This is a genomic window from Mycoplasma bradburyae, from assembly GCF_024339025.1.
Classification (GTDB): Bacteria; Bacillota_I; Bacilli_A; order Mycoplasmatales; family Mycoplasmoidaceae; genus Mycoplasmoides; species Mycoplasmoides bradburyae.
In genome coordinates this window covers 807,399-922,741 of sequence record NZ_CP101415.1, presented here as the reverse complement: position 1 = coordinate 922,741, position 115,343 = coordinate 807,399, and the positions used below count along the sequence as shown (strand labels likewise).

The 115,343-nt window shown below is 28.6% G+C and carries 108 protein-coding genes, 1 rRNA gene and 1 pseudogene (2 of these 110 cut by a window edge); 99 read left to right on the top strand and 11 right to left on the bottom strand.

Annotated elements, in window-relative coordinates:
- From NMG77_RS03705 to pgmB, 48 genes and pseudogenes are all read left to right on the top strand, one after another.
- Positions 1 to 206, top strand: partial view of a hypothetical protein gene (locus NMG77_RS03705; RefSeq protein WP_255045813.1) — the end only. It extends 2,203 nt beyond the left edge of the window; 206 of the gene's 2,409 nt are visible here — the last part of the coding sequence; its start codon lies beyond the left edge, outside the window; the stop codon is at positions 204 to 206.
- Between the two features lie 171 nt (positions 207 to 377).
- Positions 378 to 2,573 (top strand): hypothetical protein, encoded by a 2,196-nt coding sequence (locus NMG77_RS03700; RefSeq protein WP_255045812.1) that lies wholly within the window; start codon positions 378 to 380, stop codon positions 2,571 to 2,573.
- A 19-nt stretch (positions 2,574 to 2,592) separates the two neighbouring features.
- Positions 2,593 to 6,186, top strand: a complete 3,594-nt coding sequence (locus tag NMG77_RS03695) for a hypothetical protein (protein WP_255045811.1) — start codon at positions 2,593 to 2,595, stop codon at positions 6,184 to 6,186.
- Positions 6,187 to 6,255: 69 nt separating this feature from the next.
- Positions 6,256 to 9,543, top strand: coding sequence for a hypothetical protein (locus tag NMG77_RS03690; RefSeq protein ID WP_255045810.1), 3,288 nt, complete (start codon positions 6,256 to 6,258; stop codon positions 9,541 to 9,543).
- Positions 9,544 to 9,687: 144 nt separating this feature from the next.
- Positions 9,688 to 10,533 (top strand): hypothetical protein, encoded by an 846-nt coding sequence (locus NMG77_RS03685; RefSeq protein ID WP_255045809.1) that lies wholly within the window; start codon positions 9,688 to 9,690, stop codon positions 10,531 to 10,533.
- Between the two features lie 372 nt (positions 10,534 to 10,905).
- Positions 10,906 to 12,612, top strand: a complete 1,707-nt coding sequence (locus NMG77_RS03680; protein WP_255034625.1) for an MSC_0624 family F1-like ATPase-associated membrane protein — start codon at positions 10,906 to 10,908, stop codon at positions 12,610 to 12,612.
- Positions 12,612 to 13,112 carry a DUF2714 domain-containing protein gene (locus NMG77_RS03675; RefSeq protein WP_255034624.1) on the top strand — a complete coding sequence of 167 codons (501 nt, stop codon included), beginning with the start codon at positions 12,612 to 12,614 and terminating at the stop codon, positions 13,110 to 13,112. The genes NMG77_RS03680 and NMG77_RS03675 overlap by 1 nt, the downstream gene beginning before the upstream one ends.
- A gap of 6 nt (positions 13,113 to 13,118) precedes the next feature.
- Positions 13,119 to 14,066, top strand: a complete 948-nt coding sequence (locus tag NMG77_RS03670) for an MSC_0622 family F1-like ATPase gamma subunit (protein ID WP_255034623.1) — start codon at positions 13,119 to 13,121, stop codon at positions 14,064 to 14,066.
- A 2-nt stretch (positions 14,067 to 14,068) separates the two neighbouring features.
- Positions 14,069 to 14,560: an MSC_0621 family F1-like ATPase epsilon subunit gene (locus tag NMG77_RS03665; RefSeq protein ID WP_255034622.1), complete on the top strand. Its 492-nt coding sequence runs from the start codon at positions 14,069 to 14,071 to the stop codon at positions 14,558 to 14,560.
- Entirely contained in the window at positions 14,550 to 16,766 is a 2,217-nt protein-coding gene (locus tag NMG77_RS03660; RefSeq protein WP_255045808.1) for an MSC_0620 family F1-like ATPase-associated subunit, read from the top strand. The genes NMG77_RS03665 and NMG77_RS03660 overlap by 11 nt, the downstream gene beginning before the upstream one ends.
- A gap of 14 nt (positions 16,767 to 16,780) precedes the next feature.
- Complete coding sequence (locus tag NMG77_RS03655; protein ID WP_255034620.1) at positions 16,781 to 18,313, top strand: MSC_0619 family F1-like ATPase alpha subunit; 1,533 nt, start codon at positions 16,781 to 16,783, stop codon at positions 18,311 to 18,313.
- Entirely contained in the window at positions 18,313 to 19,713 is a 1,401-nt protein-coding gene (locus NMG77_RS03650; RefSeq protein ID WP_255034619.1) for an MSC_0618 family F1-like ATPase beta subunit, read from the top strand. The genes NMG77_RS03655 and NMG77_RS03650 overlap by 1 nt, the downstream gene beginning before the upstream one ends.
- Before the next feature lie 33 nt (positions 19,714 to 19,746).
- The gene (gene mip / locus NMG77_RS03645) at positions 19,747 to 21,645 is read left to right on the top strand and encodes an Ig-specific serine endopeptidase MIP (protein WP_255045807.1); all 1,899 of its coding nucleotides are present in this window, start codon (positions 19,747 to 19,749) and stop codon (positions 21,643 to 21,645) included.
- 97 nt (positions 21,646 to 21,742) lie between these two features.
- Positions 21,743 to 23,836: an Ig-specific serine endopeptidase MIP gene (gene mip, locus NMG77_RS03640; protein ID WP_255045806.1), complete on the top strand. Its 2,094-nt coding sequence runs from the start codon at positions 21,743 to 21,745 to the stop codon at positions 23,834 to 23,836.
- 112 nt (positions 23,837 to 23,948) lie between these two features.
- Positions 23,949 to 24,353: a DNA-directed RNA polymerase subunit delta gene (gene rpoE, locus NMG77_RS03635; RefSeq protein WP_255034616.1), complete on the top strand. Its 405-nt coding sequence runs from the start codon at positions 23,949 to 23,951 to the stop codon at positions 24,351 to 24,353.
- 2 nt (positions 24,354 to 24,355) lie between these two features.
- Positions 24,356 to 25,228, top strand: coding sequence for a class II fructose-1,6-bisphosphate aldolase (fba, locus tag NMG77_RS03630; RefSeq protein WP_255045805.1), 873 nt, complete (start codon positions 24,356 to 24,358; stop codon positions 25,226 to 25,228).
- 2 nt (positions 25,229 to 25,230) lie between these two features.
- On the top strand, positions 25,231 to 26,328 hold the full coding sequence (gene ychF / locus NMG77_RS03625) for a redox-regulated ATPase YchF (RefSeq protein WP_255045804.1): 1,098 nt from the start codon (positions 25,231 to 25,233) through the stop codon (positions 26,326 to 26,328).
- A gap of 58 nt (positions 26,329 to 26,386) precedes the next feature.
- The gene (locus NMG77_RS03620; RefSeq protein ID WP_255034613.1) at positions 26,387 to 27,061 is read left to right on the top strand and encodes a thymidine kinase; all 675 of its coding nucleotides are present in this window, start codon (positions 26,387 to 26,389) and stop codon (positions 27,059 to 27,061) included.
- A 100-nt stretch (positions 27,062 to 27,161) separates the two neighbouring features.
- On the top strand, positions 27,162 to 27,617 hold the full coding sequence (gene rplK / locus NMG77_RS03615; protein ID WP_255034612.1) for a 50S ribosomal protein L11: 456 nt from the start codon (positions 27,162 to 27,164) through the stop codon (positions 27,615 to 27,617).
- Positions 27,617 to 28,297 (top strand): 50S ribosomal protein L1, encoded by a 681-nt coding sequence (gene rplA, locus NMG77_RS03610; RefSeq protein ID WP_255034611.1) that lies wholly within the window; start codon positions 27,617 to 27,619, stop codon positions 28,295 to 28,297. The genes rplK and rplA overlap by 1 nt, the downstream gene beginning before the upstream one ends.
- Before the next feature lie 28 nt (positions 28,298 to 28,325).
- Complete coding sequence (pth, locus tag NMG77_RS03605; RefSeq protein WP_255034609.1) at positions 28,326 to 28,877, top strand: aminoacyl-tRNA hydrolase; 552 nt, start codon at positions 28,326 to 28,328, stop codon at positions 28,875 to 28,877.
- Positions 28,861 to 29,667 (top strand): tRNA lysidine(34) synthetase TilS, encoded by an 807-nt coding sequence (gene tilS, locus NMG77_RS03600; RefSeq protein ID WP_255045802.1) that lies wholly within the window; start codon positions 28,861 to 28,863, stop codon positions 29,665 to 29,667. The genes pth and tilS overlap by 17 nt, the downstream gene beginning before the upstream one ends.
- Positions 29,668 to 30,800: 1,133 nt before the next feature.
- Positions 30,801 to 31,250, top strand: coding sequence for a hypothetical protein (locus NMG77_RS03595; RefSeq protein ID WP_255045801.1), 450 nt, complete (start codon positions 30,801 to 30,803; stop codon positions 31,248 to 31,250).
- A gap of 28 nt (positions 31,251 to 31,278) precedes the next feature.
- A complete protein-coding gene (locus tag NMG77_RS03590) occupies positions 31,279 to 32,163 on the top strand; it encodes a hypothetical protein (RefSeq protein WP_255045800.1) in 885 nt (294 codons plus the stop codon).
- Between the two features lie 9 nt (positions 32,164 to 32,172).
- A complete protein-coding gene (locus tag NMG77_RS03585; RefSeq protein WP_255045799.1) occupies positions 32,173 to 33,942 on the top strand; it encodes a hypothetical protein in 1,770 nt (589 codons plus the stop codon).
- A 156-nt stretch (positions 33,943 to 34,098) separates the two neighbouring features.
- Complete coding sequence (locus tag NMG77_RS03580; RefSeq protein ID WP_255034605.1) at positions 34,099 to 34,515, top strand: hypothetical protein; 417 nt, start codon at positions 34,099 to 34,101, stop codon at positions 34,513 to 34,515.
- Between the two features lie 3 nt (positions 34,516 to 34,518).
- The gene (locus NMG77_RS03575; RefSeq protein WP_255045798.1) at positions 34,519 to 37,560 is read left to right on the top strand and encodes an ABC transporter permease subunit; all 3,042 of its coding nucleotides are present in this window, start codon (positions 34,519 to 34,521) and stop codon (positions 37,558 to 37,560) included.
- Between the two features lie 2 nt (positions 37,561 to 37,562).
- Positions 37,563 to 38,609 (top strand): sugar ABC transporter permease, encoded by a 1,047-nt coding sequence (locus tag NMG77_RS03570; protein ID WP_255034603.1) that lies wholly within the window; start codon positions 37,563 to 37,565, stop codon positions 38,607 to 38,609.
- Between the two features lie 11 nt (positions 38,610 to 38,620).
- Positions 38,621 to 39,826, top strand: a complete 1,206-nt coding sequence (locus NMG77_RS03565) for an ABC transporter ATP-binding protein (RefSeq protein WP_255045797.1) — start codon at positions 38,621 to 38,623, stop codon at positions 39,824 to 39,826.
- Positions 39,827 to 39,828: 2 nt separating this feature from the next.
- Positions 39,829 to 40,923, top strand: a complete 1,095-nt coding sequence (locus NMG77_RS03560) for a hypothetical protein (RefSeq protein WP_255045796.1) — start codon at positions 39,829 to 39,831, stop codon at positions 40,921 to 40,923.
- Between the two features lie 145 nt (positions 40,924 to 41,068).
- Complete coding sequence (locus NMG77_RS03555; RefSeq protein ID WP_255045795.1) at positions 41,069 to 41,617, top strand: restriction endonuclease subunit S; 549 nt, start codon at positions 41,069 to 41,071, stop codon at positions 41,615 to 41,617.
- A 152-nt stretch (positions 41,618 to 41,769) separates the two neighbouring features.
- A complete protein-coding gene (locus NMG77_RS03550; RefSeq protein ID WP_255034599.1) occupies positions 41,770 to 41,895 on the top strand; it encodes a hypothetical protein in 126 nt (41 codons plus the stop codon).
- A 616-nt stretch (positions 41,896 to 42,511) separates the two neighbouring features.
- Positions 42,512 to 42,586 (top strand): annotated as a pseudogene (locus NMG77_RS03915) (hypothetical protein); the annotation flags it as partial.
- 57 nt (positions 42,587 to 42,643) lie between these two features.
- Complete coding sequence (locus NMG77_RS03545; RefSeq protein ID WP_255045794.1) at positions 42,644 to 42,937, top strand: hypothetical protein; 294 nt, start codon at positions 42,644 to 42,646, stop codon at positions 42,935 to 42,937.
- Positions 42,938 to 43,041: 104 nt separating this feature from the next.
- Entirely contained in the window at positions 43,042 to 43,188 is a 147-nt protein-coding gene (locus tag NMG77_RS03910; protein ID WP_392391127.1) for an IS3 family transposase, read from the top strand.
- Positions 43,189 to 43,279: 91 nt separating this feature from the next.
- A complete protein-coding gene (locus NMG77_RS03540; protein WP_255045793.1) occupies positions 43,280 to 44,074 on the top strand; it encodes a hypothetical protein in 795 nt (264 codons plus the stop codon).
- Positions 44,075 to 44,439: 365 nt separating this feature from the next.
- Positions 44,440 to 44,838 (top strand): type III restriction endonuclease subunit M, encoded by a 399-nt coding sequence (locus tag NMG77_RS03535; protein ID WP_255045792.1) that lies wholly within the window; start codon positions 44,440 to 44,442, stop codon positions 44,836 to 44,838.
- Positions 44,748 to 46,142, top strand: a complete 1,395-nt coding sequence (locus NMG77_RS03530; protein ID WP_322098514.1) for a site-specific DNA-methyltransferase — start codon at positions 44,748 to 44,750, stop codon at positions 46,140 to 46,142. Before NMG77_RS03535 ends, NMG77_RS03530 begins: the two co-directional genes overlap by 91 nt.
- 167 nt (positions 46,143 to 46,309) lie before the next feature.
- A complete protein-coding gene (locus NMG77_RS03525) occupies positions 46,310 to 46,681 on the top strand; it encodes a type III restriction endonuclease subunit M (protein ID WP_255045791.1) in 372 nt (123 codons plus the stop codon).
- Positions 46,623 to 47,978, top strand: coding sequence for a site-specific DNA-methyltransferase (locus NMG77_RS03520; RefSeq protein WP_255045790.1), 1,356 nt, complete (start codon positions 46,623 to 46,625; stop codon positions 47,976 to 47,978). Before NMG77_RS03525 ends, NMG77_RS03520 begins: the two co-directional genes overlap by 59 nt.
- Entirely contained in the window at positions 47,971 to 50,157 is a 2,187-nt protein-coding gene (locus tag NMG77_RS03515; RefSeq protein WP_255045788.1) for a DEAD/DEAH box helicase family protein, read from the top strand. The genes NMG77_RS03520 and NMG77_RS03515 overlap by 8 nt, the downstream gene beginning before the upstream one ends.
- Before the next feature lie 2 nt (positions 50,158 to 50,159).
- Entirely contained in the window at positions 50,160 to 50,309 is a 150-nt protein-coding gene (locus tag NMG77_RS03510; protein ID WP_255045786.1) for a hypothetical protein, read from the top strand.
- Between the two features lie 609 nt (positions 50,310 to 50,918).
- Positions 50,919 to 52,757 carry an alpha-amylase family glycosyl hydrolase gene (locus tag NMG77_RS03505; RefSeq protein WP_255045784.1) on the top strand — a complete coding sequence of 613 codons (1,839 nt, stop codon included), beginning with the start codon at positions 50,919 to 50,921 and terminating at the stop codon, positions 52,755 to 52,757.
- A gap of 69 nt (positions 52,758 to 52,826) precedes the next feature.
- Positions 52,827 to 53,510 carry a winged helix-turn-helix domain-containing protein gene (locus tag NMG77_RS03500; protein ID WP_255045783.1) on the top strand — a complete coding sequence of 228 codons (684 nt, stop codon included), beginning with the start codon at positions 52,827 to 52,829 and terminating at the stop codon, positions 53,508 to 53,510.
- Positions 53,511 to 53,665: 155 nt separating this feature from the next.
- Complete coding sequence (locus NMG77_RS03495; RefSeq protein WP_255045782.1) at positions 53,666 to 55,693, top strand: alpha-amylase family glycosyl hydrolase; 2,028 nt, start codon at positions 53,666 to 53,668, stop codon at positions 55,691 to 55,693.
- Positions 55,680 to 57,317 (top strand): alpha-amylase family glycosyl hydrolase, encoded by a 1,638-nt coding sequence (locus NMG77_RS03490; RefSeq protein WP_255045781.1) that lies wholly within the window; start codon positions 55,680 to 55,682, stop codon positions 57,315 to 57,317. The genes NMG77_RS03495 and NMG77_RS03490 overlap by 14 nt, the downstream gene beginning before the upstream one ends.
- A gap of 9 nt (positions 57,318 to 57,326) precedes the next feature.
- The gene (locus tag NMG77_RS03485; RefSeq protein ID WP_255045780.1) at positions 57,327 to 59,696 is read left to right on the top strand and encodes a glycosyl hydrolase family 65 protein; all 2,370 of its coding nucleotides are present in this window, start codon (positions 57,327 to 57,329) and stop codon (positions 59,694 to 59,696) included.
- Positions 59,689 to 60,354 carry a beta-phosphoglucomutase gene (gene pgmB, locus NMG77_RS03480; protein WP_255045779.1) on the top strand — a complete coding sequence of 222 codons (666 nt, stop codon included), beginning with the start codon at positions 59,689 to 59,691 and terminating at the stop codon, positions 60,352 to 60,354. Before NMG77_RS03485 ends, pgmB begins: the two co-directional genes overlap by 8 nt.
- A 566-nt stretch (positions 60,355 to 60,920) precedes the next feature.
- Here pgmB and dcm read toward each other — a convergent pair.
- Positions 60,921 to 62,102 (bottom strand): DNA (cytosine-5-)-methyltransferase, encoded by a 1,182-nt coding sequence (gene dcm / locus NMG77_RS03475; protein ID WP_255034578.1) that lies wholly within the window; start codon positions 62,100 to 62,102, stop codon positions 60,921 to 60,923.
- 79 nt (positions 62,103 to 62,181) lie between these two features.
- Here dcm and NMG77_RS03470 point away from each other — a divergent pair, with 79 nt between their 5' ends.
- From NMG77_RS03470 to NMG77_RS03450, 5 genes are all read left to right on the top strand, one after another.
- The gene (locus NMG77_RS03470) at positions 62,182 to 62,316 is read left to right on the top strand and encodes a hypothetical protein (protein ID WP_255034577.1); all 135 of its coding nucleotides are present in this window, start codon (positions 62,182 to 62,184) and stop codon (positions 62,314 to 62,316) included.
- 121 nt (positions 62,317 to 62,437) lie between these two features.
- Positions 62,438 to 62,641 carry a PDDEXK family nuclease gene (locus NMG77_RS03465; protein WP_255045778.1) on the top strand — a complete coding sequence of 68 codons (204 nt, stop codon included), beginning with the start codon at positions 62,438 to 62,440 and terminating at the stop codon, positions 62,639 to 62,641.
- Positions 62,642 to 62,682: 41 nt separating this feature from the next.
- Complete coding sequence (locus NMG77_RS03460) at positions 62,683 to 63,216, top strand: type II restriction endonuclease (protein ID WP_255045777.1); 534 nt, start codon at positions 62,683 to 62,685, stop codon at positions 63,214 to 63,216.
- 413 nt (positions 63,217 to 63,629) lie between these two features.
- Positions 63,630 to 65,480 carry a hypothetical protein gene (locus NMG77_RS03455; RefSeq protein ID WP_255034574.1) on the top strand — a complete coding sequence of 617 codons (1,851 nt, stop codon included), beginning with the start codon at positions 63,630 to 63,632 and terminating at the stop codon, positions 65,478 to 65,480.
- Positions 65,481 to 65,692: 212 nt separating this feature from the next.
- Entirely contained in the window at positions 65,693 to 67,693 is a 2,001-nt protein-coding gene (locus NMG77_RS03450) for a hypothetical protein (RefSeq protein WP_255045776.1), read from the top strand.
- Positions 67,694 to 67,863: 170 nt separating this feature from the next.
- Here NMG77_RS03450 and NMG77_RS03445 read toward each other — a convergent pair whose 3' ends face one another.
- Entirely contained in the window at positions 67,864 to 68,415 is a 552-nt protein-coding gene (locus NMG77_RS03445) for a DJ-1/PfpI family protein (RefSeq protein WP_255034571.1), read from the bottom strand.
- Positions 68,416 to 68,505: 90 nt separating this feature from the next.
- Between NMG77_RS03445 and NMG77_RS03440 the strand changes: the two genes are divergently transcribed.
- The 7 genes from NMG77_RS03440 to NMG77_RS03410 all read left to right on the top strand — a co-directional run bounded on the left by NMG77_RS03440 (position 68,506) and on the right by NMG77_RS03410 (position 74,679).
- Entirely contained in the window at positions 68,506 to 69,150 is a 645-nt protein-coding gene (locus tag NMG77_RS03440) for a hypothetical protein (protein WP_255045775.1), read from the top strand.
- Positions 69,150 to 69,827: a (d)CMP kinase gene (gene cmk, locus NMG77_RS03435; protein ID WP_255045774.1), complete on the top strand. Its 678-nt coding sequence runs from the start codon at positions 69,150 to 69,152 to the stop codon at positions 69,825 to 69,827. The genes NMG77_RS03440 and cmk overlap by 1 nt, the downstream gene beginning before the upstream one ends.
- Positions 69,820 to 71,190, top strand: coding sequence for a ribosome biogenesis GTPase Der (der, locus tag NMG77_RS03430; RefSeq protein WP_255045773.1), 1,371 nt, complete (start codon positions 69,820 to 69,822; stop codon positions 71,188 to 71,190). The genes cmk and der overlap by 8 nt, the downstream gene beginning before the upstream one ends.
- Before the next feature lie 48 nt (positions 71,191 to 71,238).
- Complete coding sequence (metG, locus tag NMG77_RS03425; RefSeq protein WP_255045772.1) at positions 71,239 to 72,981, top strand: methionine--tRNA ligase; 1,743 nt, start codon at positions 71,239 to 71,241, stop codon at positions 72,979 to 72,981.
- A 209-nt stretch (positions 72,982 to 73,190) separates the two neighbouring features.
- Complete coding sequence (locus NMG77_RS03420; protein ID WP_255045771.1) at positions 73,191 to 73,655, top strand: RpiB/LacA/LacB family sugar-phosphate isomerase; 465 nt, start codon at positions 73,191 to 73,193, stop codon at positions 73,653 to 73,655.
- Positions 73,642 to 74,130, top strand: a complete 489-nt coding sequence (locus NMG77_RS03415) for a hypothetical protein (RefSeq protein ID WP_255045769.1) — start codon at positions 73,642 to 73,644, stop codon at positions 74,128 to 74,130. Before NMG77_RS03420 ends, NMG77_RS03415 begins: the two co-directional genes overlap by 14 nt.
- Before the next feature lie 45 nt (positions 74,131 to 74,175).
- Positions 74,176 to 74,679 carry a Holliday junction resolvase RecU gene (locus NMG77_RS03410; RefSeq protein ID WP_255034564.1) on the top strand — a complete coding sequence of 168 codons (504 nt, stop codon included), beginning with the start codon at positions 74,176 to 74,178 and terminating at the stop codon, positions 74,677 to 74,679.
- Here the strand turns inward: NMG77_RS03410 and NMG77_RS03405 are convergent.
- The gene (locus NMG77_RS03405) at positions 74,676 to 75,047 is read right to left on the bottom strand and encodes an HU family DNA-binding protein (protein ID WP_255034563.1); all 372 of its coding nucleotides are present in this window, start codon (positions 75,045 to 75,047) and stop codon (positions 74,676 to 74,678) included. The genes NMG77_RS03410 and NMG77_RS03405 overlap by 4 nt on opposite strands.
- Before the next feature lie 134 nt (positions 75,048 to 75,181).
- Between NMG77_RS03405 and NMG77_RS03400 the strand changes: the two genes are divergently transcribed.
- The 6 genes from NMG77_RS03400 to NMG77_RS03375 all read left to right on the top strand — a co-directional run bounded on the left by NMG77_RS03400 (position 75,182) and on the right by NMG77_RS03375 (position 77,342).
- The gene (locus NMG77_RS03400; protein WP_255045767.1) at positions 75,182 to 75,631 is read left to right on the top strand and encodes a DUF1951 domain-containing protein; all 450 of its coding nucleotides are present in this window, start codon (positions 75,182 to 75,184) and stop codon (positions 75,629 to 75,631) included.
- Positions 75,632 to 75,634: 3 nt separating this feature from the next.
- Positions 75,635 to 75,862, top strand: coding sequence for a YqaE/Pmp3 family membrane protein (locus NMG77_RS03395; protein ID WP_255034561.1), 228 nt, complete (start codon positions 75,635 to 75,637; stop codon positions 75,860 to 75,862).
- Between the two features lie 179 nt (positions 75,863 to 76,041).
- A complete protein-coding gene (gene rplJ, locus NMG77_RS03390) occupies positions 76,042 to 76,530 on the top strand; it encodes a 50S ribosomal protein L10 (protein WP_255034560.1) in 489 nt (162 codons plus the stop codon).
- Positions 76,531 to 76,561: 31 nt separating this feature from the next.
- Positions 76,562 to 76,927, top strand: a complete 366-nt coding sequence (gene rplL, locus NMG77_RS03385; protein ID WP_255034559.1) for a 50S ribosomal protein L7/L12 — start codon at positions 76,562 to 76,564, stop codon at positions 76,925 to 76,927.
- A 50-nt stretch (positions 76,928 to 76,977) separates the two neighbouring features.
- On the top strand, positions 76,978 to 77,151 hold the full coding sequence (gene rpmF / locus NMG77_RS03380) for a 50S ribosomal protein L32 (protein WP_255034558.1): 174 nt from the start codon (positions 76,978 to 76,980) through the stop codon (positions 77,149 to 77,151).
- Positions 77,151 to 77,342, top strand: a complete 192-nt coding sequence (locus NMG77_RS03375; RefSeq protein WP_255034557.1) for a hypothetical protein — start codon at positions 77,151 to 77,153, stop codon at positions 77,340 to 77,342. The genes rpmF and NMG77_RS03375 overlap by 1 nt, the downstream gene beginning before the upstream one ends.
- A 312-nt stretch (positions 77,343 to 77,654) precedes the next feature.
- Here NMG77_RS03375 and NMG77_RS03370 read toward each other — a convergent pair whose 3' ends face one another.
- Positions 77,655 to 79,778: an MATE family efflux transporter gene (locus tag NMG77_RS03370; RefSeq protein WP_255045766.1), complete on the bottom strand. Its 2,124-nt coding sequence runs from the start codon at positions 79,776 to 79,778 to the stop codon at positions 77,655 to 77,657.
- A gap of 9 nt (positions 79,779 to 79,787) precedes the next feature.
- Entirely contained in the window at positions 79,788 to 80,960 is a 1,173-nt protein-coding gene (locus tag NMG77_RS03365) for a hypothetical protein (RefSeq protein WP_255045765.1), read from the bottom strand.
- 403 nt (positions 80,961 to 81,363) lie between these two features.
- Here NMG77_RS03365 and NMG77_RS03355 point away from each other — a divergent pair, with 403 nt between their 5' ends.
- From NMG77_RS03355 to NMG77_RS03325, 7 genes are all read left to right on the top strand, one after another.
- Positions 81,364 to 82,536: a DnaJ domain-containing protein gene (locus NMG77_RS03355; protein ID WP_272404098.1), complete on the top strand. Its 1,173-nt coding sequence runs from the start codon at positions 81,364 to 81,366 to the stop codon at positions 82,534 to 82,536.
- A gap of 194 nt (positions 82,537 to 82,730) precedes the next feature.
- Entirely contained in the window at positions 82,731 to 83,468 is a 738-nt protein-coding gene (locus tag NMG77_RS03350) for a hypothetical protein (protein WP_255045764.1), read from the top strand.
- Positions 83,468 to 84,226 (top strand): hypothetical protein, encoded by a 759-nt coding sequence (locus tag NMG77_RS03345; protein ID WP_255045763.1) that lies wholly within the window; start codon positions 83,468 to 83,470, stop codon positions 84,224 to 84,226. The genes NMG77_RS03350 and NMG77_RS03345 overlap by 1 nt, the downstream gene beginning before the upstream one ends.
- Before the next feature lie 681 nt (positions 84,227 to 84,907).
- Positions 84,908 to 85,657, top strand: coding sequence for a hypothetical protein (locus NMG77_RS03340; protein WP_255045762.1), 750 nt, complete (start codon positions 84,908 to 84,910; stop codon positions 85,655 to 85,657).
- 3 nt (positions 85,658 to 85,660) lie between these two features.
- On the top strand, positions 85,661 to 86,449 hold the full coding sequence (locus tag NMG77_RS03335; protein ID WP_255045761.1) for a hypothetical protein: 789 nt from the start codon (positions 85,661 to 85,663) through the stop codon (positions 86,447 to 86,449).
- Between the two features lie 326 nt (positions 86,450 to 86,775).
- On the top strand, positions 86,776 to 87,525 hold the full coding sequence (locus NMG77_RS03330) for a hypothetical protein (protein WP_255045760.1): 750 nt from the start codon (positions 86,776 to 86,778) through the stop codon (positions 87,523 to 87,525).
- Positions 87,526 to 87,527: 2 nt separating this feature from the next.
- Positions 87,528 to 88,259: a hypothetical protein gene (locus NMG77_RS03325; protein WP_255045759.1), complete on the top strand. Its 732-nt coding sequence runs from the start codon at positions 87,528 to 87,530 to the stop codon at positions 88,257 to 88,259.
- Positions 88,260 to 88,418: 159 nt separating this feature from the next.
- Here NMG77_RS03325 and NMG77_RS03320 read toward each other — a convergent pair whose 3' ends face one another.
- Together NMG77_RS03320 and NMG77_RS03315 are read right to left on the bottom strand one after the other, a co-directional pair.
- A complete protein-coding gene (locus tag NMG77_RS03320) occupies positions 88,419 to 89,465 on the bottom strand; it encodes a hypothetical protein (RefSeq protein WP_255045758.1) in 1,047 nt (348 codons plus the stop codon).
- A 29-nt stretch (positions 89,466 to 89,494) separates the two neighbouring features.
- A complete protein-coding gene (locus tag NMG77_RS03315; RefSeq protein ID WP_255045757.1) occupies positions 89,495 to 90,652 on the bottom strand; it encodes a hypothetical protein in 1,158 nt (385 codons plus the stop codon).
- 232 nt (positions 90,653 to 90,884) lie between these two features.
- Between NMG77_RS03315 and NMG77_RS03310 the strand changes: the two genes are divergently transcribed.
- The 6 genes from NMG77_RS03310 to NMG77_RS03285 all read left to right on the top strand — a co-directional run bounded on the left by NMG77_RS03310 (position 90,885) and on the right by NMG77_RS03285 (position 94,092).
- Entirely contained in the window at positions 90,885 to 91,121 is a 237-nt protein-coding gene (locus tag NMG77_RS03310; RefSeq protein ID WP_255045756.1) for a hypothetical protein, read from the top strand.
- Between the two features lie 2 nt (positions 91,122 to 91,123).
- Positions 91,124 to 91,960 (top strand): hypothetical protein, encoded by an 837-nt coding sequence (locus NMG77_RS03305; protein WP_255045755.1) that lies wholly within the window; start codon positions 91,124 to 91,126, stop codon positions 91,958 to 91,960.
- A gap of 121 nt (positions 91,961 to 92,081) precedes the next feature.
- Positions 92,082 to 92,228 (top strand): 50S ribosomal protein L33, encoded by a 147-nt coding sequence (gene rpmG, locus NMG77_RS03300; protein ID WP_222926288.1) that lies wholly within the window; start codon positions 92,082 to 92,084, stop codon positions 92,226 to 92,228.
- Between the two features lie 12 nt (positions 92,229 to 92,240).
- On the top strand, positions 92,241 to 92,615 hold the full coding sequence (gene secE / locus NMG77_RS03295; protein WP_255034544.1) for a preprotein translocase subunit SecE: 375 nt from the start codon (positions 92,241 to 92,243) through the stop codon (positions 92,613 to 92,615).
- 53 nt (positions 92,616 to 92,668) lie between these two features.
- Positions 92,669 to 93,472, top strand: coding sequence for a transcription termination/antitermination protein NusG (nusG, locus tag NMG77_RS03290; protein WP_255034543.1), 804 nt, complete (start codon positions 92,669 to 92,671; stop codon positions 93,470 to 93,472).
- A 14-nt stretch (positions 93,473 to 93,486) separates the two neighbouring features.
- Positions 93,487 to 94,092 carry a hypothetical protein gene (locus NMG77_RS03285; RefSeq protein ID WP_255034542.1) on the top strand — a complete coding sequence of 202 codons (606 nt, stop codon included), beginning with the start codon at positions 93,487 to 93,489 and terminating at the stop codon, positions 94,090 to 94,092.
- Positions 94,093 to 94,133: 41 nt separating this feature from the next.
- Here NMG77_RS03285 and NMG77_RS03280 read toward each other — a convergent pair whose 3' ends face one another.
- Genes NMG77_RS03280 through mnmG form a run of 3 tightly spaced genes read right to left on the bottom strand, consistent with a single transcriptional unit; the run spans position 94,134 to position 97,405 of the window.
- A complete protein-coding gene (locus tag NMG77_RS03280; protein WP_255045754.1) occupies positions 94,134 to 94,862 on the bottom strand; it encodes a ParA family protein in 729 nt (242 codons plus the stop codon).
- Complete coding sequence (rsmG, locus tag NMG77_RS03275; protein WP_255045753.1) at positions 94,849 to 95,577, bottom strand: 16S rRNA (guanine(527)-N(7))-methyltransferase RsmG; 729 nt, start codon at positions 95,575 to 95,577, stop codon at positions 94,849 to 94,851. The genes NMG77_RS03280 and rsmG overlap by 14 nt, the downstream gene beginning before the upstream one ends.
- On the bottom strand, positions 95,570 to 97,405 hold the full coding sequence (gene mnmG, locus NMG77_RS03270) for a tRNA uridine-5-carboxymethylaminomethyl(34) synthesis enzyme MnmG (RefSeq protein ID WP_255045752.1): 1,836 nt from the start codon (positions 97,403 to 97,405) through the stop codon (positions 95,570 to 95,572). Before mnmG ends, rsmG begins: the two co-directional genes overlap by 8 nt.
- Positions 97,406 to 97,698: 293 nt before the next feature.
- Between mnmG and NMG77_RS03265 the strand changes: the two genes are divergently transcribed.
- Entirely contained in the window at positions 97,699 to 99,291 is a 1,593-nt protein-coding gene (locus NMG77_RS03265; RefSeq protein WP_255034538.1) for an MFS transporter, read from the top strand.
- Positions 99,292 to 99,356: 65 nt separating this feature from the next.
- Here the strand turns inward: NMG77_RS03265 and def are convergent, their stop codons facing one another.
- Entirely contained in the window at positions 99,357 to 99,947 is a 591-nt protein-coding gene (gene def, locus NMG77_RS03260; protein ID WP_255034537.1) for a peptide deformylase, read from the bottom strand.
- 105 nt (positions 99,948 to 100,052) lie between these two features.
- Here def and gmk point away from each other — a divergent pair, with 105 nt between their 5' ends.
- The 19 genes from gmk to NMG77_RS03165 all read left to right on the top strand — a co-directional run.
- The gene (gene gmk, locus NMG77_RS03255) at positions 100,053 to 100,622 is read left to right on the top strand and encodes a guanylate kinase (protein ID WP_255045751.1); all 570 of its coding nucleotides are present in this window, start codon (positions 100,053 to 100,055) and stop codon (positions 100,620 to 100,622) included.
- Positions 100,622 to 101,416 (top strand): PP2C family serine/threonine-protein phosphatase, encoded by a 795-nt coding sequence (locus NMG77_RS03250; protein ID WP_255034535.1) that lies wholly within the window; start codon positions 100,622 to 100,624, stop codon positions 101,414 to 101,416. Before gmk ends, NMG77_RS03250 begins: the two co-directional genes overlap by 1 nt.
- Positions 101,409 to 102,656 (top strand): serine/threonine protein kinase, encoded by a 1,248-nt coding sequence (locus NMG77_RS03245; protein ID WP_255034534.1) that lies wholly within the window; start codon positions 101,409 to 101,411, stop codon positions 102,654 to 102,656. Before NMG77_RS03250 ends, NMG77_RS03245 begins: the two co-directional genes overlap by 8 nt.
- The gene (gene rsgA, locus NMG77_RS03240; RefSeq protein WP_255034533.1) at positions 102,656 to 103,480 is read left to right on the top strand and encodes a ribosome small subunit-dependent GTPase A; all 825 of its coding nucleotides are present in this window, start codon (positions 102,656 to 102,658) and stop codon (positions 103,478 to 103,480) included. Before NMG77_RS03245 ends, rsgA begins: the two co-directional genes overlap by 1 nt.
- Before the next feature lie 33 nt (positions 103,481 to 103,513).
- Complete coding sequence (locus tag NMG77_RS03235) at positions 103,514 to 104,800, top strand: glucose-6-phosphate isomerase (RefSeq protein WP_255045750.1); 1,287 nt, start codon at positions 103,514 to 103,516, stop codon at positions 104,798 to 104,800.
- Complete coding sequence (locus NMG77_RS03230) at positions 104,800 to 105,465, top strand: ribulose-phosphate 3-epimerase (protein ID WP_255045749.1); 666 nt, start codon at positions 104,800 to 104,802, stop codon at positions 105,463 to 105,465. The genes NMG77_RS03235 and NMG77_RS03230 overlap by 1 nt, the downstream gene beginning before the upstream one ends.
- Positions 105,466 to 105,583: 118 nt before the next feature.
- Positions 105,584 to 107,737: a type I DNA topoisomerase gene (gene topA / locus NMG77_RS03225; RefSeq protein ID WP_255034530.1), complete on the top strand. Its 2,154-nt coding sequence runs from the start codon at positions 105,584 to 105,586 to the stop codon at positions 107,735 to 107,737.
- 55 nt (positions 107,738 to 107,792) lie between these two features.
- Positions 107,793 to 108,095 carry a thioredoxin gene (gene trxA, locus NMG77_RS03220; protein WP_255034529.1) on the top strand — a complete coding sequence of 101 codons (303 nt, stop codon included), beginning with the start codon at positions 107,793 to 107,795 and terminating at the stop codon, positions 108,093 to 108,095.
- Positions 108,096 to 108,251: 156 nt separating this feature from the next.
- Positions 108,252 to 109,768 (top strand): 16S ribosomal RNA (locus NMG77_RS03215).
- A gap of 408 nt (positions 109,769 to 110,176) precedes the next feature.
- Entirely contained in the window at positions 110,177 to 110,389 is a 213-nt protein-coding gene (gene infA / locus NMG77_RS03210) for a translation initiation factor IF-1 (RefSeq protein ID WP_255034528.1), read from the top strand.
- A gap of 13 nt (positions 110,390 to 110,402) precedes the next feature.
- Positions 110,403 to 110,516, top strand: a complete 114-nt coding sequence (gene rpmJ / locus NMG77_RS03205) for a 50S ribosomal protein L36 (protein WP_011113890.1) — start codon at positions 110,403 to 110,405, stop codon at positions 110,514 to 110,516.
- Between the two features lie 3 nt (positions 110,517 to 110,519).
- Positions 110,520 to 110,894 carry a 30S ribosomal protein S13 gene (rpsM, locus tag NMG77_RS03200; protein ID WP_255034527.1) on the top strand — a complete coding sequence of 125 codons (375 nt, stop codon included), beginning with the start codon at positions 110,520 to 110,522 and terminating at the stop codon, positions 110,892 to 110,894.
- A 9-nt stretch (positions 110,895 to 110,903) separates the two neighbouring features.
- Positions 110,904 to 111,269: a 30S ribosomal protein S11 gene (gene rpsK, locus NMG77_RS03195; RefSeq protein ID WP_255034526.1), complete on the top strand. Its 366-nt coding sequence runs from the start codon at positions 110,904 to 110,906 to the stop codon at positions 111,267 to 111,269.
- A 17-nt stretch (positions 111,270 to 111,286) separates the two neighbouring features.
- A complete protein-coding gene (locus tag NMG77_RS03190; RefSeq protein ID WP_255045748.1) occupies positions 111,287 to 112,264 on the top strand; it encodes a DNA-directed RNA polymerase subunit alpha in 978 nt (325 codons plus the stop codon).
- Positions 112,265 to 112,272: 8 nt separating this feature from the next.
- Positions 112,273 to 112,746 (top strand): 50S ribosomal protein L17, encoded by a 474-nt coding sequence (gene rplQ, locus NMG77_RS03185; protein WP_322098508.1) that lies wholly within the window; start codon positions 112,273 to 112,275, stop codon positions 112,744 to 112,746.
- 55 nt (positions 112,747 to 112,801) lie between these two features.
- A complete protein-coding gene (rpsP, locus tag NMG77_RS03180; RefSeq protein ID WP_255034523.1) occupies positions 112,802 to 113,062 on the top strand; it encodes a 30S ribosomal protein S16 in 261 nt (86 codons plus the stop codon).
- A 3-nt stretch (positions 113,063 to 113,065) separates the two neighbouring features.
- On the top strand, positions 113,066 to 113,770 hold the full coding sequence (gene trmD / locus NMG77_RS03175; RefSeq protein ID WP_255034522.1) for a tRNA (guanosine(37)-N1)-methyltransferase TrmD: 705 nt from the start codon (positions 113,066 to 113,068) through the stop codon (positions 113,768 to 113,770).
- A gap of 5 nt (positions 113,771 to 113,775) precedes the next feature.
- A complete protein-coding gene (gene rplS / locus NMG77_RS03170) occupies positions 113,776 to 114,144 on the top strand; it encodes a 50S ribosomal protein L19 (RefSeq protein ID WP_255034521.1) in 369 nt (122 codons plus the stop codon).
- 35 nt (positions 114,145 to 114,179) lie between these two features.
- Positions 114,180 to 115,343: the 5' portion of a YitT family protein gene (locus NMG77_RS03165; protein ID WP_255034520.1), read on the top strand. It continues 123 nt past the right edge of the window; the window shows 1,164 of its 1,287 coding nt (coding positions 1-1,164); it begins with the start codon at positions 114,180 to 114,182; its stop codon lies off the right edge, out of view.

Genomic DNA, 115,343 nt, shown 5'->3' with positions numbered 1-115,343 from the left:
TCGTTGAAGATTTTTCTAAATTAAATAGCAAAACTATTAAAACTGAAAAACCGCTAAAAATCAAAGGTTTATTTTCTTCTAAGGGTTCAGCTAATAAAAACACAATCAAAGTAGGAATTCTAAAATCAATTAGAAAACGAGTTTCAAGCTTCTTCAGTTCAACTGCGAACTTCTTCAGAACTAAATTCGCATTCTTACGTAGATAATAACTAGTTAATAATGAAATGAAGAACCTAATGTTCTCGATTCTTCTTTTTCTATTTATTTAAATAAATCAATTAATTAATTTTATTTTATATAATCATTTATCAAGAAAAAATAATAATTAGTTTTAAAATAAGATTAAGATTAATTTTTGTTAAAGAAACATATCGATCATGTCAAAAAAAGTACCTCTTAAAAAAACAATTCTTTTATCATCATTAGGTGTTGTTACAGCTACTACTGCTGTAGCAATTCCGGTTTCATTAACGGCAGCTAATTTAAATCGCGTTATTCAACCTATTCAGAATCAGTCAGCTGATTCTCCTAAACCAAGCAACCCTAATAATAGACCGTCTCGCGGAAACACACAATATGGACCAATTAACGGCGGAAGATATACTGATTCTTCTAAATATGCGACTGGTTCAGAAGGTTACGATGACACAGGTGCATACGAAGGTGATGACGGAATAAGTAATCAAAACTTCCATCCAGAAGAAGGTATGGATCCAAATGAAGCTATCAACTCTCCAGGAGTTTCTGTTCCAGGACTAGTTCCTCATGAAGGGATGACTGCTGATAATAATGGAAACTTATCAGAAAACTTAAATGTGGGTGCTGCTGCAGGAGGAGTGATTGGTGGAATTGCTGCAGTTGGTGCTATTGGAGCTGGTATCGGTTTATTGTTAAACACTTATAAATCTTCTAGAGATGTTACTCCTAAACCAACTTCTGCAGTTAAAAAGAGTACAGTGTTAAGAGACTTTAATTTAACTAAATCTAATATTGATGATTTAGCTGATGCGTCTCTTGAAAAGTTTGACTTAATCGAAATTAAAGATAAAGACGGGAAGAGAGGAGCTTTTTGAGCGCCTAAATCTTGATTTGATAACGACAGAAAAAACGCTGGTATTGTAGGCGGTGATTATGTTGCTAATCCAGAATTCCGTTCGTTCTTAAAATACATTAACCAAAACCCTAATGAAATGGGTAACCCAAGTGCTATTATTAACTATTTAGCTAAACAAAACTCTGGTGAAATTAGTTTTGATGATGCTTCTGGAAGTTCGAATAGTAACGTTACATCACCAAGTGCGTTCAAGAGATCTAACTCAACAAATTCTAGTTCAAGTTTAACTGATTCATGAGAAAGTTATGATTTAGATAAATTATTTAACGAATCTGACTCAACAGTTGCTAAACCAAGTCAGAGTGACAAAGATTCTGCTAAGAGATTCTTATCTAGATCTAATTCAACAGTTAGCACAAGCTCTACATCAAGTTCTTCAAGTGAATACTCAATTTTCTCTAAAGGTGGAATTACTAGATCTTATTCAATTAGTGATATTGAAGAAGAATTAACTAAAACTAGCAACATAAAACCTTCAAGAGGTCAAACTAGCAACTTGAGCTTCTTGACAGTATTATCTGATGGTTTCCGTGGTAAACGTTTAGAAAAACGCATTGTTCCTAGAGATAATTTAGGAAGACCATTAATTTCTCAACCAGTTGATGTAGTTGCTAAAAAATTAACAAGAGAAGGTAAGAATGTATTTGAACAAGGATTTTACTTAGCTCAAGTTACTTATAATGGTGTAAATAATGAAAGGAAAGTATCGCCAGTATTCTTGCCAGTTGAATCATTAAGTGAATCTAACAAATATGAAACTGCTGCTTCATTAAAATCACTATTCTCATCTAGAAGTAACTCAACTGACCCATCAGTTTATGCAGCTGCTTTATTAACTGAAAATCTTTATCAATCAGGTTCATCTGTATACGCAATTCCTAAAGTTGATCTTTATGGTAGTGTTAGCGATTACCAATCAGTTTTTGACAGTTCTAAAAACTCAATTATTTTAGTAACTGATGATAATAAAGAAAAACAAGAAACTGATTACTCAATTTACGCAAGAATTGATAGAACAAGAAAACCAGCTGTTGCTTCAGATGCTACTATTAATGAAGTTAATGAAATGAAGAAGAGACAACAAGCTCTAAAAGAATTAGCAGAAGTTCCTCCTCCATTACCTGAAAGAAATTACGGCACAATTAAATCAACTTCATCAACTGAAAAAGGTTACAATGTTAATCTTAATGATACTCAAGCTTCAAGATTTGGTTCATCTATTTTAAGTAGATTAAATAGATGAGGATCGCAAATTAAGAGTGTATTCACTAAAAAACCTAAAGATGATAGTATTCAATTCCCTTGATACAGATCACACTTTGGAATGTTAGATGAAACTGAATTGAATAAAGTACCTGCGAATAATAATGTACTTCGTCCTACTAAAATTAAAAATCGTTTAACTTCTTGAAGTTCATCAATTAGAAGTAAATTCTCAGGTTTCTTTACAAAAATTTAAAAACTAAATTTTAATTGATATGAAAAAATCTAAATTGTTCAAAAAGCAATTAGCAATAGGGTTATTTATATTGCCTTCGTTGATCTTATCGTCTTGTAATAATATAATAAGACCTATTGTAAACCAGTCATCTGAATTAGAAAAAACTGCTCCAAGTTTCGCTAGTTCTTCTGAAGAATATAAGGGTGAAAAAGTGAACAAGGAAAGCTATTATTCTCTTTTATCTTCAAATGATTTAGTTGAAAATTATCAATCATATACAGATCCAAAAACTAAGAGTTTATACGATAGTGTATTTACGAAAAACTTTTATGAACCATCAGCTCTTAAAGAAGGGTTTGTAGGATTTGATCAAAATGTATATGCTAAAAAAGAACAAGCACAAGATTCTTTATATCGAGAAGATAATGTTTTGTTTTATGACGGATCTTTGTTTAATTCTCAAGTTGATTTAACTGCTTATATTGAAACTAAAAAAGATTTGTTATCTGAAGAAGCAGGTAAAATTGTCGTTTTACGAAATAGTGACAATACTAATTCAGAACCTATTAATGTTGATGAATTAAGAAAAAATAGTCAAACAGAACGTTTAAAGCTATTTAATTACATTACGAAAAATTCTAAACTACAGGTTGAAATTAACAAAGGCGATATAACAACTACTATTAATGTAGATCCTTCATTAAATTTAAGTGATACAGTTCAACAAATCAAAAGTAATGTTCCTGCTAAAGATATTCCGGTTCATTATCAAAGAGTAAGCGCTAATAACAACGCTTCACAATATTTTGTAGATACTTCTGAAGATGATAACTATAATTTTTATGGTCCGTTATTATTCCAAGGTAATGCAGATATTAACACGATAACAAATCCAGCTAATTGAACAAAGACTACTACTTTACCAATTGGTTTATATCGTTCTATTTCATCTGATATAGTTACGTCAGGATTTGACTTCTTATTGGGTGAAATTAGCATTGGTGATGAAAAAGAAATTAAAGTATTAAATAGAAACCTTGAAACCAAAGATTTTATTTTTTATTTCCCTTATAGCGAACAAGAATTAAGAACAGCACAGTATTCTAATAATTTAAAACTTAATTTAGCTTGAGCAGATTTCATTTATCAACTAAAAATTCAACAACCTGAACTTTATAAAGGTTTATTAGATACTGTAGCTAAATTTAATAAAGCTAAACGTTTTAGTTCGTTCTATAAAATCCCTATCTTATATTCTTACTTATTAGATAGTTTAATTGCTAATAAGGCAAAAGAACAACTAATTTTCTTATTAAAAGATTTCTTTATTAAGTTATCAGATAAAATTGATAGTACATTACAACTAATTAATAGTTATGCTAAACCAAGTGGTTTCGATATTCTTGCTAATAAAGATTTAAACGGAAACCCATTCTCATTTAAAGTTTATTTTGGTATTGGTAACAACGACTTTGATGTATCAGCTAGTCTTGAAAACTTATTACCAAACTTATATGATCAATTTTCAAATTTAACTATATTTATGACAATGCTAATGTTATCTAATATAGTTGCTGCAACACCAGGTGCGATTTTAAATGAACAAGGTTTAATAGATACAATCAAAGGGATAAATCTATTTGGCGATAAACAAATTCATGAAATTGAAACTAAAATCAAAAATAGTTGACCAGCTCTTTCAGCTATTTGATGATTATTATCATCTCAAAACCTAACTCAAGCATTATTCGTAGCTGGATTTAGTCCAAGTTCATTAATGCAAAATAATCTTGATGAAAATACATTAAGAATTATTAATGCTTTCCAAGATGCTTTTAGCTTAAAATGAATTCGTAACCAATTTTTACAAACTAGTGCTATTGAAACTATTAAAAACGAAATTCCATTAGTTTTAAGAGATGTTCCAACCCAAAGACCAAAAGTAAGAGAACTATTTGCTGATATCCCTAAGAATGTTTTAGAATACTTACAAGGTATTAATGTTGATTTTGGAACAGTTATTTACATTCGTAATTTATACAGAAAAATAAAAGAAGTTCAAAAAACTGATCTTAAAAAAGCTGAAGAATATTTATCTCAAGTAAGTACTTTTGTAAAATCTTTATCAAGTGATCACTATGTTGATTTGTATCTAACTTACATGCAACAGTTTCCTTCTGTAATTAATAACAAACCAGAAGCTAGATCTGCAAGTTTATCACTAAGATCATCAACTAGATTAGTAGAAGATGACTCAGAACAACCCTCAACTAGTAATAGTAATGAAAACGCTAATAAAGTTGTTATTAATAATTCAGAAACATTTTCAACTTCTAAGAAAGCAGGATCTCCTGCAATTCTTCAAAATCCAAAAGAAGTTAATGTTAATGAATTAAGTGCTCTTGAAAAATTACAAAAAGATCAGAAAAAATTACAAACAGTTTTTGTAATTAGTTCAGTACTTGAAGGTTTTGCAACAATTTTAAGTTCTGCTGTAACAGTTAATACTTTAATAAATAGTCCAAGTGTATTAAACCGTACTAAGGATTTAGTTATTGCTGGATTACAAACAGCTGCTTCAACTATTTCTGTTTCTTTATCTTTAGCTGGTGAATTTACTTCATTTATTAAAAAAGGTACTGCAATAGTTGGTGCTTTATCTCCTGTTTTCTATGGATTAACAGTGGCTATGCACATTGCTGTTTTATTGGTAAATGTTTTCTTTCCAACAGAAGAAGAATACTACTACGTGTTCCAAATTGGTCAAGTTCAATATGTATGGACTGGTGGTTATAAGAAAACTTGATTATTAGGTTTAAAAACTTTAAAAGAAAGAACTATTAAAGATATTAAATTAATTAAGCCGATTCAAATCACAAGACCGCAAAACGCATCGTTCTTATACTACAATCAAAAACAATATTCACCAACTGATATTGATAAGATAAAAGATCTGCAAATTACTGAATGGTTAGAAAATAAAAATCTATATGCTATGGATAAAGCTTATATAAATAATGTTAATAAGATTTATTCATTACACAAACCTACAAGAGGTTCAAGTGTTGCTGGTGTTTATGCTTCAAGTAATTTAATTGATCTTTACCAAAACTTATTAGCGACATTACTATCTAATTCATTAATTACTATTCCTCACACTGTATCAACTTCTTTAAATGGTAGCTATATTTCAAATAAAAACAATTTATCAGCAGTTGTTGTAAGAGATGAATTAAACAAAGCCCAAAATTGAACACTAGTTCAAGTTCCGAGTAATGAAGCTGGTGGTTATTTATATCAACCTAGTAAGAACATTAAAATCACTGAAATCGTTAGCTATGATCCTGAAACTAAAATTGGTGTAGCTAAAGGAATGGGTAAATTTGGTTTAAATTCAACAGAATTTATTTTCTATAACAACAATGATGCTTCAGCAAGTCACGATACATTAAAAGCTAAATTCAACGAATTGCTAAAAGCTAGAAAAACTGTTTATTTAGATTCTGTAGGTTCTAGAACAAAATTAATTTATCGTTCAGAATTGTTCAGTGTATTTGATCAAAAACTTAAAAAAACTATCTTCTTCTTATCATTAAGAGATGCTCATAACTACATCGACCAATGAATGTAAGATAAAAATTATATGCTATATACTTTAAATATTTCGTTAAATATTTTATAATCTTAGATTATCAAGACTATGGCGGATCAACCTATGAATAACAAAGCTAAATTAGCTAAGCTAGCTAAATTAAAAAAGAGTCTATCAATCAGAATGAAAAAGCAATTACTATATGGTGCTGTTGCTTTTGCTTCTGCTGGTTTAATTTCAGGTATTATCGGAGCTTCAATAAGCGCAACAATTGATTCTGATAACAAACTAACTTCGATAATTCAATCTAATTCGAACCTAGTTACTTCTACGAATGAAGGTTTTAATGACAAGATCGATCCAAGAAAACCTAATCCTGATTTAAATAAATTTATTGGGGATTTGTCTGCTAGTTATGCTGATCGTGAAAAAGGGATTGTTGATCTGACAAGTAACCAAATTAAGCCGTTTGATCAAAATAAATTAAGTGATGCTTATATTGGCGCTAACGGTGAATTATTAACTAACGAGCAAGCTGCTGCTAGTTTATTACCAGAATATAAACTAATCAAAAAATACGCTTATGGTAGCGGTGATAAATTATATGATTCTTTAGATGAATTAAAGAATAATTTCTGGAACAATATTAGCGAAAATTCAATAGCTTATTATGTTTTTAAGGATAAAAACGGTCAAAATCATTACTTCAATCCATTAAATAAAAACGATATTAATAAGTTTAAAGAGTTCGTAATTAACCAAGCAATTAATGGTGATGATAAGTTCTCATTAGATTACTACATTCCATATAGCAATGATAAAAATAACTCAACTTACGTTTCGTTAAGTAAATCATCTGCTGTTTTCAGTGATCAAGGTAATTTTACATTAAGTTCTGATGCTAATTTAGGTAGAGCTTTCGACCAAAAAATTAATCAATTGTTTAATCAAAAAACAAATGATATCTTTAGTCAGTCTTCATTTTTACCAACAATTAGCTTACCAAAAACAGCAATCGACGTTCAACAACGTTCAGGTATTTATTTAGATTACCCAACTGCTCCTAATTATGGGTTTGATAAATACTTCGGAATTGGGTTTAAAGATCAAAATCAGGATTGAAACAATGTAAGTATTTCTGATAAATTAGTAGTTAATCAAGGTTTTAGTGTTAATGATCTGATCGCTAACTTACAAAAAATATCTTCACCTGATTTTGTTAGTAAAAACTTTGATTCAGTTCAATTAAATTCTAGATATCAAAGAAATAATCAAGGTTCAATCATCCCTTCAACTACCTCATTAGATAGTTCAGTAAGTAATTATGGTTTAGGACTTAACCAAGAGCAAGATAATTTAAAACCTTTAATTGCTAATTATGAATCAATAGGGCGTAATAAATCTGATACTGAAGTTGCTAAACTATTAGATAAAGAATTTTTAAAAACTCACGCATATATTAAAAACCGTTCATTTGTTACTAAAGATGGTGTTGAACTATTTGGTAAAAATATCGGATTAATCTATAAGGGTAACTTATACGGTTATACCGTTCATGGTGATCCATATATTGCCAAGGATAACTATAACGGAAGTCATACAAATAAAGTATTTATTTACCACGACACATTTAGTAATAATTCTTGATGATTAAATGCTGGTAATTTTAATAAAGACGGCTTTATTCAAAACTCGCCTTACTACTTTGGATTTGGTAATTTAGAAAATGCTAACAAAGTTTATGGAACATATCCAGAAAGTGTTGGTATTAGTAACGATACCCTTCATGTAGGTGCTGATATTTTTGATCTAACTACTAATAGAAGAAATGCTGCTGGTCTTGTTGCTGATATTAAAAATCCGGGTAGAAGATGAGATTCTTGAGCTTCTAAATTAACATTCTTACCAGGTTATTGAGAATCTTATAGAATTTCAGCTGAAAACAGAAAACTTTACTTAAATGTTGATGTTGATTGAAAATTAGATAATCAAGCTATTACTAACAAAGAAGAATTCATTAGAAAAATATCTGAAAAATTTGGTTTAAACTATTCTGGTAATAATAATTTTGCTATTAACCCTAATTCAGAATTCTATAAATCTTATTTAAGTCAATCTTATATTAATGGAGCTTCTACTTATGCTATCCTATCAGGCTTGAGTAATTTCAGTTCATTAAACAAAATATTAGATGAAAACTTCTTAAATGTTGCTAAATCTCAAGTTAATAAGTTTGCTCAATTCTATGACAAAACTGTAGCTACATTCAGTTTAGGTAACGGTCGTGATAACCGCTTTGTTGATTATGTAAATACGTTTAATGATTTATTGCAAGCTAATTCGAATTTAAGTTACAATTCAATCAACTTATCAAGCGCTTACAACACTAACTTCTTAACTCAACATGTATTTTATGCTAAAGACATCAAACCAGTTCTTACATATGGAACTAACAAGCAACCTTTATTTGAAATTGATTTAAGTTCTGATAAAAAGAATTTATTAATTCAAAGTCTAGGATCTAACCAAAACAACTTTAAACAAGCGTTATTATCTACATTAACTCGCTTACCTTTAGATCAGTTACACAATTCTTTAACTAATTTATCGAATCACTACAAAGTTGATGGTATTGATTTATCTGCTTATAGTTATGATCTAAAATATCAAAAATACTTGGAACTTAATTCGAATAACAACCAAGTTGAATTAAAAGCGGAATATCAAACTAATAACAAAATTAATCTACCTATCTTACCTAAAGGTATTGATCAAGATCAATTCGCAACTTTGGTAACTGATAACAATACTTGATTCCCAATCACTTATATGTGGAAATTTTACCAAGAAGCGCTTAGTAGATTATCTAGCGATTCGATAACTAAGAGTGGTGATCAAATTGTTACTGATCCAAACAACCTTCTAGTTTTACAAGGTGGCATTAATACATTTACTGAATTAAGATATGGTAAGTATTACGATATAACTGGAACTGATATCAATCTATCGATTGATGGTTCTTCTGACAAACACAGTTTATTCTTTGATTCAATTCAAAGCCGAGAATTAACAAAATACTTTATTGGTCAGTTTTCAAATAAAGCAAATGTTGATAATAACTACGAAATCGTTTTGTATTACAACAATGCTACTAACCAAAAACTAGGTTTAGTTAGAGGAAATTACAAGAACCTTTCAAGACTTGAAAAAGAAGCTAAAAATAGAGCATTAATCGAACTTAAACCTAAAGTTGATGAAAACTACAAATTCTACATCGACCAAAATACAACAACTAAAATTAAAAATACTGTATTTACTTTATACCCACTTAAATTACAAGACGGAAGAACATTATACTTTGACTCACTAGACCATTTAAAGGCTTATAGAGGTTAATAAAAAAATAAAAAGAACGTTATCATTTTTAGTTTGATAACGTTTTTTTTGTGCTTTATTTTAAATAAATTTATAATAAATCACGTTAGTTTAGGTTTAGTTGACTATTATAATAAAATTGTGTAATTAGGTATTTTATAAAAAGTGAAATCAAAAAAAGTTAATAAAGAAAATGAAGAAATAGCTATTGAAGAACAAGAAGTTCAAAGTAGCGAAGTAGAACAAGAAGAAGTAAGTTCTGATTTTGAAAAAGATAAAATAAGAAGAAGAATTGGCATTCTACCGATCATCTTATCAATTACAGGGATAATAGCTGTATGGATTGGTGCATGATTAATTTCTTACGTGATTGGTTCGATTACTCAAAGAGTTCTTGACCTAACAGAAGTTAATGGTGCTGAGATGTCTAATTTCGGTGAGATTTTCAAAAATGAGCTTACCAAAATTTCGTATGTAATGCTGGCTTTTGGCAGCATCCTGATAATTGCTGGAATCGCCTTATTAGTTGTATCTATTATCCTAGTTATTAAAGACTTCAAAAATAGAAACAAAAAACTTGAGTTATTCTTTATCAAATATCAAGAAATGTTAGAAGAATCAGAACAATTCAATTTAAAACTAGATAACTTAAATAGAACTAATCAGGAAAATCTCAATAAAATTAATTTATTAAATCAAGAAATAGCAAACTTAAGAAAAAATAACAATAACTCACTAGCTATTATTCAACAACAAAAAACAATAGAAAAAGTTGCTCCTAAACCTCAACAAGTACCTCAACCTCAACAACCTAAACCATTAATCAATAACAACCCTCAAATTAATAAAACGCAACAAAATCAGCAAGTTCTTAAAAAAACAGTTGTAACAACTACCCAAACTTTAATAAAAAATATTGAACCTAAACGCGTTCAAATTACAGCAGGACCTACTCATCCAGCCACTAAACGCAGTTTAATAAATCAACCATCATCACCAACAAAGAGATAAAACAAAAAAGTTAAATAAAATCTGATTCTTAAATAAATCAGATTTTATTTTTATTTATAAGCAATAACTCTACTTTAAACATTTTGTTATCTTTATTAGACTAACAATTATGAATATTTCTATATTTACAAATAAATGCTTAATTTTGTTTGTTAGTATATTAAAATTTATATATGGATAGTTGCTTTAAGATAATAATTATTAAAACCAAAATCTTTTAGAATAGCCCTTTTAGTTGTAATAATTATTATATTCGGTTAGAATTTATAAGATATAAATAACTAACAAGCCTATATTGAAATGTTGGGTGAGATCCAACATTTCACTAAAATGTGAAGATTGATCACGATGAGCTTATTAGTAGATATCTAAATGTCTGTTAAAAAACTATCAATTAATTTAGATAAGATTAAAAGATTATTTAAGATACCAGACAACAATACATTTTATGAATTAAAATCTGATGTTGTCTCGATAAAACAAAATGTAAAAATGGTTTTGTTTTATCGATCGCTAATCTTTTTAGTATTATTTGCGTTCAGTGTTGGATTTATAATGGCTCCTGACCGATTGTTCTTGGTAAATTACATGCCAATTAGATCAACTATGGATGCAACTAAGCCGATAATGACCACGCTTGATCCTAATCGTTATCCGATTACGGCTTTATTTCAATTCCAAAATCCGACATATCAAAGTATTAACTTCTTTATCCTATTAAGGCTTATAGGGTTATATTTAGTTTTTATTACATCACTTTGATGAAACTACCAAAACGTAAGTTCAATTAATCACAGAATCAAACTTTATTCAATTTGATTCTCAATATATTTATCATTCAGTATTATTAGTGGTGCATTACTTTTAGGATGAATTAACAACAAAGCAAGCTTATCATCTGTATTAGGAGTATGTTCATTAAATATATTATTGGTAATTCTGAACTATGTATATTGAATAGTTGGATACATTTTAAATAAAAAGATTCAACCAATCAGCACTAAAAATCTTTACTTCATTCTTATTTCTTATAGTGCTAAATTACTAAGTTGAATTATTTTATTTATTTTCTTGGATCAACTTATTAAAGGTAGTAAAGATGCTAATATCATCTTTAATGACAACAAAGTTATTAATTTCATTAACTCATTAACATCAGGATTGTTCCCTGAAAGAGTTTTATTGTTATTCGTTTTAATAACTTTATCAATCGCATTATTTATTACTTCTAACTTATATACATTACTTAACCTAAGATTAATTTTTGTTAAATTAATTAATGACGATTTAAAAAATAAGGCTTATGGAACAATGGGCTTTTGTTTCGTAATCCTTACAACATTAGTGTTTGGTATTATCAAAATATTAGCATTAGGTAAATATCCAAATACCGATGTTATTGATACGCCAAAAATTGATTTATCAACTGATTGATTCTGAGTAGTTGGTGTATTGTTATTCTTAGTTTATTGAGGTGTTTACTTCTTTGTTATTAGAAGAAACAAAACTCCTGTTGTTAATAATATTTACCATTCAGGTTCTTTATTATTATTTTGAGCAGTTTTTTTATCATCTGATTTCGATAGAACCAACTTCAATACAGCTAATGCATACACAGGATTATTAATAATTACTTTAATTACCTTATTAGTTATCTTGACTTACTTAATAAGTTCTAATAAGCAATCAGCTGGTATCATAATCGGTTTAAGTTTAGTATCAATCTTTATTGTGGCTAGTGTATTTTTAATTACATTCAATAACACATTAACTAACAATCAAAACTTTACTTTAAACTCATTAAATTCAGATCTAACAATTAACCAAATCTTATATGCGTTACTTATAGTTGTTTTAAGTATTAACTTTATATATGTAATAGCAAGTATTTACTTCATATACTTCTTTGTTAATAAGAGTAATATCTTTAATAACAAACCAAAAATAAAATCAGAAAATACTAAAGAATCAAAAATCGACCAACAAACAACAGATCAAGATAGTTCAACAAAAACAGTGCCACAGCAACAAGAAGAACTAAATCAAGAAATAAATAATTACTCAGGAGTTAATTCATAATGAAAAACAAAAATAAAAAAACAGATCAAATTCAAGAAGATCTTGTACAAACAAATTATCCTTCATTAGTTCAACACAAGGATTTTGTAGAATTCTCGCAATTATTTAACACATCATTATTGCAAACTAATACATCTGAAAATTCAGTTCAAGCTAAAACCTTTATTGAAAAAATTAAAGATGCAATTACCAATCGTTGAGAAATTGTTTTTGATGATCTAATTATTTCTTGAACACGCAATGCTCGTTTTTCTTGAAGTAAATTAGTTCCAATTGTTACTACAGCTGAATCTTCTCAATCAGATGCAGTGAATCTAAGATCAACTTTAGAAAATGATGAAGAATTAAGAATTCTTGTGGAAAGATTTAATTTATTGTTAAATAATCAGTTATTCGATGAAAACAAGATTGTAGAAGTTGTTGATGGAATTATTATTTACCGTTCTCCAGAAACCAACCAATTAAAGGTTGTTTTCTCTCAAGGAATCATTAACGCTTAGTTCATTATGGACATTAAAAAACTCGAACGGAAACAAGCTAGTTTAAAAAATATTCATACCTTAGTTGAATCTAAACGTGACGTTACTCTAATTAAGATTTTTAAATTATCTAAGCGATTTGAACATTTTTATAAAAGAGCTATCGATTCCAAAACATTACTAGACATCTTGCATAAAAAATACAACCTAAAAAACCCTTTTTATGAAGATAGTTCTTTATTAGCTAAGAACAAATTCATTAACTTAACTTTAGATAAAGTTGAAGACATGTTCTTTGTAAGTAAAAAGCGTTTGTGAATTTATGTAACTGAAACACAAAACGCAGCTGCTGATAACTACTCAAGATATGATAGAGCAATCCTAAAACAAGAAGATGTTCATAATGATCAATTTATTACGATTGGTGAACATGCTAAAAGTTTTTGTGAAAAAAATAAATTAGAAGTAGTTCAACACTATAAAGAAAATGATTTTAAAGAATTAAGTAAAACGATACCAGAAATCATTCGTCTAAAAATTGAATCAGGTGATATTATCGATATTAATTTCGTAATTAATTCAAATAAGATTAAAAATAAATTCTTGAAGATCTTACCGATTAAGGAGTTCGAACTTGATACTTCTTATTATGAAAAAGCTGAAACATTATTAGTAGAAGATATCGATAAGTACAAATTGTATAACAATTTACAAGAATTCATCGTTAATGAAATTAATTCTTATCTAAGAAATGTTGTTACTTCTTTATTAGTAGAATCATCATTAATTATTGCTAAAAACAATCTTGTAAAATACAACAAAACAATTAGTGATCTTGATGAAACATTGATTAATCTAAGGCGTGAAATCTTGAAGCAAAAACGTGAGATTGAAATTCAAGAATTACAAATGCTTACAAGAAGTAACGAATCAATGGTTAAAATGGATTCGTCAAACGATGGGGATATGGAATAGATATGGCAAAACAAAATTTTAAAACAGCTCCATCTGAAATTGAATTCATTCGATTTAACAATAAATTCTTAACTTATAAACAAGGATATTTCTTGCTTAATGTTAATCAGATAGATGAATGAGAACTGATTCAAGATAATTCTCTAATCAGTATGGAAAATGTCTTTTTCAAAATTTATGACCCAATTGAAGAAGATGAAGATTATTACATTATTAGAAGTTCATTTATTAAGATTGAAAATAATAAGGTAACTATCTATAGTGATGAAAAATTCACCCCTTTCAAACTTGATTACAAATTTAAAGTTAAAAAATATGATGATAAAATAAATGAATTTAATAAAAAATTATCATATTATGAATCTAAAATTAATTTAGGTTTAAGCTTCCAAGAATTGATTGATTATAATGCGGTAAGGAAAGAAAAAAACTACTATTCCTTAATTCGTAACTTTAACCTAGTAGAGAAAAAGGTTGAAAAAAATGAAAAATAAAACCAATTTAAAAAGATTGATTTATTTAAAATTCGGATTATTAGTTCCTACTCTATTCGTTTCAACGCTTGGGGGTGTAGTTAGCAACAACACTAAACACACCGATTTTAATTTAATCAAACACGATATTACATTAGATCCTAATGTTCCTACTATTCCCAATCCTGATGATGTTGTAGAAAAACAACCTGGTTCAGAAAATGCTGACAACCCACAAGAACAACCGAGAATGCCAGCTAATCTTGAAGAACTTAAGAAAAGTATTGATCAAAAAATATCTGGAAAAATCGGTGAGTTTATTGACGGATTAGCTAAAGCGATTGAAGATAGAATCAACGCTGTTAAGAATAATACATCGTTTAGTTTCCAAGAAAAGTTTAATAGAAATCTTTATTACTCATTAGTTCAAGCTTTTTTCCAAAGTAATAAAGAAATGATTAAAAGTGATCCTTCTAAGTATGGTCTAGATATCGTTTTTCCGTATGTTTTATCAAATGATGCAACATTTCATAAAGGAACAATCGTATTCAACAATAAAACATATGATAACAAAATCTGAGGATCAGTAGCTAATAAAACAGACTATAAAAAACAAATTACGGGTGAAGGCAACTCAATAACCCCTGATTCAGACGCTTCTAAAGCAACAACGCAAAACACAACTTCTCAAGAAGAAGGGGATATGACTTTAAAAACATATTTTGATGCTTTATCTAAAGAAACCTCTAAGATCTTCTTTAACGATGATGACTTACCAGAAGTTGATAAAGACTATGAAGTAACTGGTAAAGTAGTTGATTCTAAAGGTGGTGTTTTCTCAGATGCTCCAAAGAACTTTAAAAGTTGAGATGAATACATTATCAGTAAAATCAGACCTAGATTTATTGATTTTGACTTAGAACAAAATAAGGATCCAGCTCAGCAAGAAGAAATGAATCAACAACAACCTCCTGCTGTTGAAAACATTCTACCTCCTTCAGTTCCAGTAGATGGTGAACCTGTTCCAACTAATCCTAAAGAATTGATTGAAAACATCCCTAGATACACACCTAAAGTAAGAGGATTATATTCAACTTTATCTGCTAGCGCTTTTTTAAATAGATTTAATTCGTTTAATCGTAATAATAAATCAAGCAACTTCTTCTATTTTGAAAACCCAATTAATACTAGATTTAAATACGAAGTAACCGGATTATCAATGGATAATAGATCGTTATCTGCAACTGTTAAAATCCAAGATGCAGTAAAACCTGAAGTAACTGCTACATATACTAAAAAACTAGACACAATAAATTTATCTGGTGATTTGCAGAAGATTAATGAAAACAAAGAATTAGCATATCCAGTAATTCAGGAAACATTCCTTAGATTTTATAAATCAGTAGGTCTAGATGCAAAATTAAATTACGGTGATGCAACTAAACTATATGTTGAACCTCAAACAATTTTTCAAATGGTTTATCTAGCAATGAAATCAATTGAGAAAAGAGAGTTTAAAAACGACTTTAACATCATCTTAAGTAGAAGCATAGGTTTTAGTGCAGAACAAGCAACAAGCTATTTCCTTAACTTTTTAAGAAATCAAGTTGTTAATAGACAATTCTTATACTGACAACAGATAAGTGAGATGTATAAACGAATCTTTGTTGCTTTTATTAGAGACTTTAACAAAGAAGAATTAAAACCTAAATTATTAGAATTACTAAAAGAAAACAAAGTAACGCCTGATAAATTTAACCAATCATTCGCAGAAGCTAGAAGAAGATTATTAAAATTAGATTCTTTAGCTAAACAAACATTAGGTTCGCCGATTAATCATTTCAACAATTTAGTTACTGAAATTATTCAATTAAACAATATCTTAAAACCTTTTAACTTAGTTTATGATAAGATTTCAGATCAAAATAAAAATAATGCTGATGGCGAAAAAGATTTAACAGCTGCTCTTAAATCATTCTCTAGAGATATTGATAACATTCTAATAGATTCAAAAGCGCGAACTAATCCATTCTTAATTATTCTTGTTATCTTCTTAGCATTAATATCTATTTCTTTATACGGGTTTTATTTCATGCAACTAGCATTTAATAAAACAAGACAAATCAATAAATTAAATAAACCTTTAATCATTACTGTTTTAACAATTGCATCAATTGCTTTAGTTTCAACCTTACTGATTGCATTAAAAATAATTGGAGTATTTTAATTAATATAAATGTTATGAATCCTAAAATAATTGCTGCTTTAGATTATGTTATTCAAGTTGAAGGTCAATTTGAATACCAACAAAACCAAGTATTTACTATTAAAAACAAACCAGATTTTAGAGCAATGGTAATTAGTGCTACTAAAAACACTGCTTTCTTAATCGTTGATGTAAGTAATGCTAACTTTGAAATTGGTGATGAAATCATCCCAACAACCCACGATACCAATGTAAGAACTACAAAACAATACTTTGGTAATATTATTGATATTGACGGAAACATTTTATACCCTAAAAAGTATAAGCCTGAGTTTGCTGCTAACTCTTTATCATCTAATGCGTTTTCTACTTCTAGAAACCTTTTAGAAGTTAATCGTTTAAATGAACAACTATACACAGGGATTATGGCGATTGACCTATTAATTCCTATTGGTAAAGGTCAAAGAGAATTAATTATTGGTGACAGGGGTACTGGTAAAACTCACATGGCACTTAATGCCATTATCAACCAAACAATTCGTAAGACTAATGTTAAATGTATTTATGTTTCAATTGGTCAAAAACGCCAAAACGTTGCTGATGTTTATGAGACACTTAAAAAACATGGCGCTTTAGAAAATACGATTATTATCGATGCTCCTGCTACGAATTCTTATCACCAATATTTAGCTCCTTATGTAGCTATGGCGCACGCTGAAAACATTTCACACTTCCAAGATGTCTTAGTAATATTTGACGATTTATCTAAACATGCCAACATTTATCGTGAAATGTCATTATTAGTTAACCGTCCAGTAGGTAAAGAAGCTTTCCCTGGAGATATCTTCTTTAGCCATGCTTCAGTTCTTGAAAGAGCAGGTAAATTTGCTGACCGTAAATCAATTACTTGTTTACCAATTGTTAAAACAGTTAACAACGATATTACTTCATTAATTGCTTCTAACTTAATTTCAATTACTGACGGACAGATCGTAACTAATACTGATTTATTTGCTAACGGGATCTTACCAGCGATCAACATTGATTTATCAGTATCTCGTACGGGTAGTGCAGTACAATCTAGAGTTATTGCTAAAGTCGCTTCACAAATCAACAAGAAATACCGTGCTTATAAACGTCAAAGTAAATTATGAACTCTTAAGTATGATTTAAACGAAGAAACAGCTGATTTAATTAGTAAAGGTAAAGCGATTGAACAACTGTTTATTCAAAAAGGGTTCTCTCCATATACTGAACGTTTCATGTTATTAATTACCAAGTTAATCATCTGAGGAACACTTAGAAAAGTTGGTAACAAAGAACAAGAAGCATTATCATTTATTAATGCTTTAATTGATACTGATCCAATTGCTAAATGAATTTATGAACATCTAGAATCAGGACAAGACTTCAACGAAGAATTAATGCGTAATTTCTTTGAGTATTCATTATCACAATACTTCAAGTACAGAGAATACGATTTCGAAATGCAAGTAGATAAGAAGTTTATTGATTTCAAACCAGAAGAATTACAAGCGATTGTAGATAACATGAAAGGTGTTTTATAATGATTGGACATATTACTAAAATTTGAAACAACGTTGTTGAAGCAACATTCAAAAAAGAAGAATTACCTAAAGTAGATTACGTATTAACTTTACACAACAATACTTGCGTGTTATTGGTAAAAAGAATTATTGATGATACTAGTGTAAGAGCTATTGTTATTTATCAAAAACAAAATATTAAAGTAGGTGATGAAGTAGTTAATACTAATGACACCTTAAAAGTTCCTGTAGGTCAAAACGCTAAGAATAATATCTATGATATTTCAGGTGTTCCTTTATTAAGTGAGAGAGCTAAGAATATTAAATATATTCAAATGAACTCAACCATTAAGAAGGAAAAGAAGATTTATTCTAAACATGAGATTTTAGAAACAGGAATTAAAGCAATTGATTTCTTCATGCCGATCTTAAAAGGACACAACTTAGGAATTCTAGGTGGTGCTGGGGTTGGTAAAACTGTATTGATGAAAGAGATCATCTTTAACTCATCTAAATCAAATAAAACTAAAAAGAACTCATCTATCTTTATTGGTTCAGGTGAACGTAGCCGTGAAGGGGTTGAATTATACCAAGAATTAGAACAATCTAACTTGATGAAAGATTCTATGATGTTTATCTCTAAAATGGATGAATCACCAGGTGCTAGAATGTCGATCGTTCCTTATGGAATTACGGCTGCTGAATATTTAAGAGATGTTGAAAAAGAAGATGTTTTATTATTCATCGATAATATCTTCAGATTTATTCAAGCTGGTAACGAAGTGGCTCCAGCTTTAAATAAAAAACCAATTACTGGAGGTTACCAAGCAACATTAGATACAGAAGTATCAAATGTTGAAGACCGTTTATACGCAACAGAAGACGGATCAATTACTTCATTCCAAACATTATTCTTACCAATGGACGATTTAGCTGACCCTTCTGCTGTATCAATCTTTAGTAACCTTGACGGTTCATTAGTATTATCACGTGAACAAACATCAAAAAATATCTTCCCAGCTTTTGACCCGTTAGCTTCTTCATCTTCATCAGTATCTCCAGACATCATTGGTCAAAGACACTATGATGCGATCATTGAAGTTAAAAGTATCTTGCAAAAATACCACGATCTAGAAGACGTTATTCTTATCTTAGGTATTGATGAACTTGATAAGGATAATAAGATCATCGTTAAGAAAGCATTACAATTACAAAACTTTTTTACCCAAAACTTCTTCGTAGCTGAAGCATTTACTAAAGCTAAAGGTGTTTATGTTCCATTACAAGATACTCTAGAATCAGTTATCAGAATTATTGAAGGTAAATACTTAAATCAATCACCTGAAATTTTCTCATTCATCGGTTCTAATTTAGATATTCCAACTGATGAAGAATTAAATCTAAATAAAGTTGATCTTTAAAATAATTAAAGATCAAACAAAGGATTAATAACAATGAAAAAATGAACTAAATATCTTGCTTTGTTTTTAGGATCTTCGATTATTGTTAGTTCGTGTAAAACTGAAAAAAGTGATGATTCTACATCAAATAAATCTGGCGAATCTAGTGATGGTTCTAATAAACCAAATAAACCAGGCACATCATCTGGATCATCATCTGGTTCAACTGATAGTCAACCAACAAATCCAAACGATCCTAACCTTTATTCGCTAGCTGCTAATATCGATAATATTGATACTTTTATTCAACCAAAAAATCAATGAACTAACAAAGTTGAAAACAATCAAAGAGAAGTAGCTGATCAGTATGAAAACTACAGCGCAGCTAACAATTTTGTTAACTATTATCTATATAATAATAGATTAACTCAAAAGCCAAGCTTTTGATTAAAAGACCGAGCAGATAGAGCGCATGTTAGTCCTTTTAGTTTAACTAAAGATCAACTTAAAGCAATTAATACAAAAGCTAAATCAATCGACCAACCACTTTATCAAGATGCTTATGCTTATGGTTTTAATTTACCAGGAATAAACAAACAAACCAAAGCATTAGATAATAGCATTGATGTAGTGAATGATATTAACTCAACGGTTAGTATTCCTTATTACAACAAAAAGGGAAGTAATTTTGCTATCAAAAATACTGGTAAAGGTTGATTGATAGCTAATGATAAATACCAACAATTATCTAAGATTACTTATTCAATTAGAATAAGTAATATCATAAGTGAAACTGAAATAAAACAAGATAATTCTAGCCATGTTTCACCTAACCCAGCAACCAATACTGGTAATTGAAGTGGTACTGCGTGGTTGTTAGATTATGATTTACCAACTCAAACAGGTAAATACCCAACCACATGATATTTAGCTAGCAACTTCCACGTATTACAACACTTACAATTGGCTAATGATAACCAAGCTTTAATTCGTAATAACAAAGCTAAAACTTCTAAGATCGAACTGTTCCAGTTGGATCAAACTAGAATACAAAAAGGACAAGAAATAAAACCTGAAAAATCTCAAGGAATATATTTCAAGGATCCTTATTTAAAGGTAACGGAAGTAGATCCTAACAATGTTAAAACAGTAGTTTTAGGTAATGATGCTATTAAACAAAAAACTAGCACATTTACTGATGATGCAAATTATAAAGCTGCGCAAACATTATTAGATTTCGGTGTAATTCGTGTTACTTTTAAAAGCGAAGAAGAAGCAAGATCAGTAACTAATGGATATGCTGAATGAAGTGATGCCGATAAATTTAAACCTGCTAAATATTCTTATTTAGAAGATGAAAAATATAAATCATTACCAGCTAATGACTTATACGCATTCGGATTACCGCCATCAAAAGGTGATGGAATCTTAGATAGAAGAGTTTATGGAAACATTGAAAATTTAAGAACTCCTTGAATTAACAAATCTTCTAGAACAGACGGTGTTAAAGAAGGTGGTGGCGATTTATCTTGAACAGTAACACAAAGATCATTCGTAAATAAACCAGGGGTTACAGATATATTCTTAACTCTTCCAAGAATCGGTGGAAACAATAATTTCTATAGAGTAAACGAACAAAACTTTACTCATAACGGTTTAGGATATTTAGTTGATCATTATGCAGTACCTCCTGGTGGAAGTGGTTCGCCATTAGTTAATTCTAAAAATGAAATTGTTGGATTAATTTTTGCAGCAGATGACGTAATTAATACGGGGACTGCTCTAGCGATCCATTCAGGTGGATATGATTATCAAGGATATTATGGTAGTTACAATTTACCTAAATATGATTTGATTTATGGAACAGGTGATGATAGTCAAACTAAATCATATCACCAAGGGTTAAAACTAATAAACCCAGGTCAAACTGTTAACACTTGATTATTTCATTAATGATATTTAATTCAATTAATAAAGCTATTGATATATAATTTTATATAAGATAGCTTGGCTTTATTAATTCTCTAAATACAAAACTATATTATTAAAAATGCCAAAAGCTAAATTAAAAAAGATTAAATACTTATTTACTTTATTATCTGCAAGCTCGATTATCGTAGCTAGTTGTAAAAATGAAAATTCAGATAATTCAAGTAAAAAAACAGAAGATAAAAAATCAGAAAATAAAAACAACATGAACCCTAACGAAGGTAATATCGATGGGGGCGGAGATTTTGTTGGTAACAACGATCCAGTATCTGTACCAAATACTGAAATAGTAGGTAATTTGTTTGACGGTGATGGGCCTGATGCTAAAAGAAAGATTGTAGATAGATATCAAAACTACGATGCTTACGTTAATGTAAATAACGTAAACTCTGCTCGTGGTATAAAAAAATCTGAAGAAAGATCAACTCCAGATGCAGGTGTAACAAATCCGTTCGATATTCCAGAAGCAAAACTAAAAGCATATGACGAAAAAGCTAAAAAGTTAGGTTTGCCTACATACCGTGATGCTTTTGGTTATAATTTCTTTTTACCTGATATTGATGAAAATGGTGAAATAGTTCAAGGTAAATTAGTTAAAAGAAAAGATCAATGAGGACCTAATTTAATCCCTTCATATAATACTGGTCTTTTGGATGGAGTTAATTTTAAAAACTTAGATGATAAAGAAGGATTTTTAGGATTACCTAGAACTATTCTTAATGATAAGTATCGAAAGTTTTCTAGAACAGTTTATTCTTTCCAATTTTCAAATGACTATCCAGACAGAAAAAAGAGTGATGAAGTTAATACGTACTCTGATGAAAAGAAAATAGAACTTAAACTTCAGTCTCATTTAGGAACCGCTTGAATTTTTGACTATCAAATACCAGAAGATGGACACTATCCAACAACTTGATACTTTGCTAGTAACTTACACGTTCTAGAAAATTTATTATTGCCAGATATTGCTGGAACTACTAATGATTTCAGAGGGTTTGAAAAGAGACAATATGAAGCAAGAACTAACTTTGCTAACCTAACTTTTGTTAACTCTTGAAATCCAGATGCTACTCCGACAGGTTCAAGATTTGCTACTGCTCAATTTAATGCCATAACTACAATTACAGACGGACAAGGTCAAGGTTTTGAACCTAATAAAGAGATTACGGATGATGAAAAATTCAATAAGATAAGCACTCCATATGTTAGAGTTGCTCTTGATCCTAAAAATATCAAACCAATATTCTTAGGTAATGATTTCTTAAAAGATACTTCTGCTCCTAAATTTGATGGTGCATATAAAGATGCGCAAACAATGATTGATTTCGGGGTAGTTGAAATTAAATTTAATAGTGAACAAATTGCTAAATGAGTAACTGGTGATTACGCTAATTGAAAACCTGAAGATAAATATAAATTTGCTACTACATCATTACTAAATGATGAAACATATAAAAACCTAAAGAAAAACGACATTTACGCAATAGGTTATCCAAACTCATACGACGATTACAAAATCAGATATGCAGGAGCTGATGGTATGAATATTTTAGCTGCTAAGGAAAATGTTTCATACTGAATTAACAAGTCAGGAAATTACTACAACAATGCTAGACCTATTGGTGAATTAGCTAAATACAAAGATGTTGGTGGTGACTTAAGTTGATCTAACACCAGAACATTTGCTAACAAACCTGGTGTAACAGATCTATTATTAAGCTATTCTTCATTCGGCGGGCAACCTAATGTTTATTCTAGAATGCCATATGTAAACACTGGTTTAGGTTATATGTTAGATAACTTTATTCCTGCTGGTGGTTCTTCAGGTACTAGAGTAATTGATGGTGAAGGTAACATTAGAGGTATCTTATATGGTGTTGCTAAATCATCTACTTCTGGATATGTAACAGCTCTAAGAAGTGAAGGTATGGATTACCAAGGCTTATATGGTGGTTACAATTTACCTCAATATGATGTAATTTTTGGTGGTGGTAAGGATCAAAAAGATTCTTACTTAGATCAAATGAAGAAGAGAAACCCTAATGTTAAAACATACTTATTCCCTAATGGAATAACAAATGCTCAAATCCCTGCTGAATATCAATTCACTAATACTCCAGCAGCAACCGCAGCTAGCACTACTGCTGGTAACTAAGAATAATAACTTAAAAATAAGTTATAATTAAGCATAAACAAAAAATATGAGTCACAGGTTGCTCATATTTTTTTATTCGCATTTATAATTAAAAAGATAATCCTATAACAAAATGGCTTCATTAATTGATAAGGCTTACGAAGTAGCCCAAAAAAACTTTGCTAAAAAAGGTTTTAGCTTTAACGACTTATGAAAATTAGTAGTTAAACAAGAAAACTTAAATAAAAAAGATGCTCAAGACTTGATGGGAGCATTCTATACTGATTTAATTCAAGACACCAGATTCGTATATATGGGTGATCAAAAATGATTAATTAAATCAATGATGCTTCATGATGAATGAGTTAAATTATCAGAAACCCTTCATAACCAACAAGAGTACTTAGAAGAAGGTTATGAACATATCAAGGTTGAAGTAGAAGTAGATGAATCATCACCTGAAATTAGTAACGAAGGTGAAGAATCATCATTAATCGATGACAACATTATTGTAGATTCAACAGAGGAAGATAACTAATTATGTCTAAATTAACTAATGCTAAAGCAATGATCCAAAAAGCCGCTAAAGAAGGTTATGCCATTGCTCATATTAATACAAACAACTTAGAATGAACTAGAGCAATTTTAATTGCTGCTCAAGAAGCTAATTCACCTGTAATTATTGCTACAAGTGAAGGCGCTGTTAAATACATTGGTGGATACAAAAATGTATATAACATGGTAAATGATGCAGTTGATTCTTTAAATATTACTGTACCAGTTGCGCTTCATTTAGACCACGGTTCATACGATGGTGTGTTTAAAGCTTTAGAAGCTGGATTTACTTCAGTTATGTTTGATGGTTCTCACTTACCATTTGAAGAAAACTATGAAAAATCAATTAAAGTTATAGAAGCTGCTAAAAAATATAATGCATCTGTAGAACTTGAAGTTGGAACTATTGGTGGTGAAGAAGATGGTGTTGTAGGTAATGGTGAGTTAGCTAACCCAGAAGAATGTAAGAAGATGCAAGATTTAGGTTGTGATATGCTAGCTGCTGGTATTGGTAACATCCACGGTATTTACCCAGCTTCTTGAAAGAGCTTAAACTTTGAAGTATTACAATCTCTTAAACAAGCAAGTGGTGCTTCATTAGTTCTTCATGGTGGTAGTGGTATTCCTGATGAACAAGTTAAAAAAGCAATTAGTTTAGGTGTTGCTAAAGTTAATGTTAATACTGAATGTCAACTAGCTTTTGCTGCTGCTACTAGAAAATACATCTTAGAAGAAAAAGATTTAGATGAAGCTAAAAAAGGTTATGACCCAAGAAAATTATTAAAACCTGGGTTTGAAGCGATCAAAGCTAAGTGTATTGAAAAAATTAACCTATTTGGTTCTAACAATAAAGCATAAATATGCTAAAAGCAGGTATAATTGGCTTACCTAATGTTGGGAAATCAACATTATTTAATGCTATCACCAATTCGCAAATTGAAGCGGCTAACTACCCATTCGCAACAATTGAACCTAATGTCGGCATAGTTGAGTTAATCGATGAACGATTAACTAAACTAGCAGAACAAATAGAACCTAACAAACTTGTTTATGCAACAATCATGTTTGTTGATATCGCAGGTTTAGTTAAAGGTGCTTCTAAAGGGGAAGGTTTAGGTAACAAATTTTTAAGCAATATCCGTGAAGTAGATTGCTTAATCCATGTAGTTAGATGTTTTGATGACAACAGCATTACGCATGTACATAATGCTGTTGACCCTATTAATGACATTGATACGATTAATCTAGAATTAATGATAGCTGATCTCGAGGTTGTTACTAACCGTATCAATAAAATTAAAAAGAAAGCTGAAAGCGGCGATAAATCAGTTATCACTGAATATGAATTACTTAACTCAATTAAACAAAGACTTGAGAACAACCAGATGTTAGATCTATCTAATTATTCTCAAGAAGAATTAAGTATCATTAAGAACTTTAATTTATTAACAGCTAAACCTAGAATCTATGTTGGAAATATCTCAGAAAACGATATTACCGACGAACAAAACAATAAACACGTTAAAGCACTAGCTGAGTTTTGTAAGCAAAACTCAGAAGAGTACTTAACCGTATCTGCTAAGCTTGAAGAAGAATTATCTTTACTTGAAGAAGCTGATAAAAAAGAAATGATGGCTTCATTTGAAATGAAGCAATCAGGACTTAATAAGATTGCTTTCAAAGCTTATGAGATTTTAGGTTTATGTACCTACTTTACTTATGGTAAAGTTGAAGTGCGCGCTTGAACTTTTAAGAAGAACAGTCTAGCACCACAATGTGCTGGAATTATCCATTCTGATTTCGAACGTGGGTTTATTAAGGCTGAGGTAATTCATTGAACTGATCTAATTGAATACGGATCAGAATTAAAAGCTAAAGAAGCTGGTAAACTCCGTCTTGAAGGGAAACAATATGTTGTTCAAGATGGTGATGTAATTAATTTTAAGTTTAACGTTTAAATTAAATTTAGTTCTTTATAATTGAAGTCCATAAATAATATAAAGGGAATTATTTAAGATGGCTAAGAAAAATGCGATGACCACATTAAATGGCTGGATTGAGGCTATTTGTGGTCCGATGTTTGCTGGAAAAACTGATGAATTAATCCGTAAAATTAAGCGTTACAAATACGCTGATGTTAAATCCTTAGTTTTTTCTCCAACTATTGATACTAGATCATATGACCATATTATTAACTCAAGAGATGGTCGGGAAATTGAATGTATAAAGATTAATAAGCCGTTTGAAATCTATGATTATGTATTAATGCATAAACCCCAACTAATCGGGATTGATGAAGCACAATTTTTTGATGATTCATTAGTTGAGGTAATTCAAACATTAGCCGATAATCAAATTAATGTTATTGTAGCTGGACTTGACCGAGATTTTAGAGGTGAACCGTTCGAACCAATTCCTACGATTTTAGGAATTGCTGAATCAATTATTCGTTTAACAGCAATCTGTTCTGAATGTGGCGCTGAAGCTAGTAGAACACAAAGACTAATAAATAACGATCCAGCAGATTATCATTGCGAAACAATCTTAATTGGCGATAAGGAATCATACGCACCAAGATGTAGACATCATCATAAAGTACCTAATCGTCCGATTAATGACAGAACTAAAGATTTTAAACGCCAAATAAAAAATAATTTTGGTAAAATATTAGAGCAATCTTCAAAAGATTAAGATTGTGAAATTCTAATTTAGTGCAGAAGAACTTTATCTATTAAAGTTCGTTAGACTGCATAAAGAACATTTAAATAATTATTATAGAAAGGTGTTGCTTGTGGCTAAAAAAGAAATCACAAGAATTGCCAAACTAGAACTTATTGGTGGTCAGGCTAAGCCTGGTCCAGCTTTAGCTTCAGTTGGTATTAATATGGGTGAATTCACCAAACAATTCAACGATAAAACTAAAGACAGAATGGGCGATGTAGTTCCTGTTATTATTACTGCTTTTAATGACAAGAGCTTTACTTTCGAACTTAAGACTACTCCTGTAACAATCTTACTTAAAAAAGCGGCTAAGATTGAAAAAGGTGCTAAAAACGCTAAAACTGAAAAGATAGCTAAAATTTCTAAAGAAGATGCATTAAAGATTGCTGAATACAAGATGCCAGATCTTAATGCTTACGATCAAGAATCTGCTTTAAGAATGATCGCTGGAACAGCTAAACAAATGGGAATGGAAATTGAAGGTGTTGATCCTACCCCTAATAAAGCTAAGAAAGGAGCTAAATAATGTCTAAAAAATTGACTAAAAAAACTAAAGCTGCATTAGCTTCTTTTGATTCTAAACAAATCTATGATTTAGATAAAGCAATTGATATTGCTAAAAAAACTTCAATTACTAAATTTGAAAGTTCAATTGATATTGCTATTAAATTAAACTTAGATACTACTAAGGCTGATCAACAATTAAGAGGTGCTATCTCTTTACCTCACAATGTTTCTAAACCATTAAGAATTTTAGCAATTACTGATCAACAAGCTGAAGCTAAACAAGCTGGCGCTGATTTCGTTGGTGAAATCGATAAAATTAACGAAATTAAAGCTGGTTGAATGGATTTTGATGTAATTATTACTAACCCTAAATTCATGATTGAATTAGGTAAATTAGGTAAAATCTTAGGTCCAAGAGGTTTAATGCCTAACCCTAAAACTGGTACAGTTACTCAAGATATAGCTACAGCTATTACTGAATATCGTAAAGGTAAAAAAGAATATCGTACAGACTCATTTGGTAACATCCACATGACAATCGGTAAACAATCAACTGAAACTCAAAAGATTGTAGAAAACGCTAATACCTTAATCGAATTAATCAAATCAAGAAGACCAAGTGCTGTTAAAGGTGTCTACATCCAAAACATCTCGATATCTTCAACAATGGGTCCAGGAGTTAAAGTTAAAATTAATTAGGTTAAACCTAATTAATTTTTTTATACATATGAAACTTGTTGTAGGTTTAGGAAACCCTGGTTCTGAATACGCTCATACGCGTCATAATATCGGGTTTAAAGTGATCGATAAACTTCTGGATGTTTTACATCTAGATTTAGAAAAAACGCAATTTAATGGTACTTATGTAAAGCATGATGATTTCATTATCGCTAAACCATTAACTTATATGAATCTGTCAGGTAATTTTGTAAAAGAAATTATGAATTTTTACAAAATTAACGTAGAAGATATTTTAGTTATTCATGACGAAATTGCGTTTGATTTAGGGGTTGTTAAATTAAAACAAAATGGTTCATCTAACGGACAAAATGGAGTGAATAGTATTATTACTCAATTAGGAACTCAAGATTTCAAAAGAGTTCGTGTTGGGATTAAGAATCAATACTTAAAATCAATCTCAAGTTTTGTTTTATCTAAATTTTCACACAAAGAATCAGATACGCTTAAAGCAGCTATTGCGTCTGCTAGTGTTATTGCTTACGACTTTATTAAGTCGGACAAAAGCTTTAGCCAATTAATGAATGAATACAACAGATAAAAAGCAATATTTAATTGGCGTTTCTGGTGGACCTGATTCAATGTATTTATTGGATCAATACAACGAGCAAATTAAGGTTGTTTGTCACGTAAATTATAATAAACGTCAATCAGCATTAAGAGATCAAGAGATTGTTCAAAATTATTGTAAGAACAATAATCTAATCTTAGAGCTTTTAACTGTAGATAAGAACTATAATTACCAAAAGAATTTTCAAACTCAAGCAAGAATCTTGCGTTATGATTTTTTTCTAGAAGTAGCAAAAAAATATAATCTACAAAAATGTCTTATCGCTCATCAAAAAGATGATTTTTTAGAATCTGCTTTAATGCAATATGATAAGAATAAAAAATTATTATTTTATGGACTTCATAAGGAATCTAATTACAAAGATCTAAGAATTATAAGACCAATTCTAGATTTTTGAAAAGATGATATTCAGAATTATCTTGATGAAAACAAAATCCCTTATGGAATAGATGAAACTAACTTATTACCAATTTATCAGAGAAATAAAGTTCGAATTAATTTATCTAAATTGACTAATAATAAAAAACAAGAACAATTAGATTTTTTTAATAAACTTAATAAACAAAATAAATACAGATTTGATGAAGTCAATAATTTTATTGCTAATTGAGATCATAATTATAAACAACTTATTGAATCAACAAATTATTACGAGATAATTTATTATTGATTATCAAAAAATGATATAAAATACACCAAAGCTAAAGCTGATGGTATTCTTGAATTTTTACAAAAAAGAATAATAAAAAATATCGATTAAAAATAAATACTTATCTCATTAAGAAAAATGGAATTGTTGAAATCATTAAAGCATAGCAATTATCAATAAATAAAAAAACGAAAAGACATAAGTTAGATACAAACACAACAAATATGTTGTGTTTTTTATTTTTAATAGTAACAAAAATGTAATTTAATTTTGAATCATTTTTAATAAAAAATTAAAAATATACGGTAAAAATTAATATTTTTAATATTTAAAGATCATTTAAAATTAGGTGCAAGATTATTTGAAAATTTATTGTTTAGTTATTTAAAAATGATTAGATTTTTTTGAAATTTAGAAAGAAAATATTTCTATAGATAAATAATTTAACAGACAAAATCATTTTTATAGGGCTATTAAATTAAATTATAGATAATAGCTTCTTATTTAAATATTTTTAATAATAATTTTTAGCGATTTTCATTTTAAATTTAAATCTAATTAATAGTTGGATACTTATACTATTTAAATAAAGATTAACGATATTTAACCAATTTAATTAGTTAAATGGTAACTATTTTAATAAATTATTAGTACTTTTTATAAAGTTATTTTTAGTTAAAATTACCGCATATTTTTCAAATTTTAGCTTGAAATAAATAGAATAGATAACTAATTTATAAGATATATTCTTTTTTATATCAATATAAGTTTTAGGATTTTGAGAAATTCTTTAATTCCAATTTTATGGGACCGACAATTAATGATATAGATATTTAGATAAACCTTAATTAGAATCTAATAAGAAAACCACAAAATGGATAATCATATATTTTCTATTACCTTTAATAATTCAATAAACAACGGTTTCAGTCAAACTCTATGTATTTTTATTGTTAGTTGATGTGCTAGAATACATAGAGTGATAAATACCTTTTACGCGCAGATAAAACCTATATACTTTTGGTTAGTCATTTTTTTAGGAAAAATCAATACTTTATCAAGGTTTTTATAAAGCAATGTTTTCTTATAAATTCCTTTATTTTAAAGGAATATAACGGTTTTATAGGTTATAACCTTAATTTTATAATCTTGTCTGGTCAAGTTGATGTATCTTTATACATAACAAGAGACTAGGATTATGACAGTTATTTTCTAATCGTTATGACAAAATAAAAGTAGGAGTTATGAAAAAAATAAAGTTTCAAGTAGTTCCATTTAGTACAAAGTTAAGATGATTATTCATTGGGAAACGACCACTAGAACGAAAATCTAGACCAAAAATACTTGAGTACATCTTTTTTGCATTAAATAACATAGTAGCTCTCGTATGCATCGTTGCAATGATGTATTGATTAATAAATCTTTCAAAAAACAATAATAACCAATTATTATTAGGTGTTTTTATAAAAGGTTTGCAAGAAAGTTTTTTAGCTAAAGTGTTAATAACTATAATAGCAGTTATTGGACTTATCAATTTCGTATTATCGATTCATACTTACTATATACTATCTAAAACCGAATTTTATAAATGAATTCCTGTTTTAGGAACTATAATGGCAATTTTATTTTTATCACCCTTTGCGATCATATTATTCTTAATAGCTTATAAGAAAAATGATCTAGCGTTCGAATAGTTGTAAATTAATTAATAAGGTAATATTTATGAAGAAAAAAGTTCTTAAATCTTTAATTGGTGTTTTCTGGGGAGGGTTATTAATCTCAGCAACAGCATTATCTTCTTGTTTTAACGGTAAAAATGATAATTCTGGCAGCAAAAAACCTGAAGATGGATCAAATCCTATTGATAAAACAAATCCTGTAAATGATAATGTTCTATCTTTTAAAGATCAACAAATAACTATTAACCCTGTAACTGATCAAGAAGTAGCCGATGTTTTAGCGACAAGCAGCACTCCTAATGAAAAAGTTATTAAGCTATTCAGAGATCAAGCTCAAGTTGAAATGTGGAAAGCTGCTTTAAAAGAGTTCAAAAAATCTAAATCATATGAGCAGGGGTATCGAGTTAGATTTATTGATAAAGGTGTATTCGAAGCTTTAGAATCAATGAAATCTATTACAGTTGATGATCCGCAAATAGCCGACATTTACTATGCTCCTGCAGATCAAATTACCAGTTTAGCAGATGCTGCTCAAGCAATTAACCTGAATGAGTTCAAAGTATACAACATGAACATATTTGATCACCTTAAAAAATCATTTGATCTACCTAGTGAAAAGGTTAAGGAAATGATTAACTTTGGTATTTATTTAGGTAGAAATGGTAATAATCCAGCAGCTGAAGCATTAGCATTACAACACAACAGTGAAGGTATTTTTATTGTTTCGCCTAAAACTGAAAACGAAGCATTAACTATTCTTAAGAATGATGAAACTAATTCATTAACTGAATTAGTTAATGCTGGTAAAGCGTTGTGACACACTCAAAACTTTTGATTTGGTTTAGGTGTTGTTGGTGGTGTTACACAAGCTGAAACTGAGAAAAGAATTAATGAAGCAACAGATGAAGCTGTTAAAAAACAACTTTAAAACCAAGCGTTGATTGAAAAACTAGTTTATTGAGGTAACAACGCCGCTTCATCTGGTTGATTAACTACAGATCCAAACCACGCTTTATTTTCTAAAGCAACAGATTACAACTCTGGATTACTTTATAAGTTATATGAAGCAGTTTATAAACTAACTGATGAACAATATAAACAAACTCCATGAGGTAAAGCTGGTATTCAAAAGAACACCTTAGAAACAGCATTTAATAGTGATGGTGGAACTTATCTAAATACTATTTATCAACTATTCAAAGAAAAGAAATTAGATTTTGGTATGGTTGGTACTTGAGAATTACGTAATGCTATTACTAATGGTGGCGTTAAATCTATATTCACAGTACCTAATGTTGTAGATGGTGTTAAATATTTACAATCTCCTGGTTCTTGATCTTGAGGTATCGTTAGAAATAAAATGAATACTTCAGCTAGTGAAGATAGAAAATTAGCAATCATCAACATGTTGTTATCTATCTATTCACCTAATGCTTCTTATCAATATTTCTTATCTGATTCTAAGGTTCCTATCTTTGAATCTGTTCAAAAGAAGATTAAAGTAGCGATTGATCAAAACAGCAAAATAAACAACAAAGAACTAACTGAGTTAGCTACTAATTTAATGTATGCAAATTCTGATGAATTGTTAGCTAAATACAATGAATTAGGTAAAAAGATTTTAGAACTAAAAGCTTGAGTAGGTAAAGATTGAGAAGCGACAGTAACTGATGCTACTATGGCGAAAATGCCTTTAGATGAATCTTACTTAAATAAGAAATCTCTTTGAGAAGATAAGATTAAAGATAGCAAATTACCTGAATCATTAGTTAATAGATATAAAGAACTAATAATGGATGCTGCTCCACTTAAGAACGCTTTAGCTGCTATCTTTAGTGCAGATAATGTTAAAGCTATTGAAAACGAACAAGCAGCTTGAAAACTTAAAAATACATTCTTAAAAGACAACGCTGTATCTGAAAATAAACCAAGTGAAACATTTGTTAATTCATTACCTGAAGATTTACGAACTGTATTCAAAGGATTATTTGATGGTAACGCGATTCACTTCAGAAAACTTGAAAATGCAATTCTAGGTTATGATGGTGATGGTAAAGATGCTTCTATATTAACTAATAACCAATTAGCTACTGATCTTTTAACTGCTCCTACTGGAGAAAAACTAGATGCTGCTAAAGCAGAAGTTACTAAGCAAATAAATGCAGCAGTTGATAAAGCTACTAAATTGTTGAATGCGATTGCTAAAACAATGCCAAACGCTGAAACAATTAAAAAAGCTGTTACTTTAATGTACTATGAATTCTTAAATAATGCATTGCTTTACAAGCTAGTTGATCTAAGTTTATTGCAATCTAAGATGCCTAAAAAAGATGGTATGGCTTCTGATTACACTTTAAGTGATGTGGCTAAAAAAGTTGAAGCTTCTTCTAATGTTTCAATCGTATCTAAAATATTAGATGTAATTACTAGTGATAAATCATATGCTGAAAATGGAACTGGTATCTTTGAAACATTACCTAAACGTCCTGGTGTTTCTAACCCACAATTCGGTACAGTTTGAGGTTCATGAAATGAAAAAACATTTGGTAACCTTGAATTCTTTAAATCTAAAAAAGATAGCGTAACTAATGAAGAAGCATTTAAAAAAGTTGTTCGCGATCAATTAAGCGCTTCTATGACTACTGCTTTAGCAACTATTAAAGATGCGCAATCATTCACAATCAACTTCGGTCCAAGCAAACAATAATACCTTACTCATTAGCTATAATTAATAAAATAAACAAAACTAATGAAGTATCAAAAATATAGGGCGAATATAAGTAAAAAAGCATTTTATAGTTATGTAACTATATTAAGTTTATTAACCTTTTTTCTTATCATATGGATTAGTATTCCATTTAGTTTGGGATTCAAAGAATCTTATATTGATACATTGGTAAATGAATCTAATCAAGAAAACAGACAAGAAGCTAAAGAGATGATTATCAGCTCTGGCAAGATCGCTGTTTTCTTGTCGTATATAGGTAACGAAATAACTCTGTTATTCTTTTTGCTTTACATTACACTAGCCAGACACAAGGTTAAAGTAAGTTATTTATTCTATTTTACTTGGATAGTTATCTATACTGTTTTAATAGCTATGCCGTTTTATACAGGCATACAACGGCATAATGATATTGCGATTGGCATTGGAGCAGTAATCTCAGTATTATCAGCTAGTATGGTTGTTGCTTTGGTTATTAACTTATTTTATTATCACGCACTACGCAGAACATTCAAATATGAACAATACAAATTACATGTTGGGAGAGCGGTCTAGGTTATGGAAAAACTAAAACTGTATAACTGGTATGGTGAAAGTTTTGAAGCTAAACTACCAGAGACAACAAATAACCTAAAGGATTATAAGAAACAAGTTGAGAATGTTTTCTTAAGAATGAAGGATGAGATCAAAACTAGATACAATATTGATAAAGATCTTTTTCTTCGAGCTAAGACAAAGATAACTGACAACTTACAAAGAGAACTTAATAGTCACAAAATAGCTTATAAAAATAAGCTAAAAGTTTTTAAAGATTCAATAAGAAAACTTTCTTATGTTGATTCTTTAAATGATCTTCTTAATTACGAACTTAAGAAGTTAAAACTTAAGAAAAAACAAAACAAAAAGTATGTTGATGATTTTATTAATTCTCTTAAGAATTCTATAGATAGCTTAGAAGATAAATTAAGAAATATTGAAATTCTTAAGAAAAAAACCAATCACAGTGAAACTGAGATTGCTAAAGTTTATTGTTTGTTTTCGACTATCCTTACATACACAAATAATGTTAATGATAAAGAATTCGATCTTAAAAAGATCGATTCTTACTTATCAAGTTATGAAAAAGATCTGCTTAACAAATTACCAGATCCTAGTAAGTATTTAAAAGATCTTTATATCAAGATAGAAACAAGAAGATTACGTTTATACAACACCCGTGAAGAATTAAAAAGAAAATACGATCAAACATATTTATTAAATAAACAACTATACGAACAAGAAAAACAAAATATTATCTTAAGTGCAAACCAAAGATTAATTAAGATAGAAAACGAATACAACAAGAAGTATGAGCAAGCAACTAACGAAGCAAACGAGTTTAAAAAACAAGCTTTGTTAAAAGTTGAAGATCATAAGAAACAAATACTAGAAGTTGAGAACTCTAATAAGTTAAAAATTCAAAAGATTTTTGATAAATCTAGTTTAGCTAGAAAACAAATTAAAGAAAAGAAAAAAGAACTTTATGAACAACAAAAACTAAGTTTGCAAATCAAGAACTATAAAGACTTTTATAAGTTCTTGCAAGCAAATGAAACTTTTGTTAAAGATCAAGTGAATATCAATTGATCTGAATTAGAAAACTTAAACAAACAAAAAGCCTTAAACGACCTAGAAGAAATTACTAATAAATATATTAGTAATGCTACAAATAGTTTTATTAAGATAGCTTATGATAACTTCTTTTCAGCAAAAAATAAGTTATCCATTAACAAAGAAGCTAAAGCGTTATATAAATCTAAATATAATGAATTAATTGCTAATACATATAAAGAATATAGTTATGAAAGTGATTACAAAAACGCAGTATCATCAGCTCACAAAAACTATGCAGTAGATCATTCAATAACAAGAAACAAATTCCTTGAAGAAAAGATAATAGCTAAACATGAACTAGATCAGATTTATGTTAAATCTGATCAAGATAAAGAAAAACAATTGATATCTGAAAAGTTAGCTTTAATCAAAAAACAATATAAAGATTCTTTAAATGAATTAAAAGATAAGTTAGCATCTAAAGAGATTTCTAAACAAGCTTATAAGAACCGTTTAGTAGAAATCAAGATAGTTAAAAAAGAAGCAATTTACGAACTTAAACTAAGTTCAAAAATCTTAAGAAACAAAGAAACCTTAAAAACATTATTTATAAGAGAGTTTGCTGAACAAAAGATTAATAAAAAGATTTTTGAAAGCAAAGTTAATGAAGCTCAAAAAGCAATCCCGATAGAAACTTCAATTAATGTTAAACGATTTAGTTGATTACTAGGTTTTCTAATTCCTGGTGCTTGTGAATTAATATTCTTTAAGCAATACATCAAAGGAATCTTAATGCTTTTATTTACAATCGTAAATTATGCATTATTCTTACCTTTTATTTTAGGTCAGTATACTGAGAAAATGAAAGGTATCTTTGGAGTTATAGATCTAGGTGCTAGTGATCATGGAGATGCTAGATACTACTTGTTTGGTGGTGTTTTATCAATTATCTTAATGAGTGCTATGCTGATATATTTCTTGATATCAGCCATTAGTGCTAATAGAGTGGCTAAAGCGTTGTATTATGGATGTCGACCAAGTCAATGAAGCCATTCTAAGAGATGGTTATCAACCTCAGGATTCCCTTGAATGATCTCAATCTTTGGTTGAGTATTAATGTTGTTTGTTGTCGTATCACCTGTTGTTACTTCTGTGTTGTTATCATTTACTAACATTGGATTTAATCATATTCCACCTAATAGATCAGTAGATTGGGTAGGATTAGAACAATGAGGTCGATGATGAACATTACGAGAATCTAATTTATTAGGTTCTGTTGGTAATGTTTTATTCTGGACTGTGATCTGAACTTTTGCTTCTACTTTAATTCCAATAGCTCTTGGGATATTAGTAGCAATACTTACTAATAACCCAAGAATCAAGGGAAGAAAGATCTTTAGAATAATCTTTATCTTACCTTGAGCAATTCCAGCTTTTGTTACTGTAGGTTTTATTAAAACAATGTTTGCAGCAGGTGAAACCGGTTATATCAACACAATCTTGTTTTACTTGTTCCACATTCAACCAAAATCTTGGTTGAATGATATATCTTGAACAAGAGCATTGTTAATTATAGTACAAACCTGAATTGGATATGCTTGGATCTTTATGTTGGTTACTAGTAATTTACAATCAATACCTAAAGATATTTATGAAGCTGGATCTGTTGATGGAGCAAAATCAAGACATTTATTTTGATATTTAACCTTACCACAGTTATTATTATCAATCTCGCCATTACTAATCGCTTTATTCGTAGGATCATTTAATAACTTTACAACAATCTTCTTATTTAACAATGGTGGTCCTGCTTATGCTAAACCTACTCCGTTTGGTGAAGGTGCTACGGATATTATTGTTTCTTGAGTATTTAAGTTATCTAACCCGCAAGGAGTACAATTCCCTGGTAACCAAGCATTCGGTGCTGCTTTAGCTACATTAGCTTCAATGTTTAGTATTGGTATTGCTTTAAGAGGATTTATTAAATCAATGAGTCGAAAAGATTAATTATGAACAAAACTAAGATTTATCAAAAGACATTCGACTGTATAAAAATCGATCCGAACCAGTTAACTAAAAAGCGTTTAACATTTAATGAACTAGATGCTAAACCGCCTACTAAATCAGAATTAGTATGATTATGTTTTAACTACTTATTATTAGTATTCTGATCATTAATCATCCTATTCCCAGTAATTAGTTTGTTAATCGCTTCATTTAATGTTAACAACCCACGGGTTGCTACAGTTACCCCATTTAAATTTGGGTTTGACAATTTATTCTATTTATTTAAATATCGTAATGTAGATCAATTAACAGCAGAAGCTGTTAGTGCTCTAAGAGAAAAGAATTCATCTACTTTTAATTTATTTGGAACAGAATACATTCTAGACCCACAAACCAGATCATACTTTGGGGATTGATATAAAAACACTTTATATATAGCTGGGTTTACTGCTTTAATATCAACTGTAGCTGTTGCGCTTAATGCTTATGCTTATTCAAGATTTAAATTCGCAGGATCAAAACATTCATTAACAATCATAATGTTGATTCAGATGATCCCAGCAACATCATCTTTAATTGTTCTATACATTATTGTTCAATTAGGGACTGATATCAAAGTATCACCAATCATAATGTTGGTACTAATCTATTCAGGTGGAGCGATTGCTGGTAACACCTTTATGGTTAAGAGTTATCTAGATACGATTTCATCTGAATTAGATGATTCAGCTAAAATCGATGGTTGTAACAACTGAGGATTATTCTTCAAGATCTTATTACCAGTAATCAGACCTGCCTTAATTATGGTTGCTTTGTGATCTTTCTTAATTCCATTTACTGATATCTTGTTACCTAGTTTGGTACTACCAAACCAACAAGATAAAACATTAGCAAGTGGATTACAACTATTCTTAAGTAACCAACAAGATTTACAAGCTGGTGCTTATACTATGGGTACATTATTAGCTTCTCTACCAGCATTTGTTCTATTTATGTATCTGCAAAGATACATAATAGGTGGTTTAAGTGATGGAGCTGTTAAAGGATAATAATTAGAATTATGCAAGATAAAAATATCAATAATGAACTATTAGAAGATGATCTAGATCAAGGCTTTGATAGCATTGATCTAGATAAACTAATTAATGAATTAGGTTCTGAAACCAAAGCAGTTAATGGTGCTCATATTAAATTAGTTAATGTTTCAAAGAAATATGAAGGGAATGAGAAATATACTTTAAAAGATATTAATCTAGAAATTAAACCAGGAACGTTTTGTATCTTTCTAGGACCTAGTGGTTGTGGTAAAACAACTCTATTAAGAATGATTGCAGGGCTTAATTCAATTACCAAGGGCGATTTGTTATTTAACAATAAAAGGTATAATAACTTGTTACCAAATGAAAGAAACATAGCTATGGTGTTTCAATCATATGCGTTGTACCCGCATATGAATGTTTATAACAACATTTCATTTGGTTTAAAGATTGCTAAAGAACGCAAGGATGTTATTGACCGAAGAGTTAAAGACGTAGCTAAAATTTTAAGGATATCAGATTATTTATATCGTAAGCCTAAAGATCTTTCAGGTGGTCAAAGACAAAGGGTAGCAATCGGTAGAGCGATTGCTCGTAAACCATTAGTATTCTTAATGGACGAACCATTATCTAACTTAGATGCTAAACTCCGTGAAAGCATGCGTCGTGAAATTGTAAACATTCATAGAATGTTACAAACCACAAGTATTTATGTAACCCACGACCAATTAGAAGCCATGACTATGGGTAACCAGATTGTTGTATTTAATGATGGTTCAATTCAACAATCTGGTACAGGTCGTGAGTTGTATTTCAAACCAGCCAATATTTTCGTAGCCAAATTCATAGGATCTCCAACTATGAATACTTTTGAAGCAACTTATAAAGATAATAAGATTATCTCAACCAACAACAAAGTTGAATTAGAAGTAGAAGAATCAATTAAAGAAAAACTTTCACAAAACCAAGAACTTGTTATTGGTTTTAGAAGTGAAGACATCAAGATCTCTAAAGAAGAACTACCTAATAGTGTCAAAGGAACAATTATGAATATCGAACTAATTGGTAAAGACCAATTAGTAGCCGTAGTTATTGGTGATACAACCTTTGAATTAATTATTAATGCTCCTAATGATGTTGAGTATGAACTATACAGTGAAGTTTATGTATCGTTCGTACTGAACAGAATCCATATCTTTGATAAACAATCAGAACAAAGGATAAATTAGTTATGAAACATAATTATATTCATAACCAGACCTGTATCTCAAGACCTAAACATTTTGGTCAGTATCAAACAAGAAAAATATTATCAATATTAACAATAATATTGATTGTTATCTGTGCAGCACTGTTTATCTATTACATAGTAATCTTCCCTGGGTTTGTCGATAAAGATAAACAGTTTGTATTAGAACATTTATCGATTAATAAAGACAGTGCTATAGGTAGTTTAAAAGATGGGAGATTCTTATATCAAGGAACCCAGGTATATGAATCTAATAGTCAATGTCCGGCTGGTAGAACAAGAATCATTAATTTTCTTCTAGAAAAATCACCCCAACATAATTCGATTGCTTTCGGGTCTTTCTTAAAGTTTGATAATACAGAGAAGTATTATATTTCCCAACTTAGAGAGATAGCTAGTAAAGTATATAGTGACAATCCTGACAGTATTAATATGTATTTAGTTGATTATTCTAATCAATTCGACCGTTATGAAATTAATATCTCAAAACTACTTAATGCATATATCAATGCAGTTCTAGTTTCAGTACCTAACTCAGCACCTTTAGAAAATATCTTTAACATTCTTAGTTCGTGTATCTTAGTGTTGTATTTAATAGCCACTATTCTTCAAGCTATCGTATTAAGATGATTATTTAAAGGAACTAGAAATGGAGATAAAATCTATAAATATATTGTTGGATTATGTGTAACTGCTTTGATCGCAACATTCTTTTTAATATCATTAAAACCAATTCAAACCCAAGTGGTAGATGGTAATATAACCAAAACAGTAGTTACAGAAGTATCTGGTGTTGAGATTACCAACGAAGTTACAATTCCCAACACCCTTAAGAACCCAGAGGTAATTAATTACTGAGGTATGTGATTAAGTTTAGCATTAGCTTTAGTTATAGTTATCTTATGTATCCAAGCTAAGAAAAGATATGGTTATTTAACTAATTCTACAGTTCTTAATCAAGAGATGAAAGATACAACTGAACTATCTAATAAGATTGAAACAATCTTAAATAGTTCAGTTGATCATACTAATAATTCACCTATTAAGAAAGAGATAGAAGGGTTAATTAAAACTTAGATTGTTGTGAATAGATAGTTAGTTTATATAAATAAATAAGAAATTACAAACCTCCAAACACATAAGTTTTGGAGGTTCTTTTGTTATTAGAATAAGTAGTTGTTAATTTGTTATAAACGATAATTTAAAACAGCAAATGACTGAAATGTTCGAATATATAATTAGTTCAAATCAACTTAAGAAAATCAAATTAAATGAAATTGCTATTATGTATCAACCAGAAACTATAAGTTTTAAAAAAATAATAAAAAACGGAAAATATAAAGTTTATGGTTCTAACAGCGTATTAGGTTATTATAATGATTACAATCATAAGGATCAAGAATTAGTTTTATCATGTAGAGGAACTTGTGGAATTCCGAAAATTACAGATGCTTTTTCATGAATAAATGGTAATCTAATGGTTATAAAATTGAAAACAAATTTTCAATATAAAGAATATTTATTTCAGCATTTCAAAAAAATTAATGCTTCATCCTTACAAACGGGAACAGTTCAAAAACAACTTGTTCAAAAAAGCTTAAATACTTATAATGTTTATGTTCCAGATTTAAAAAAATTAAATATTTTCGAAGAATTTGCTACAAAACATAGAAAACTGATAACTCGAAATAATAATGAAAACGAAAAATTAATCAAACTTCGAGATTTTCTATTACCACTATTAATTAATGGTCAAGCAACGATTGATTAAGAAATTAATAAATTATCGTTTATCTACTTTTTTATAAACAAATAAAAGTTATTTTTAGATCTTGCTTATACAAACATTTCTCAGATTATTTTTTATTTATTAATTTATGCTGACCCCAAAAAAAACATAAAACTTTTTGGAGGCAAGTTTTTATGTCTAAATACAATTATGTATCAAAAAAGAAAGCAGTTAAATCATATCTAAATTGTGAAGATGGATATAATACAATCGCTAAGAAATACGGCATAAAACACCAATTTCTATCGCAAATCAAGTAAAGGATTTTAAAGAATATGAATTGGAATCATTAAGAAAAAAAGCAAAAACGCAGGAAATATAAGAAATATTCATTTGATGAAAACTCCGTATAATAAAACTATATTTAAAGAAGGATTCCACCTATAGAGAAATAGCAGAAAACTTAATGTTTCGAATTCATCCTATGTTAAATATTTAGTAATTCACTATCAAAAATTATGTCCATTAGGTTTGTTGCCTTCTAAACATGGTATAAAAGTAGTTTTAAAAAATACGAAGAACAATAACAAAAAATAAAGCTTTTATACGGAAAAATAGCCAAATAATAAGATAAGTCTTCTTTTTAAAAAAAGCAATAAAGGAGTTCTAAAGAGAAATATACTTATTAAATTTAGAAGTTGATTTTTAAAAGAATTAAGAAAACTGAGAAAAATGGACAAAGCGAAAATGAAAGAAGGTCGCGTGCAGTCATCAGTTCCCAAAAAGAACACAAATTAAACGACCTTCTATTAATTGCTAATATTTTCAAAACCACATTTTATTATTGAAAATCTCGCTTAGATAGACTTAATCCTAATAAGGAAATTGAAGATAAAATTATTCAAATAAGCGTAAAATAAGGGTTATGGCTATCGTAGAATACATACTGAATTAAAGCATGGTGGTTTATTAATAAACAAAAAGAAAGTTCAAAGATTAGTTAAAAATTAAGTTTACAAGCAACAACTTACAGCAAGAAAAATCGTAAATATAACTCTTATAAAGGTAATGTTGGAAAAAATTGCACTTAATTGAATTAAGATATGTTTTTCAATGAATATTCTTAACCAAAAAATCGTTACAGACACTACAGAATTCAAATATTACTTGATAAATGAAAAGGGCGTTAAGGTGACAGAAAAACTTTATTCAGGTCCATTTATAGATTTATGTAATGGTGAAATTATCAGTTATTCAATTAGTAAACAACCTTCTTCACAGAACATAATGAATGTATTGAACAAGGTGATTAAGGTTACTTCAGAGGTTGTTCTTATCGTAGAACCTTTCATTCAGATCTAAGTTGGGCGTATTAGATGAAGAGATATTCCGAGAAACTAAAAAAGCTAAAATTTTTCAAAGCATATCTAGAAAAGATAATTGTTTAGATAATGCTTTTATAGAGAATTTTTTTTGCTATTCTCAAGCAAGAAATTTATTACGATAGAACCTACAATAGTTATTCAGAACTAAAACGAACTATAGATAAATATATTAAATATTACAATGAAGATAGAATAAAACACAGACTCGGATTTAAGAATCCTGTTTAGTATATAAATAATTTAATTACTAAACAAAAAATAGCAGCGCTTGATGTGCTGCATTAGGTCTGTGTTTTTGGGGTACCTTCAGAGAAATTAAATGTATAAAATTTTTTATGAATTCTTCTTTATTAAAGATAATAGTTGTCATTCGATATCAGAAGTTCAACACGAATATAAAATAAAAAATGGAGACATATCTTATTTTAGAGGAAGAATGTTTTGTCCTGAATGTAAGATAGCAGGACTATCATTCACACATAAAACATCAAGAAAAAGAGAATATTTATCAAAACTACCCTCATCAAATCATGAAGAAGGATGCTCGTATTCATACATATATGAAAAAACGGATCAAATTAAAGATTTTTTAAAAGGGTATAGTGAAAAGAAAATAAGTGACAAACTAGAAGCAAGATTGAATACATTGTTGAATATACGTATAGATAATGAAAAATTAAATGAAACTTATGTAACTGGTTTGAATCATGAACATTCTTTTATAGATATATTTAATAAGGAAAAAAGAAAATATATAAGAATACCTACAAAAAGCATTAATAGACCTCTAAAACCTGAAGATAACGAAAAAGAATTTATATTTTATGGAACTGTTAAATTAGATGTTGAAAAAATAATTCCAAAAAATAATAAAACATCAAAAGATGTAAAATCAAATAATAATGTATTTTATAACCTAATACTAAAAACAAAAAAAGCAAATAATGAATGAAAATATAAAACAAAGGTTTGAAGATTTATAAATAAAGACGATATAGACATAAATGCTAAATATGATATTGCAATACTTGGAAAATATACAACGAATTATAACGGTACAATAAAACCAATATACCAAAACTTTGTAAAATATCGAAAATTAGAAACAGATTAAAGTAATCTAGATAATAAATAAAAACAACAATTTAAGTGTTGTTTTTATTTTGTGTTTGGTTAAATTAATTTCGTAATTAAATAAAAAATAAATAAACCGTCGTGTTTAATTTTTCTGTTTATGTCTTGTATGTTTATAACTTGTTCGGACCAATCTTAGTTTCTTCTTCTTCTTCTTGTTGTTTATGTAAAGATTAATAAATCATAATATTTGATTTTTAATAATACTGTTTACCTTCCAAAAGATTTAATTTTTGTTCATTGTAATTTGATATTTTTAAATAAAAAATAATTGATAAATTTCTTCTTTTTGCCAAATATTTACATATAAAATAATATAAAGCAATATATATAGGTAAGGATCAAATGATTAATAAAGAACAAATATTGAATGAGTATTATTCAAAATTAGATGAGATATCAACAAGTTCATTGAATAACGATCAAAAACAATTAATTAAAGATATTTTAAAAGCTTTAATTAATCAAGAAAATTGTGACGAAGAAAAGTTTGTTAACGCTTATCAATTATTAATAAAGAGAGTAAAAACAGGTTTCGTTTTTGATATAGCACCAAATGCTAATAACACTACTTATACTTACTTATCTAAAAACGAAGATAAGTCAGTTAAAGGTAAAATGTCTTATAAAAATACTTTAATAATTGGCGAAAATTATGATGCGCTGAAATCTCTGATTTTCATCGAAAATCAGAGAGAGAGAGAGAGAGAGAGAGAGAGAGCAATAATTACTTATATGATGTAATCTATATTGATCCTCCCTATAATACAGAGCATGCTGCTAAAGATGGTAACGGTGTAGCTGATGATAAAGAAAATAAAGAAAACAAAAAGTTCATTTATAGAGATAAGTTTAGTCGCAATGGTTGATTAAATATGATGCAAGAGCGATTAGTTCTAGCACGTAAACTTCTTAAAGAAGATGGTGTTATTTTTGTATCAATTGACGATAATGAACAAGCATACTTAAAAGTGTTGATGGATGATGTTTTTGGTGAAGAGAATTTTGTTGCGAACATAACTTGAATCAAAAAAGTAGGTCCTGGAAGTAACACATCAACTATCCATAAAATAGTTAGTAACTGTGAATACATCCTTGTTTATTCGAAAAATTTAACTATATCTAATTTCAATTATAAGAAGCATGATCAAGAAAAATTGAAAAAATTAGGATATACGAATAAGGACAAATATTTTGAAGAAAGAGGTGCATATAAATTAACTGACTTATTCAGACCATCATCTTCAGGAAGTTTTAAATACCAAGAAAGCCTAGATTACCCAATAAAAGCTCCTGATGGTTCGGATTTCTATTTACATGTAAACCTTATTAAACCTAAAAGCGGTTGTTATACATGAAGTAAGGATACCTTTGATAAAGGTAATGAATTAGGTTTTATCGAAATAAAGAAAAATAATTCTGGATACTGACAAGCATATAGAAAACAATATCAATATGTAAAATTTTCTCCTAAAGATGAAAAAATAATCTATGAAGTAGCTGGTCAAGATTATGAAAACTATATTGATGAAAAAATATTTTCACAAAAAGGTGGGAGCGAAATGATTGAAATCTTTTCTGACAAAAACATATTTGCGTTTCCTAAACCAGTAGATTTAATCAAATATTTATTAAATATATGCGCAAATAAAAATGCAAGAGTTTTAGATTTCTTTGCTGGCAGTGGAACAACTGCTCATGCAGTTATGCAATTAAATTGCGAAGATGGTGGAAACAGAACCTTCACATTAGTAACTAATAATGAAAATAATATTGGTTATGGAATTACCTATGAAAGACTTTACAGAATAACTCAAGGTAAGGGTACTAACAATGAAACATTTAAATGGTTAGATGAAAATAAACCATATGATATCGGTTTTGATCTTTATGATGTTCAACAAATAGATTTAAGTATTTCAAGTAAGAATAATATTAAGGAATTCGAATCTAATGTTGTTAAAATGCTTAAGAATTTCGGGTTAGAAAAACCAGAAGAAATCGAATTAATAAAACTTAGAGCGCTTAAATCTTTATCTAATAACTAGAATAAATTTAAACATTCAACGTATTAAAAAGTTGCTTTATAAACTTTAAAGTATATATTAAGGCTTTTGTTATCGATAACATTAAAGATTAGGCATCAAAATTTCTTCTTTTTGTGAAAAATTTACATATAAAATAATATAAAGCAATATACATAGGTAAGGATCAAATGATTAATAAAGAACAAATATTGAATGAGTATTATTCAAAATTAGATGAAATATCTAAACTTTCATTAAATGATGATCAAAAACAATTAATTAAAGATATTTTAAAAGCTTTAATTAATCAAGAAAATTGTGACGAAGAAAAGTTTGTTAATGCTTATCAATTATTAATAAAGAGAGTAAAAACGGGTTTTGTTTTTGATATAGCGCCAAATGCTAATAACACTACTTATACTTACTTATCTAAAAACGAAGATAAGTCAGTTAAAGGTAAAATGTCTGATAAAAATACTTTAATAATTGGCGAAAATTATGATGCGCTGAAATCTCTGATTTTCATCGAAAATCAGAGAGAGAGAGAGAGAGAGCAATAATTACTTATATGATGTAATCTATATTGATCCTCCCTATAATACAGAGCATGCTGCTAAAGATGGTAATGGTATAGCTGATGATAAAGAAAATAAAGAAAACAAAAAGTTCATTTATAGAGATAAGTTTAGTCGCAACGGTTGATTAAATATGATGCAAGAGCGATTAGTTCTAGCACGTAAACTTCTTAAAGAAGATGGTGTTATTTTTGTATCAATTGACGATAGCGAACATGCGTACTTAAAAGTTTTGATGGATGAGATTTTTGGTGAAGAGAATTTTATAGCTAATTTAAATTATCAAAAGAAAAATTCTGGGTCTGCAGCTGATGCGAAATATATAAAACAACTTACGGAGTATGTTTTATTTTATTCTAAAAATATAAATCAATTAAAACTTAATTCCATAAAGCAAGACATTGACGGAGATTCTTCATATAAGGAAAGTGATCAATATGAAGCGTATCGTGGAAAATTTAAATTAAATCAACTTGATAGAGCATCATTAACGTGATCTGAAGGGCTTGATTACCCAATTACCATAGATAATATTGTGTATTATGCAGGTGGTTCAGAAGACAACTGAAAATTAAGAAAATCAGGTAATCACGCTCAAAAGGATTGACGATGAAGATGAAGCGAAAAAAAAGTTAAATGAGGATTAGAAAATGATTTTATCGTTGTAAAAAATGGAAAAATTTATTCAAAACAATATCAATATGTTGATGAAAACAACAATCCATTAGAAAGAACTAGTAAATTCTCTAATATCATTGAAGCTTCACAAAATACCGTTGGAACAGAAGAACAAAAAAATATTTTTAATAGAAAAGTTTTTGATCATCCAAAACCAGTAGATTTAATAAAGTATTTATTAAATATGACTAGCAATAAAAATGCTAGAGTACTAGACTTCTTCGCTGGAAGCGGAACAACAGCTCATGCAGTTATGGATTTAAACAGAGAAGATGACGGAAATAGAACTTTTACATTGGTAACTAATAATGAAAATGATACAGGTTATGGAATTGCTTATGAAAGAATATATAGAATATCTCAAGGTAAAGGTACTGATGGAGAATCATTCAAATGATTGAAGAAAAATGAACCATACAACATAGGGTTTAATATTTATGATATACAACAAATGGATTTAAGTATTTCAAACAACAAGGATGTGAAAGAGTTTGAGATGAATGTTGTAAATATGCTTAAGAATTTCGGGTTAGAAAAACCAGAAGAAATCGAACTAATAAAACTTAGAGCTCTTAAAACTATAGATAAGGAACAACATGAATAAACAATTTATATTAAGTAAAGTTCAAGAAAAAGCCGTTAATCAATTAGTTGATTATTGAGTTAATAAAGAAGATAAAATAAAGAAAGTTTATTTTAAAGCTCCAACCGGAAGCGGAAAAACTTTCATGATTGCTAATGTGATTGATAGAATAATCAATAAAAATGAAATTAAGAATAAAAGAGAATTATTCTTTATTATTGCTACTCCATCTAGTGCTGATTTACCTAAGCAATTAGAAACTAAATTAAATGATTACAAAATCTATTTAAGTAATACTGATTTAGAAATAGATTTTCAAGATTCACCAAGTTCATCTAAAACTAAAACTGAAAAAGATTTCATATTACTCCCTAAACATAAAAGAGTGATGATTTTTGGTAAATCAAGTTTTGGGGGTGGAAAATTATTTACTGAAAGAGGAATAATTGATTCATTATTCGATGACATTAAGAATAATGATAACTTAGACTTAATTTACATAAGAGATGAAGCGCATATTGGTGTTGAGAAAAAGAATTCTAAAGATGTAGAAGACTTTGAATCTAAAATAGCTAAAATTGCATCATTTAGTATTTTTATGACTGCAACTCCAAAAAAAGAAAGTGAAGTTGTAGAAATAACTGAAGAAGAATTGTTTGCCGATGAAACAAAACTTTTAAAATGAGATCAACATTTTAATGAAGGAATTCCTGAAGATGATGAAATTGATGATGAAAGAATTCTAAGAATTGCTTGTGAAAAATTTAAAGAAATTAAATCTCAATACGGATCTAATGACAATCCAGGATTACTAGGAACTAATCCTGCCATGTTGATTCAAATCAAAAATAAGAGCTCTAAAGAAGAAGAATCAACTATACAAAAATTGCTGCAAAAATATATCAGTGTTGTTGAAGAATTCGGTTTTAGTTGAGTTAAATATTTTTCAGAAGATAAATCAACAAACGATTCAAATATAAGAGAAGGTGTAACTTTAAAAAACCTTTCTAAGAATAATTCTGGTGTAGATGTTATCTTTATTAAAATCGGACCAGCTACAGGTTGAGACATTCCTAGAGCCACTATGCTAGTTCAACTTAGAGAGATATTTTCAGATTCTTTAAATATCCAAACTATAGGTAGAATAAAAAGAAATCCAAATCCTAGATATAAATTTGAAAAAGATAATATAGCTTTTAAATATTGAATTTATTCAAATTTTAAGAATCATGGAATTGTTAACCAACAAAGATGAACTCTTAAAAAACCTTACAAACAAAAACTATTTCCTGTTGGTAAAATTGATACTTCAAATCTAGAAAAAACATTTAATAAAGCGGAATATATAGACAAAATTACTAAAATCTTATCTAATAAAGATAACTTTTTATCAAGACAAAATGAGTTGATAAATTACTATAAAAACCATAATTACTTAATAAGAGAAGAAAAACAATACGCGATAGATAATAAGGATAAGACCAGCACTAGAATAATAAGTAAAATCTATGATAAACTAGATTTAAAATTATTTATAAACGAAGCTGTAGAACAAAATAAAGCATACTTTATTTTGGATCAGAAGAACTATATAGATCTATCATATGATGAAATTCAAAAAACAACTGATGAAATAGATGAAGGTTTATACAAATACATTGTCATAAAAGATTATTTATCAGATATAAAATCACATTATGCTTCTTGCAACAAAATACAAGAATTCGATAAAAAAGTGATTTTATCTTATGAAAGCATTCCTAATGAAATGTTTGTAAATACCGATAAGCCTAAAACTGCTGTAATAGATGAAATTAAAGAATTGTTTGTTTATGAACAAAATCAGGACAAACAAAATAAACTTTATTTAGATTCATCTAATGAGAAAGAATTCATTAAGATTCTTAAAGGTTTAACTAGTAATCAAAATTTAGATTATATTTGGTCGGTAAACCCTGTTTTCAAAGGATTAAATTTTCAATTTATAGATTGTTCTAAGAAAGACAAACCTGCAGAAATTAAAGATAGTTTTCCTGACTTCTTTTTTGTAATAAAAGATCGTCATTTCTTATTTATGGAAATAAAAGATGATAAAGATACAGGTGAATTATCTAAACCTGAAATGTTATTGAATTATTATCAAAAATATGTTGAAACTTTTAAAGATAATTTAATTGCTAAAAAGATAATAAAACATTAACTATGGTAATTTATAGACCTAGTAAAGACAGTTCTGGAAATGGATCAATGGAAGGGTTTAGTACCATTGAATCTGTTAATGAAAAATTGAATGATGAGAATGTAGGATTCAAACGTCTAAAAGCTTTATATGATGAAATAAAGAAATTTTAGATAAATTGAAACAAGTTTAATATTTTATTAATGTTTTCTTAATTTTAAAACTTTAATAAATCAACTAGGAGTTACTTTTTATTGACTAACTAATTTTAATTGTTATTGAATTAAGTTTCTTATCCAATTTATATTTTTGCCTTACTAAAAATACTTAATACATTTTTAATTTCTAATTTTGACCTTAAAATTATTACAATCTAGTGTTTTGTTTTATAGTTTAAGTTTTTTCTATCAGCATTAATAAACATCCTAGTTAAGTATCTTACTAAACAATACATCTATGAATTAGCATATAAGGATTTTGTGTAAGAAAATAATTTAACAATTGATTTTAATACTTTCCTTATGCCAACAGTTGAAAATGAAGAAATTAAAATAAGAATAAGAAGAATCGATATATTTAACAATATAGGTAATATTAACCTCTAATATATCCAAATCATTTTAAAACCTTGCAATAAAAGGTTAAAGCATATTTAGAATCATAATACATTAGTTATCAACAATAGATATAAGCAAGATAAAAACAAATACCTCTTGATGAGCTAAGAATTTAGCTTACTGGTTTATCTATCTATTTATAATAAGGTTTAACAACCAATTATTATGAAAGCTCCAGATAATCTTAAACAATACCATGAAGATAAATATCAAGAATATTTATCTAATCAAAGAAGAACAATGGGTAATTGAAATGATCCTAAATATAAAAAAGATCATGAACATTTAGGTTATTGTCATCAACATTATCTAGTAGATGACAATAACAAACAAATAGCTAATTACCAACATAAAAAATATTGTTATCAATACAACCAAATAGATAATTCAACTCAGGGGCAAGATAAGAAGTATAGAAAAGCTAATAAGTTAACTAATTTTAAAAACACAGGGGTAATATATCAAGTACTAGTATATAACTTCTGTGATGGTAATAACGATGGAATAGGTGATTTTATTGGGCTTAAGAATAAACTAGATTATATTGATCAACTAGGTGTTGATCAAATATGATTAAGTCCCATTCATTCTTCTAGTAGTTATCATGGATATGATGTAATCAACTATTGTGATGTAGCTGAACAACTTGGAGGAATGAATGCTTTTATAGAGTTCTTAGATCAAGCTCATCAAAGAGGTATAAAAGTATATTTAGACATGGTATTTAACCATACTTCATATGAACATCCATGGTTTCAAAAAGCATTAGCTGGCGATCAATATTATCGTAGCTTTTATCGTTTTGTTGATACTAAGATAGATGATGATATTAAACAAGATGATCAATTTATAAGAGATAAATATCCAGTTGGTAACAAAGTACCAACTGGAGAACATTATTTAGCCAGATTCTGGCAAGGAATGCCAGATTTAAATTTAGATAATTCTAATGTAATAAATGAACTAATCGAGATTCAAAAGTTTTGAACCGCAATAGGTGTAGATGGTTTTAGGTATGATGCGATAGGTGAATACTTTTCAAGTGAGATTGAAACTAAAAACAATTTTGATGAAATAAAAATTTTTAGTTTGCTTAGAAAAGCAAGCAAAGATATTACAAAAGATAACAAAACTTTTATGTTTGGTGAATGGATCTTTACTGATCCATTAAAAGCGCTTAAGTATTGTAATAAGGAGTCATTAAACACGATCTATGATGGATACAAGCACTGAACCAATACTCCTGATATAAGAACTACTTATGATGAACTATTAAATCTAGTTAATCATTATCATAAAAAGAATGCTAATTGAATTCCATTGCTAAATAACCATGACACCAGAAGATGGTTAGATGTTTATCGTGAAGAAGTATTAAATTATCATGATGAAAGAATCCATGAACCCTTAACCCAAGATCAATTAGATGCATTAAAACTTGCTATTTTCAATATGCTAGCTACACCATCATTCCCTATTATCTATGCAGGGGATGAATTAGGCTATTATGGTTCTCGTAATTATGGAGATCCAGGATTACGAGAACCTATTAAATGAAAAGATTCTAAACAAAACTGTTTCTTTGTTGATGATAAAACTAATAGCAACAAAAACCATGTGTTATTAACCCAATCTAATTCATTAGATTGCGCTGAAGAATTAATTAACAAAGATAATTCAATATATAAACTAATTCAATTTATTTGTGGGTTAAGAAAACTTAACCCGCTAATAAACAAAACTGATCCTAAGACAATAATCGATCCAGAACTAGTAGTTGATTCTAAAGATTATTCAAGCATTATAGTTCGTAAGGATTATCAGAATCCTAACAAACTATATATGTTTGCTTACTGTAATTATCGATATAAGAATTTAGAGTTATTAAAAATATCAAGAGACTTTTATTTTAAGCCATTATTCTTATACAAAGCTAAGAATAATAGTTGAAATATAGAAATACAACAAAATGGTTTTGTTGTATTTGAGTTGTTGAAAAAATAAAATACTAAGCTTTGCTATTATTTAAAATAATTGTTAAACTACTTATATCTTTTATAAAATTATAAAGATATGCAGATAACTAAATCCGACAAGAAAACCCAACAAATAGTTGAATATCTATTTGATCTAATTGATTCAGGTAAAGTTCCTGTTAACAAGATTTTGCCTAGTGAGCATCAACTAATGAACAAATTTAATTGTTCTAGAAATATTGTTGTAGCTGCTTACCAAAAATTAAGTGCGTTAGGAGCAGTATATTCAATTCGTAAAAGGGGTAGATTTGTTGCTGAGAACTTTCATAATTTAATCAAGCCATTAAGATTATTATGAAATGTTGAAAAGGTTGAAGGTGAAGAGGTTTTAGTTAACAAACCAGATACTGAATTAAAACTACCTGAGTGGGCGATGAAAAAACATATTATTTTCATCGATGGATTTAGACAATTCAATAAACGTTACTATATTAATGATAAACTAATGGGCGAAAGTGAAATCTTTGTTTCACTTAAAAATGTTAGTGAGCATGAAACTATTAATCCAAGCGTTCCAATGATTGATATCTTAAATGAACGCAGAACTTTAACTAATGTAGTTTATGAATTAGAATTTGATGATGTAACTAAATTCGGTTGCAAACCAGCATTAGCCGTAAAATTCTTTGGTTATGATAATGATTCAATCTGTGTTGCTGGTAAATACTATATAGATCCCAAACACTTTAAGTTTAATCATCAAGAATTTTCATTATTTTAATAAGAAAATAATAACCTATACACTAAAACGAAATAAGTATTTTATTAGTACTTATTTCGTTTTTATACATAGTTGATACATCAACTTTGTTAGCTAATTTGACGCGTCAAGAATTGTATTTTTTGCTAGTTCTAACTTTTTATAATTAACTTATTATGGATCGTCAAACTAGTAATATCAACGATTATCAAGAGTTTGATAATCGTTACGCCAACACTCAAATACAATTAGGTTTAATTTATGAAGATAATAAGATTAAGGTTAGTTTATGACAACCACTAGCTAACAAAGTAGAATTGATAATTTTTGATCATAATGAGGATAAGGATCCTTGCAAGACTTTTTTAATGTCTAAAAAAGATCATGTCTGATCAATAGAAATCGATCAGAGTTATGATCAAAAATTTTATCAGTTCAGAATTACCCACCAAGACAATAGTATTACTTATTGTCTAGATCCTTATGCTTATAGTATAGGTAAATTTAATTGAGAACAAAAAGAAGATAAGGTAGCTAAAGCTGCTTTTGTTGATATTCATTCACCAAAATCAGGAAACAAACCTCGTGATTTAATTAGTTCATTAAATAACTCAACAGATCCTTTGATCTATGAACTACATATTAGGGACTTTAGTAGTTTATTAGATCAAAGTCAATTCAAATCACGGCTAGGTACTTTTAAGACAGCTATAAATAAAGGTATATTTCCATACCTTGAAGATCTTGCTATCACACATTTACAACTACTTCCAATCCATGCAACATATACTGTAAATGATTATGATACCAAGATCTACCTAAAAGGACAAGCTACTAAATGATCTACTAATTATAACTGGGGCTATGACCCACATAATTACTTTAGTATTAATGGTATCTATATTGATAATCTAGACGATCCTTATCAAAGAATCAACGAATTTAAAGAATTCGTTGATCAAGCTCATAAACATAACATTGGCATCATATTAGATGTTGTATATAACCATATGATGACTAATAGTATCTTTAATAATATCTTAGATGGATATTATTATAGAAACGATGCTAAGACATTTCCAGTCAGTTATCCGCCGTTAGCAGATAACCGATTAATGGTAAGAAAATTAATAATTGATTCGTTAGTATATTTTGTTAAGGAATTTAATGTAGATGGGTTTAGGTTTGATCTTTCTTGTTTTCTTACCAAGCAAACCCTTGATGAAATTCGTGAAGAATTAAGAAAGATCAAACCTAATATAGTATTACACGGTGAAGCCTGACAGTTTAGTGATCTAGATTACAAGGATAGTTACATTAAAGGAATAACTACCAACAATATAAAATTTGCTTATTTTAATGATAGCATCCGTGATGCTATCAAAGGAAGTGATCACAGTAATGATCCAGGTTTAATTATTAAGAATAATAAAACCTTATTTGATAAATACCTTGTATCAATAGTAGGAGGAATCAAAGATTATATCTTTGATTCACAATACAATTCTAGTCATACTGATTATGATCAATATGCTAACGATATAGGGATTAATCTTGCTTATAGTCATTGTCATGATGGGATGACATTATGAGATAAGATAAATGTTTCAAGTAAAGGATTATCGTTTGATGAAAGAATTCAAAGATACCGCCAAGGATTAATGTTGTCAATCCTAACAGTATCTAGACAACTAATCCTTGGCGGAAGTGAGTTATTACAATCCAAACCTAATGATATTAGTGGAATGGATGATGATCGCGCTCAAGTATCTTATTATGATGATTACTTTAACGAACAACCTGATAAGAATAGTTATCATTCTAATTCTTACAAAACCAGTGATTATGTTAATGGAATCAAATGAGATCATTTAAATGATCCTAAAGTATTTAGTGATGTTTATTTATTTACTAAACAACTAAATAAATTTAGAAACAACACTAAATACTTTAGGTATGCAACTAACCAAGAAGTGATCCAAAACCTTAAGTTTGATCTAATTGATCCAGACCAAGGGATTATTATCTTTAAGGTTTTTGATCAAGATAAAAATATTGTGGTAATTCATAATTTTGGCGAACAAAATTATGAATACAAATTCAACCCAGAAGACGTAATCTTAAGTTCAAGAACTAAGATTACTAAAGGTGTTATTAATGCTCATTCAACATTTGTTTTAGGTGAATATAATGAAAACAATTAAATTAGAAGATAAGATTATTTATCAAATATTTCCAAGATCTTTTTATGATAGCAACAATGACGGCGATGGCGACATTGTTGGAATAACTAAGAAACTTAGTTATCTAAAAGACCTTGGAATCAATGCGATCTGATTATGTCCTACGTATGAGACTAAGTTTGTTGATGCTGGGTATGATGTTTTGGATTATAAGAGTGTATGAAAACAATTTGGGACATTGGATGAGTTTAAAGAGATGACTCAAAAGGCTAATACCTTAGGTATTGATATCATAATGGATATCGTCTTAAACCATGTGTCAAATGAACATCATTGGTTTAAGAAAGCCTGTGAGTCACGTGATAATGTTGAATACAATTACTTTATCTGGAAAGATAAACTAACCGAGCAAGAAAAGAAAGCTAATAGTATCTTTGGTGGTTCTGCTTGGAAATATGTTAGTAGTGTTGATGCTTATTATTTTCATTTATTTGCTAAAGAACAAGTTGATTTAAATTGACAACACCCAGCAACCATTAAAGCAATGGCAGAAGTCATCGACTTCTGGTATGCAATCGGTGTTAAAGGTTTTAGACTAGATGCTATCAAGCACGTAATAAAAAACTTTAACGAAGTTGATCATAATGAATACTTTGCTTGATGTGATGGATCAATTCAAGCCTTAAAAGCATTCGAAGAATTAGCTTTTAAGGACAAACCTGATGCTTATACTTTAGGTGAGGCTAGTGGAATAACAGCTGATGAATTACTTAAATATGGTGATGGCGATGATCAAGTAGCTAGTAATTATTTCAACTTTAGTTGATGATGAATTGGTTGATCTAAAAAAACAGGTAGAAATGGTTTTGATCCTAATTGGGATCTAAAAGAATTTGTTAAGCAACAAAAACCATTTCAAGAAAATGAAAAAATTCGTCCAGGAATGTTTACGAATTTTTTATCTAACCACGACACTTCAAGAAGCATTTCGCGATGGAGTGATGAAGGATTATTTAGAGAAGTAGCTGCCAAAACCCAAGCATTATTATTAATGAGCATTAAAGGGGTGCCTTGCATTTATTATGGTGAAGAAATCGGATTGCTTAACACCCACTTTAATGCTCGTAATGAATTTGTTGATGTCGATATTCACAATGGGTTTAAGCAGCTAGTAGATCTTAATAAAACCTATAGTGAATCCGAAATGATTCTATATTGCAACATCAACTCCCGTGATGCTGGTAGATCATTAATGCAATGAGACGATTCGATCAATGCAGGGTTTAATTCAGGGTTCAAACCCTGAATTAACCTAGGTCGTAACAAAGAAACCATTAATGTTAATAAAGCTTTACATGATAAACATAGTATCTATCACTTCTATAAAGAACTTATTAGATTAAGAAAAGAAGATCTGTACGATCTTCTTGTTAATGGAAAATCATCAATCGAGATTGATGATAATAATCTAATAACTGTTACTAGACAATATAATAATGAAACTATAGTAGCGCTTATTAACTTTACGAATAAAGAGATAACAATACCTAAGATAGAAGGGCAACAGTTATTATCAACCTATGTTGATAATAAGAAGCCAACAACATTCTTAAGACCGTTTGAATCAGTATTAATTAAACAATAGACTAAGATTATGGAATACTTAAAATACGATACGAAAAATAATACCGTTTCCCAAGTTAAATTTAACAAGCAAGTAGTAGCTAAAACTGAAAGTATTTTCAGTTTGGGAAACGGTTATTTAGGCATCAGAAGTGCTGATGAAGAATACACATCATATAACAAAGAAGACTTCTTTGTTAATGGGATCTTTAACAAAGATCATGAAAACGAAGTGCCAGAACTAGCTAACCTTGCTGATTGTTTAACGATGCCAATATATATTAATGGTGAGTTATACGAAGTTAATGAAGATGACAAGTATTTAAAAACCCTTCATATTAAAGAGGGGTTGTTATCACGAGAAGTAACATCTTCTCGCAAAGATATTAAACTTAATTTTAAATACGAAAGATTTGTTTCCCAAGATGATCTTAATGTTTATTGTCAAAGATTAGAACTAAAAGTGCTAAAAGCAAATAATCCAATAAACATTAAGATCAAAGCAGGTATCAATGCTCAAGTAACTAACAGCGGAACACAACACTTTGCCGAAGGTCTTAAAAGAAGACTTAATGAAACTTCATTAAGAATGGAACAAAAGACTTTGTTATCCCAACGTCTTGTTGTTCATAATATGGTTACCAAACTTTATATCAACAACAAGCAAATCCCTGGAGGCAATGATGACTATGTTGTTGATATGCAAAGAAGACAGATCTTCTTTAAGATTAATAATGATCTTAAAGAAGGTGATATATTAGTTCTAGAAAAACTAATGTCAGTTCATACTAGTGTTGATGGTATTAATGATCTATTAGATGATCAACAAGTATATAATGATGCTGATAAGAAGTTTAATCAACTTGTTAATTCATCTTATGATGAATTAAAAGATAGATCGATAAAAGCGATGCAACACAAAGTGTGGAATCGCTTTTATGTAGACATTCAAGGGGATGAGTTGGCTAACTATGATATGTTAGCGCTTAATTTTGGGATCTTTCATTTAAATAATTTTGTACCAAACAATAGCACTAATAAAAATATTGGCGCTAAAGGATTAAGTGGGGAAGGTTATCAAGGACATACTTACTGAGATACTGAATTCTTTATTAATCCGAATTATTTATATAACGATATAGATGTGGTAAGAAACCTTTTAACTTATCGTTATAAAGGTATAGAAGGTGCTAGAAATAAAGCTAGAGAACAAAAAGAAAGAATTCAAGAATCTAATCTAGAAGGAGCGCAATTTCCATGGGAAATGGCGTGACCAACTGATGGGGAAGTATGTCCTTATTGAGGACAAGCAGATGTTGTTACTGGTGAGCAAGTACCAATTGCTTCTAGAAGACAAGAAATCCACGTGTCGGCTGATGTTGCTTACGCAGTACATCAATACTATGTGTTTAGTAATGATCAAGAGTTTATGAACCAAATGGGTTATGAGATGATTATTGATACTGCTTGGTTTTATACCAACCGTGCTGAGCGTCAAGAAGATGGTTCTTATGGAATTCTAGATGTTATGGGGCCTAATGAGTATAAGGGTAATATTGATAATAATGCTTATATCAATATGATGGCTAAATACAATATTGATTTAGCTATTAAATATATCAATTATTTAGAAGCTAATAATCAAGCCTTATTAGATAAGATCTATAATAAGATTCCTTATAAGATTGATAAGAATAAGATGATTGATGTGTCAAATAATCTTAAACAACAAAAACCTAATAAGGATTTAATTATTAGTGAGAATGATAGTTTCTTATCACTTAAACTAAATAATGTTAGACCGTTCCAAATGTTAGGGGATGCTGGTAAGAAGTTGTTTAGTACGGCTGATGGTAGAGTTTTATTATCAGGTCAATTAGTTAAACAAGCGGATGTGGTGTTGTTGTTAAATATCTTACCTCATCTGTATTCTAAAGAAGTAAGAAGAGCTAACTTTGATTATTATGAAGCAATAACAACACATGATTCTTCTTTATCAGCTGCAACCTATGCGATTGAAGCGGCAAGACTAAAGAAAATTGATATGGCTTATAAGATGTTTAGATATGGAATAAACGTTGATTTAGGTCCAGCAATGCATACATCTAACGCAGGAATTCATGCAGGGTCGCTAGCGGCTATTTATCAGATGATTGTGTTTGGTTTTGGTGGATTAGATTGACATAACGATGAATTGCATTTAGATCCAATTTTACCGAAGAATTGAGAAAAATTGACTTATCGTTTCCAATATAAAGGTTCATCTTTTGAAGTGGAAATTAACCAACAAGAATTTAGTATAAAAACTATTAATAATTCTAAAGAACAAGAACTAGTTATTTTAGGTAATAAAGAAATAGTTAACGAACAAACTAAGAAGTTTTCAATTAAACATGATTAAGGCATTTATATTTGATCTAGATGGTGTAATAACGGATACTGCTAAATTGCATTATCTAGCATGACAAGAGATTGTAAAAAAACTAAATATATCTTATTCTGAAGAAGAAAATGATAAACTAAGAGGTTTACCTAGATTAGATACTCTTAAAGCGATTCTTAAATTAAAGAAGATTAATCATTCTTTAAATGAAGATCAATTAATCGATCTTTGTAATCAGAAGAATGATTTGTATAAAGAATTATTAAAAAAAGCGATTAATAAAGATTCTGTTTTACCTGGAATTAGTGAATTGTTGCATAAAGCAAAACAAAACGGTATTAAGCTAGCAGTTGCTTCTAGTAGTTATAATGCGCCAGTAATACTAGAAAAATTAGAATTAATTGGATTGTTCGATTATATAGTAAATCCTGGTGAAATTAAGAATGGAAAACCTGCACCTGATATTTATATAAAAGCGTCTCAAGGGTTAAATGTTGAAATTGATGAATGTATTGGGTTTGAAGATGCGATATCAGGTCTTGAAGCTATTAAATCTTCTAATATGAAAGCTGTAGTGATAACTCATGACAGTTTAGAAGATTTTTCTAAGGCAGATTTAATCTATAAAAAAACAAACGAATTAGAGTTTCATACGATCATAAATTACTTCAAATAATGAAAATAAAATTGTGCGTTAATAGCACAATTTTTTATTATTTTTACCGTTGATTTTGTTTATATTGAAATATTTATTTTTATTAAATTTTTTCTAAATTTAAAGACCATCTTAAATGGTAGTTAAAAACCGTCACAAATTTTTCAAAAATAAAGTAAAGAATTTTTTAAAAATATTCAAAAAATTGATTTAACTATCAAAATTAATTGCAAAACAGTTCTAATTAATCCTTAGAAACAACTATGACAGAGAATATAGTTAGCTAAATTGGAATCTTTTTAATGAATATAAAACATTTTCAAATGAAGTTTTTAATCATCGATTACATCATATCCTTAGTTATTTTTCTAAATTGATAAGTTATGTAAAAATCAGCATTTTTTCGATAAAATGGAATATTATCAATTATTTTATTTGCTTTTTTGTTTACTTTCTTGATATAGAAAAATAAAAACAAAACATTATTGAAATTATGTTTGATACGATTGTTAAACATTTGTATTTAAATATTAAAAAATAGCATCGTGTTAAAGCGCGATGCTATTTTTCTTAATTAAGAATGATGCTTATTTTTTATTATTATTTTGATCTAGAATGGATAGAATTTCTTTTGCTATGGCGTTGATAACGCGAACGCAAACAGAATTACCAAATTGCTTATATGCTTGCGTATCGCTAACCGGAATAATAAATTCTTCAGGAAAGCCTTGTAACCTAGCAGCTTCTCTAGGAGTTATTTTACGAGGGTTTTTATTTTTTTGTTTAATAAGTATTTCGCTGCCATCCTTATAATATCTAGAAGATAATGTATTTGTATATTTATCGTTAGCAGAATATGTAGTATAGCCAAATCCATTCCCTTTAATTTTATGTTCTTCTTTTCTGCGTTTATGACCGTCTCACAATTTATCAGATAAAGTGTATTTATCATTTATATTCTTTTCTAAAATATCACCCAATTTTGTTTCTTCATTAGTGGGTTGTGGCATTGTAAATTCTTGATAATTATGAACTTGCTTTTTATCAAATCCTACAATGTATATCCTCTCACGGTTTTGTGGAACGCCAAAATCTCTAGCTTTTAAAACTTTATGTACAACATAATAATCTAGCTCATTCAATGTTTTTAAAATGACCTGGAAGGTTTTCTTTTTGTCGTGATTTATAAGATTTTTAACATTTTCTAGAAGAAAAGCCTTAGGTCTTCTATATTCAAGAATTCTTGCTATTTCAAAAAATAATGTTCCTCTTGTATCATTAAAACCTAACTTTTTTCCTGCTTGACTAAATGCTTGACAAGGAAAACCGGCAACTAAAATATCGTGCTTAGGTATATCTTTGTTATTGATTTTAGTAATATCTCCGAAAGGCTGATCTCCAAAATTAGCTTTATAAGTTTTAATAGCAAATTTATCTATTTCGCTAGAAAAAATCGATTTAACTTTATTGGTTAATTGAAAACCTAAACGTGTTCCGCCAATACCTGAAAATAAATCTATCATTGTGTATCTAGCGTTTTTTGGATTTTTAAAAATAACCTCTTCAGGAAAAGATAAAATAGCTTTTAATTCTGAAGATGTTGGTTTACTTTCACCTTTTTCTCAATTTCTTATATCTCTATCTCCATATTTATTTAATCCAATTGCATCAGCTAGTTCTTTTTGAGTCATATTTAATTTTTCTCTCTTTTCTTTTATAAGGCGAGAGCTGTCTAATGAACTAGATTTATTTAGATATATTTTAGCCATACTATGGTTATATTAAAATTGAATAGAGATTAAATTATCCTAATAATAACACAAATTAATAATTTAATTTGAGGTCAAAATGATAATAGATATAGAAGAATTTAAGGCTTTAATTAAGAGAAAAAGAAATGAATATTTCATATCGCCATATGATTTAATTTACGAAGTTTTTGTTAATTTTGGATATCACTTAAAAGAAAAACTTATTTCATAGAACAAGCTAGTGAAATAATCGAAAATATAAGAAAAACTCTTGAAATATATACCATCCATTAGAAAAACGATTCACTATAGATATTTTAAAAAGTTTATGTGATGAAAATGAGATCAATAAAATGACGCCAATAAATGCGATATCTCATTTTATAGCTGATTTTACCGAGCATATATACATATTGACTCTATCTAATACACAAAGTAGAAGATCGCGTGCAGGTAATGAATTTGAAGCAATTATTGAATTGATATTTATGGGAGCCGAAATACCTATGGATAGTCAAGGGAATATAGGTAAAAATATTTTTATTGAAAAGAGTTAGGGAAACTAGTAGATATAGTTTCGCCTGGGGTCATAGAATATATGATTAATAAAAGAAATACAATATTGATAAGCGCTAAAACTACATTAAGAGAAAGATGACAAGAAGTACCTGAAGAAATGATGAGAACAGGTGCTAGAGAAATGTTTTTAGTAACTTTAGATGAGCAAATAAGTGAATCTGTATTAGATAATTTATACCAGAGTAATATAAATGTAGTTACGACAAGAAATATCAAAAACGAAAGATATAAAAACAATCATAGAGTTTTAACTTTCGAGGAACTTTTAGGTGTTTGTGATGCTAACAAAAAATGTTGAGATAATTATTTTTATAACGCAGAAGAAAAAGAATTAATTAGCGATAATATTAAAAAACAAATTTTAAAACACGAAAACAAAGAATTTATTAAAAAATATTATCAAAAAGACTTAGTGAAATTGATAAAAAATACGGTAAAAATGGCTAATTTTATTAAAAAAATTTTACGAAGTATTATTTATTTAGCATTTAGTTTTTGATGTTTAGATATATTAATGCAGACTATTATTAGCCGCATTTTCTTTATTTATTAATTTGCGTATTTTTGAATACAAAATTCTATATAATTCGTTTTATAAAATTGAATTCATTAATCCTTTCAAATAGAGTAAACTTAAGCAATTTCATATACAAATCAGAATTTATATATTAGAATTAATAGATAGCTTTTGTTATATACAAGCTTAATTTTCATTAATATAAACTTGTTTATTAACAATTTAAAGAGTCATATATCTATATAAATACTATTAATATATATGAGTACTCTTAATCTAAGAAAACAACATTAAATACATATAAAATATTAGAATTAACATGATAATCTAGATATATTATGTTAGGTTCTAAATCTGATTATTAAAACGTTGTTTTAAGTTAGTAATCTAAAAATTACTAACCCTCTGCGTTGTAAAATGCGCAATAAAAAGAATGGTGGAATATAAATATGAAACGACATAATAAGAAACGCTTATTTACAACATTATTTGCATGTACATTACTAACAGGAACTATTTTAAGCTCTTGTAAAGATGAAGATATTAAAGCTCATAAAAATTCGAAAGAAACTACTGTAAAAACGGGAAATGGTTCAACTATAGAATCTAACGGATCTGATAATAGCTCAAATAATCAAACTAGTAATAGCCAAGATTCAAATAGTAATTCAAATACGAATGCATCAAATAATACAACTACCTCAACAGATATTAGCGTAAATAATAATGCAAGTTCAAATGCTGGATCTGTTACTGAATACAAAGAACCTGAAGTTGATATTCCAGAAACCGCTATACCTGAACCTGTAATTCCAGTACCGGTTGTAACTCCTACCGAAAACAAACCTTTAACAGAAAAAGAGATGTATATTAATAAGTATAATGCGCTTATTAAGAAAGTTGAGTTGTTCATATCTCGAATTCCTGGTGGTCAAGGAATAAGAGATAGTTATAAAATGGCTTTAGAACCATCAGTTTTAAAACCATTAAGAGATCAAGTAGAATCAATGAATAATAATTTTGATTCAGTTAAGAAAAGCGGCAAATTAGATTCTACATACCAACAAAAATTAAGTTATGTTAAAGTTTTTGCGAATGCGATGCGAATCAATTTTGATGAACTAGAAGAAGGAAAACTTACTGATTACGAAATTGAGGAAGCTAGAAGTGAAGAATACATTAAACTTCTAAATAATCAAAAATCGCAAATTCAAAACGCAAAATTTATACGCTTAATTGATGATAATGTTAAATCAATTCGCGACACTGTATCAGCAACACCTTCAGCTCCAACTTTAAAATCTTATAACGATAAGGACGGTGCTATTTATAATACTTTTGCTGATACATATAAAGCTGTTCAAAAACATATTGAAGAACGAAAAATAATCAAACAACGTATTGCTGAAAAGACAGCTGAATTTGATAGAGCTACAACACCTTCAACATTTAGTTGAGTTAATTACTCTGATAACAACAAAATTTTTGATCTGTCACCTTTAATGTATGAAAATATTGATGTTGGTGATTATTATGAACCAAGCGAAAATAATTTATCATACGATATGGTATTTAAAAACGCTAATTTAAAATCTGTAATTAACAAATATATCAATCTTTTCAGAGAAGAAATTAAGCAAGGTCGTGGAGAATATGACGCTAATTTAAACGCAAGAATAGAATTACAGGCAGGTGATATAAATACTCTTAAACCGTTAATTGCGTTTAATGATAAGTATGTTGAAACTCAGATTAAAAAATGAAATAAACTTCGTAAAAAACTTCATTTACCTGAATTGATTAATGCTAGCACTATTTTTGATGAAGAAGATAAAGCTAAGCTGATTTTACAAGGTATTCTAGGTTACACTAGAGGTAACTTTATAAGAAATAAAGAAGTTAGAAATGACGGTAAGATGTTATCTACTGGACACAGTTATAATGTCGCTACTCGTGAAACGGTTCAAAAACACAAACTAACATATGGTGAAAACTATTACGGATCATATAACTCACCATTATTATCACGCCCAGATTATGGACTTACAAGTGAATTCGTAAGTACGGTGTTATTCAAAAATGTATTAGGTGAAAGACATGCTTACGCTAAATACGGATTAGACGATGCGAGCAAAATTCGTGAATGAGGTCATTTATTAGGTGCGTTAGATAATAAATTTAAATACTTCTATGCTGTAATTATCGCAGAAGATGAAGGTGCTGATCCAAGCTTCAAAGAGTATAACCGCTATAGAGTTAATATTAATGATATGTTATTCTCTGTTGCCAGAAACCACTAAAACTAACAATGCAGTTTTAGCTAGAATAACAAATCATAAAAGTATTTTTAGTTTTCAAATCTAAAAATTAAATCACAATAAAATAATTAAAATCTAGATCAACTTATTAAAGTTAGTAATAACTTTATTACAACGGTCTAGATTTTTTAATATACTTAATATAAGTTTATAAATGCTTTTTGTTAGTTGATTAGTTGCTTTAAGGAGATGAAATGAAATTTAAAAAACGATCATTGTTAAGCGTTTTATTATTAATAAGTTCAACTACACTTACAGCATCATGTTTTTACGATAAAACTAAAGTAATCAAAAGAGAAGAAAATACCTCTAAAGACGAATCTAACCTTAAAGAAGGAATGGTTAAAGAAGAAGATAAAAAAGAAGAAACTGAGAAAAATATACAAGAAAAAAATCCTTCAGATGATCAATCATCAATGAATGAAACAGAAGAAGTTGATCCAACAGAAAATAACAATGATCAAGAGGCTCTAGAAAATGAAAAAGCTAAAAACAAAGTTGTTGAAATAGAGAAAAATACCGATATTAACACCCAAACAACTAAAGAGAAACTTAAGGCTTTTAGTGATGAAATTGTAGATTCAGCTAAAAACGAATATCCATCAGTTTTTATTGGAAGAAATGCTTCGCAATATTTAATCTCTAGTTCTAATGCAATGCTTGCTCAGTTGGAATTAAGTAAAAATGATAAACAACCTTATAATGATATTATCTACATAATTGATACTGTTGTAAATGATTACGGGAAAACATTAAAAAATGAAAAACAAAGATTTAACTATAATGAGTTGCTAAAAACATATGGCGATACTGCTTTATTAAATGAAAATAATGAATTGACAAATATAGAAGACGGAAGATTAAGGGTAGTAGATAAACAAATATATTTAGACAACACAAAGAAAGGTTCAAACTATAGTGTATTCCCTAGAAGCATAGAAGAACTTAAAACTTATCTAAAAGGTTATATAGATAAAGTAAAATTATTTGATTTTTATATCCCTGACATATCATTTATAGATATTAATTATCCAATAAGAAATTGAATAATTACCCATGCTAACAAGATTGTTATATTAAGTGATGGTAACGCTCAACCATATAAATTTATTAATAATGATTACATACCTTGAGCTAAAAGACAAAGTAATCATTATTCTAAAGAAGAACTAACAGAATTTTGAGATAAAGGGATTAAAACTAAGAAATTAGATATCAATTTTAGATATTTTTATACACTTGAAGATAAGTTTAAAATTTTTAATTTAATCGGTGATTATTCGCAATATTTTAATAAAGAACTCGATTTGAATGATACGAGTTGAGCTAATTTAGATATTAAAACTTATCCGCTTAATTTTAAAGATTTTGCTAACAGCATTTCTGAATTAGATATTAGTAAATACTACGAAGAATATAGCACTCTTTTTCATTTAAAAGATAAAACAATTTTAGACTTTATAACTTATGGAAAAGATAATTATGATCCTAACAAAGAGAATCTAATCTTTATTGGTTCTAGTTTATTTAGAAAAGATGCTTCCAGCAAATGAAGATTAAGATTAGAATTTCCTACTGTTGCTACACGTGAGGTTCATAATTATATAGAAAAAATTCATGAATTGTACCCGCCTGAAAGATATAATTATTTTTACAAACTTCATCCAGTTTATAAAAATGAAGATGCGGTGAAATACATTCAATTATTAAATAACAGTAAGGAAAATAAAGGTATAATTCTAGATCCATCGGTTTCTTGGGAAAATATGCTAGCAATAGATTTAAATAACATTAGTTCTAATAAATCTGTATTCTTCAAAAGCGATGAGTTTAATAAGGATTCTGTTAAAACAAAATTATACGGTTTACAAGCAACAACTACAGTTCTATTAACAACTATAGCAATGCTACAAGAGTATTTCAATATTGATATGGAAGAAACCTTACATTTTGTAGATCTTAATAATTTCCCTATTCCTGAATCGTTTCATTTAATTCGTAGAGATAACTTCTTTTATGATAAAAAGAAAGGATATAATGCTAATTACGAAGAAATGATAAAAATTTATAAATACTTTGTATTTTCGCATAACTTCCCTTCAATTAAATCAATACCATCTATGAGCGAATTCCTTAAAAAAGAAGTAAAGAAAGATGAAATGAAAATGGATAGCGAGATAGAAATGCCTAAATAATTTTGTTGATAAAATATCTTAATTTTAAGTTTTATATCAAATCTGATTACAATTTTATTTTCTAAGAAAACGAAATGGTTTTATTTATACATAAAAAACCACCGAATTTACCGGTGGTTTTTATATTTTTAATTTCTTGGTAAGAATATATTTCTACTTTTCTAAATTAACTAAGCAACACCTGTTAATTTAGCTCTTAGTTCATCGCTAAATTCTTTTGAGAATAATACTTCTAGAGTATAGAATGCTAATTCTAAAGTTGTCAATGAACATCTTGCTGTTATCAACTTATTCGAACAATTAAGTTGGGTATTAAAATCTTTAATACGATTAGCGCCATTCATTGTACCGTCACTTCAAGAAATGTATTTATCATCCTTATTAAGGATATTGTTTTCACTTAAAGCATTGGGTGCGTCACAAATAGCAATTACTCATTTATTGTTTTGAACGAATTCCTTAACACATTCAAGACCTTTTTGATTAGATCTTAAATGGATAGCTCCAACACCACCAGGTACATAAATAGCATCATAATCATTAACGTTAAATGATTTAATTGTTTTAATATGAGCTACATTAAATTGACCTACAACACTGTCTTGGTTATCAGGTGAGTAATAATCAATTTTAGAGAATTTATTACTAGCAGTAAGAATTGAAGCAAAGCTTACTAATTCAATGTCTTGGAACTCTTTAAGAGTTAATACAAGTAGTTTCAACTATTTAACCTTTCTATAATTTAATGATATGTAAATTATTTTATTTTAAAATTTACATATCGTGTGATTTAAGAACACATAATTTTAATAATGAGCCGATTAATTCAAAATAAATTTACTCGTGAAGCAAAGAAGAAACAAGCTCAATTAAAGAAAATTCTTGAACAAGAAAATGAATCTATATCTAAATATAAGAATGATTTAGATAAGATTAGCACGAACATATTATTAGATTATCAAACTAATAAACCTGATTTATTAAGTTTAAAGATTAAATATTCATCTGAAAACCAAGCCCACATTAATGAATTAAAAGACTTTTTGTGATCTTTTGATAATAATGATCTAATTAATATTATTGATCAAGCACGGTTTTTAAATGATTATTCGAAAGATGTTACTAACAAGAATTCAGATAAGAGTTGAATTTCAAGCGATGCTGGATTAAAAGAAATTAATAATATTAGAGAAAGATTCGAACAATTAAAAGTTCTGTCATCTAACTTTGTTAGTAATTCACATAATGATCTGTATAAGTTGCAACAGATTATTACATATGCTAAGAAAAAGATTAATGACGCTGAATTCTTTAAACCAGTTGAAAAAATTGATATTGGTACTAATAAAAACAAAGCTAAAAACTTCAAGATTTTATTAGGTTTATTAATTGGTTTGATAGCAGTTTGTTTAATTTTTTTATTTATTATTATTGGAATATTTAAGACATCAGAATAATGACGACAACTGAAATTAATAATCATCAGATAGCCATCGATGGACCAGCAGGAAGCGGTAAATCCACTGTCGCTAAACTAGTAGCTAACAAACTTAATTTTAACTACTTATCAACAGGTAAAATGTTTAGAGCATTTTATTATTTAATGAACCTTAACAATTGATCAGTTGATCAATTGTTAAATAACTACCATACTTACCAGTTTGAATTCAATGGTGATCAAGTTAAGATTGATAACAAGAATGTTTCTGAAGCTTTAAATGAATTAAAGATATCTATGGGTGCTAGTGAGATAGCTCAAAATGATAAGATAAGAAAACTAGCATTAGAATTACAACAAGATTATGCTTCTAAAAAACCAGTAGTAATGGATGGCAGGGATATTACTAGTATTGTTTTACCTAATGCTATTCTTAAAATCTATTTAACTGCTTCAGCTAAACAAAGAGCTATCAGACGCATTAAACAATTAAACCTGGAATTAACGGACGAAAAAATAGAAGAGTTTAGCAATGAAATTGCTAAACGAGATTATAATGATGCTAACCGTAAGTTAGCACCATTAATTATTGTTGATGATGCAGTAGTTATTGATTCGGATAATTTAACAATTGATGATGTTGTCAATCAAATTGTAAGTTTATATAACAAAAGATTGGAGGTTAATAATGCTTAAAGTAGCTATCGTTGGTAAACCTAATGTTGGTAAATCAACATTATTCAATCGTTTAATAAAGAATCGAATTGCTATTGTTGATGATGTTCCAGGGATCACTCGCGACCGTATTTTTGGTGATGTTGAATGATTAACTAAAAGATTCCAAATTATTGACACCGGAGGTCTTACTACAGATAGTGATGTATTTCAAAAAGCAATTGAACAACAAGTTCAATTTGCTATTGATGAAGCCGACATTATCTTATTTGTATGTTCGTATAAAGAAGGTGTTAATGCTGATGATCATTATGCTGCCAAACTACTTAAAAAACATAAGAACAAAAAGATTCTTTTTGTTCTTAATAAGATTGAAAATCAAAATAAAAATGAACTTAATTTAAGTTCATACTTTAGTTTAGGGTTTGGTAAACCGTTAATTATATCAGCAGAACATGCGATCGGGATTGGGGATTTATTAGATGAGATTGTCAAATTAAAAGATCAATTTGACAACAAGAAAGAAGAAGAGTTGGCGGCAACTTTTTGTATTATTGGTAAACCTAATGTTGGAAAATCTAGTTTATTAAACCAGTTACTAAAAAAAGAAAGAGTATTAGTATCAGATGTAGCAGGAACTACTAGGGATGCTATTGATGCCACTTTTAGATATAACAAAGAATTATATAAAGTTATTGACACCGCAGGTATCAGAAGAAAAGGTAAGATAGCTACAAGAATAGAAAAATTCTCAGTTCAAAGAACACAACAAGCAATCTCAAGATCAAAATTTATTTTGTTGATGCTTGATGGTTCGGCTGAATTATCAGAACAAGACGAAGTGATTGGTGGGTTGTGTCATCAAGCTAATTTACCAACAATTATTGTGGTTAATAAATGAGACATTGTTAAAAAAGATGAGAAGACAATGAACTTATTTAAAAAAGAGATTCGTAATAAGTTTAAATACCTTCCTTGATCGCCTATTATCTTTATTAGTGCTAAGGAGAATTTAAGAATTGAGACGATCTTTGACACAATCAAGATGATTAAAGAACAACTTAATATTAAGATATCAACTTCTTTATTGAATGATGTAATCAGTAAAGCGCAAATGATGAACCAAGCACCAATATTCAATGGTAACCGTTTATCAATCACTTATACAACTCAAGCGCAAGGTCAAATTCCGACCTTCGTATTGTTTTGTAATAATCCTGATTATTTACACTTTTCATATGCACGGTTTCTAGAAAATAAAATAAGAGAAGCCTTTGGTCTTACTTATGTTCCGATCACCTTGTATTTCAAGTCGAAGAATGCAAGAAACCGTAAATTATCAAAAGATGTGAAATTTAAGCAAGTTGGTTATGATATAGAATAAAGTGATTTTCAAACTTTTTTAGATAAAATTAAAGAGATATTTAAAACTATGGCAAAAACAAAAAAATGTTATATTTCAACCCCGATATACTATGCTTCGGGACAACCGCATATCGGTCATGCTTATACAACAATTTTAGGAGATTTCTTAGCTCGTTTTAAAAAACAAAGAGGCTATGATGTTTTTTTCTTATCAGGCACTGATGAATTTGGTAAAAAGATTGAAACTAAAGCGAAATCTTTAAATTTAAGTCCGATTGAAATGGTTAGTAGTTTTTCAGATAATTTTAGAAAATTATTTGAGCTTTTAAATATTGATCTTACAAGATTTGTAAGAACAACAGAAGAAAACCATCAAGAAGTAGTTAAAAAGGTTTTTGCCCTATTGTTTAAAAAAGGTTTTATTTACATCGATCAATGACAAGGGCTTTATTGTGTTGATTGTGAAGAAGGTTATACTTCATCTAGTGCGTTGAAAAAAGCTGATATAGCTGAAAAAATTAATGCCGATTTATCTAAGGATCCAGAAGATCAGCTTTATTGTAATGTTGGTCATAAGATTAGCACAATTAATGAGCCATCTTATTTCATTAAATTGTCAGAGTTTAGTGATTTTATTAAACAATCACTTGAAAGCAATAACCCAGTTGTATTCCCAGAGTCTCGTAACAAAGAGATGTTAAATAACTTTATTAATGTTGGGTTAAAAGATTTATCAATCACAAGAACTAGTGTTAATTGAGGAATTGATTGTCCGTTGAATAAAAGTCATAAGATCTATGTTTGATTAGATGCTTTGTTTTCATATTTATCATCAACTGGTTTTGCTTCACATGATGATAAGAACTACCAAGAATTCTGAAACAATGATGATAGCGAAAGAATTCATTTGATCGCTAAAGAAATCACAAGATTCCATAGAATTTATTGAGTAATCTTCTTGGAAATGTTGGGATTAAAACAACCAACAAAGATGATCTCGCATGGATGAATTGTTGATGAAAACGGTAACAAGATGTCAAAATCGCTTAATAACGTTATTGATCCTGTTGAGCTAGTTGATATCTTTGGTGTTGATCAAATTCGTTATTTCTTACTTAAAGAAGTAAGTTTAAGTGAAGATGGTAAAGTTGGTAAGCGTTTAATCCAAGAAACGCTTAACTCGGATTTAATTAATAATTTTGCCAACTTAGTTAATCGTTTAATACCAATGATTGAAACGCGTCAGAATTCGATAATTCTACCTTATAAACAAGGATTAGAAGTTGTTGATAATTACTTAACAGAGTTAGCTAAAGTTCCTGCTGAATTTGAACGATTAGTTGAACAAAATGATATTCGTGGCGCTATAAAAACATTGCTTAGTATTTCAAAAGAATATTCAAGTGTTATTGAAATTACCAAACCTTGAGAATTATACAAAAACAACCAAACACAAGAATTAGCTAATGTTTTATTTGCTGGAGCTTGTGCTGTTAGAAGTGTCTTTGTTTTACTTGAGCCTATTCTTACGATAAAGTCTAAAGAAGTTTATGAGCAAATGAACTTTACCCCTGAACAAATTAAGCTTGAAAACATTAATAATTTTGAACAATTGAATAATCACAAAATAAATCAAGCTAAGAAATTATTCCAAAGAGTTAATTTAACTTTACAAATTGCTGGAGAAAAATCAGAATCAGATCAAAAAGACAATAATAAAAAACAAAAAGATAAAAATAAAAAATCTAAATCTGAAAACAAAAAAGAAGAAGTTGCACAAGTAGAAGAAGTTAAATCTGATAATTCTTAAATAAGGATTATTAAAGGTCATTTAAGTAATACCAATAATAAATTAAGCAGCACCAAGTGCTGCTTTTTATTTATCTTATATAGATTAATTGATTATCTGATTAATTTCTTAGAGATAAGCTATTATTTAAATAAACATTAAAAATATCTATTAGTTGTTTATCATTTAAAAAGATATAAGAATATAATTAATAAGTCATAACAAATATTATGAGTAAGAGAAAAATCGTATTAGTTGCAGATCATACTGGTGTTTTTTTAAAGCAAGAACTTATTAGTATGCTTAAAAGCGAATATCGTGATGAATTCGAAGTAATTGATCTTGGATCTAATGACGAAAAAGCGCCAGATGATTATCCTGATTTTGCTTTTTTATTAGAAGACTATTTCAAGGACGAAAACACAACTAATTTAGGAGTTGCGATCTGTGGTACCGGAGTAGGTATCTGTATTGCTGCCAACAAAATCAAAAATGTTAGAGCAGGCTTAGTTTATGAACCTAAGTATGCAGAACTAGCTATCCAACACGACAAATGCAATGTTTTAGTTTTAGGTGCTAGAACAACTACAATCGATTCTAGTAAAGAGATACTAAGAAGATTTTTAGCAGCTGAATTTGAAGGCGGAAGACACCAAAGAAGGGTCGATAAAATTAGTGCTTATGAGAAAAAATAAAGTTAAAGATCCATTAAAAGCTAATTATTTTAAATGGGATTTAGTTCCTAGAGAACTAAAACCATCAAGAAAAAAATCTTACATCTATCTTGTTTTGGCTGTTATTGCTTTAATAGCTTCATTAATCCTTGTAGCTTTATCAGCAGCTCCATATGAAGAAATTCTAAATAAAGGCGTAACACAGTCTGGCTTTATTGATTCTGTTTCTAAAGGTGGAATCTTTACCAAAATATATACACCTGAAAATTCAGGTATTGAACCTGGTACAGTTGGTCTTGAGATTACTCCTTTAGTTAATAATACTAACTACACCCAAGCTGAATTATCAGATATTAGAATAGCTATTGGTAGCGTTTCTTTATTCTTATTTGTTTTATTCTTAATATTTGTAATCGTTTCTTATATGTATTTCTTAGGCTCTATTAGTATTAAGAAAACAGAACAAACAACAGTTTCTTTAAATAAAAATCTTTAATTTCAAGAAAAAATACATATATTGATTAAAGGCTTAATTCAATATATGCACCAAAATAGAGGAATGTTTCTTGAAACATTAATCAACAATACCATTAAACATAATGAATTAGCCCCTAAAGGGCTAATTTTTAAACGACACTTGCCGATTAATGTTTATAGTTTTGCTAACACAAAAGTCTCTGGATGATTAAAAGAAAAAACCCAAACAGATTATTATGGTTTGTATAAAGGTTATTTCTTTGATTTCGATGCTAAGCAAAGCTCGCAATTAAATTATTCTTTAAAAAATATTAAAGAACATCAATTATCCCATTTAAGAAAGATTTATGATCAAGGTGGAATAGCTTTTATCTTGCTTTTAATAGTACCTAAGGAAGAGTTTTTTATGATTCCAATAAAAAAAATTGATTCTTGATTAGCAAATCAAGAATCAAAAACTTTGAAATATGAATGAATTAAAAATAATTCTTTTCAATTAGAGCTGTTTTATCCAGGAGTTATTGGAATTTTTGAAGGACTCCAAGAATGGATAAATCTAATTACTTAGTCTTCGTTGTTATCGCGATTTTTAAAAAAACCACTTGGTTTTCTCTTAGGTTGAAGCAATTCGTCATCTTCGCTTACATATTTTCATTTAATAGTAGCAGTTGCTTCTTTTAAAGGTTTAGATGCTCTGAATTTAACCTTTGGTTTTGGAGGGATTCTTGTTTGTGCTCCAGTTTGTGGATCAACAGAAATTCTTTCGCGACCTATTGTAACTCTAAAAGTTCCTAGATCAGGTAATCTTACTTGTCCTTCTGTTTTGATTTCTTTTTTTACTAAATCACCATAAACTTGGAAACAAGCTTTAACTAGCTTTGAACTAACTCCAGTACATTCAGCGATAATTTTGTAAATTTCAGATTTAGTTAGCATTTTATCAATATTTTTAATGGTTATATTTTAATATTTTTTAATCAAAGAAAAGAAAGATTGAAAAATTATTTAATTCTTTTATTAAAATTTGATAATATAAACAAGTATATTTAAAATGTTAATAAATTTTATTTATGTCTAACAACGTATCTGAAGAACAAAAAAAAGAAACTGAATATCAACAAAATGTTGATAAGGCTATAGGGATTTTCAACTCATTGTTCTCAAAAGAGCAAGACAAATTTATTTTTATTAGATCTGTTTATGAAAATGACGGGGTAGCAAACATGGAATACTCTCGTCAAAAATTAAATGAATTAATGAGTTTAATCATTAATGAACCAACTAAAAACTATGCAAGAAATTATTTTTTAAATTCTTGCTTAACAAAGATTACAGATCATGAAGAAATTGAAGATGTATTAAGCTTGTTTAAAAAGGATAAACAAATTCTTGACAAGTTTTGTTTATATTATTTATTGTTTAAACAATCTTTTGATTTTAACGACCCTGATCGATTTAAAGTAACAAAAATTTTATCAAACATTGCCAAGGAATTAATTGAGGTATTAAATTTAAATTAATATATGGCTAGAAGAGATAAAGGTATTGATTTAATAATATTTATCATATTATTGATTTTAGGGATCGTACCAGGTGTGCTGTATGCAATCTTCAAACTAGCTCAACCAAAGTTTAATTGAATAGCTTTTGTTGTATTATGTATTTTTTTCATATTCCCTGGAGTTATTTATTTACTTACTTGTTCAGATCTAATAATCTTTAACAAAAAAGAACTATCTAAAAAAGGTTAATCAAGATACGCTTTTATCTTTAAAAATAAAGTAAAAAGTAGTATACTAATAAAAGCAATAACCAAAGACCATAACTGGTAGATAGAAATATCTCCTTAATTCGTTATGTAGGTTAGATAATTATATCTAATAAACAATCTTAGTTATTGTTTTCAATTTATATTGGATTTAAATACACAATGAAAGCAATTATTCAAAAAAAGATTGAACATGTGAATAAAATTGCTGCGTTGTTAAAAGATGCTAAATCTTTTGTAGTATTTGAATACTCTACAATGACAGCTAAAGAGATTACAGCTCTTAGAAGAAAAATTAAAACTACTTCTAACGAAATGTTTGTTTTAAAAAACAACATCTTAAGAAGAGCTATTAAAGAAGCTGGTATTGAAGGGTTTGAATCAGATATTAAAAACCAAGTTGCTGTAGTAATTGGTTTACAAGATGCATTTTTACCAATCAAAGCAGTTCATGAGTTCGTACAAGCTAAAGAAGCGATCAAATATGTTTGCGGATATTTAGAAAACAAAAAATTATCAGCAGCTGAATTGAATGAAATCGCTGTTCTTCCTTCAAGAGAAGAGCTTTACAGCATGTTCTTATCAGTACTTCAAGCTCCAGTTCGCAAATTCTTATATGCACTTAAAGCTGTAGCTGACACAAAACAATAATAATTAATCAAAACAATAGGTAAAATTTACAATGGCAAAATTAACTAAAGAACAATTTATTGAAAGTCTAAAAGAAATGACTATCGTTGAAATCAACGATGTAATTAAAGCAATCGAAGAAGAATTTGGTGTTTCAGCTGCTGCTCCTGTAGCTGCTGCTGCAGCTGCTCCTGGTGCTGCTGCTCCAAGTGAAGTAACAGTTGTTTTAACATCTGCTGGTGATAAGAAAGTTGAAGTTATTAAACTAGTTAGAGAAATCACTGGTTTAGGTTTAATGGATGCTAAAAAAGCTGTAGATACTCCTCCAGCTACTCTTAAAGAAAACGTTAAGATTGAAGAAGCTAACGAATTAAAAGCTAAATTTGAAGCAGCTGGTGCTAAAATTGAGCTTAAATAATTAACCTAAATACCAATTAATTTAAATTTATAAATAAAGAATAAAACATCATGGCAGTACAACAAAGAAGATCCTCTAAACATAGAAGAGATAAAAGACGTTCACATGATGCTTTAGCAGTTAGCTTAATCAACGTATGTAAGCACTGTGGGAAATTCAAACGAGCACACAGAGCTTGCTCTTGTGGGATGTACAACGAATTAAGAATTACCAAAGCTAAATAATGAACGATAATTTATCACACAAATCTAAAGACTTAAATCTAACTTCAGTAAGTGAAGTTTCTAAATACCAAAACAGTAAAATTAAGGCTGGTTTGGATTGATTTAGTGCGACAGCAATTCTTTTATTAACCATAATTGGAATATGCGTTGGCATTTGTTTATCTTGTGTAGTTATCATTCATGCGTCTTAATTTAATAAGTAAACCAATTTATTAAAAAAATAAAACATCTATCATCGTGATAGATGTTTTTTATTTTCTATGCAACCTTCATTTTACTTGATCTTGATATTTTATTTGATGAATAATATACAGTTTATAAGAATTGTTAATTTAAAAAATAAAGACACTCTATTGATGAAACAACTAAGCTTATTAACCAGTTTATTCTTTTTTAATTGTTAGTTAGATTTGCTTAGCATATTTTGCTAATTAAATAGAATTAATAAAAAAAGACCATCTAAATGATGAATTAGATGGTCAAAGAATAAGTAAATAAACCAATTATTTTAAAGTGTCTTGTAAATTATTCTTAACTTCTTTTTCGTGTTGTTCTTGAGGTGTTAATAAATTGTATTTCTTAGCTTCATTAATAAAGAAATTATATTGCATTAAGTCTAATTTGTTCATCTTGCGTTCTTTAGCTTCATTATTAATATTCAAGTCTTTCTTTAGATAAACAATAGAAATACTAAACACAACTATTGATGTGATGAATGGTGATATTGCATAACCTCAAACATAAATTCACACATTCGCATTATTTTCTTTAGGAGCTATTAAAGCTATACCAAATAAAATACCAAACACAACATAAGCAATAAATACACCTTCGATAGCTGAAGCAATATATGATCTTATGATATTGTTAGTTCCTTGAAACAACATCATTCCGCAAATCGTAATAGAAAACATTACAATTCTTAACATTGTGATTCTTACATACTGAGTTACTAAATCTGCGTTATCAATTTGTTGCACCATTGGATTAATACTTGGATCTTGGAAATTAAACAAACCTACAAGAACAGGTTTAGCAGCAAAAAACACAATCAGATAAGAAATAATTGAATAAGAAAAAGTAACTAATAAAGATCATCAAAATGTTTGATGTACACGTTTATAATTGCGATTCGTATAGTTATAACCTACAAGTGGTCTGCCACCATCTGATATCCCGAATAAAGAAACAAAAAATAAAACAATTAGTGGTGTTGATCCTGCATGGTAGTTTTGAAAATCCTGCCCTGAAATCTTGATTAATAATAAGTTATAAACCAAGAACATTACAGCAACCCCTATCACCCTAATGAACGATGATATCCCTAATATAATAATTGGAATAATAATCTTAATATTAAACCTAACTTTAAATAAATCATTAAAGTTAAGTCATGTTGCTTGTTTTTTATTAAAATAGATAACAAATCCAACATATAATAAGAGATTAATAACTCAACTAATAACAGAAGCGCTAGCGCCACCCACTAAACCTAGATTAAAATATTTAATAAAAATTCAATCTAATAGTACGTTTAATACATTAGCTACTATAGAAGCAATAGTAACAAAGAAATTTCGTCCCTCTGATCTAATCATGAATGATAATAAAGAGAATAAACCAGCAATCACAAATCCACTTATATAAATTCAGCTATACTGATTCCCTCATTCTGCTGAGATATCAGCAATCGCATTATCATAAGCAAGAATAACCTTAGGATATTGTTTAAAATCAGTAACACTAATAGAATTCATATCAATGTTATTGATTTTATTTATTAAGTTAGATGTATTATTAGCTTCAAAAGAAGCTAATATACCATTATCAAGATTAGCGGTACCTATAAGTTGTCTTTGCAATCCAGCGCCAACTAAAACAAAACAAACTAAGGTAACTGCTAAGCATAATATTAATGATGTTCAAAAAGACATCACTCAGATGTCTCTACCAGTTTTTTCATACTTATAACTAATTGCTTTAGTGTAATAAACACCCGCACCTACTGGTACTAGATAAATAACTGAACTACCTACTAATGTAACACTTTGAAAAGAGTTTACTGCTTGACGAGCAATAACAGACACATTTGATAATTGTGAGATTTCGCCAACACCAATATCTTTAACTCTTGAGTTATAGACATTCTTAAACAACAAAACAATATTATCTAGTATTTGGTGGTTGTTAATATATTTTTCTAGTTCATCACGGTTTAATGTGATTGCTGGCATGCTTCTAATCGAATCGCTAAATACAGAAATAAAATCCTTATTAAAGTAACCCTCAGGTACAGGCATACTTTGGGATGCTTGATAATATGTATTATCAATTACAAATATATTAGGAATACTTATAATGTTGCTACTTACAAAGATCTGATCAAATACTTGTTTATATACATTAGTATTTGAAAAATAAGTAGCATTATAAACATCATTTAATTTTCATACATCTGGAATTAATTTTTGGATCAAGATTTGATCCAAAAAACTATACAATCCACCAAAAAAGGAAGCTAATAGACCTGGAAGACAAACTATTCATATAGCTTTAGAAATAGCAGTTTTATCAAAAAGAGTATTTGCTTTTTCTTGTTTGTCGATGTGGCTATAACCCGTTCTCATATATTAGTTTTACATTCCTTCGTTAGGTTGCTGGTTTTGACCTATCTTAACAATGAATTCTCTAAAAATAGCGTTAGTGTGTTCATCACTTCCGTGTGTTTTTACTTGAACAATAAATTTTAGTTCGTTAGTATCTTCATTGTAAGTTGGATTTTGAGATGATGATAAGGTTATTTGGTAAGTGTTGTTATATTTGCTATCTTGGAATTTCACTAACCCTTCATTTCTTGCACCAATTGTTAGTTTTTCAATATCAACTGTATGATCACTAGTGTTATAAAAATAATTTAATGGTTTTTTAAACAACTCGCTGTCAGTATTAATAACAACATCATTGGCAGCTCTTGATAAATCAGAAGGAAAATCTAGTGTTATCATTTTTTCACTAGACAAAGCACTTCAAATCTGATTTTGTTTATTGTTATTTTCTAATTTATAAAATGGTTGTTTATTAGTGTTTTCTAACTTAGCTTTGAAGATAATTTCATTTGTTTCTAACTTCTTATCATCTCGTTGGTAAACCAAAGAAAGATCAAACCATTTACTTAAATAACTAAAATAATTGGTTTTATCATTATCGCTTAAGAATAAACCTACATCAGCAAAATTGCTAAGTTGTTGACTATTAGTAACCATTTTAAGATTCATTATTGAAGCATCAGTAGTAGTGGTTTTAACATTAGTTCAACCTATAGATAAACTAGCTAAGCGATTAAAATTAAATTCAACAGTTTTGTTAAAGCTTAATGACTTGTTATCGTTTATCTTAAGATCAAACGATAACTTTCCTTGTCGATCATCAATAAATAAGTTTTCTAGCTTAACATTTGCTCTATCTGCTTGATTAATATTGGTATCAAACTTTTCTCAATTAAGAGTGTAATTGCCATTTTGATTAATAACTAAATCTGAAGCAACAACATAATCAGACTTTAAAGTTAAACTTAATTCATTATTATCGTCATTCTTATTTGAATCACTTGGTTGATTATTATTTTGATTGTCACTTGGTTGGTTGCTTGAATCAATTTGATTCGAATCACTAGGTTGATTTGGATTTACGACAGGTTTGTTATCACCACCACCCTGATTAATTGGTGGTTGTACTTCTTGCTTAGAACAAGAAGTTAAACTAAATGAAATCAAACCACCTATCAATAAAAAGTTAAATATCTTTTTCATTCAATCTTATATTTCTATTATTATTCTTAATCAAAATAAATATGTTAACCTTTATTTTTGAAATAAAGGTTAAACCTATTGTTATATTATGGATTTATAACCTCAATATTATTCTTATTAATAAGTTAATAAGAATAATGATGTTATCATTTATAATGAGGTTTAATTAAAATATCTTTGGTTTTAACCAACATCTTATATTAGTTAATAGTTATAAACTATAAACTAATAAATAAGCATATATAAAAATATCATTAATTTTTTAAAAATCAATAGATAACAATATATTAAAATACTATTAGTATTTAATTATATAAATATTGTCACTTTAGCTCTTAGAGTGCTAAAATATTAGTATGATTACTTTATAATAAATATAGAGTAGAACCATTAACCATCATTTATGTCTTCAAAAAGAGATTATTACGAAATATTAGACGTACCACGTTCAGCTACACAACAAGATATTAAAAAGGCATTTAGAAAACTTGCCATGAAATATCACCCCGATCGCAATAAAGAACCAGATGCAGAAGAAAAATTTAAAGAAGTAAATGAAGCATATGAAGTTCTAAGCGACGAGGAAAAAAGACGACTTTATGACACTTATGGTCATGAAGGTTTAAATGCATCTGGGTTCCATCAAAGTGGATTCAATCCATTTGATGTGTTTAACTCTGTGTTCAGTGGCTTTGATTTTGATGGTGGGTTTGGTGATGTGTTTTCCCAATTCTTTTCAGGTGGTGGTCAGCAAGGATATCATAACCAAGGTTATGTAGAAGAAATTGATGTAAATCTTGTTCATGAAATCAAATTGACATTTTTAGAAGCTGCTAATGGTTGTATTAAAAATATTAAATATACAAGACAAGTAACTTGTCCTGATTGTGATGGAACGGGATCAGCTGATGGTGATGTAAATACTTGTAACGATTGTAAAGGTGATGGTTTTATAATCGAGAATAGAAGAACACTTCTAGGGATGTTCCAAACTAAGAAAACTTGTCCTTCTTGTAAGGGTGAAGGTCAAGTTATCAAGAATAAATGTAAGAAGTGTAAATCTAGAAGAATGGTTGATGAAACTGTTGAAAGAAATGTTGCCATTGATTCTAATGTTTTCTATCAAGAGGTTGTGGTTGTACAAAATGAAGGTCATATTTTTAGAAATGTAGTCGGCGATCTTTATTTAAGAGTTAAAATTGAACCTTCTAGAGTTTTTGAACTACGTGATAACCATGTTGTAGTTAATGTTTTGGTAGATCCTATGGTAGCTATCGTTGGGGGAACAATATCAATTCCTACTCTAAAAGAAATCAAGGATATCAAACTAAAACCTGGAACTAAAAATGGTGATGTAATCACTATTGCTAATGGTGGTATCAACCTTAAATTAGATTCTCGCGCATATGGTTCTTCTTATAGTGAAAAAGGCGATCTTATTGTAGTCATCAACTGTGCAAGACCGAGAGAATATACTAAAGAAGAACTTGAAAAACTAAGAGAGTTTATCAAACCTAATAAAGAAGTTATCTTATACGAAGCTTTAGTTAAAAAAGAATTAGAAAACAAAGAATAACCTATTTATTAAATAGGTAATATAAAAAAACAAACCTCCAAATCTGATTTGGAGGTTTTTTATTCTTAATAAATAAGGTTATGTTGTTAATAATAAAAATGGTAAAAATAAACCCTTGATGATAAAGAAAATTTCTTATTTAGTTATGCTTTTTTTGTATAATAAGAAAAATTAAATTTTAAGGGTTTCGAGCAATGAACAACTTTAAAACTATAAGAATTAGTAAAAGGCAATTGCTAATTCTTGGTGTGTATTTATCAACTTTAATAATAGTTAGTATTAGCATTATTGCATTGATGATGCAATCAGTAACTAATAGACAACTAGAATATACTAGCCTTGATAAAACTAATGTATTAATATCTTTAGTTTTACCAATTATTTTCTTGGATTTATTTAGCATATCATCTGTTTGATTACTAATATCTGGTAATGATACTTACGAGTTTAAACAAACAATTAAGAACAACAAGAAGAAAATGAATTCTTATTTATTATTAATTGAATCACTTCAATTAATAGTATGAATCGCATTTATTAGTTTATTGATTCTTGTATTCTATCCGATAAACCAAACTGATGATTTGTTTTTATCGTTTAATAAAAGGTTTACTGATGATAACGAAAAGATCACAGGTTTTTATGATGTTTATGTAAATAATGGCGATCTTTTTGCTAGTCTAAAAGAAGGATTGATTAAATACGCTAGCAGTTTTTCTTATCAATTCAATAGAGATTCATTAATTGGATGAAACTTTATCTACATAATATTCTATCTATCATTATTCTTAGCTTATGTTAAGTTGGGATTCTTTGATAATAAGAAAAGATTCTTAGCATTAATTCCGTTTGCAGGATTAATTAATAACCTAAAAACACCTAGTTCAATTCAAGTAATAAGAACTGAACAATTAATGAACAATGGTATTTAATGATGACAAAAACAAATCAAAAATATTTTAATCTTAAAATATCAAACAAGATTATTTGGTTATTATCCTTTTACTTAGTTTGCATTTTGGTATTTGTTGGCTATTATATTTACAAAATAGTTACAGACAATATATTAATATATGAAAGAGATGGTGATAACACTTATTTATCAATAGACACAAAATCAAATCTAGTAGGTTACAAAGGTCATTTAGCTGTTCCTTTTGTTCTTGAAATTGTTTTATTACCATTGATGGTAATTGTGAGTTCTCTGGTATTTATCTTTGATAAAAATCCATTTGTTTTTTCGAACAAAATTAAGAATAAGAAATACGCAGTTCCTGTAATTTTACTTTTAAGTGAAATATCTGAAATCTTGATTATTGTGTTCTTATGATATTTCTTTATAGTTTTTAAATCGCCTATTAGAAATAATATCGCAGTAAATCATGGTTCTTATCCAAGTGGATGATATGAAACATCATATAATAGTTTTTTAAACTTTTTTAACAACCCTGAGGTTAGTTTAAGTTATCAAAGTAACTTAATAATGACCACAATTATGATTTTAAGTTTATCTGCATCATTACTATTAAGTTATGTTAAGTGTAGTGTTTTTTCAAGAAAAACTAGAATATTATTTATTGTTCCCTTTATGTCATTAATATTCTTTTTTATAAACAATGCAAGAAGAAATAGCGAAGAAAAGAATATAGTTGAAAATTTAAAAACATTTACCAAGCTAGCAAGAATATAAAATTATATTTTCAAAAATTAAGCATCTTAAAAGATGCTTTTTTATTGCTTTTTTGTTAATTTTAGTTAATAAAATAGCTATAGAAATAAAATTAGATATGTACAAATAAACTAAATATTAATAGAAAATTCTAAGCAAATTAGGCAGATTTAAAAAACAATTATTTAAATTCAGTTTTTTTGTATAATAATCAAAATAGATTATTTGTTATTTTTCGATATTTAAATAATTGGTATTATCAACCGTTCTGAAAAACCATTTTTATTGGTTTATTTTTTTATCTACTAATTTTTGGTTTTTAACCTTATTTTTTCGATAAAATTTGGAAAGATTCTTAGATATTATTTTTATCTTATCTTTTGAATCAACTAAAGAATTATATATTGGTTTTTTAAAAAATCAAGTTATAGAACATAATGAATTTGTTTGTGCCTATAATTCTTTTATTTATAAGTTTTAAAGTTAGGTAGGGTTGATAATAATAAAAAAATAATAACTATAAGAAAGTTTCTAATGGTAAAAATGCTAAATAGCGCTTTTAAATAATTTCGATACTTAACGGTAAATTTAATGAAAAACAATATTAATTAAAGGTGATTTTTATACCTTTAAAATATCGATTATTAAACAAACCTATCTAATTTAGATTCTTAAAAAAATAAGATAAGCAATTTAAAATCTATGAAAAATTTAAAAATAATAAATGTTACTAGAAACCAGTTTATTATATTCTTGCTATATATAGCAACAATGTTGTTTTCAAGCATTGGTATCTTTGTTTTAATGCTTAAATCTACTGGTAACGAATGAAACACATACGTGTTTTTATCGAAAGAAAATTGACAAATTTCTTTATTCTTACCCTTATTCTTCCTTGTTATTTTCAGTGTTGTTTCTCTATCAATTTTAATGTTCGGTAATGAGCAATATGAATTTAGCGAACAAACTAAGAAGAATACTAAAAAGTTAAGTATTTATTTAGGTTTAATTGAAATAGCTCAAATGCTTGTTTGAATCTTAATTCTTTTAATTTTAATTACTTGCTTTTATCCTGTTGATCAAGGATATGAATCAATTTATTGGAATTTAAAAAATAATACTGATTGGAATAGAGATAAATTATCTAATGGTTTAGGTTCAGTTATTGCTATTAACTACAATTTATTCCAAGATTTAAAAACATCGCTTATCAGATATTCTGTTTTATTCTCATATTTTTACAATCGAGATTCAATGATAGCTTGAAACATTGTTTATTTAGTGTTGTATTTATCATTATTCCTAACTTACTTTAAGCTATCTTTATTTAAGAAAAAACTTAAATGATTAGCTTTAATTCCGTTTATTGGGTTCATAATTTATATGAATGAATCAAGCGAAATCAACCTTAAATCTGTTAATGAAAAAAACGAAAGTTACAAATGGTACTAAAATATGTTGGGTTCTAAAAAAACAATTTTCAAATTAAAAATCCCGAAAGAGATATTATTCTTTTCGTTATTCTTTTATGCATGTTGTTCAATATTCACAATTTATTGAGCAGTTCAAATATTAAACTATAGTCAAGGTAGAGCTATAAAACTATCTGAAAAAACTGATGGAGCTTATTCTATTGATTTTAGGGTAGATAACTTGCAAAGTAGTGAAAGTTCAGCTTCATTATATATGGTTATTTCAACAATATGTTTGGTAAGCTTTTTAAGTTTTAGTTTATTAATAGCTATAATGGCTAATAAAAATCCTTTTGTTTTTAACAAAAGAATTCAAAACTCTAAGCGTAATCTAACATTAACATTAGTAAGTATTGAAATCTCTACGATTTTATATGCAACTATGTTGTTCTTTATGTTTTCTGAACTGCTTCGTGGTATTCATAAAGATACAATTATATTTGAAAATCATTCTGCTAACGCTTTACAATCTGGATTAATAACACAAGCATTTGATATAACAAGTTATAACCACACTCTTTCAGACTTCTTGATCTACATTAATTGTTTCTTATTTTTATTGTATTTAGGTTGTTCTCTATCTTACTTTAAATCTGGTGTATTCCCTTGACAACTTAAATTCTTAGTTTTCATTCCATTTGCTTCATTATTCTTTGTTAATAGATATATTAAAAAAGGATTAGAATCAGGAACTAACAAAGAAAAAGATTCTAAGAATATAAACGGTTTTATAAAAATATCTTATATTAACAACGAGATAACTAACTCTTAATAATAAGAAAACAAGATTGAAAGCATAGTTCTGTATCAATTAATAGCGTTTAAAGAATGAAAATTCAACTCTTGATAGATAATATTAAAAGTTCTAAAAATGGTGTCACTATATTCTAAAAATTATGGTAGTACATAACCTTATTTAGTAAATAGATAAGATAAAACCTCCGAATCAGATTTGGAGGTTTTTTATTCTAAATAAATAAGGTTATCTGTTAATAATTAAAGGATAAGAAATGAATTTTTTGTTAAAGAAGAAAATTTTCTTATTTAGTTATGTTTTTTTGTATAATATGAAAAATTAAATTTTAAGGGTTTCGAACAATGAACAATTTTAAAACTATAAGAATTAGCAAAACAAATTTAGCTATATTCTTAACATTCATAGCAACTGGTTTTATTGTAGGCGCTACTTTATTTTCTTTAATGCTGCAATCCTTTAAATATGAAAATATTTATATTGGTCTAGATAAAGAAAAGGTTTTAATTTCTTTAATATTACCTGTTGTTTTCTTTTTTATATTTTCAGTGGTATCTGCTGGTTTTTTAATTAAGAGTAAAGAAAGATACGAATTTAATGAAAACATTAAAAACAATAAGAAAAAACAATCGTTTTATCTGTTACTAATTGAACTACTTCAATTACTAATTTGAATCGGAACAATATTGTTACTTATTTTTGTTTTCTTTCCGATTGGTGAAGACAATAAATTGTTTGTATCATATAAGGAATTTTTCGGTACAAGCCAAGAAAAAACTGTTAATTTTGATGATATATACGCATTAAATGCAAGTAATAAAAATTCAATAGCAGCTTTAAAGATATCAATTATTCAATTCGCTAGCTTAGCATCATATCATTTTAATCAAGCTTCATTAGCTTGATGAACCTTTGTGTATTTAATTCTTTATTTATCGATATTTTTAGCTTATGTAAAGACAGGTTTTTTCAATAAACGATATCTTGCACTTATTCCATTTACTGGATTATTTAATCATTTAAAAGAACCTTCAAACTCTGTAAAAACGCAAATAGTTTATAGTGAAAATTTAACAATATATAGTAGGTATTAAAAATGTTAAAAAAAGAACAAACAGCATTTTCCTTTAGAGTTTCTAAAAAAATATTAAGCTTATCAATCTTCTATCTGGTGTCCGTCTTAGCTTTTATTATTTTAGTTCTAACTAAGATGTTAACTGATAATTTAACAAAATTTAAAATTTCTCGAATAAATGAGAATTATTATACTCAATATTTTAATATCAATGACTGAGATTCAATAATTAGCGCTTCATTGATGTCGTTAGGATTATTATTTGGTCTAGTTAGCTTTTTTGTATTTTTATTAGATAAAAATCCATATCATTTTCCAACGAAAATAAAAAACAATAAATGATCTCAAGCCTTAATATTAGGATTCATAGATATCTACAAAATTCTTATAGGAACCCTTGGTTTCTTTTTTCTAGTAACTTTAATATTTAAAGATAATCCTTATGTTGTGCCTACATGGTACAGACCAGATTTAAAAAGAACTATGATAGAAAACGCGGATTCTATTAAAACCTTCTTTAGTTATCGAAATACATATTTAACAAATGAAAGTTATTTGATAAATGGAACAATATTCTTATCTTTAATTATTTTTGCTTGTTTATTAAGTTATGTAAAAGCAAGTGTTTTTTCTAGAAAAACAAGAATACTAGGAGCTCTTCCATTTGCTTCATTAATTGCTAACTTAATCAGAAACAATAAAAAACAAAATATAGTTGAAATTAGATTCAATCCAATTGTTAATCCTTTATAGTTATTGATAAATAACTAATGCTTCGGATAATTTTTTAAAAATCTTAATTAGATAAAGTTAAAGAATTTGTCGAGATGATCGAAACAAAACAAATGCAGCACTAAAAGTGCTGCTATTTTTTTGCTTAATAATTAATTTTTTTTCTTAAATTGATAAAAGCTAATTAAAATCTGAACAATAAGGTGTTGTTATCCCGAATGTTGGTTTATTAACGCCGAAATCTTTTATTATTGCCAATCTAGTCTTCTTATTAATAAAATAAGATATTGTTATTACCACTGATCAATAAACGAAAGGTATAATTGTGAATGAAGCTGCACTTAATGGATCATTTAGATGATTCTTATTATCAAAGATAAGTAAATCATTTCTTATATCAGTTAAGAATATAATATTTCCATAAACAAAACTAAATAAGTTAGATACAACCAATCCATTAACAAAAACAAAGAGAATTGCATTGATAATTCAATAAAGATATATCAATGGATTGATCCTTTTTATAATTTTGAAATATAGCAATCTCTCCATTGTTTTTATAAACCCAAAATAAGTTGCACTACTAACTCATAAAATCGGATTTTTAGGAAAGAAAAAACCAAGAACAAAACTTACAAAAGAAAAATGATTAAGAACGGTAGAATTTAAGTTTTCTTCGGTAAATATTGACGTATTGTTGGTTACATAAAATACGAATGGATCTCTTAAAAATTGATAATTTTCTCTAGCTAAATTAACAGAAGCATTATATAAAAATATTGCTCTTAACTCTTCAATATTTAATGGTTTTTCTGGATTCTTATCCAAACAATCTTTATATGATCTATCTAGAATTGTTTCCTTAATTTTTCAAATATACAAAAAGTTAAATAAAGATAACAATAAATAAGCAATCACAAAAACAACAAAAGTATTAAATGGATAAGGTAAATTAAAAGTTTTATCTCTTTCTACTACCAATGTAGATAAAGATAAAAAAGGTATCACGATAAAATAAAAAAGTGTTGAAGCAGTAGTAACATGACCTGGTAAGCTTCTAAAATGATATCTTATATCAGCTGACTTAAAAACACTAGACCAAGCTCTAGATATATGAACGATAATCCATAAATTAATAATAGGTATCAGATAGAAAAATCAAGGAATCTTACATTCCTTGAATTTATCTAAATATCATAGATCATTACCTGTTCTTTTAATATCCATCTTAATATTCATTTTTAATTACCAACAATCTAAATGTTTTCAAGAATTCTTTGGTATTCCACATTATGTTCTTGAATAATTTTCTGCTTAATCTTTTTAATCATAAATTTACCAAACACCATGTTAATTATTCTTATTAAGACTGGTGCTACCGCTCCAAAGACAGGAATAAAAATCAATAAATTTAGATAGTTTAAATTAAGTAATTCTTCTAAGAATAATTCGGTATATCCATTATCTGCTTTAACATGTCCATATGTTAAAGCAAGAATAGAAAAATGTAATCAAACTAATGATACTAATATCCCAAGAGCTGTTAATAATCAATATAGATAATATAGCAAGCTTATTTTGTTTAGAAACTTTATGCCTAATAAAGATTCAGCTGATTTAACAAAACCTAAATATGCGTATGTGCTGTTATAAAAATTTGCTTTATGTATTCTTGTAAAGAAGATTGGAAAAGCAAATCTTCTTGCACTGGTTCCAAAATTATAAAAACCGGTAGATTCTAAATAACGTATATAAGGATTAGTATGTACTCTTGTTAATCAATGTGGTTTTCTTAAACAAAGAGGACCTTTATCAAAGAATTCTTCTAAAGTTTCACCTCTTTCAATATATTCTTTATTAGATAGAACAGAATCATTTAAATTACCTTTGGTATAGTCATATGCTTGAAAGAAATACCTAAATTCATAACTTACTCCATAGGTTATGTTTAATAAAAAAGTTTTAGCGTATACATCAAGCATTGCTTGCGGTAGATCATCTTTATCTAAACAATATTTTATTAATTTTTTATAAGCAATGTTTTTAAAAGTATAAGTAAGAATTACCGTAAAAATATGGGTTAGTAAATAGTTAAATGAAAAAGCAATATCTAAATATAAGAAAGTATCTTTTTCAAGATTCTTAAGGTTGAATGAAAAAGGTATTAATAGTGATATGAACAATATTATGTGAAAGAGAATAGGTAGTAATAAAACACATCAAACGTAGCTATTAAAACTTTTTCTAATATCGTCACTATAAAACGTCCTGCTTCAGGCTGTTGTTATATTTTTATACACAAAAACATTAGCAAAAGGGCAAAGCATAAAGAAAGGATTAATCTTTAAATTCTTATACTTAACCAAATGTCAATAATCGTATTGTCTTTGAGCAGGATGTAATTTAATTTCCATTTCTTATTTTAATTTTGTTGGTAATCGTTGATAGTTAAGCTAACATAATTAGTTTTTTATTAATCAAAACTATTTTCAACAAATTCTAAAAAATTAACTTATAGAAATACTAACTTATATAAGTTAGTATTATTATAATAACCAATTTGAGAAAATTCAATGAAAATTCCTAATAATTTTCAACTATCTTGATTTTATTTTTTAAAATAAAACTAGGATGGAATTAATAAAAATGAATAACGATAACAAATACGATTCTTGATACGTTGAACAATATAGAAAACTAAAAATTCCTGTATTGTTAATGCTTGCGCCTTTTATCAATTTTTCTATTGTTCAAAATATAACTTTAGCATGATCTGGAACATTAAATAACAAGACGATAAGAGAGAAAATGCAAAAACTTTCTTTTCTTATGTTTATCATGATATTTGGTTTTTTATCATGATTGCATTTTGCTTATACTTAATAATGAAAACAGAGTTTGATCCTGATATAACCAATCAAGATAAAATAACCTATAACTTATTTTTTTCAGCTATTCCTTACATATATCTTTTATCGACTTCAATTGCTTTTTCATATTTATTGAAATTCTTATCGTACAGATTAGCAATTAAACATTGTGTTGATAAAACGCCAATGACGATAGATCAAATCAACATTCATAAACAATATTTTTATAAGACCTTAGAATCTAAACTAAATCGTCAAGTTTATATGTTCTTTAATGATGTTGATTTTTGCCTTTTAGGGAGAGGTTTTTACACTTTCTGAGAAACAAGAAACAAAAGATCTGCTCAACGTGATTTTAATCACATTTTTAATGGTTCTAGTTTATCAGCTCCTACATCAAATTTATACATTAACTTTTTTATAAAAAGATCTGCATTATTGCTTTATGCAATTGTTTTCTCTGCTAATCAATTGTTGCAAACTAATAACAAACCTAAAATAAGTTTTTTATTGGTATTCTATTGAATATTCATTAGATTACTATACGCTTTTTTATGGGTTTTTGGTTTATTTTCTTTAACGCTTTTTGCTACAGCTTTACAAGATTTATTAAATGATTTTTATGCAAAATATTGAACGATGCCTATTGGTGACAACACCCCTTACCATGTTGCTATCGCTAAAATGCTAAGTTTATCAAAAGAATCATTGACAATCTTATCATTACTACCTTTTATATTTCTTCCTATTACATATCTTATTGATTTAACGGCTTCAATATTTATCAACAAGAAAAAACACAATCAATATCTAGATATTTTTAAATCAACAAACAACCAAGTAAATTTATAATTCAACTTATATTATGTTCATGTTTATAAAAAACAATAACCCAAATAATATAATTTAATGATATATAATAAAGATAAGTGCTTTTGGATATAAAAAAGCATTTTTTTAATATCTCACCATAATGCGTAAAAAAATTATTTTGATTTGCGAGCAATGCTTGAATCGTAATTACACAACTACAAGATCTAAGCTCGAAACCACAAGACTAGTTCTTAATAAATATTGTTCTACTTGCAATCAAAAAACCGTTCATAAAGAATCACACTAATAAATAATTATTATGGATAATAAAAACAAAAACATTAACCTAAGAAAATCGCCTAAGGTTATTCTTGAAAGTTATCAAGACGATAACATTAAAAAAGAACAACAAAAGATTAAAGAACAAGCTTTAGAAGAAAAGAAGCTTAAAGAACAAAAAGAAGAAGAGGAATATCAAGAACAAAGACGTAGAGAAAAAGCTAACAAAGTTGCTTTTTCTTATCGTCTAAAACGTTGATGATTCGGGATGGAAAAAGAATCTCGAAGAATTTCTTGATGCACTCCTAAGATGTTGGTTACGAACTTCTTGATAGTAATTGTTGTTGTAGCTTTATTAACAGGTTTATTATTTGGGATTGACCAAATATTCTATTCGGTGGGAATTTTGAAATAAGAAATAATTAATTATTTAAAGATATTTAGTTAAAGAGAAAAGATATAAAAATTATGAGTAAGAAATCAACTGCGCAATGATATATTGCGACTACAACTAACGGTAACGAAGATTCAGTAATTAAAACGCTTAAAGCAAAAGTTAGAGCATTGCATTTTGAAGATCAAATTCTTGATTGTAAAGTAATTAAGTTTAGAAGTGTTGAAGAAACTATTTTTGATAGTAACAACCCAACACATAATATTCCGGCAACAATGCGTAATAGCACTTATGTTAAATGAGTAACAGTTGATAATGGAGTATTCAAAAAATACAAAATTACTGATACAAACAAATATCCTGGTTATATTTACATCAAAATGGAAATGAATGAAGCTGCATGATTCGCTGTAAGAAATACAGTTAACATCACAGGGATCGTAGGTTCATCAGGTAAAGGTGCTAAACCAATTCCAATTTCATCTTTAGAAGAATTAGAATTACTTAATGGTGAATCATCTAATCCGGATTGTCGTATTGTAATTACTCCTAATGCTGTAATTGAAATGGATCGATTACTATTCAATGAACGCGGGGAATTAGTATTAGATTCAGAAGAAAACAAAACAGTTATCAATAAGAAAACTACCAACACAGAATCTATTTATGGTGATTTGGATAGCGAAAAAGAAGAATTCAACAACAAAATTGAATTTAAAGTTGGTCACACTGTTGATATCAACTCAGGTGATTATTCTGGTCTTAGTGGTCAGATTTCTAGAATTATTGATCAAGATGAGTTTATTGTTGATGTTCAAATTTTAGGTAAATTAGTAAACGTTAAACTAAACCGAAAACAACTTAAATTATCAAATTAATATAATGAACTATTATGGGAATTAATGATACAAAATTTGATATAGTTGAGAGAAAAGTAAAGTTTTTAAGATTAAGAATTAATAGTTTATTAATATATAGCTTGATTTGAATTATTCTAAACATCAGTTTAATCTTTTTAATAATTTTTACTAAAGGACAATATGCTGATGCTCAAATTGCTTTTCTTAAATCAAACACTCAACTTAACCAAGAAACTTTAAGTAAAACTAAAATATCTTTAATTTCAGTAAGTGTTTTATTTGCTTTTTTAAATATCATCTTTTTCTTGATCAAGGTGCTATGAACCAATTTTGCGATTAACAAAAATAAAGAATTGGAAGAACATTACAAAATGAATTTATCTAAATTAAATAAGGTAATGTCAATAGGTCGTTTTGTTCCCTTCTTAAGTTTTATTGCTTACGGTAAGATTCTTAAAAAAGCAAGTGATTTATGAGTTGAATTGCAATCGGCTCTCGTTAATAAAAAAGATGAAATTAATCTTGGTGATGGGGTGAAAGAAACAAGTAAATCAATCAAGAAAAAGCATAAAAAGTCAAAAAATAAAGATAAACACAAAGATGATAAAGCTATAGTTAGTGTTGAACAACCTTCTTAACTCATAATGAGAAAAGCAGATCGTATAATTACGATCTGCTTTTATTTTGATTCTAGAATGTATTTTTTAATTGGTTTGCAAAGTTTATCAACTCTTGTGTAATTATAGGCGTGGTCTATGCGATTACGCATAGCTCTAGAAGAATCAATTTGGTGATTGAATACAAAATCACCATAAATATATTTAAGGTTCTCAATAAACTTATGATGATCCACCATAAAGCGTTTAAATTGAGTTATTAATAATTTAATGTGTTCTTTTTTAGGAACTAATGATAAGAAAGCATTTATTTCTTGTTGGGTTATACCATCTTCGTAACGATCAACATTAATTGTAAAAAAACAATGATCGCTCATCTTAATAATCGCGTTATGAATAGGTTTATCCTTATAGTTCAAATCTATTACAACATAATGATATCTTTCATGCTTGATATCCTTAAAAAGTTTGCTTATAATTTTTGCTTGTTGTTTTTCTGTTATATCCTTAAGTCATTTAACGAGATCAGAATTGATATCAAACATATCAAAAGGATAGAAAGAATAAAAATGTCTTATAGCGCGATTAAGTGTAACTTTTTCTAGGATATAATCCTTAGCTAAAACTTGATCTTCCTCTTCATTTGGTAAAAAATTAAGTTTGTTATCAAATCCTAAATATAGAACCTTATAACCTTCGGTAACTAATGAAATAACCAAACCTATAGCAGTCGACGTTTTGGCTGAATTTTTTATTGTCGATGTTACTGTTATAAACTTAGTGTCTTGCATCTTCAATTAATTCTTTTTTAATTTTGCTTCATTCCCTTGGGTATTTATTTGAAGCTTCTGTTTTTTTATTATAAAAAACATTAACTAAAAAATAATTATTAAATTCATATGAATCACAAATATTTAACTCTAAACCTAAATCAATTAAATGATTGCTAGCAAAATTAATTTCATTTTGATACCCTTTTGATTTAAAGTGAATAACCTTCCCATTAATCTTTAAAAGTTGTGTTGAAAGTTCGTTTAAAACAGCTATATTTGAAACAGCTTGAGAAAAAACAAAATCAAAACTTTGTTTATATTTATTTAAAAATTCATTATCTTCTACTCTTGAATTTAGAGCAACAATATTACTCAAATTAAGCTTATTTATCGTCTCTTTAATAAAATTAACTTTTTTAGCGTTTGAATCCAACAAATAAACGTCTAGATTAGGATAGATTATTTTAATTATCAATCCAGGGATTCCTGCGCCTGTTCCTATATCAATAACTTTTAGTTCATTATTGAAAAAATGGTTAACTAATGAATTAGCTATCAGAACACTTTTAACCCCTAACATTTCAACAATAAGTTCTTTAGTTTTATAACCGGTTAAATTAAATAATTTGTTATTTTTATAAATTTCTTCCAAAAAGAAACTTATATCAGTTAATTGTTTATCTGATAAAGAAATATTTAAATCGTTTAAAGAAGTTTTAAGCGTCTTAAGCATTTTGTTCTAAGTGAGTTTTTAACGAAATAATATCAGCCAAATTAATACCACTAATTCTTTTAGCTTGAGCTAAATTAAATGGTCTAATTTTATTTAATTTATCAATAGCTTCGATCGATAAATTTTGAACATTTCTATATACGATATCTTCTGGTATTTTGATGTTTTCTAAATTTTTTAAAGAGTTAACAATTCTTATTTCTTTATTTATATAACCTTCATATTTTACGGTAATTTCGATATTTTTTAATAACTCTTCATCGAAATTAGAGTAATCAAACTTAATAGTTTCTAATAAATTAACTAATTTAATTTCAGGACGTTTTAAGAAATCATAAAGTGAAAAATTAGTATTGTTTGTAAATGCTCTTAATTGTGAATACATACCAATTTTTTTATCTTTTAAGAATTCAATTAATTCATTCTTTTTTCTTAAATTTTCGTTATATGAATCTAATTGTTCTTTAGTTATAGTGCCTATCTCATAACCCTTATGAATTAATCGTTCTAATGCATTATCATTTCGTAATAATAATCTGTATTCAGCTCTTGAAGTTAATAATCTATAAGGATCAGTAACTCCTTTGGTTACGATATCATCGATCATAACGCCAATATATGCTTCATCTCTAGATAAAACTAATAACTCTTTATTATTGATTTTTTGGTTAGCATTTATACCTGCTATTAAACCTTGCGCAGCCGCTTCTTCATAACCACTAGTTCCATTAATTTGTCCGGCAAAAAAGAGGTTTTTTATTAATTTTGATTCTAATGAAGGATATAGTTGAATAGGGTTAATTGCGTCATATTCAATTGCATAACCATATTTCACAACTTCTGCTTTTTCTAACCCTGGTAAAAGATGAATTATTTTATCTTGTATCGATATATCTAATGAACTTGAAAATCCGCTTAAATAAACTGTATCTAGTTCAAGAGATTCTGGTTCGATAAAGACTTGATGTCTAGATTTATCTGAAAATCTTACAATCTTATCTTCAATGCTTGGGCAATATCTAGGACCAACACCTGTTATATTACCTGAATACATAGCTGATAATTGAAGGTTATCGTTAATTAATTTATGAATTTTTTCATTTGTATGAATTAAATAACAAGGTAACTCGTAATTTATAAATCTCTCTTTTGATCAATGCGAAAAATATAAATCGATTCCATTACCTGGTTCAATTTGTAGATCTGAATAATTAATTGAATCTTTTTTAATACGAGGAGGAGTACCTGTTTTTAATCTAATTAATTCGAATCCAACTTCTTTTAACCAATCAGATAAATTAGTGGAATTTTTAAAACCTTCTGGACCCTCATTATTTACATTTTTACCGTGAAATGTTAATGATTTCAGATACGTACCTGTTGTAATTATTACTGCATCTGCTTCTATTTTTTTATCACCATTTACTATAACACCTTTAGCGGTATTTTTATCAGTTAAAATGCTTGTTACTTCACCTTCAACAAGTTCAATATTTTCATTATCTTCAATTTGTTTTAAAAATCATTTTTTATATTGAACCTTATCGATTTGAAATCTTAAACATTGAACACCAGGCCCTTTAGATGAGTTTAAGATTTTTCTTTGTAAGGCTGTATTATCAGCAGCTTTAGCTTGCATTCCGCCTAATGCATCTATTTCTCTTGTAACAATTCCTTTTGCTGGTCCACCAACAGAAGGATTACAAGGACAGTTTCCTACATAGTTTTTATCTAAAACGCATAAGTAAACTTTATTGTTCAATTTTGAAAGAATAAAAGCAGCTTCTAAACCAGCATGACCTGCTCCAACTACAACAAATTTATGCATATGTCATTAGATTTTGATTAAATTAATAATAATCTTATCTTAAAAAATAGATTAATTTCAAAAGAAAATTAACAATTTATTATAAAGATTTAATAAAATAATATACGAAGTTTAATATTTTTTTAGTTATAAACCGAACTAAATATTAAGCGAGCTTTGAATAAATGGTGTTTTTAATTGTGTTTAATTATTCGTGTTTAGTAATTAAGCACAGTTTTTGAGTGCTTTTATCAACTTAATTAGGTTTTTGTCAATTTGATTAAGATAAGCTAATAAATAAAAAGAAATTTAATATGAAATTTAAACTATCTTCATCAGGTTTAACGCGTGAGCAGAAACTTGAGAATATAAAAAAACTTACGGATCGTGAGCTGATAGTGACTTGAGCAATAATCCTATTTGCTTATTTCCTATTTGTAGTAAACTGATTCTTAATCGATCAATTAGCAGGTAATTTCTCATATAACCCTAACGGTGATGTGAAAAATACTTGAGCAGGTTGATCTCAATCATTCTTTTTTAAAAATCCTGGGGCAATAGCAACAGCAGCAACTAACTGATCAATTACACTATTCCGTGGTGTTGGTTCATTCCTTGCTGGTTGATTTATTGGTAAATTAGGTCATAGAAAAACTGTTTTAACTATGATCGGAATTATGGCATTATCATTCCCGTTCATTGTTGTGGCTTATCCTTTCGATGGAAACAATGCCTTAGTTTTATCTGAAAGTAAAATGTTCTATGAAAAAACAAATGATGTTATAGGTCAAGGCGGAAGTCTTACTAAATTAACTGCATTAGGATACAGTTTATTCATCATCTTTAGAACTTTATTAGCCGTGGGTGGTACAGCTTTAATTAGTTATACTCAACCAGTTATTGCTAAGCTTTCTACAATTCAAAAGAAAACTACGCTTAGTATGATTAACCCATTTGGGTTCAATATGGGTGTTGCGTTCCCATTCTTATTGTTTGCTTTCAGTACACAAATTAAATTAGAAGCAACTAAAAATTGATATATTATTTGTGCTGCATTCATTCTAATTATTGTTGCTACTTGAATACTTTACTTTATCTTTGGTAAAGAAACTGTTTTACCAAATGAGAAGCATACTAAAATGGAATCTGATGTCACTATCAAATCATGTTTAAAAGATAAAAACATTATCAAATTATTCGTAATGTTTGGTGCATGATTAGTGGCTGTAGTATGATTCTTATCTGGAACATATTCAGGCATAGTAGCTTCATCTACTTTCAACAAACTTTCAACCGAAAAAGTATTACCTTGAGCGACAAGTTCGACTAAGATCGCATTCGTTCTAGGTCTAATAGGTGGGGTATTCTTATTAAGTCCATTTAATAAAACTAGATATGAAAGAAGAAGATACTTAATGACTACTTTCAGCTTAGGTATGATATTCATTATTGCTTCATTCTTATTTGGTTACTTGGGCGGTAACAAAAACCCTGGATTAGCAGCTGGACAAATCATTACTTCATTCTGTTCAGGTATCTTCTTATGAGGTATTCAATCAACAATCTTAATGATTCCTCATGAATTCAAAGGTGCTTCACCTTCTAAAGTTGGTACACAATTCGGACTTATCTGAGGTGTAGGTTATGTATTATATACATTATCCGACATCGTATTATCAGTTATTACACAAGGTCCTTCATTAGCTGGTGTTACTTACACTGCTGAACAAATTGACCCTGCTGGTCTTACAGCTGTTATATTGTTCATAATATTATCAATGAGCTTTGTAGCTATGGCTTCAATATTACCTAAATCAGGACGTATTGTTAATGGTGAATGAGTTCCATTTACTGATAAATGACCATTCATGTCATTCAACTTCTACAAAGGTGATATCTTTAAATAATAGATAACAAAACAAATAAAAAGGATTAGCGAATTGCTAATCCTTTTTATATTCCCTTAAACTAGTTATTTACATTCCGCACAATCTTCTTGTTCAACACAAACTCATTCTTCTTTTTTAAAGAAAGGTTTCATAGTGTTAATAGAATCATAATAGAATTTACCTTCAAGGTGATCCATTTCATGTTGCAAACACATTGATAATAATCCATGCGCTTTTATTACCACTTCTTTTTGGGTTAAGTAGTCAAAGCCTTTTAGCTTAACTTTTTCGCAACGAATAACATATCCATCTTTATCTGTAGGAACAGATAAACAACCCTCACCAGAACCGATATAAGCTTTATTAACGCTTTTTTCAATTCACTCAGGGTTCATTAAAAAGTATTTATGTTCTTTGTTACAAAAATCTGTAAAATGAATGTAAAACATTCTTTTATTTAAACCAATTTGGTTAGCAGCTATTCCAATACCAGGTCTTATATCGTATTGTTCTGCGCGATCATAAAAACTTTCATCAACATATGAGATCATTTTATCGATAGCTTCTTGAACTTCTTCGCTTATCGGAAAAGTCACAGGACTACATACTTCACGCATCTTTGGATTCTGGTCTGTAACTAATCAATCACTAGTCGGTTTTAGTTTACTTTTCATTTTAATAGTGTTCTAATAAATATAAATATTAAAATATTAAAAAGTATATAAGAAAGTAAATTTATCCGAAACAATACTGCTTATATCAATAAATTAGTTCAAAGTATGAGTAATAAACAAGGTTTAATTATCTTAATTTCAGGACCAAGTGGAGTTGGTAAAGGTACGATAGTTAATAAACTTTTATTAGATAACGAATTAAAACTAAACTTATCTATTTCAGCCACTACAAGAAAAAAAAGAGAAACTGAAATAGAAGGAACACATTATTTTTTTAAGACAAAAGAAGAGTTTCAATCTATGATTGACAATAATGAGTTATTAGAATATGCTCATTATGTTAACAATTACTATGGTACACCACTTTCGATTGTTAAAGAGATTATTGATAAAAACGAAAATTTAATTCTTGAAATCGAATACCAAGGTGTGATGCAAGTATTAAAAAAAGGGTTTAGAACATTAAGTATTTTTATAACACCACCATCTGAAGAAGAATTAATTAATCGTTTAAAAAAGCGTGGAACAGAAAGTGATGAAGCGATTAAATATCGTTTAGAACAATCTGTTAAAGAATATGCTCACCAAAAATATTATGATCATATTATTGTTAATGACAATTTAGAGCAAACAATTGAAAAAATCAAGAAATTAATCCAAGAAAGTAATAGATAATGAAAAAGATATACGCAAGTTCAACTCATGTAGGTACAGTTCGTGAAGAAAACCAAGACGCAGTATTTGTTGGTACTAATCAGTATCACAATATAATTGCTTTAGTTTGCGATGGTCTAGGAGGATATAAAGGCGGGGCGATTGCTAGTAGTATTACTCGTGACTTAATCCGTGATATTTTTTTATCAACCAACTTTAATAATCTAAGTGATGAAAAGATGGAAAGTTGGTTTAAAAATGTTTTACTTAAATGTAAACAACAGATTTATAACTACATCGTAGCTAACGATGAAAAGTTTAAAAAAGAACATGAAAATGCATCGCTAAAACAAATGGCTACTACCATTGTTTTATCGATCATTGCTAATAATAAAATCTATACTTTCTGGGTCGGTGACTCTCGCGCTTATTTAATTGGTAAAGACAAAAAAGTTAGTCAAATTACGAACGACCACAACTTGTATAATTATCTTAAAAAGATTAATGCATCTGCTGTAACTTTTAAAGCTAATGAAAAAGAATTATTAGCTTTAACTAATATCGTATCTAAAGATACTGCTAAACTTGATTTTGATACTTCTTTTGATGTTATTCATAATGACGATGAATATCTATTACTATCATCTGACGGATTTTATAACTTTGTAATGCCTGAGAAATTTCATGATCTATTAAGTATTACTGATGATATGCAAAAAGTAGCTGATAACCTTCTTGAAAACGGTATGAGCGCTATGTCTAATGACAATTTAAGTGTTGTTGTAGTTAAATTAACTGAGGTTATAAATGGCTAATAATAACAAGCCAAACATTAACAGACAAACCGAAAAAAAATCAAATGTTTATCTAATTCCGAATGATAAGTTATTTAGTCAATATGTAATTGTCAAACAACTAACAGAAGGAGGTATGAACTCAGTCATTTATGTTGCTAAAAACATAATGGCAGAAACTGATAAGATTAACGGTGCCAAAAAGAGTTTGGTAGTTGTTAAGATTGTTAAAAAAAATCCAGCTGATAGTGAAGATAAATGGACTAAATTACGTCAAGAATTAATTACTTCTTCTAGAATTAGTCATCCCAATTTAATTACTACGTATGATATTTCAGATAACGAATTAATCTTTGAAAGAAATAATCATATAGTAAAAATTAAAGATATCGTTGTTATCGTAATGGAATACGTTCAAGGTGTTACTTTACGTAAACATATCTCAACTAAAGGAAGTTTATCTGTTAAGGAAGCTTTGTATTACTTTAGAAGAATGGTTGAAGGGATTCAAAAATTACATAACTATTCACATCAAATTATTCACAGAGACTTAAAACCTGAGAACTTGATGTTATCTAAAGATTTCAGAGAACTGAAGATAATCGATTTTGGTATCGCTTCTTCAATTACTACAGATGCTGCTTTAAAAATTCTTACTAATGAGCAAGCATTATTTGGAACCGAAGATTATATGTGTCCAGATGTTTTGGATAAAGAGATAGTTCGTGACGAAAACAATAAACCATTAATTAATCCTAAAACCAATGGTCCATTGTTGCGAAGAACACGTCCTACTGTTCAGTATGATTTTTATTCATTTGGTGTTATTTTGTTTGAAATGATAACTGGTCAAAAGCCATTTAATAAACAAAATAAAAAAGGGCAAGATGTTATTAAATTACCTAACCAATACGATGTCCCTTTAATGAAGACTATGGGTTTTGATGTTCCTAACTCCGTAGAGAACATTGTTTTTAGATGTATGGCATCTAAAAAAGAAGATCGTAAATATCGTTATAGTAGTTGCGAAGATATTCTTAAAGATTTGGATAATGTCGATAAAGAACAAGCGTTAATAAAACCTTACGAAAAAAGGGTTTTGCAAAAAGACGAGTTATTCAAACCAACTGAAATAACTGTTGATTCAGAACCTATCATTTTTAAGTATTGATCATTTTGATTAATTACAGGTCTTGTTATCTTAATTGTACTTTTAACCTTAGGTTTGATTATCTTTAATTTCTCATCACCACCAAAATAATGATTGCTAGAATTTTAGAAATTAATGCCAACGATCTATTTTGTGAAGTTAATAATGAGATAAAAAAACTTCATGCACCAGGTAAATGAAAATACCAAAAGATTAAATTGGTGGCTAACGATTTATTAGAACTTAATGAACGTAATGAGATCATTAAGTTAGTTGAACGTAAAAATTATTTGGTTCGTCCTAAGGTAGCTAACCTTGATTATGTTATCTTGGTTTTTTCAGTTAAAGATCCATTACTAAACTTAAAACAACTTTTTAAGTTTTTAGTTTATTTTGAATCAAAGCTTGAGTTCAAGCCGTTAATCGCTTTTTCAAAATTAGATTTAATTGATAACAGTGATGATTTTGAAGAAATATATCAAGCTTTGATCCAAACAGGCTATCAAGTTTTTAGATTAAATAATAACGATGATTTCTTAAATTTAAAAACAATGATATCTGACAAAATATCATTGTTTTGTGGTCATAGTGGAGTTGGTAAATCAACTTTAATTAAAAGGTTAGATAACACTCTTAATATCTGAACTCAAGAAGTATCTAACAAACTTAAAAGAGGTAAGAACACTACAACATCAACAAAGCTTTATAAATTTTTAAATGGATATATTGCAGACTCCCCTGGTTTTTCTATTTTTAATCTTGAAATTACTAAACAGGAATTAAGTTATGGTTTGTTAGAATTCAGGAAATACCAAACCCAATGCAAATTTAGGGACTGTATGCATTTAGAAACAAGTATTGATTGTTGTGTAAAAAAACAGATTAATTCATTAATCTATAAAATATATTTAAGTTTGCTTCAGTCGATATTTTAAAATTAAGCAATAAACCAAAAAAGTGAGAACACTATGATTAAATTAAAATTTGACCTTATTAAAGACTTAGATTACCAAAAATTATCAACTAAGTATCAAGCTAAATTAAATGATATATTTGATCAATTAAAAGATAAGAAAACTCCAAGTTCAAATATGTTAGGTTGAATTGATTATGTTAATCAAGACCAAACTGAAATATATCAAAAAATTGATGCTAAAATTGCTGAATGGGATCAATTAAAAGTAACGGATGTTGTGGTTATTGGTATTGGTGGTTCATACACTGGTATCAAAGCAATTTTAGATATCACATCATACTTACCAAGTCAACAAAAAAGAAAAATTCATTTTGTTAGAAGTTTAAGTGAAAACACTTTAATAAATATTTTAGAACAAGTTCGCGATAAGAATTGAGCGATTGTTGTTATATCTAAATCAGGTACAACTTTAGAACCATCTGTAGGATTTAAATTATTCCGAGAGGCTTTATATAAACAATACGATCAACAAGCAGCTAAAAGAATAGTCGCGATAACTGATCCACAAAAAGGTGTTCTACACGATTTAGCAGTTAAGAATAACTATGAAATGTTGCCGATTTATTCAGATATTGGTGGTAGATTTTCAACATTAACACCAAGCGGGTTGCTTGTTGCTGGTCTAGCTGGAGCTAACTACAAAAATTTAATTTTAGGCGCTAAGCAAGCTAACGCTGATTTATTTAGTTCAGCTGATTTAACTAAGAACACAGCTTATTGTTATGCCGCTCTTCGTCATTATCTTTACACAGAGCTTAAAAAAGATGTTGAAGTAGCTATTACTTACGAAGAACAACATGAATACTTGATGTTGCAACACCGTCAATTATTCGGAGAAAGTGAAGGGAAAAAAGAAAATTCTTTATTCCCAACATATTCAGTATTTACAACAGATTTACACTCTATGGGTCAGTTATACCAACAAGGTAAGAAGATCTTTTTTGAAACAGTTTTCTCATTTGAAAAAGCTAACAGCAATAGTTTAAAACTAAATAAGTCGCAATTTGATAACGATGACAAGCTTGATTATGTAACTAACAAATCAGTTAATGAACTTAACTATATTGCTTGCGAAGCTACCAAACAAGCTCATGCTAGTGCTGGCGTGCCAATTATTGAAATTGATATAGAACAAAATAATGGTTATGGTTTTGGTTATGTTTATTACTGATTATGCATAGCTACTTCTGTTTCAGCGCTATTATTAAATCATGATCCATATGACCAACCTGGTGTTGAGGATTACAAGCAAAGAATGTTTAAACTTTTAGGTAAATAATGAGCGACTTATTATTTTCGATTTTACCGATGCTTAATGACTATGATCAAGATAAATTAACTCATTATAAGCAATTAGGTTTGAATAAAATTCATTATGATGTAATGGATGAATTCGTTAATAACTATGCTTTTGATGAACGTTATGTTGATTCACTAAAAGCGTTGGGTTATGAAGTTAATGTTCATTTAATGGTAAACAAAATTGCTAAGCATATCTTGACATACACAAAGACGAAGTGTGACAATATTAGTTTCCATGTCGAACCATTAAAAGACAATAAAGAATTAATAACTAAATATTTAGCTTACATAAAAAATAGTAATAAAAAAGCTGGATTAGCATTCAAATTTAATACTGATATATGCGAATATTTAGACCAAATTAAATTAGTTGATTATGTGACTTTAATGTCGGTTGAACCAGGTGCTGGTGGGCAAGAATTTAGTCCGCTTGTTTATAGGAATATTGCTAAACTTATTAAGTTCTTTCCTAATATTGAGATTGAAATTGATGGTGGTATTAATCTAGAGAAAGCATGCGAACTTAAAGGTTTAGTATCAAAATTTGTTTCAGGATCATATTTTTATAAATTGCTGGATGATGAGAAGAAAATGATGATTGAAACAATTAAGAGTTTCGATACAAAAAATTCTTCTATTTAACAAAAAGATACATATCTTTATATATACATATATAAATAAAGGTATTTGTTTTCTTAACTAATTTTTAAGATAAAATAAACAAAGCAAGCTAAATAAAAAACAACTAAGGACAAAAGCAATGGCTAATGAATGCTCAAAAATTTTGATAATCGAGTCACCAAACAAGATTAAGACCTTAAAAAAATATTTATCTGATGAGTATGATATTGTTGCTACAGTTGGGCATATTAGAGATTTACCTAAATATACCCTAGGTTTTAATACCGAGGATTTTGTTCCTAAATGAGAAATAATCCAAGAGAAAAAAACTAAGACAACAACCAAAGATAAAAAAAGTAAAACTGCTAAAAAGGTTACTAAAAAAGAGTTAATTAATGAGCTAGTAGATAAAGCTAAAAAAGCTGACGAAATTTATTTAGCAACCGACCCTGATCGTGAAGGTGAAGCTATTTCTTGACATGTATATGATGTTTTAAAAGATCGTGGTGTAAATGTTGATAAATGTAAAAGAATTGTTTTCAACGAAATTAGTGAAAAAGCAGTTAAAAATGCATTAGCTAATCCGCGAGAAATTCAAAAAGATTGAGTCGCTTCACAAATAACAAGAAGAAGAATCGATCGTTTGATAGGTTTTAAACTATCAAGTTTATTAAAATCAAAATTGAATGCCGATTCAGCTGGCAGAGTGCAATCGATTGCACTTAAATTTATTACTGAGCGTGAAGATTTAATAAAAAAGTTCGTTCCAAGATTTTGATGAACATTAGATGTTGTTCTAAAAGATGGAACAGAATTAATGTTAAGAAAAATTGATGATGAATTAAAATCTAAGCTATCTTTTAAAGAACTTGAAGAAGTTAGTGGAATTGATTTTAATTCTAAAGAAGATGCTGAAATCGTTAAACAACATTTAGGTGATAAATATAAAGTTTATGCCGTTGATGAACCAAAATTAAAACATTCTTATCCTAAGGATGTTTATAAAACATCAACACTTCAACAAGATGCAATTAATAAATTAAAGTGAAGATCAATGAAGATTACTTCAGTAGCGCAAGAGTTATATGAAGGTGTTAGCGTTGATAATGAACAGATCGCACTAATTTCTTATCCTAGAACAGATAGTACGAGATTAAGTCCAGAATATCGTAAAACAGTTGTGGATTTTATTACTAAAAGTTATGGGGATAATTATGTAGCAAAAGCTGAAAATGATATATCAAATAGGGAAACTAAAAAAGCTAAGAAAGAAAAAGTTAAAGCTCAAGACGCTCACGAAGCGATCCACCCTATTGACATCACCATAACTCCGCAATCGCTTAAAGGTAAAATTAGCAACGATCAATACAGTTTATATAAATTAATTTGAACTAGAACTGTTGCTCGTTATATGGCTCCGGCTGCTTATGAACTTATTAATATTCGTTTAATTAATAACAACAATAAGTTTTATGCAGTTAACAATGTACTAAAATTTGATGGTTATAAAAAAATCTATTCGCATTTCAATGACACAGATCACCAAAGAGAAATCAAATTAGAGCAATTTGAAATCGGTAAAGAATTTGAAGCTAGCGAAGTGATGATTAACGAACATCAAACTCAACCGACACCAAGATATACACAAGCAACTTTAATTGAATCATTAGAATCTGAAGGAATCGGCCGCCCTAGTACTTATTCAACGATTTTAGATATTGTTTTAAAAAGAAATTACGCTGAACTTACAAATGGTCGTTATTACAAAACAACAGATCTTGGTACCAAAGTAGCCAGCGAGCTAGATAAAAACTTCCCAACTATTATCAATAAAGAATTTACAAGAAATATGGAAGCTACTCTAGATGAAATTGCTCATGGTTCAATTGATGATGTTACTTATCTAAAATCTTTCTGAAGCAACTTTTCAGAAGTTTTAAACGAGGCAAAAACTAATATCATAAAACAAATTGAATATGTAGAAGGACGCAACTGTCCCGAATGTGATTCTAGATTAGTTAAACGTCAAGGGCGTTTTGGTTCATTTATTGGTTGTTCTAACTATCCTAAATGTAAACACATTGATAAAACAGATCAAAAACCTAAGGTAATTATTTACGAAGAAGGTGTAGAATGCGATTTATGTCATTCTAAAATGATTCGTAGAAAATCTTATAAAAAGAAAAATAACAACGAATTCTTGGGTTGTTCAAACTTCCCTAAATGTAAATTTACTAAAAATATTGATTCGGGAACTGAGTCTGATACGATTCGAGATTCAACAATTAATTAATATTTAATATAGATTATTAATATATACATAAAACTATTCAAAGATTTAAAAAACTATGAAACACGTAATTGAAAAAACTGAATTAGATGAAATTCTAAAATCTAACAAAAAAGTTGTAGTTGATTTTTACGCAGACTGATGTGGTCCTTGTAAAATGTTGGCTCCTGTTTTTGAAGAAGTATCTAAAGAAAAAACGGATTGAACTTTTGTAAAAATCAATGTTGATGAATCTAAAGAGCTTCCGATTCAATATCAAGTTAGTTCTATCCCTAATGTTATCACTTTTATAGATGGCGAAAAAACTAATAGCAGAATTGGATTTATTCCTAAAGATCAATTAATTGATTTATTAAAATAAAAATACATTTTTTTAAATAAATCTTGTCAAATTAATTTTTTTGTGATACTATTTATCAGGTTATCATTTTTATGTTAGAGTAGTTAATAATTATCTCTAACCTCCTTTTAGATGATAGCTACCAAATGCTTCTTGAAAACTGAATAGAATCTGTCATTTTCTGAGAGTTTGATCCTGGCTCAGGATTAACGCTGGCGGCATGCCTAATACATGCAAGTCGATCGGATGTAGCAATACATTAGAGGCGAACGGGTGAGTAACACGTATCCAATCTGCCTTATAGTGGGGGATAACTAGTCGAAAGATTAGCTAATACCGCATAACAAGTTAATTATCGCATGAGAATAACTTTAAAGAAGCAACTGCTTCGCTATAAGATGAGGGTGCGGCATATCAGCTAGTTGGTGAGGGTAATGGCCCACCAAGGCGATGACGTGTAGTTATGCTGAGAGGTAGAATAACCACAATGGGACTGAGACACGGCCCATACTCCTACGGGAGGCAGCAGTAGGGAATTTTTCACAATGGACGAAAGTCTGATGGAGCAATGCCGCGTGAACGATGAAGGTCTTTTTAGATTGTAAAGTTCTTTTATTTGGGAAGAAAAGTCAGTAGAGTGGAAAGCTATTGACCTGACGGTACCATTTGAATAAGTAACGACTAACTATGTGCCAGCAGTCGCGGTAATACATAGGTTGCAAGCGTTATCCGGATTTATTGGGCGTAAAACAAGCGCAGGCGGATTAGAAAGTCTGGTGTTAAAAGCAATTGCTTAACGATTGTATGCATTGGAAACTTCTAGTCTAGAGTTTGGTAGAGAGTCCTGGAACTCCATGTGGAGCGGTGAAATGCGTAGATATATGGAAGAACACCAGAGGCGAAGGCGAGGACTTGGGCCAATACTGACGCTTAGGCTTGAAAGTGTGGGGAGCAAATAGGATTAGATACCCTAGTAGTCCACACTGTAAACGATGGATGTTAAGTGTCGGAGCGAATACTTCGGTGCTGCAGTTAACACATTAAACATCCTGCCTGAGTAGTACATTCGCAAGAATGAAACTCAAACGGAATTGACGGGGACCCGCACAAGTGGTGGAGCATGTTGCTTAATTCGACGGTACACGAAAAACCTTACCTAGACTTGACATCTTGGGCGAAGTTATAGAAATATAATGGAGGTTAACCCAATGACAGGTGGTGCATGGTTGTCGTCAGCTCGTGTCGTGAGATGTTGGGTTAAGTCCCGCAACGAGCGCAACCCTTATCGTTAGTTACTTTGTCTAACGAGACTGCCAACGTAAGTTGGAGGAAGGTGGGGATGACGTCAAATCATCATGCCCCTTATGTCTAGGGCTGCAAACGTGCTACAATGGCCAATACAAACAGTCGCAAACCCGTAAGGCGGAGCTAATCTGTAAAGTTGGTCTCAGTTCGGATTGAGGGCTGCAATTCGCCCTCATGAAGTCGGAATCACTAGTAATCGCGAATCAGCCATGTCGCGGTGAATACGTTCTCGGGTCTTGTACACACCGCCCGTCAAACTATGAGAGCTGGTAATATCTAAAACCGTGTTGCTAACCGCAAGGAAGCGCATGTCTAGGGTAGGGCCGGTGATTGGAGTTAAGTCGTAACAAGGTACCCCTACGAGAACGTGGGGGTGGATTACCTCCTTTCTATGGAGTATATTAATACACTAACACGATATACACCTGTTACATATAACGGTGAAATAATAAAATCCAACAAAAAGGTTAAACCCATTAAAGCAAATTTATTAACTAAAAGTTGTTGGTCAGATTCTGTTCAGTTATCAAGGGGCATTTGATGATAAAGTTCATTAAAATCCCTCAAATAATTGACCTAGTACGCTAGGTCTTTTTATTTATAAAAAACAGGATTTCGTGGTAAAATATATAACGGTTGTTTAAATATTGATTACCTTCATCAATATATATTTTTGAATATGATGTATTTGAAAATGTTTGAACAATTTTAAAATTGATCATACATATCCAAATAAACTATAAATATCTTATTTAACTAACCATAATAAAGGACAATTTAGCTAAACAGCATAATCAATGAAAGACACAAACCTCAGTATCAAAGGTGTTGTAAAAGAGATTATTAAAGGTGATAAATTTAAAGTATTGCTAGAAAATAATCTTTTGATTGAAGCGCATGTGTCAGGAAAAATTCGAATGCACAAAATTCGTATTTTGCCAGGTGACAGCGTGGAAGTCGAATTCAGCCCTTATGATCTAACAAAAGGGCGAATTATTTATCGTCATTAATTAATAAAAAACTATGAAAGTAAGATCATCAGTAAAACCAATTTGCAAGGATTGCAAAGTTATTAGACGCCAAAGGGTTGTTAGAGTTATCTGTAAAACCCCTAAGCACAAACAAAGACAAGGATAGAATATGGCTCGTATTTTAGGTATTGACATCCCGAATAACAAGCGCGTGGAAATTTCATTAACTTATATTTATGGAATTGGTAAGCCTCGTGCTCAAGAAATTTTAAGAAAAGCAAAAATTGACTCAAATAAAAGAGTTAAAGATTTAACAGATGAAGAATTAGCTTTAATTCGTTCTGTTGCTAGTACATACGTATTAGAAGGGGATCTTCGTAGAGAAGTAGCGTTAAACATTAAACGTTTAATGGAAGTTGGTTCATATGCTGGATTACGTCACAGAAGAGGGCTACCAGTAAGAGGGCAAAGAACTAAATCGAACGCTAGAACACGTAAAGGTCCAAGAAAAACCGTTGCTAACAAGAAAATTGAAAGTAAGTAATAATAAATTATGGCTAAAAAGAAAAAAACAGTTGCCAGCAATGGGATTGCTCACATTCACGCAACTTCAAATAACTCAATTATCACAATCACAGATATCAATGGTAATGCTATAACTTGATCATCTTCAGGTGCAATTGGGTACAAGGGTGCTAAGAAAAAAACACCTTATTCAGCTGGTGTAGCTGCTGAAAAAGCAGCCAAGGAAGCTATGGCAATGGGTTTAGCAACCATTAAGATTTATGTAAATGGTGTAGGTAGAGGTAAAGAAACTGCAATTAGATCTTTAGCTGCTTGTGGTTTAACTATTACTGAAATCCACGATGTAACACCTATTCCTCATAACGGTTGCAGACCTCCTAAAAAGCCACGTTAATTATTTAAGAGGAAAATATGCAACAATTTTTGCGATACAATATCAACGTTATTAAAGAAGATAACGACAAAAATTATGGTAAATACATCGTTAAGCCTCTAGAAAAAGGGTTTGGTATTACTTTAGGTAATGCTCTTAGAAGAGTGATGTTAAGTCACCTTCCAGGATCTGCTGTATTCGCCCTAAAAATTAAAGGTATTTCACACGAATTTGGATTTATTCCAGGTGTTAAAGAAGACGTAACACAAATAATATTAAATCTTAAAAACTTAGTTGTTTGAATTAGCGATAATATTATTTCAGATGATACCTTAGTAGAAACACCAATTGAAAAATGACCGGTTATGAAAATCCGTGCTAACAAAGCTGGTATTGTTAAAGCTAGTGATATTGAATGTCCATTAGGTTTTGAAATTCTTAACAACGACTTAGAAATTTGTACTTTATCTGAAGATACAGAAATCGCTATTGATATTTATGCAACTAGAGGTCGTGGATTCAAAACTGCAGCAGATAATCGTTCAGAAATTGGATCTTTATCAATTATTCCGGTTGATTCTAATTTCAATCCAATTATCAAAGTTGGATATCAAGTTGAAGAAGAAACATCAGATGTAATTACTGATAAGTTAGTTATCGAAGTTGGTACTAACGGTTTAATCAAACCTGGTGATGCAATTGGTATGGCTTCTAAAATTCTAGCTGATCACTTAAGACCATTAATTGATATCAACAAGTCATTACATGACATTCAAGTTCTTAATGAAAAGAATGTTGAAGAAAAAAACAAGAAGTTATCAATTCCAATTGAACAACTTGATTTAACAGTTCGTTCTTATAATTGTTTAAAGAGACACGGAATACAAACAGTTGAAGAACTAGTTACTCGTTCTAAATCTGAAATTGAAAACATTCGTAATTTAGGTAAGAAGTCAGTTCGAGAAATTAATAAAAAACTTAATGAACTGTACGATTTAAAACTTAAGAATAACTAATAATATCTATGTCATACATTAACAAAAAAGGTAAAACCACATCAACTCGTTTGATGATTATTCGTCAACAAGTTAGTGATTGCTTAAGTTATAACGAAATCAAAACAACATTAACTAAAGCAAAAGAAACTCAAAAGCATTTAGAAAAAATTATTACAGTAGCTAAAGAAGATTCAGTTGCAAATAGAAGAAGAGCTAAATCGATTCTTTTAAACACTCAAGTTTGTTCAGCTGATGAATTAGTTGCTCATCTATTTAATAAAGTGGCTCCTGTTTTCAAAGAAAGAAACGGTGGTTATACTAGAGTAATTAAATTAGGTGCTAGAATGGGAGATGCTACTGAAATGGCAATCTTACAATTCGTTGATAAAGTTCCTAAATACGTTGCTAAAAAAGCTAAACAAACTAAAAAAACTACTACTGCAAAAGTAGAAGCTAAACCAGCTACTCCTGTTGCTAAAGTTGAACAACCAGTTAAGTAATTTTACTTAACGATATGTTATAATATTCAAGCATAAATAATTAAGGAAAACAAACTTGGTAAAAATTAGATTAATGCGTTTAGGTCGTCACAAACTACCATCATATCGTATGGTTGTTGTAGATTCTAGAGTTAAACGTGATGGAAGTTATATAGAATTAATTGGTCACATCGATCCAATTAATGGAATTAATAAAATAAATGGAGCACTTGCAATTGAATGATTGAAAAAAGGTGCTCAACCTACTGATACAGTAAGATCAATTCTTTCTAAAGAAAAAATTTGAGAAAAATACACAGCTTCTAAAAAAGCTTAGTATATGAAAATCATTGTTTTATCGCTTTTTGATCAATTTGTAAAGTCGTATTTTGATTTTTCGATTATTAAAAACGCTTTAGACAAGAATGCTGTTGAATTAGAAGTAATAAATTTTAGACATTATGCTACTGATAAACACAAAACAGTTGATGACACTATTTATGGTGGAGCGGCTGGAATGTTGTTGAAATTAGAACCATTAGTAAACTGTTTAAGAGATATTAAAAAAAATAAATTTAAAGACCCCGAAAAAGTTAAAAGTTATTTATTATCCCCTCAGGGTGATGTCTATGATCAAAAAAAAGCTGAAGCTTTTAGTAAATCAAATAACGATTTAATTTTAATAGCAGGACGATACGAAGGGTTTGACGAACGCATTTATCATTATGTTGATGGAGCTCTATCGGTTGGTGATTTTGTGATTACTGGCGGAGAATTAGGAGCATTAATAGTGGTAGATAGCATCGTTAGGTTGTTACCTAATGTAATCAATAAAGAAAGCTTGGAAAGTGAATCATTTAATGATTACCTCTTAGATTATCCGATGTATACAAAACCTTATGATTTTGAAGGTTATAAAGTTCCTGATGTGTTATTAAGTGGTAATCATCAACGTATTAAAGAATTTAATAAACAAGCTGCGATAACCAACACAAAAAATAAACGACCAGATATGTATGATAAATACAAATCAAATAATAAGTAGTAACAATGAACAAACTAAGTAAACAATACATTATTAACCACGTTAATAATTTGCAATTAAAAAAAGATGTACCAAATTTCCAAGTTGGTGATACAGTATCAGTATCAATTAAGATTGCTGATGAAAAAAGAACCAGAATTCAAAAATTTGATGGTTTAGTTTTAAGAAGAAAAGGTTCTGGATTATCTGAAACTTTTATAGTTCGTAAAGAATCAAGTGGTGTTGGTGTTGAAAAAAACTTCCACGTTCACAACCCAAATATCCAAATTGAATTAAAACGTAAGGGTAAAGTTAGAAGAGCTTACATTTCTTACATGAGACAACGTTCAGGTAAATCTGCTCGTATTAAAGAAAAAGTAGTTAACAACAAATAGTTAGTTAACTTTTTTTATTCCCTTAGAGTAAATTTATGTCTCTAACAAAATCTAAAAATAAACTAGCAAACCTTTCTCAAGAATGAAATAAAGTAACGGTAACAAGAACACGATTGCGTAGTTCGTTATTGATATTTGCTGGTTTATATGGTCCCAAAAAAATCTGAAACAGAATTGCGATTATTGTTTTAATATCGCTAATTCAAGGTCTAATTAGTCTATTTTTTATACGTAATTCAGGATTATATAACTTAGGTGTTTCTTCGTTAACTCAAGGGTTAGCAAGAATGCTTTTTGTTATTTTACCTACAGGATTACCAAAAGATTTAATTTTCAATCTAACATTCTGGATTTTATATATCGTTATTAATATACCTCTAATCATCTTTTCTTATTTTAAGGTTGGTAAGAGATTTACGATATTAACTGCAGTGTATGTTGTTATTGCTAATTTATTTGGTTTTGTCTTAGATAATATCCCTGGCATTTCTAAAGTTGGATTATTTACAATCAATACAGCAGAAAATAGTTCAATTATTTACGAAGTTGAAAAATTTAAATCAACTAATTTAGAAATTTATAGGATGTTTTTTGATGATACAGGAAAATTGACTGATCTCGGTAGAAAGATTGGTTATATTCCGTTGATATGACAAAATAACAATGAAGTTAATAAAATCTTATCAATGTTCTTGTATGCGATTATAGCAGCTGCATTATCATCATTCTTATACACAATGCTTTTTGTAATTGGGGCATCAACCGGAGGAATGGATTTTATTTCTCAATACGTTGCTAAGATAAAAAGAAAATCAATTGCAGGTATCTTGTTCTATACAAACTTTATAACATTATTAGTATCTGTAATAATTGGTTCGTATATTCCTTCTTCGCTTGTTTTGCAAGAGATACCAAAAGAGATTTTAGTTCCAAATTCAACTAAAAAATTTAGTGATTTAGCTTGAAATGTATCGTTGCTATTCTCGCCTAATTTTATAGGTTCAATATTATCCGCTGTTGTTGTATCAATGTTCTTAGAAGCCTTATTTCCTAGATATAAGATGGCTAAGATTGAAATTTATTCAGCAGATTGCGAAAAAATTCGTCAAGCATTATTATCAGATCACCATCCACATACTATGTCGATGTCAAAAATCACAGGTGGTTTTACAAAAGAAGAACGCGAGATGATCACAACA